At 36.4% G+C, this 115,343-nt stretch carries 93 protein-coding genes and 2 tRNA genes (1 of these 95 running past the window's edge); 32 read left to right on the forward strand and 63 right to left on the reverse strand.

Annotated elements, in window-relative coordinates; translation table 11 throughout:
- Positions 1 to 2,533: choice-of-anchor L domain-containing protein (locus tag ZA07_RS03965; RefSeq protein ID WP_157492059.1), on the reverse strand; the 2,533-nt coding region annotated here is incomplete at its 3' end.
- A 246-nt stretch (positions 2,534 to 2,779) separates the two neighbouring features.
- Here ZA07_RS03965 and ZA07_RS03970 point away from each other — a divergent pair.
- From ZA07_RS03970 to ZA07_RS03985, 4 genes are all read left to right on the forward strand, one after another.
- A complete protein-coding gene (locus ZA07_RS03970) occupies positions 2,780 to 3,682 on the forward strand; it encodes a NifU family protein (protein WP_053970447.1) in 903 nt (300 codons plus the stop codon).
- A gap of 64 nt (positions 3,683 to 3,746) precedes the next feature.
- Positions 3,747 to 3,947, forward strand: coding sequence for a dodecin family protein (locus ZA07_RS03975; protein ID WP_053970448.1), 201 nt, complete (start codon positions 3,747 to 3,749; stop codon positions 3,945 to 3,947).
- Between the two features lie 57 nt (positions 3,948 to 4,004).
- Positions 4,005 to 4,361, forward strand: coding sequence for a DUF1304 domain-containing protein (locus ZA07_RS03980; RefSeq protein ID WP_053970449.1), 357 nt, complete (start codon positions 4,005 to 4,007; stop codon positions 4,359 to 4,361).
- Between the two features lie 105 nt (positions 4,362 to 4,466).
- Entirely contained in the window at positions 4,467 to 5,285 is an 819-nt protein-coding gene (locus ZA07_RS03985; RefSeq protein ID WP_053970450.1) for a mechanosensitive ion channel family protein, read from the forward strand.
- Here the strand turns inward: ZA07_RS03985 and tsaB are convergent.
- The 37 genes from tsaB to ZA07_RS04170 all read right to left on the reverse strand — a co-directional run bounded on the left by tsaB (position 5,282) and on the right by ZA07_RS04170 (position 52,014).
- Positions 5,282 to 5,953, reverse strand: a complete 672-nt coding sequence (tsaB, locus tag ZA07_RS03990) for a tRNA (adenosine(37)-N6)-threonylcarbamoyltransferase complex dimerization subunit type 1 TsaB (protein ID WP_053970451.1) — start codon at positions 5,951 to 5,953, stop codon at positions 5,282 to 5,284. The genes ZA07_RS03985 and tsaB overlap by 4 nt on opposite strands.
- A 2-nt stretch (positions 5,954 to 5,955) precedes the next feature.
- Positions 5,956 to 7,320 carry a TolC family protein gene (locus ZA07_RS03995; RefSeq protein ID WP_231628625.1) on the reverse strand — a complete coding sequence of 455 codons (1,365 nt, stop codon included), beginning with the start codon at positions 7,318 to 7,320 and terminating at the stop codon, positions 5,956 to 5,958.
- A gap of 7 nt (positions 7,321 to 7,327) precedes the next feature.
- Entirely contained in the window at positions 7,328 to 8,449 is a 1,122-nt protein-coding gene (locus ZA07_RS04000) for an efflux RND transporter periplasmic adaptor subunit (RefSeq protein WP_053970452.1), read from the reverse strand.
- A gap of 15 nt (positions 8,450 to 8,464) precedes the next feature.
- Entirely contained in the window at positions 8,465 to 9,706 is a 1,242-nt protein-coding gene (locus ZA07_RS04005) for an ABC transporter permease (RefSeq protein ID WP_053972035.1), read from the reverse strand.
- A gap of 4 nt (positions 9,707 to 9,710) precedes the next feature.
- The gene (locus tag ZA07_RS04010; RefSeq protein WP_053970453.1) at positions 9,711 to 10,940 is read right to left on the reverse strand and encodes an ABC transporter permease; all 1,230 of its coding nucleotides are present in this window, start codon (positions 10,938 to 10,940) and stop codon (positions 9,711 to 9,713) included.
- Positions 10,933 to 11,634, reverse strand: coding sequence for an ABC transporter ATP-binding protein (locus ZA07_RS04015; RefSeq protein ID WP_053970454.1), 702 nt, complete (start codon positions 11,632 to 11,634; stop codon positions 10,933 to 10,935). The genes ZA07_RS04010 and ZA07_RS04015 overlap by 8 nt, the downstream gene beginning before the upstream one ends.
- Before the next feature lie 82 nt (positions 11,635 to 11,716).
- Positions 11,717 to 11,944, reverse strand: a complete 228-nt coding sequence (locus ZA07_RS04020) for a hypothetical protein (RefSeq protein WP_053970455.1) — start codon at positions 11,942 to 11,944, stop codon at positions 11,717 to 11,719.
- 2 nt (positions 11,945 to 11,946) lie between these two features.
- On the reverse strand, positions 11,947 to 12,477 hold the full coding sequence (locus ZA07_RS04025) for a DUF420 domain-containing protein (RefSeq protein ID WP_053970456.1): 531 nt from the start codon (positions 12,475 to 12,477) through the stop codon (positions 11,947 to 11,949).
- Positions 12,470 to 13,201: an SCO family protein gene (locus ZA07_RS04030; protein ID WP_053970457.1), complete on the reverse strand. Its 732-nt coding sequence runs from the start codon at positions 13,199 to 13,201 to the stop codon at positions 12,470 to 12,472. Before ZA07_RS04030 ends, ZA07_RS04025 begins: the two co-directional genes overlap by 8 nt.
- Entirely contained in the window at positions 13,191 to 13,910 is a 720-nt protein-coding gene (locus ZA07_RS04035; RefSeq protein WP_053970458.1) for a hypothetical protein, read from the reverse strand. Before ZA07_RS04035 ends, ZA07_RS04030 begins: the two co-directional genes overlap by 11 nt.
- Positions 13,911 to 13,976: 66 nt before the next feature.
- A complete protein-coding gene (locus tag ZA07_RS04040) occupies positions 13,977 to 14,360 on the reverse strand; it encodes a cytochrome C oxidase subunit IV family protein (RefSeq protein ID WP_053970459.1) in 384 nt (127 codons plus the stop codon).
- Positions 14,361 to 14,379: 19 nt separating this feature from the next.
- Positions 14,380 to 15,360, reverse strand: coding sequence for a cytochrome c oxidase subunit 3 (locus ZA07_RS04045; protein WP_053970460.1), 981 nt, complete (start codon positions 15,358 to 15,360; stop codon positions 14,380 to 14,382).
- A gap of 128 nt (positions 15,361 to 15,488) precedes the next feature.
- Positions 15,489 to 16,070, reverse strand: a complete 582-nt coding sequence (locus ZA07_RS04050; protein WP_053970461.1) for a cytochrome c oxidase subunit 3 — start codon at positions 16,068 to 16,070, stop codon at positions 15,489 to 15,491.
- Positions 16,071 to 16,072: 2 nt separating this feature from the next.
- Entirely contained in the window at positions 16,073 to 16,966 is an 894-nt protein-coding gene (gene cyoE / locus ZA07_RS04055; protein WP_053970462.1) for a heme o synthase, read from the reverse strand.
- A 60-nt stretch (positions 16,967 to 17,026) separates the two neighbouring features.
- Positions 17,027 to 19,147 (reverse strand): hypothetical protein, encoded by a 2,121-nt coding sequence (locus ZA07_RS04060; RefSeq protein WP_053970463.1) that lies wholly within the window; start codon positions 19,145 to 19,147, stop codon positions 17,027 to 17,029.
- Positions 19,148 to 19,246: 99 nt separating this feature from the next.
- Entirely contained in the window at positions 19,247 to 20,044 is a 798-nt protein-coding gene (locus ZA07_RS04065; protein WP_053970464.1) for an energy transducer TonB, read from the reverse strand.
- Positions 20,045 to 20,159: 115 nt separating this feature from the next.
- Positions 20,160 to 20,879: an energy transducer TonB gene (locus ZA07_RS04070; RefSeq protein ID WP_053970465.1), complete on the reverse strand. Its 720-nt coding sequence runs from the start codon at positions 20,877 to 20,879 to the stop codon at positions 20,160 to 20,162.
- A gap of 58 nt (positions 20,880 to 20,937) precedes the next feature.
- Positions 20,938 to 21,252: a VanZ family protein gene (locus tag ZA07_RS16360; RefSeq protein WP_082316507.1), complete on the reverse strand. Its 315-nt coding sequence runs from the start codon at positions 21,250 to 21,252 to the stop codon at positions 20,938 to 20,940.
- Positions 21,253 to 21,310: 58 nt separating this feature from the next.
- The gene (gene gcvH / locus ZA07_RS04080) at positions 21,311 to 21,691 is read right to left on the reverse strand and encodes a glycine cleavage system protein GcvH (RefSeq protein ID WP_053970467.1); all 381 of its coding nucleotides are present in this window, start codon (positions 21,689 to 21,691) and stop codon (positions 21,311 to 21,313) included.
- A 61-nt stretch (positions 21,692 to 21,752) separates the two neighbouring features.
- Complete coding sequence (gene sprA, locus ZA07_RS04085; protein WP_053970468.1) at positions 21,753 to 28,979, reverse strand: cell surface protein SprA; 7,227 nt, start codon at positions 28,977 to 28,979, stop codon at positions 21,753 to 21,755.
- A gap of 7 nt (positions 28,980 to 28,986) precedes the next feature.
- Positions 28,987 to 29,568, reverse strand: a complete 582-nt coding sequence (gene ruvA / locus ZA07_RS04090; RefSeq protein ID WP_053970469.1) for a Holliday junction branch migration protein RuvA — start codon at positions 29,566 to 29,568, stop codon at positions 28,987 to 28,989.
- A gap of 42 nt (positions 29,569 to 29,610) precedes the next feature.
- Entirely contained in the window at positions 29,611 to 31,917 is a 2,307-nt protein-coding gene (locus ZA07_RS04095; RefSeq protein WP_053970470.1) for an NADP-dependent malic enzyme, read from the reverse strand.
- Positions 31,918 to 31,965: 48 nt separating this feature from the next.
- Positions 31,966 to 32,889, reverse strand: coding sequence for a tRNA epoxyqueuosine(34) reductase QueG (queG, locus tag ZA07_RS04100; protein WP_053970471.1), 924 nt, complete (start codon positions 32,887 to 32,889; stop codon positions 31,966 to 31,968).
- Positions 32,890 to 33,050: 161 nt separating this feature from the next.
- A complete protein-coding gene (locus ZA07_RS04105; protein ID WP_053970472.1) occupies positions 33,051 to 33,581 on the reverse strand; it encodes a hypothetical protein in 531 nt (176 codons plus the stop codon).
- Between the two features lie 657 nt (positions 33,582 to 34,238).
- The gene (locus ZA07_RS04110) at positions 34,239 to 35,264 is read right to left on the reverse strand and encodes a ScyD/ScyE family protein (RefSeq protein ID WP_157492060.1); all 1,026 of its coding nucleotides are present in this window, start codon (positions 35,262 to 35,264) and stop codon (positions 34,239 to 34,241) included.
- Between the two features lie 171 nt (positions 35,265 to 35,435).
- Positions 35,436 to 36,299: a helix-turn-helix domain-containing protein gene (locus ZA07_RS04115; protein WP_053970474.1), complete on the reverse strand. Its 864-nt coding sequence runs from the start codon at positions 36,297 to 36,299 to the stop codon at positions 35,436 to 35,438.
- A 135-nt stretch (positions 36,300 to 36,434) separates the two neighbouring features.
- On the reverse strand, positions 36,435 to 37,805 hold the full coding sequence (locus tag ZA07_RS04120) for an FAD-binding oxidoreductase (RefSeq protein ID WP_053970475.1): 1,371 nt from the start codon (positions 37,803 to 37,805) through the stop codon (positions 36,435 to 36,437).
- Between the two features lie 108 nt (positions 37,806 to 37,913).
- Positions 37,914 to 39,002, reverse strand: coding sequence for a nickel-binding protein (locus ZA07_RS04125; RefSeq protein ID WP_053970476.1), 1,089 nt, complete (start codon positions 39,000 to 39,002; stop codon positions 37,914 to 37,916).
- Positions 39,003 to 39,150: 148 nt separating this feature from the next.
- A complete protein-coding gene (gene ruvB, locus ZA07_RS04130; RefSeq protein WP_053970477.1) occupies positions 39,151 to 40,173 on the reverse strand; it encodes a Holliday junction branch migration DNA helicase RuvB in 1,023 nt (340 codons plus the stop codon).
- A 68-nt stretch (positions 40,174 to 40,241) separates the two neighbouring features.
- A complete protein-coding gene (locus ZA07_RS04135) occupies positions 40,242 to 42,032 on the reverse strand; it encodes a cbb3-type cytochrome c oxidase subunit I (protein WP_053970478.1) in 1,791 nt (596 codons plus the stop codon).
- Between the two features lie 32 nt (positions 42,033 to 42,064).
- The gene (locus tag ZA07_RS04140) at positions 42,065 to 43,132 is read right to left on the reverse strand and encodes a cytochrome c oxidase subunit II (RefSeq protein ID WP_053970479.1); all 1,068 of its coding nucleotides are present in this window, start codon (positions 43,130 to 43,132) and stop codon (positions 42,065 to 42,067) included.
- Positions 43,133 to 43,157: 25 nt separating this feature from the next.
- Positions 43,158 to 44,534 (reverse strand): hypothetical protein, encoded by a 1,377-nt coding sequence (locus ZA07_RS04145; RefSeq protein ID WP_053970480.1) that lies wholly within the window; start codon positions 44,532 to 44,534, stop codon positions 43,158 to 43,160.
- A gap of 25 nt (positions 44,535 to 44,559) precedes the next feature.
- On the reverse strand, positions 44,560 to 45,117 hold the full coding sequence (locus tag ZA07_RS04150) for a cytochrome c (protein ID WP_053970481.1): 558 nt from the start codon (positions 45,115 to 45,117) through the stop codon (positions 44,560 to 44,562).
- 6 nt (positions 45,118 to 45,123) lie between these two features.
- Positions 45,124 to 45,657, reverse strand: coding sequence for a DUF3341 domain-containing protein (locus ZA07_RS04155; RefSeq protein WP_053970482.1), 534 nt, complete (start codon positions 45,655 to 45,657; stop codon positions 45,124 to 45,126).
- A gap of 9 nt (positions 45,658 to 45,666) precedes the next feature.
- Positions 45,667 to 47,397, reverse strand: coding sequence for an NrfD/PsrC family molybdoenzyme membrane anchor subunit (gene nrfD, locus ZA07_RS04160; RefSeq protein ID WP_082316509.1), 1,731 nt, complete (start codon positions 47,395 to 47,397; stop codon positions 45,667 to 45,669).
- A 29-nt stretch (positions 47,398 to 47,426) separates the two neighbouring features.
- Positions 47,427 to 50,690, reverse strand: coding sequence for a TAT-variant-translocated molybdopterin oxidoreductase (locus ZA07_RS04165; protein ID WP_053970483.1), 3,264 nt, complete (start codon positions 50,688 to 50,690; stop codon positions 47,427 to 47,429).
- Positions 50,691 to 50,721: 31 nt separating this feature from the next.
- Positions 50,722 to 52,014: a c-type cytochrome gene (locus ZA07_RS04170; RefSeq protein WP_053972036.1), complete on the reverse strand. Its 1,293-nt coding sequence runs from the start codon at positions 52,012 to 52,014 to the stop codon at positions 50,722 to 50,724.
- A 214-nt stretch (positions 52,015 to 52,228) separates the two neighbouring features.
- Here ZA07_RS04170 and ZA07_RS04175 point away from each other — a divergent pair, with 214 nt between their 5' ends.
- A complete protein-coding gene (locus tag ZA07_RS04175) occupies positions 52,229 to 52,624 on the forward strand; it encodes an SPOR domain-containing protein (protein WP_082316510.1) in 396 nt (131 codons plus the stop codon).
- Between the two features lie 54 nt (positions 52,625 to 52,678).
- Here ZA07_RS04175 and infB read toward each other — a convergent pair whose 3' ends face one another.
- Genes infB through rimP form a run of 3 tightly spaced genes read right to left on the reverse strand, consistent with a single transcriptional unit; the run spans position 52,679 to position 57,222 of the window.
- Positions 52,679 to 55,483: a translation initiation factor IF-2 gene (gene infB, locus ZA07_RS04180; protein ID WP_053970484.1), complete on the reverse strand. Its 2,805-nt coding sequence runs from the start codon at positions 55,481 to 55,483 to the stop codon at positions 52,679 to 52,681.
- A gap of 29 nt (positions 55,484 to 55,512) precedes the next feature.
- Positions 55,513 to 56,745, reverse strand: coding sequence for a transcription termination factor NusA (gene nusA, locus ZA07_RS04185; protein WP_053970485.1), 1,233 nt, complete (start codon positions 56,743 to 56,745; stop codon positions 55,513 to 55,515).
- Between the two features lie 12 nt (positions 56,746 to 56,757).
- Entirely contained in the window at positions 56,758 to 57,222 is a 465-nt protein-coding gene (gene rimP / locus ZA07_RS04190; RefSeq protein ID WP_053970486.1) for a ribosome assembly cofactor RimP, read from the reverse strand.
- 163 nt (positions 57,223 to 57,385) lie between these two features.
- Between rimP and ZA07_RS04195 the strand changes: the two genes are divergently transcribed.
- Complete coding sequence (locus tag ZA07_RS04195) at positions 57,386 to 58,213, forward strand: universal stress protein (RefSeq protein ID WP_053970487.1); 828 nt, start codon at positions 57,386 to 57,388, stop codon at positions 58,211 to 58,213.
- Between the two features lie 46 nt (positions 58,214 to 58,259).
- Here ZA07_RS04195 and ZA07_RS04200 read toward each other — a convergent pair.
- Positions 58,260 to 58,332, reverse strand: a tRNA-Gln gene (locus ZA07_RS04200).
- A gap of 205 nt (positions 58,333 to 58,537) precedes the next feature.
- Here ZA07_RS04200 and ZA07_RS04205 point away from each other — a divergent pair.
- The gene (locus ZA07_RS04205) at positions 58,538 to 61,852 is read left to right on the forward strand and encodes a DUF2723 domain-containing protein (RefSeq protein ID WP_053970488.1); all 3,315 of its coding nucleotides are present in this window, start codon (positions 58,538 to 58,540) and stop codon (positions 61,850 to 61,852) included.
- Between the two features lie 2 nt (positions 61,853 to 61,854).
- Positions 61,855 to 62,496 carry a polysaccharide deacetylase family protein gene (locus tag ZA07_RS04210; protein WP_053970489.1) on the forward strand — a complete coding sequence of 214 codons (642 nt, stop codon included), beginning with the start codon at positions 61,855 to 61,857 and terminating at the stop codon, positions 62,494 to 62,496.
- Here ZA07_RS04210 and ZA07_RS04215 read toward each other — a convergent pair.
- From ZA07_RS04215 to ZA07_RS04230, 4 genes are all read right to left on the reverse strand, one after another.
- Positions 62,493 to 62,789 (reverse strand): co-chaperone YbbN, encoded by a 297-nt coding sequence (locus tag ZA07_RS04215; protein WP_053972038.1) that lies wholly within the window; start codon positions 62,787 to 62,789, stop codon positions 62,493 to 62,495. The two genes, ZA07_RS04210 and ZA07_RS04215, sit on opposite strands and share 4 nt — an antisense overlap.
- 110 nt (positions 62,790 to 62,899) lie before the next feature.
- The gene (locus ZA07_RS04220) at positions 62,900 to 64,129 is read right to left on the reverse strand and encodes a metallophosphoesterase (RefSeq protein WP_053970490.1); all 1,230 of its coding nucleotides are present in this window, start codon (positions 64,127 to 64,129) and stop codon (positions 62,900 to 62,902) included.
- A 63-nt stretch (positions 64,130 to 64,192) separates the two neighbouring features.
- Positions 64,193 to 64,906, reverse strand: a complete 714-nt coding sequence (locus ZA07_RS04225; protein WP_053970491.1) for a copper homeostasis protein CutC — start codon at positions 64,904 to 64,906, stop codon at positions 64,193 to 64,195.
- Position 64,907: 1 nt separating this feature from the next.
- Positions 64,908 to 67,178 carry a beta-N-acetylhexosaminidase gene (locus ZA07_RS04230; protein ID WP_053970492.1) on the reverse strand — a complete coding sequence of 757 codons (2,271 nt, stop codon included), beginning with the start codon at positions 67,176 to 67,178 and terminating at the stop codon, positions 64,908 to 64,910.
- A gap of 43 nt (positions 67,179 to 67,221) precedes the next feature.
- On the opposite strand from ZA07_RS04230, the gene ZA07_RS04235 reads away from it, so the two are divergent.
- The 4 genes from ZA07_RS04235 to ZA07_RS04250 all read left to right on the forward strand — a co-directional run bounded on the left by ZA07_RS04235 (position 67,222) and on the right by ZA07_RS04250 (position 72,875).
- On the forward strand, positions 67,222 to 70,146 hold the full coding sequence (locus ZA07_RS04235; protein WP_053970493.1) for a GH92 family glycosyl hydrolase: 2,925 nt from the start codon (positions 67,222 to 67,224) through the stop codon (positions 70,144 to 70,146).
- Positions 70,147 to 70,163: 17 nt separating this feature from the next.
- A complete protein-coding gene (locus ZA07_RS04240; RefSeq protein WP_053970494.1) occupies positions 70,164 to 71,474 on the forward strand; it encodes a sugar MFS transporter in 1,311 nt (436 codons plus the stop codon).
- Positions 71,471 to 72,475, forward strand: a complete 1,005-nt coding sequence (locus ZA07_RS04245; protein WP_053970495.1) for an isoaspartyl peptidase/L-asparaginase family protein — start codon at positions 71,471 to 71,473, stop codon at positions 72,473 to 72,475. The genes ZA07_RS04240 and ZA07_RS04245 overlap by 4 nt, the downstream gene beginning before the upstream one ends.
- A 157-nt stretch (positions 72,476 to 72,632) precedes the next feature.
- Positions 72,633 to 72,875: a hypothetical protein gene (locus ZA07_RS04250; RefSeq protein WP_053970496.1), complete on the forward strand. Its 243-nt coding sequence runs from the start codon at positions 72,633 to 72,635 to the stop codon at positions 72,873 to 72,875.
- A gap of 4 nt (positions 72,876 to 72,879) precedes the next feature.
- On the opposite strand, the gene ZA07_RS04255 is transcribed toward ZA07_RS04250, so the two are convergent.
- Entirely contained in the window at positions 72,880 to 74,280 is a 1,401-nt protein-coding gene (locus ZA07_RS04255) for an aldehyde dehydrogenase family protein (RefSeq protein WP_231628627.1), read from the reverse strand.
- 100 nt (positions 74,281 to 74,380) lie between these two features.
- Here ZA07_RS04255 and polA point away from each other — a divergent pair, with 100 nt between their 5' ends.
- The 13 genes from polA (at position 74,381) to ZA07_RS04320 (ending at position 90,365) form a co-directional block, all read left to right on the forward strand.
- Positions 74,381 to 77,221, forward strand: a complete 2,841-nt coding sequence (gene polA, locus ZA07_RS04260; protein WP_053970498.1) for a DNA polymerase I — start codon at positions 74,381 to 74,383, stop codon at positions 77,219 to 77,221.
- Positions 77,222 to 77,348: 127 nt separating this feature from the next.
- The gene (locus ZA07_RS04265) at positions 77,349 to 78,314 is read left to right on the forward strand and encodes a bile acid:sodium symporter family protein (protein WP_053970499.1); all 966 of its coding nucleotides are present in this window, start codon (positions 77,349 to 77,351) and stop codon (positions 78,312 to 78,314) included.
- Positions 78,315 to 78,559: 245 nt separating this feature from the next.
- Positions 78,560 to 79,015: a 50S ribosomal protein L13 gene (rplM, locus tag ZA07_RS04270; protein ID WP_053970500.1), complete on the forward strand. Its 456-nt coding sequence runs from the start codon at positions 78,560 to 78,562 to the stop codon at positions 79,013 to 79,015.
- Positions 79,015 to 79,401 carry a 30S ribosomal protein S9 gene (gene rpsI, locus ZA07_RS04275; RefSeq protein ID WP_053970501.1) on the forward strand — a complete coding sequence of 129 codons (387 nt, stop codon included), beginning with the start codon at positions 79,015 to 79,017 and terminating at the stop codon, positions 79,399 to 79,401. The genes rplM and rpsI overlap by 1 nt, the downstream gene beginning before the upstream one ends.
- Positions 79,402 to 79,588: 187 nt before the next feature.
- Positions 79,589 to 80,353: a 30S ribosomal protein S2 gene (gene rpsB, locus ZA07_RS04280; protein ID WP_053970502.1), complete on the forward strand. Its 765-nt coding sequence runs from the start codon at positions 79,589 to 79,591 to the stop codon at positions 80,351 to 80,353.
- A gap of 94 nt (positions 80,354 to 80,447) precedes the next feature.
- The gene (tsf, locus tag ZA07_RS04285) at positions 80,448 to 81,422 is read left to right on the forward strand and encodes a translation elongation factor Ts (RefSeq protein ID WP_053970503.1); all 975 of its coding nucleotides are present in this window, start codon (positions 80,448 to 80,450) and stop codon (positions 81,420 to 81,422) included.
- Between the two features lie 144 nt (positions 81,423 to 81,566).
- Positions 81,567 to 82,274: a UMP kinase gene (gene pyrH, locus ZA07_RS04290; protein WP_053970504.1), complete on the forward strand. Its 708-nt coding sequence runs from the start codon at positions 81,567 to 81,569 to the stop codon at positions 82,272 to 82,274.
- Between the two features lie 66 nt (positions 82,275 to 82,340).
- Positions 82,341 to 82,895, forward strand: a complete 555-nt coding sequence (gene frr, locus ZA07_RS04295) for a ribosome recycling factor (protein ID WP_053970505.1) — start codon at positions 82,341 to 82,343, stop codon at positions 82,893 to 82,895.
- 58 nt (positions 82,896 to 82,953) lie between these two features.
- The gene (locus tag ZA07_RS04300; protein ID WP_053970506.1) at positions 82,954 to 84,237 is read left to right on the forward strand and encodes a DUF5686 family protein; all 1,284 of its coding nucleotides are present in this window, start codon (positions 82,954 to 82,956) and stop codon (positions 84,235 to 84,237) included.
- Positions 84,238 to 84,297: 60 nt separating this feature from the next.
- Positions 84,298 to 86,715: an RND family transporter gene (locus ZA07_RS04305; RefSeq protein WP_053970507.1), complete on the forward strand. Its 2,418-nt coding sequence runs from the start codon at positions 84,298 to 84,300 to the stop codon at positions 86,713 to 86,715.
- Between the two features lie 53 nt (positions 86,716 to 86,768).
- Positions 86,769 to 88,202 (forward strand): asparagine--tRNA ligase, encoded by a 1,434-nt coding sequence (asnS, locus tag ZA07_RS04310; protein WP_053970508.1) that lies wholly within the window; start codon positions 86,769 to 86,771, stop codon positions 88,200 to 88,202.
- A 91-nt stretch (positions 88,203 to 88,293) separates the two neighbouring features.
- Entirely contained in the window at positions 88,294 to 89,760 is a 1,467-nt protein-coding gene (gene rpoN, locus ZA07_RS04315; protein ID WP_053970509.1) for an RNA polymerase factor sigma-54, read from the forward strand.
- A complete protein-coding gene (locus ZA07_RS04320; RefSeq protein ID WP_053970510.1) occupies positions 89,757 to 90,365 on the forward strand; it encodes a hypothetical protein in 609 nt (202 codons plus the stop codon). The genes rpoN and ZA07_RS04320 overlap by 4 nt, the downstream gene beginning before the upstream one ends.
- On the opposite strand, the gene ZA07_RS04325 is transcribed toward ZA07_RS04320, so the two are convergent.
- The 8 genes from ZA07_RS04325 to ZA07_RS04360 all read right to left on the reverse strand — a co-directional run bounded on the left by ZA07_RS04325 (position 90,360) and on the right by ZA07_RS04360 (position 95,587).
- Positions 90,360 to 91,073 carry a porin family protein gene (locus ZA07_RS04325; protein ID WP_053970511.1) on the reverse strand — a complete coding sequence of 238 codons (714 nt, stop codon included), beginning with the start codon at positions 91,071 to 91,073 and terminating at the stop codon, positions 90,360 to 90,362. The two genes, ZA07_RS04320 and ZA07_RS04325, sit on opposite strands and share 6 nt — an antisense overlap.
- Before the next feature lie 88 nt (positions 91,074 to 91,161).
- Entirely contained in the window at positions 91,162 to 91,647 is a 486-nt protein-coding gene (locus ZA07_RS04330) for a biopolymer transporter ExbD (protein ID WP_053970512.1), read from the reverse strand.
- A gap of 24 nt (positions 91,648 to 91,671) precedes the next feature.
- Complete coding sequence (locus tag ZA07_RS04335) at positions 91,672 to 92,304, reverse strand: biopolymer transporter ExbD (RefSeq protein WP_053970513.1); 633 nt, start codon at positions 92,302 to 92,304, stop codon at positions 91,672 to 91,674.
- Positions 92,305 to 92,306: 2 nt separating this feature from the next.
- A complete protein-coding gene (locus tag ZA07_RS04340; protein ID WP_053970514.1) occupies positions 92,307 to 92,756 on the reverse strand; it encodes a hypothetical protein in 450 nt (149 codons plus the stop codon).
- A gap of 21 nt (positions 92,757 to 92,777) precedes the next feature.
- Positions 92,778 to 93,554, reverse strand: coding sequence for a MotA/TolQ/ExbB proton channel family protein (locus ZA07_RS04345; RefSeq protein WP_053970515.1), 777 nt, complete (start codon positions 93,552 to 93,554; stop codon positions 92,778 to 92,780).
- Positions 93,555 to 93,627: 73 nt separating this feature from the next.
- Positions 93,628 to 93,715: transfer RNA gene (locus ZA07_RS04350), tRNA-Ser, on the reverse strand.
- A 74-nt stretch (positions 93,716 to 93,789) separates the two neighbouring features.
- Positions 93,790 to 94,818 carry an asparaginase gene (locus tag ZA07_RS04355; protein WP_053970516.1) on the reverse strand — a complete coding sequence of 343 codons (1,029 nt, stop codon included), beginning with the start codon at positions 94,816 to 94,818 and terminating at the stop codon, positions 93,790 to 93,792.
- 1 nt (position 94,819) lies between these two features.
- On the reverse strand, positions 94,820 to 95,587 hold the full coding sequence (locus ZA07_RS04360; RefSeq protein WP_053970517.1) for a TatD family hydrolase: 768 nt from the start codon (positions 95,585 to 95,587) through the stop codon (positions 94,820 to 94,822).
- A 49-nt stretch (positions 95,588 to 95,636) separates the two neighbouring features.
- On the opposite strand from ZA07_RS04360, the gene ZA07_RS04365 reads away from it, so the two are divergent.
- Together ZA07_RS04365 and ZA07_RS04370 are read left to right on the forward strand one after the other, a co-directional pair.
- Positions 95,637 to 96,080 (forward strand): TIGR02281 family clan AA aspartic protease, encoded by a 444-nt coding sequence (locus ZA07_RS04365; RefSeq protein WP_053970518.1) that lies wholly within the window; start codon positions 95,637 to 95,639, stop codon positions 96,078 to 96,080.
- A gap of 61 nt (positions 96,081 to 96,141) precedes the next feature.
- Positions 96,142 to 96,768: a response regulator transcription factor gene (locus tag ZA07_RS04370; RefSeq protein ID WP_053970519.1), complete on the forward strand. Its 627-nt coding sequence runs from the start codon at positions 96,142 to 96,144 to the stop codon at positions 96,766 to 96,768.
- Positions 96,769 to 97,222: 454 nt separating this feature from the next.
- Here ZA07_RS04370 and odhB read toward each other — a convergent pair whose 3' ends face one another.
- Complete coding sequence (gene odhB, locus ZA07_RS04375) at positions 97,223 to 98,440, reverse strand: 2-oxoglutarate dehydrogenase complex dihydrolipoyllysine-residue succinyltransferase (protein WP_053970520.1); 1,218 nt, start codon at positions 98,438 to 98,440, stop codon at positions 97,223 to 97,225.
- Between the two features lie 26 nt (positions 98,441 to 98,466).
- Positions 98,467 to 101,226 (reverse strand): 2-oxoglutarate dehydrogenase E1 component, encoded by a 2,760-nt coding sequence (locus tag ZA07_RS04380; protein WP_053970521.1) that lies wholly within the window; start codon positions 101,224 to 101,226, stop codon positions 98,467 to 98,469.
- A 64-nt stretch (positions 101,227 to 101,290) separates the two neighbouring features.
- Here ZA07_RS04380 and ZA07_RS04385 point away from each other — a divergent pair, with 64 nt between their 5' ends.
- Positions 101,291 to 101,872 (forward strand): alpha-ketoglutarate decarboxylase, encoded by a 582-nt coding sequence (locus ZA07_RS04385; RefSeq protein ID WP_231628628.1) that lies wholly within the window; start codon positions 101,291 to 101,293, stop codon positions 101,870 to 101,872.
- On the opposite strand, the gene ZA07_RS04390 is transcribed toward ZA07_RS04385, so the two are convergent.
- Positions 101,869 to 102,219: a hypothetical protein gene (locus ZA07_RS04390; RefSeq protein WP_053970522.1), complete on the reverse strand. Its 351-nt coding sequence runs from the start codon at positions 102,217 to 102,219 to the stop codon at positions 101,869 to 101,871. The two genes, ZA07_RS04385 and ZA07_RS04390, sit on opposite strands and share 4 nt — an antisense overlap.
- The gene (locus ZA07_RS04395) at positions 102,219 to 103,193 is read right to left on the reverse strand and encodes a polyprenyl synthetase family protein (protein ID WP_053970523.1); all 975 of its coding nucleotides are present in this window, start codon (positions 103,191 to 103,193) and stop codon (positions 102,219 to 102,221) included. The genes ZA07_RS04390 and ZA07_RS04395 overlap by 1 nt, the downstream gene beginning before the upstream one ends.
- Before the next feature lie 107 nt (positions 103,194 to 103,300).
- Here ZA07_RS04395 and ZA07_RS04400 point away from each other — a divergent pair, with 107 nt between their 5' ends.
- Genes ZA07_RS04400 through ZA07_RS04415 form a run of 4 tightly spaced genes read left to right on the forward strand, consistent with a single transcriptional unit; the run spans position 103,301 to position 109,972 of the window.
- Positions 103,301 to 103,936 carry a TetR/AcrR family transcriptional regulator gene (locus tag ZA07_RS04400; protein WP_053970524.1) on the forward strand — a complete coding sequence of 212 codons (636 nt, stop codon included), beginning with the start codon at positions 103,301 to 103,303 and terminating at the stop codon, positions 103,934 to 103,936.
- On the forward strand, positions 103,908 to 105,254 hold the full coding sequence (locus tag ZA07_RS04405; protein WP_053970525.1) for a TolC family protein: 1,347 nt from the start codon (positions 103,908 to 103,910) through the stop codon (positions 105,252 to 105,254). The genes ZA07_RS04400 and ZA07_RS04405 overlap by 29 nt, the downstream gene beginning before the upstream one ends.
- Before the next feature lie 18 nt (positions 105,255 to 105,272).
- Positions 105,273 to 106,448, forward strand: coding sequence for an efflux RND transporter periplasmic adaptor subunit (locus ZA07_RS04410; RefSeq protein WP_053970526.1), 1,176 nt, complete (start codon positions 105,273 to 105,275; stop codon positions 106,446 to 106,448).
- A 38-nt stretch (positions 106,449 to 106,486) separates the two neighbouring features.
- Positions 106,487 to 109,972 (forward strand): efflux RND transporter permease subunit, encoded by a 3,486-nt coding sequence (locus tag ZA07_RS04415; RefSeq protein ID WP_053970527.1) that lies wholly within the window; start codon positions 106,487 to 106,489, stop codon positions 109,970 to 109,972.
- A gap of 53 nt (positions 109,973 to 110,025) precedes the next feature.
- On the opposite strand, the gene ZA07_RS04420 is transcribed toward ZA07_RS04415, so the two are convergent.
- The 4 genes in view from ZA07_RS04420 to ZA07_RS04435 are tightly spaced (at most 3 nt apart) and all read right to left on the reverse strand, a layout consistent with a single transcriptional unit that may run on beyond the window.
- On the reverse strand, positions 110,026 to 110,853 hold the full coding sequence (locus tag ZA07_RS04420) for an endonuclease/exonuclease/phosphatase family protein (RefSeq protein WP_053970528.1): 828 nt from the start codon (positions 110,851 to 110,853) through the stop codon (positions 110,026 to 110,028).
- Positions 110,854 to 110,855: 2 nt separating this feature from the next.
- Complete coding sequence (locus tag ZA07_RS04425) at positions 110,856 to 112,700, reverse strand: family 43 glycosylhydrolase (RefSeq protein ID WP_082316511.1); 1,845 nt, start codon at positions 112,698 to 112,700, stop codon at positions 110,856 to 110,858.
- 3 nt (positions 112,701 to 112,703) lie between these two features.
- The gene (locus ZA07_RS04430; RefSeq protein ID WP_082316512.1) at positions 112,704 to 114,497 is read right to left on the reverse strand and encodes a sulfatase-like hydrolase/transferase; all 1,794 of its coding nucleotides are present in this window, start codon (positions 114,495 to 114,497) and stop codon (positions 112,704 to 112,706) included.
- Positions 114,494 to 115,343 carry the 3' portion of a sulfatase gene (locus tag ZA07_RS04435; protein WP_053970529.1) on the reverse strand. 842 nt of this gene lie beyond the right edge of the window, so 850 of the gene's 1,692 nt are visible here — the last part of the coding sequence; its start codon lies off the right edge, out of view — the gene reads right to left on this strand; its stop codon occupies positions 114,494 to 114,496. The genes ZA07_RS04430 and ZA07_RS04435 overlap by 4 nt, the downstream gene beginning before the upstream one ends.

Genomic DNA, 115,343 nt, shown 5'->3' on the forward strand with positions numbered 1-115,343 from the left:
AGGTCACTTCAGAGGAAGCGCTACATTCGTTGTCAAGGGCGTATATGATGGTGATCTCCTCGGATGGGGAGGCTCCGGTCACTACTCCCGTGGTTGGGTCAATCACCGCAACCGGTGGCTGGGGATCTGCAAAACTGAAGGTCCCGCCGGGTTCGCCCGTAAGGGTCACCACCCCTCCGTCACAGGTAGGGTCTACCGTAAAACTCGTATCGGCAAATGGCTCGATGATCAAATTGAATACTGGGTCGGGGCTTACCGTAACACAAGTGGTATTCGGATTATCAAGTTCTACCCTTACCCAGATAGGCTGCGGAGAGGATGTCACCGTGTATGGGCTATCCAAAGAGCCTGTTCCTGAATCGGCAGCAGCAAAACTGTCATAATAGGTCACTATAAAATCAGCCTCTGGCTGTGTCCCCAAGATACCCAAGGTCTGGGTCTCAAGATCGAAATCCGCAATGCCATCATTTGAAGGATCATCACATTGGATCATATCTTCAACTGGGTTGATAATTGGTTCTTGAATCACATTTAATGTGAAACTTGCTATTTCAAAACAATCTGCAAGTGGATAATCCACTCTCACCCATATCACTTCTCCATCTGTACCGGAATAGGCATCAGCAGGATCGATAATTCCAGCGTCTGCATTGGCATCTGCTTCAGAGTTATGGTAAGAAACTTCTAATTCATCTGCGTCTTCCATACCCAATAAAACCACTTCATTGTTTTGAGTCAAATCAAAAATATAAGGCGGATTAGCTTGTCCACATATGAACAAATTGTCTACTTGATCTATTGGTGTTGGAGTTGGATAAAACTCAATAAAAATCTCATCTGAAGTTTGACAGTTTTCAGTTAAGTATAAGTCATAAGAATATGTCCCTTCTTGATTAATCGTAATAACTGAATTGGTTTCTCCCTCAATGACTTCACCATCAAAATACCAAACATGGCTACCGTCTCCCGCAGGGATTCCAGTATCTAAAGTTACATCAACACCTTCACAAACAGTATTATCAGTCACGATTAATAGATCTTCTCCAAGATCTCCTCCTAAATCAAAACTTCCACCCTCTAAAAATACTGCTGAATTTAGAATACTGTCATTCCTGTCTGCAACAACTAATTTTATTTTGTATACATTATAAGGTTCTACTTCTGAAAAGGCCACCATTGGAACAGTTTGTCCCCTGTAGTTAATGGCTGCTGTTGTAGGATCTAAACCATTAGGTGTTCCATAAAATTTATCAAAATATGCTGGATTAACTGATGCACAACCTCCATTATAGGTATCATCCCTTACTGTAATAACAGAAACCGGATCCGTAGTACCAGGCACGATAGCTAAATTAGTTGTCACGCCTGTTGACATATCTGTCAAGAAAAAAGCAAATGCATCAGAAAAACTACACTGATAGGTTCCATATTCTTCCGAAGCAAATAAAAAGTTAAAACTAATTTGATTGGCTACTGGAATAAAATCAAATTCTAGATATGTAGCATCATTGTAGCTATTCAATCCCGGGTCAATCCCTAAATCCTGCATATAGTCAAATAATTGAGCATCACCAGCCCATCCTCCAGTACTATTGTTTCCTTGCGAAGGTCCTTCAGCATCTTGAGCATTTCCTGATGACAAAAGAACTCCGTCCTGAAATGGAAAACTAGAGGCACTTTTATTGAAATACGCTATCCCGTTTGGTCCTTGAAAGGTTAAGTTTTCAATCGAGGCACAACCTCCACTTATCAATACATCCTGAACCAGTTCTTCCTCAGTATAACTAGTGGTATCCACTACCAAGTAAGGAGCTAGAGCATGTACCTCTATGGTTGTTGAATTTGAACATCCTGTTGGGTTTGTATCCTCTACTGTAAGTGTAACAGTATAGACGCCTGCATTATTAAACACTTGCGACACATTAGTACCAGAGCCACTAGCAAAGTTTCCAAAATTCCAAAAATAAGTTGCTCCAGTTCCATCTTCTGAAAAATTAGCGGTTCCAACAAAATCAACAGTACCTCCTGCAGGAATTTCAACGATACCATCCGCATTAACAGCTGGATTTGTGCTTTCTATAATAGCCTCGATATCTTGACATGCTGTACCACATATAATATCTGCTGCCCATCCAGGACCATTTGAAGTGTCTGTTCCACTACTTACAAATTCAAAAGTTAAACACCCTGAAGTATTACTATCTGAAGCTGTTACGGTTCCCGGACTGTTGAATCCTCCTCCAGCATACTGCCCGATTAAAGGTGCGGTGGTATCATCACCATCATATATATATAGGTAATCTGTATTTAATTGTGTGGAAAAAGAGGTGAAATCTGCTTGGATAAAATCGCCTCCATCTGGACAAATGGTTAAGACATAATTTTCATTATTTGTATAGGTTCCATCAGGTCCTCCAGAATCATAGAAGGTACCTGAACATTGGTTCACAGTTCCATTCTGCATCAAAATGTCTTGAGAATATCCTGAAAACGAAAGCAATACAGTTGTGAATAACAATATAATTTTTCTCATACCAATTTTTTAGTAGAGGCCATAACTATCCTGTTGGGAAAAAACAATCAAAAGAACCTCAGAAATTAAAGCGCGAAATTTAATGAAATTTATGTGAAACGTTAATATTTTTTAACAAAAACCTTAATTAATCGTTAAAATGTAAGGACACTACTTCATCTAACACATAACACTATCAATTCCTTAACAAAAAAGCATTCTCAGCTTTTAACTTTTAGTAAATTTGCACCACCTAAACAAAAACAAATGACAGCTTTTAAAATTGATATAAAACCCACCAATAACGAAAAAATCATCAAATTTGAATTAAATCAATTCATAACCAACCATGAAAGTTTTGAATTCAACAATATAGATGAAGCAAAACCATCTCCATTAGCTCAACAACTTTTTTACCTACCATTTGTCAAGAAGGTTTATATAGGCAGTAATTTTGTAGCTATAGAACGTTTTGATATTGTTTCTTGGGATGATGTTCAGGGTGAAGTCGCTGAACAAATTGAATCCTATTTTAATCAAGGAGGGCTTGCTGTAACTGAAGACCAAACAAGAAAAAAAGTTTCAGTTACAGTTTATGCAGAAAGTACTCCAAATCCGTCTGTAATGAAATTTGTTGCTAATAAAAAGTTAGTGACTTCTTCATATGAATTTACTTCTATTGATGAAGCTAAATTATCACCTCTAGCTTTAGAGCTTTTTCATTTCCCTTTTGTTAAAAATGTATTTTTAGATGAGAATTATGTATCCATTACCAAATACGATATGGCAGAATGGAATGACATCACCCTTGAATTAAGAGAATTTATTAAAGACTATATTGAAAAAGGGAAAGAAATTCTGTCTCCTCAAGCCGCTGAAGCTCTAAATAAAACAACCGAAAAGTTAGATCAAACTTTTGAGGCCTTAGATGACACTTCTAAGGAGATTGTCAATATATTAGAAGAATATGTCAAGCCAGCCGTAGCGAGCGATGGTGGGAACATTGTTTTTCAATCCTATGATGCCTCCAAAAAGAGTGTTCAAGTTATTTTACAAGGAGCCTGCAGTGGATGTCCAAGCTCCACTTTCACTTTAAAAAATGGCATCGAAAACATGTTAAGGGAAATGCTACAAGGGAAAGTTGAAACAGTTGAAGCCATAAACGGCTAATATTCAGCTATTTTTAATTATCTTTAGGTACACACATTTAATTTATTAATTTAAAAACAATATTATGGGCGTACTTAAAGTAATTGAAATATTAGCTAGTTCAGAACAAAGCTGGGAAGATGCCACTAGAACAGCAGTAAAAGAGGCATCCAAATCAATTAAAAACATCAAATCAGCATATGTAAAAGAGCATTCCACGGTCATTAAAAATGGGGATATTGCTCAATTTAGAGTAAATGTGAAAATTACCTTTGCTGTAGATTAATTGTTGAACCATCTAAACATATAAGTGCTTTTAAGATTAAAAGCACTTTTTTATTTCATGACACTTCTATTCACTTTTCTTTGTATTCTTGTTGCCTTGGAGCACTTTTATTTTTTGATTTTAGAAATGTTTCTTTGGACCTCTAAAAAAGGTATAAAAACTTTCGGGCTAAAATCAAAAGCATTTGCTGAAGACACCAAAGTCTTGGCCGCTAACCAAGGCCTGTACAATGGGTTCTTGGCTGCAGGTTTATTGTATGCTCTCTATTTGAATGCCACTCCCTTTTTAATGTTTTTTCTAGGTTGCATTGTAGTTGCAGGGATTTATGGAGCATTCTCTACAAAAAAAAGGATTTTATTTTGGTTTCAATCAGTACCTGCCATGTTAGCCTGTATCGTCTTTCTGCTTATTTAATGGTCTAACCTTTGGCTTATCACTATATTTAACCTTATCTTAAAGCATTAAATAATCTTTAAGCTATAACTTTACTTTTTAATCAATTTAATACGAAAAATACTTATGGAAAAAGATCTAGAAAAATGGACGGAAAAAGGAATTGAATTTGCCACCGATTATGGGCTCAGAATTCTTGGAGCCATTGCCATTTGGATTATAGGTGCCTGGATTATCAAAAAATTAACAAGCACCACAAAAAAAATTATGGACAAAAGGGATTACGATGAAAGTCTCAAAAAATTCCTTTTAAATTTAATAGGTTGGACCCTTAAAATTTTATTGATCCTTGCAATTTTATCAAAACTTGGTGTTGAAACCACTTCTTTTGCAGCCGTTATAGCAGCCGCAGGTCTTGCCGTGGGTATGGCACTACAAGGCTCCTTAGGAAATTTTGCAGGTGGTGTTCTTATCATGATTTTTAAACCCTTTAAAATCGGCGATTTAATTGAAGCACAAGGTGAGATAGGTGTTGTCAAGGAGATTGAAATTTTTACCACCAAAATTACGGGATTATCCAACAAAGAAATTATTATCCCCAATGGTGCTTTATCAAATGGGAATATTACGAACTATTCTGTTTTAGGAACCAGACGTGTGGATTTGGTTTTTGGAGTAAGTTATGATGCGGACATTAAACAGACCAAAGAAGTATTAATGAATGTACTTACATCACACCCTATGGTCTTACAAGAACCAGCTCCTACAGTAAATGTTTTGGAACTTGCTGATAGTTCGGTCAACTTTGCTACCAGACCTTGGTGTAATACGGCCGATTATTGGACCGTTTACTTTGATGTTATGGAACAAGCGAAAATAGCACTTGACCAAGCAGGTATCGAAATACCTTACCCACATCAAGTAGAAATTCATAAAGAAAGTTAGGATTTCGGCTTTAGGGCAATAAAATCCTTTAGATAATATGGTTCAAAATAGGCAACATCTTCAGTGTTGCCTATTTTATACTCATAATATGACAGAGCAGCCATTTCTCTAGCAGAAGGCATTTTACCTTCAATAAAATGGGCATTAGTATGTTTGATAACTGTTTTCATTTTTTGAACTCCATTTCCAATAAAATAAACAGGACCTTGAGTCAAATAATTAGAGAAACTGTTTTCGTCTAAAACTTCGGCTTGAATCTCTCTTACTTCATTTAAATCTGAATCCAAAACGGTTGAATACACCTCCATTCGTCTAGCATCCAACATAGGAACAATCAATCCCTGAGAATTTTCAACCTGAACAGCCAAGACTTTTAAAGTAGAAACGGCAATCAAAGGGATATTCAATGCATAGCAAATTCCTTTGGCAGTTGAGACTCCTATTCTCAATCCTGTATAAGAACCTGGCCCCTTGCTAACAGCCACTGCAGCTAATTCTGATTTAGACACCCCTGTTTTTTCAAATAATTCCTGAATAAACACATGTAACCTTTCAGCATGGGAATAATTCTCGCTATTATCCTCTAATATTAAAATGCTTTTGCCGTCTTTAGCCAAGGAAACCGAACAATTGGTTGTTGATGTCTCTATGTTTAAAATGTAAGTCACTATTAGTCAATTATTGGTTTTCCTAAATAGAAGTCCAAAACTTTGGTTTTAAAAATAAAATTATACTTCGCATTGACAATACTGGCCTGAGCATTGACGTAGCGATTTCTAACTTGTTCAAAATCATAAGAAGTCATGACCCCCAAGTTATAACTTTCTTGAGCATTTTTATATGCCTCTTCTTGAGCCGACAAGGAGACCTGTGAAGCTTCAAACTGTTTGAAAGCAGCTCTCGCATCAGCATAGGCCTGTTCAATATTTGAACGTAAATCTTGTTTCTCTTGCTCCAGAGCTAATTCTATTTTTTGCTTATTTATTTGTGCTTTATGCACGTTGACATTGGTTTGAAAGCGATTAAAAATAGGCACATTCAAATTAAAGCCAACATTATACCCTAAATTATCACTTATTTGGGTTCCAAATCCATTTTCCACATAAGTGATTTGATTATTTTCAAGATCTAATACAGCCCTTAAATCTTCCTGCCCTTGCAAATGTTGATAAGATGTGTTCATGTTAGCTCCAAGGGTCAAAGTTGGATAATAAGCACCTTTCGCGATTTTAATATTGTAATCTGAATTATCAATATTTAGTTGTGCATTTTTTATTTCAGGTCTATTTTCAACGGCATAATTGTATATTGCGGTTGGATCTGTATATTCCATCATAATTCCTGATGCATCAACGTCTTCGGTAACCACATCAAACCCATTGGGAGGTAATTGCAAAAGTTGAGCCAAGGATAGAATGGCCAAGTCTACACTGTTCTGAGTATTGATAAGTGCCTCTTGATCACTGGCTAGTTGTGATTTAGCATCCAATAAATCCGCTCTTGGCTTTGAACCCTCATCAACCAAAACTTGCATCTGATCCACTTGTTGTTGAGATACACCAATTTGTTCTTCAGCAATTTTTAAATTCTCTCTATTCAACAAAATGTTTAAATAGGCATTAACAACATTTAAAGAAATATTATCCTTTAAAATTGCCAACTGCAATTCACTTGATTCTATTCCCAATTGAGCTTGCTTATAGATATTAGTATTTTGAAAACCATTGAATAAAACTATTCCCGTATTTAAACTGAAGCTATTTCCACGGGAATCCCTTGAAATACGGCTACCATCTTGTCCGATATAAGAACCAAAACTATAACTGTGTGATGCAGCACCTGAAAGGTTTGGCAAAAAGTTACCTTTAGCACTTACCAAATCTTCTTCAGCCAATTGCGTGTCAAGTTCGGTTTGTCTGACTGTTATATTGTTCTCTAGCGCATAATTAACACACTCTTGTAATGTCCATACCTTTTCCTGGGCTTGAGAAAAACTAAACCCAAAAAGTAGGAGACCAAATGCAATAGCTTTCATTCTCATATTAACGGTTTCTTCCATTTTCATTATTCTCATCAGAAGCTTTATTCCAAACTTTAATTTCGTCTTCTTCTTTAACACCTTCTAAAATTTCGATATTAATTCCATCAGAAATCCCCAATTCTACATATTTTTCCTCAAAGGTATTATCTGCCTTTTTGATTTCAACAAAAGGCTTTTCTGTAATTCTATTGAACTGCAACAATGATTCCTTGATAACCAAAACACTATCCTTGCTTTCCATTTCAATTTCGGCATTAGCACTGTATCCAGCTCGAATCTTGGTGCTTCGCTCTACTTCAACATCTGCTTTGATGGTAAATTGAACCGCTCCATTTTCTTCCACGCCTTTTGGAGCAACAAAAGTAAGTTTTGCGGGAAACTCTTTTTCATTCAAAGCCCCTAAAACAACTTTAATACCTTTACCTTCTTCTAGTTTACCAACTTCGGCCTCATCCACTTTACCTTCAAAAATCATCTTATTCATATCGGCTACAGTGGCAATCGTAGTCCCATCATTGAAATTATTACTTTCTATCACTTGATCACCTTCTCTCACAGGGATTTCTAGAATCGTTCCAGCTATTTGAGCGATGATATTGGTATTTGCTGAACTACCTCCAGACAGCGATCCCTTTTTGATAATCTGATAATCATTTTTGGCTTGATTCAAACTTTCTAAAGCTTGATTTAAGGATAACTCACTGTTTTCAAAATCTTGTTTTGAAATCACTCCTTTTTCGAATAAGGACTTGTTTCTATCAAATAAGGTTTTAGAGTTGTTATATGATAACTGAGCCGTATTAATCCTACTACTAGCAGACACCAAACTTTGCTCATTAGGAACGACTCTAATTTTTGCGATAAGATCTCCTTTTTCAACTATATCGCCTTCCTCTACCATAATTTCGTCAACAATCCCAGAGATTTGTGGCTTTAACTCGATTTCCTCTTCAGGATTCAGTTTCCCAGTAGCCACCACTTTGGTATTTATTGATGAATAAAATGGCTTTTCTGTTTTGAACTCTTCGACTGAAGCTGAATTTGAATCTTTAAAATACTTTATTACCCAAATCAATAAGATGAGTAGTACGATTCCAACAATAATTTTAACTGTTTTATTCATTATTTTGATTGTTATTTATTCTTCTCTTAATGCATCAATTGGTTTAATACTTGTAGCTTTAAAGGCTGGTATAAGACCTATTAAAGATCCTAAGCCTACTAACAAGACTAATGAAAAAAAGACTACTACGAGTGGAACCGATGGATTGACCAATACAGCATCCTCTCCTTGTCCAAAGCTTTTATTAAGTAGCATCAATATTAATCCTCCTGATATAATTCCCAAAAGACCAGAAACCAAGGTGATAAACACGGCTTCTACGATAACTTGTCTTTTTATTTCAAATGGTGTGGCTCCCAAGGCACGTCTTACTCCGATTTCTTTGGTTCGTTCCTTAACCGTAATTAGTAGAATATTACCTATCGCAAAAACGCCGGCAATCAAAGTTGCCAATCCTACAAACCATGTTAAAAATTGCATTCCAACCAGAAACCCAGTCACCTTTTTAAACTCATTCCCTAAATTGAAGCTTCCGAAAGCCCTATTATCCTCCGGATGGATTTGATTCAGGTTCTTTAACATAAGCTTCGCGTCTGCTTCTATTTGAGTGATATTGTAATCGGGTTTTCCAGTAATCATCATCCAACCAATATTATCACCTTGGTTAAATATCTGCTGAAACGTAGTAAATGGAATATGGATATCACTTCTTGGCCCCATCTGGACATTACCTGTTTCAAACACACCAATGATTTTAAAGTTGATACCCTTTATTTGTATAAGCTCCCCTATCATTTCTTCATCCTTATCAAACAATTGTTTGTAAATCTCATCTGAAATGACCACTACCTTTTTATTTTCGTTTATGTCATTCTCATTGATAAACCTACCTCGAATCATTTTCTTTTTTTGCACACGATCCAAAAGTGGGTAATCACCATTAATACCAAAGGTCCCTGACAACTGATTTCTTACTACTAATCCCTGGCTTTGATTTCTAGGAACTACAAATTCGATGCCCTCTACATTTTCTTCAACATTTCTGGCATCTGTAAGCGTTAATCTCACAAATCGACCCTCCTGGAATCCCTTAAAGGGTTTGCTTGTACTTTGGCCCCAAATAAAAACACTGTTTGTAGCAAAATCCCCAAACAACCTATTAAAGGCATTCTCCAAACCTCTAGCAGAACCCAACAAACTAATCAACAACAAAATACCCCACCAAACACCTATCATGGTCAATACGGTCCTTAGCTTGTTTTTGCCCAAGCTTTCAAAAATTTCTTGCCACGTATCTCTATCAAATAAAAATCCCATCATATCAATTATCTCTTAAGGCCACAATGGGTTTAATTTTAGAGGCCTTTTTTGCTGGAAAATAACCAGCAATTGAGCCTGCAACTATTAAAGTTATGGTAGCGCCAATAACTAAACTAGTACTCACTTTAGGGTCTGTAATAAAATAAGTTTCTAAACTGGGGCCTATCCAATCTAAAATTCCCATCCCGAGTACCAATCCAAAATAACCTGCAATGGTCGTAATCAAAATGGACTCCAATAAAATAATAGAAATAATAGCCTTTGGTGGCGCCCCAAGAGCTTTCCTTATCCCAATTTCCTTGGTTCGTTCTTTAACCACAAAAATCATGATATTACTGATACCGACTATACCCGCAATCAAGGTTCCAAATCCAATAATTATAATAATGACACTCAATGCAAACGTAATTTGATTGGTTCCCTTGTTGGCCTGAGCCATATTCATAATTCTAATGGCTCTCTGATCGGTTGGGTCAACAGAAAAACGTTCTTTTAAATCTTTGGTGATTTGATTCCCAAAATCAATGGCTTCATCATAGCTCATCTTAGGATTGTAAGTCACGTTAATTTGATCGAGATAGTCGTTATTACCATAAAGTCTTTGAGTTGTACTAATGGGAGTATAAATCATGCGTTCCTCGTTATCTCCTCCATCATCTTTAAAAATTCCAACTACTTTATACTGTATACCATCCAAATTGAGATATTTACCAATGGCCGTTGTCTTTGCAAAGAGATCTTCTTCCACTAATCGACCTATGACGATTACCTTGGTCTTGTTTTCAATATCTATTTTATTGATATACCTTCCTTCTGTGATTTTTGTATTCTCCAGGTATTGATGATCTGGGTGGACAGCCCGCATACCATAGGAATTCTTTTCATTTTCAAAAGACGCATTGACATTTCTTGTTACGCGTCCTGTATAATATTGAATTTTATCACCATAAGTTTTCTTTACATAATCCAAATCCTCATTTTTCAATCGGATTTGTCTTCCCGCCTGGTAGCCTTTATAAGCTTTTGAGGTTGTGCCGGTATAAATAAAAATGGCATTATTGGCATCATCAACAAAGGCATTTGAAAATGTATTGCTCAATCCATTGGCCATACCAAATAGAATCGCAAAAAGCAAAATAGCAAATGCTACCGTAAACCCAGAAAGGACGGTACGGGTTCTGTTTTTATTAATACTTTGAAATATTTCCCTCCAAAGGTCTAAATCAAACATTCTGGAATGCTCTTACTTGTTCCACATTGATATCTTCCATAATCACTCCATCTTTCAAACGCACAATACGCTTACACATATTTGCAATATCCTCTTCATGGGTAACTATTAATATGGTTTTTCCTTCATCATTTAAATGCTGAATAAAATCCATAATCTCATAAGAAGTTTTAGTATCAAGGGCACCTGTTGGCTCATCTGCCAGAAGTAGTTTTGGATTAGCAGCCAGCGCTCTTGCAATGGCCACCCTTTGTTTTTGTCCCCCTGAAAGTTCGTTGGGCAAGTGGTGTGCCCATGGCTTTAATCCTACTTTTTCTAAATGAAAAAGTGCCTTTTCCAATCGCTCTTTCCTTTTTAGACCTTGATAATATAACGGTAACGCCACATTCTCAAGAGCATTTTTGTAATTGATAAGATTGAAGGATTGAAAAATAAAACCTAAGAATTTATTGCGGTAAATGGCTGCTTTCTTTTCAGTAAGGTTCTTGATAAGAACCCCATCCAAAATATACTCTCCCGAATCTGCCTCGTCCAACATACCAATAATATTTAGCAACGTAGATTTACCAGACCCCGAGGATCCCATAATAGCCACCATTTCTCCTTCTTCAACAGAAAGATCAATTCCTTTTAAAACATGTAGGCTTGAATCACCAATCGGATAAGATTTGTGAAGTTTTCGTATGTTAAGCATACCTTTAATTCTTGGTTGTATAATTCATATAACCATTAGACTAATAACTAGGGGATATGTTACAACAAAAGTAAATTTTTATTTAGGGAGCTACTTTTTTAGTCTTGTTAAACTTTTTATAAATAAAGACCCCTAAACCAGCTATTAAGAGGTAAGGAATGATCATTAAATATACAATACCGTCATTAATCCCCTCAGCTGCATTTTGCCCTTCCTCATTTTCCAAGACAGCCCTACACATGGCACATTGGGCCTCTGTAGAGAGACTGAAAAAAATGACTAATATTAAAAACAACCAAATCCGTTTCATTCTTAATAAAATGGTGAAATTAACACATAAACCATCACACCAGAAACGGCTACATACAACCATAAAGGGAAAGTGATTTTAGCTATTTTTTTATGTCTTTCTATATCATTAGTTATAGCCCTAACGTAGGTAATCAAAACAAAAGGAATAACCACTACAGATAGTAAGATGTGAGTTATTAGTATAACATAATAGAAATATTTTAAAACACCGTCTTCTCCATATGGCGTAGGATCACTAGTCATGTGATATGCCACATACATTACCAAAAAAGCAATTGAAAACCCCATGGCTATCTTTATCAAGGTTTCATGTAACTTGATTTTATTCTGAATGATAGCCCAATAAGCAAATATTAAAAGTATAGCTGTAATCGCATTTGTACTTGCATAAATGGGTGGTAAAAACATCCAAGGTCCCATATTGGGAATTCTAACTCGAAACAAAATCGCTACTACCACGGGTATAGCAATAGATAGAAGCACAATCCACTTATTGTATTTCTTTTGCTCTTCTAATGGCTGATTACTCATTTAATAATTTTTTTATATCTTCCTTCAACATACTAATCTCCTCTTTTTCACCCTCATCATTCACCTGCTCCTTTTCTGAAACTGTACCTCTGTAATAAATAATCGGGTTACCATAAGCATCTGTTCTAGATCGAATGTATCCATTTTTATCGATTAAGGCAAAATTCCCAGAATGCTCAAAATTTTCTACATCCACAAACAAGTTGAAGCCTAAATTGGCCAAATTGTATATATCCTCTTTGTTTCCTGTCATTAAATTCCAATTTGGATTTGTCACCTCGTATTCTTCTGCATAAGACTTTAAAACTTCTGGAGTATCATGATCTGGATTGATGGTAAACGAAGCCACACCAAATTCCTCAAATGATTTAAAAGCATTTTGCACTTGCACCAAATTATATGTCATCTTTGGACAAATGGTTGGGCAGGTCGTAAAAAAGAATTCGATGACATAAACCTTGCCCAAATAATCTTTTTCAGTAATCATCTCTCCATTTTGGTTTTCAAAACTAAATGAAGGCACTTTTTTAGGCTCGCCATTAACTTCTATAAAAGCCAATTTGGATTGATCTGAAAAATTATTGTCTTGTTCGGTTGACATCCTTTCGCTTCTCGAGATATCATCATGTTTAATTCGATCTACAATCTTTGGGATAAAAATTATCCCGAAAACCAAGATAATAAAGGCAATGCTTATGTAGGAATATTTAGATTTATTGTTCATGTTCAATATTTAAATCATTTGCTCTTCTAGTGGTTGAATCAAAATCACCCTTTCTCTTTTGTCTATATTCTGTAAATAGAATACGCATATCCTCACTCATCTTATTTTTCATTTCGGCTACTTCAAGCGTATTGTAAGAGTATAAAGGATAAATTTCAGACGCCTTTTCAATTTCTCGATCCGTTCTATCGTCTAAACGTCCTCTTTGGTTCAACTCCTTATCAACAATAAAAACCTGTGGTGTGAAATAGTTGGTATCAAGAGCGACTTGATGGTTAAGGCTATTGAAAACCGTTTGGATCTCAGAAGGGTCCCCAAATGCAAATTCAAAGAATCTTAAATCTTCATAGGTGGAAATTTCCTCATACAATTGTTTTGCTTGCTCCTTTTGATTTTCTGGAAACAACACAACAATTTGAAATTTTTTGAATCCTTTGAATTTATCATAAACTAACTCCTTCAAATTGGAGGCTTCTGTAAGATGTTTCATTGGATTATTACCTAAAAACCCGATAACAGTTAAATGATTATTCAAGGTCACTTGCTGCCCTTCAAAATTTTTAAAGGTGTCTATATCATAGAGATGACTTTTTATGATGTCTAAGGGCTGGTAATTATGCTTTGCCGGGTAAAGAAATATCAAAAACATAACAGGAAGAAAAAACAACACTCCCAACACTAAATTTCTTGTAACTTTTTTTCGTTCCATAATGGGCACAAAAATAAAAAAGACGGTTTAAAAAACCGCCTTTTGATATCTATTTAACGTTACGAATTAGAATCCGTGTTGTTTGATAAATCCATTTGAATAAACTCCTTCAACATATCCTCCTTCTTGTAAAAGGATGAAGATTAAGTAGCAAATTAGGAAAATTGCTGTCCAAACTACCGCTCTTCTTAAACCTTTGGTTTCGTCACGCATGTGCATGAAGTCCCAAGTAATGTAATAGGCTTTAACAAGCGTTAGGATAATAAAGATCCAGTTAAGGATTTTCATACCTATTATCTTACCCATTAAAACTTCTGGTTTGTAAATACCTAGAACAACTTCAACAGCAGTTACTATTGAAAGAAGAATCAAAACACCCCAAATCTTTTGGGTATTAGACTTAAATTTAACAGTACCTCTTAATATTTCTAATTTATGATCGTGTGCCATTAGTTAATGAATTTCAGGATTAAACAAGGTAAAAGAAGGTAAATACAAATACCCAAACTAAATCTACAAAGTGCCAGTAAAGTCCAACTTTCTCTACCATTTCATAACTTCTCCTTCTTTCGTAGGTTCCGATAATCACATTAAAGAAAATGATAATATTGATAACAACTCCCGAAAATACGTGGAATCCGTGGAAACCAGTTATGAAGAAAAAGAAATCAGCAAATAAAGGCGATCCGTATTCATTAACATGAAGGTTAGCTCCGTGAACCACTAAATTCCCGTGATCCTTTAACATGCTTAAAGATTCCTCTCTTGAAAGAACTGTTTTATGACCGTGCTCATCCAACATTTGAGTTCTGATAAGAATATCATCGTTTGCTTCCATGCCTTTTACAACTTCTGCAACCGTAAAATCAGGTAATGATCCTTCGCTCACAAACCAAAGACCACTTTTACGTTCGTGTTGTGCTCTTTCAGAATGCTGTGACGTTGTAAAATCTCTAATGGCAAGTCTTTCACCTTCTGCATTTACAAACTGAAGAATGTTTCCTCCTTTTGTTTGTACGGCTCCAAAGTCTCCCTTAATAAAGGTTGCCCATTCCCAAGCCTGAGAACCAACGAATATTAAACCTCCAATAATGGTAAGAAACATATACCAAGTTACTTTGGTCTTTTGCATTTTATGACCAGCATCTACAGCCAACACCATGGTTACAGATGACATGATTAACACAAAGGTCATAAATGCCACATAGATCATTGGTAATTCTTGACCATGCAAAAATGGAACGTGAGTAAACACCTCATCGGCAATTGGCCAATAATCAATAAATTTAAATCTTGAAAAGCCGTAGGCCGCTAAGAACCCAGAGAAGGTCAAGGCATCAGAAAGGATGAAGAACCACATCATCATCTTACCATAACTTGCTTTTAGTGGCTCATTACCACCTCCCCAAGTTTTTCCTTCTGTTCCTGTATTAACAACAGTAGTGTCCATATTTTATTGGTATAGTTTTAAAAGTTGCACAAAAATAATTATTTTATCTTTTTGACGAAATTTCAAAAAACATTTTGAAAGTCATTATTTTCTGTTCTTACAGCCTTTACATCAATTTGATAGGCCTTCTAGTTCATAAAGGTAAAAAATAAAAACAGGTAAACCCATAGCAAATCAACAAAGTGCCAAAAGGTTGAGGCCAAATCCAATCCCAAAGTATGCCCATCAGAATACTTTTGTTTAGAATTATTATAAATTACTACCAGCAGACAAAATAATCCTATAAGCACGTGAGCAATGTGTACAATTGCAATCAAATAGATATAAGACATAGTCACATTTGAGGTAGGCCCAGTAAAATTATAGCCTTGATTTAATATTTCCCTAAATCCTGCAAATTGATTAACAACAAAAAGGATTCCCAAGGCAAAAGTGATACTTAATAATATAGTCGTTAATTTACTCTTACCCTTCAGCAACATTTTTTTTGCAAAGAATAAGGTAACACTACTTGCTATAATCAAGGCAACACTCATTTGAAAAGCTTGCGGCATTTCAAAATCAGTCAACCAATCTGGTCTTTTACTACTTACAATAAAGGCACTAGTCCAACCAGCAAAAGACATAAATAAAGAAATCAATCCAAACCAAAGCATCATTTTTTTTGCTCGGTTATTTTTTTCTTCAAAAGTTCCTTGAGTTAAATCCATAACTATCTCAAAAATTTATCTACTACATATACAATTTGCAGTAAGGTTATATAGGAAACACTTGCTAACATCAATTTTTTGGCTGCCACCGAAGACATTTGCTTATACAACCGGATGGCAAAGTATAACATTCCTAATCCAAGTATTAAAACGATACTTGCGGCAATAGGGGTCAAATATAATCTACCTGTAAAACCAAATGCAGGAATGATGGAAACCAAAATAGTCCAAACGGTGTACATGATAATTTGAACAGCAGTTCCTTTATCCTTTTTTCCCGTTGGCAACATAAAAAAGCCTCCTTTTTTATAATCGTCAAACAAAAACCAACCTATAGACCAAAAATGGGGGAATTGCCAAAAAAATTGAATAGCAAATAAGGTTCCTGGCTCCATTCCAAAATCATTCGTTGCTGCCACCCAACCCAACATAAAAGGAATGGCTCCTGGAATAGCCCCAACAAAAACAGACAATGGTGTTTTTGTTTTTAAAGGAGTATAAACACTAGTATAAAGAAAAATGGAAACCGCACCAAACATAGCCGTTTTAGGGTTAATAATGTATAAAATTACAATTCCCAAAATGGTAAAAACCGTAGCAATGGTGAAAGCCGTGTTAACGGTCATCCTTTTAGCGGGAACCGGTCGGTCTTTCGTTCTATCCATTAAAGCGTCCAAATCACGCTCAATGATTTGATTATAAGCATTGGATGCACCCACCATAAAATACCCTCCCAATCCCAAAAGGATTAATGTTTTAATTTCAACGACGTCAACTCCTAAAAGATAACCTGCGATAGATGAAAAAACCACGCTTATTGCCAAACGGATTTTGGTGATTTCCTTAAAATCTGAAATTAAGGTGTGCTGAACGGGTGAAGTTTTGGATCTACTCAAGGTAAAATGTCATTTTTCGCTTAAAAAATGCGTGCGCAAAGATACTTTGAAAAACTTATTCTACAAATCAAAATACCAATTAAATAGGTCTGTCCTTAACCCAATATTAAACCATACCGTATTATTTTTAAAGGTATTTACAGTTTGGGCTTGTGGATTAAAATCTCGGAAAGTTACATCCACAAAGAGTTTAAGGTTGGTAGACGGGTTTAATAAATAACCTGCTTGAACATTAGCAAAAACAGTTTTGGTTTTATTTCCTTGTCCTACGGTGACACCTGTATCATAAGGTCTTTCATTATAATCCCTAAAAATATCCCCTCCATAGCTGAATTCATCTCCATCTTGATTCAAATCATAACCCCTAGTTCCAAAGATAACTTTAGCATTTCCAAACCATCGCTTGTAATGATATCTTCCTATCACAATAAACTCACTAAAATTTGCCCCCCATAGATGAGCCATCGATTGATTGGTGTGACCATAGTTCAATACCACATTATTATGGGAATAGGTATAGGGTCTCACTCGGTTGTATTCTGCCTGAAGCATCAAGTTTTTCACCTTGAAAGCATGGTAGTACTTTAACCCTAGTTGATATCCAAATTTATTTTTCCAGCTTTTGTTTCCACCGGTCACGTCACTTAAAGAAAATTCATCTAATATAAACTGGCTATAGGCATTAATATTGTCATTTACCTTATATTTTGCAGATGCTCCTAATAAAGCATTCCCGGCATCCTGACCCGATTCAAACTCTATTGCCCTATAAAAAATGATGGGGTTCAAATAGTTGATATCAAACGAACGATTCTCGGTTTTTGCCCAAATAACAGATTCAAACAACCCAATATTCAATCTCTTACCTACATTATAACTTAAATAATGTGTTGCCATGTATTTAGTCTTATAGGCACCGGCTTCATCAATAGTCTCTGGCCTCACATCTCTTAACCACATCCAAGTGTTGGTATATTTAATTTTCCAAAAGGACGTATTGAATTTTAAATAAGTAACGGGGCTAGCAACATCACTGATAAACAAAGAGCGATAACCATCTCCTATAAAGTTTTTACCATGACCAAATTGCGCATTAAAAAACTCAAACGGACTGTATGACAAATAAGCTTCAGCCACCGGATAATCAAATGCGTCCTCTTTAAACCTTTTGGCTATCCCACGCCCTGGAACAACTCCCACCCCATCATTTGCGGCAATTGAGGTCGTGTATTCATTAACATATTGAGCGAAGCGTCCTTGGCTTTCATAAACCGCAGTGAAAAAATTCAATTTCTTCCCTAACCCTCCTTGAAAATAAATACCCCTCGTATTATTAAAAGTGGAATTAAAGCTGGCATCTGTGTCCTTACCTACCTCAAAATCAAAGATGGGGTCTAGCGTAAACCAATAATTTTTTGATTGTATTCTAACAAAATGTTCATTAAACAGTTTTCTTCCAAACCAACTATCAGTCTCTTTAAGTAACGCTTCTTTCTCAGCCTTAAAATCATAGTATTGAGATACATCTTGATACATTAACGGTTTAGAAGCCGTGTGACTATTGGCACCTACCAAATTGATACTTCTATCAAATTGTGAATAAAAGCTATGGGTAAATGGGATGTTTAACTGACTAGAGTATTCCTTTTGACTGTAAGGCACTAATTTTAAACCCACACTATCATACTGTGTTTTTGCAGCTTTCTCAAGTTCGGTAAGTTCATCGGGATTGGCTTTACCGTCTTGTGTTCTAACCACCTCTTCTTTTAAAATCGTTTGGTTGATTAAAGGTATTTTAATAGCAACCGAGTATTGCTTGAAAGTAGGTTTCCCATTATAGGTTGCAGGTTGAATTTTTGGTAATTCCTGAAACACCCTTCGGGCTTCATCTTTTAACTCATTGTAGATAGCATCGACATAAACTACTTGAAACACTCCTTCTTTACTCACTTCAAAAAGAACCATGACCTCTCCTTTATAGTTCTCTTCACTTACCTTTTCTGGCACCTTGAAATTTTCAAAAACAAAAGTGAATATTTGATTGTCAAAGCAAGTTTTCAAATCATCAATTTGAACAGATTCACAATTAGGAAAAACAGGCGGTTTTTCGTTTAATAATACTGATTGTGAAAAGAAATAACTCGGAATAAATAAAAGTACCAAGAAGATAGCATGCCTCATACAGGGGGTCTCTTAATTTGACCGAAAGATACTATTTTTTTAATAACGAGTAGATTAAAAAAAACCGTTACTCTAAGGTAACGGTCTTCAATTTTTGAATTAATCATGAACCTGAAAAATAATAGGAAAGGTGTACGATACTTTTACCGGTTTTTGATTTTGTCTCCCTGGTTGCATTTTAGGTAACTTCCCCATAACCTCTACCGCTTCTTCATCCAATTCCTTATGCTTTGATAAAGCCTTAATCCCGACCACGTTTCCATTGGTATCAATAGTAAACATCACATTGATTCTTTGAATTCCATCCAAACCAAGCTTTGATCCCAAATCGGCATCAAACTTCTTGCGAATATGTTGGTTGATTTTATCAGACAAGCATTTAATTCTCTCTTCCCGACCATTTACCTTTTCACACCCTGGAAACACAGGCGCTTCTTCTACAGCATTTACTGGCATCGGAGGCACATCAACCGGAATTTCTATAACCTTGATGCTTCCAGGATCCAAAGGTGTATCTGTAGGCTCTGGTTCTGTAATTAAATTATCTGTTTCTGGTAATGATGCATTGTTATCAACAATTTTTGGTTCAAGCAATAACTTGGGTTTTGATGTTGCTTTCTTTTCCACAGGTTTTGCTTCAGGTTCTTTATAAATCTTAAAAGCCAAATCCATCACATAGGGATCCTCTGTGATAGTCTCCCCTCTATCAGAAACAAGAGCTTCTGTATATTTAAAGTTCAATTGTAATAACCCATAAGCTCCCAAGAGCGCAACAATAAGACCTACTTGAAAAAAGAGGGTGGAGTTTTTTTGTAAATTTGCATCGTGCTTTTGTGGTTTTGGCACGTCCTTTTCGTTTTGCCGAACGAAAGACGGATTGTTGTTGAATAATTTCATGATAATACTTTTTATATGTTAATATTATCACAAAAACACAATAAGCATACCAAAAAAGAAATCCCGCTACATTTGTAACGGGATTTCTTAATTATAAGATATATAAGTTTTAAACTTAGTCTTGAACTTGGAATTTGATAGGTAAGTAATAAGGTACTCTTACTGCTTTACCTCTTTGCATTCCTGGCTTCATTTTAGGTAATTTACCAACAACTCTTTTTGCTTCTTGCTCTAATCTTGGATGCGGAGCTCTAGCCTTTACATCAACAATTTCACCATTTTTATCAATCTTAAAGAACACACTGATTTTTTGGATACCGCTCAAACCAAGCTCTCCTGCTAAATCAGTATCAAAATTCTTAGCGACAAATTTGGTGATTTTTTCATTCATACAAGCTTTCTTAGCATTGTTGTCACCTTTTTCACATCCAGGAAATACAGGAACATTTTCAATTACCGCAAACGGAACCTCAACATCCTCTTCTACTTCCTCAACAACTACCTCCTCTACTTCAACGATTTCCTCTTCTTGACTCGTTTCAGTTGATTCAATAACGGTCTCTTCAACCTCTTCCTCATCTTCAACTACCTCAATAACTTCTGGTGCAGCTGGCGGTGGCGGTGGCGGTGGTGGTGTTTGGATTTGCTCAGTAATTGGCACTTCTTCTTCCAACTCTTGATCCAAACTCAATGTTCCGATATCAATAATTTCTTTGTCATACGATTTGTAGTTGATAGCTGTATACGTGAAAAACAGCATCAAGGCTAAACCGACGGCAAAAAACAGTGAACTATTTCTACCTACATTGGCTTTAGGACTTTTCTTTTGTTCCATGAGTTTTAAATTTTCCTGTCCGCTAAAATAACCATTTATTTGGCAAAAAAGCAAACCATTATTGTTTTTTAACTAGTTTAAAATACCCCGTAATCAACAAAGATGAAACTAATACTCCAGCTATATTAAAGAGGATATCTATTAAATCAAATGATCTAGATGTGGTGATCAGCCATTGAAGACATTCAATAATTATACCAAAAATCACTGAAAATATAATTGCATAAAAAAATGCTATTCTTTTTCGTTTTCCAAACCTAATCACAAAGGTTGCAAACCAAAATCCGTTGAAAAGGAGATAGGCACAGAAATGGAAAATTTTATCAATGTATGAAGGAGCATATTCCTCCACTTTGTCCATATCTATCGTCATTAAACAAACAATAGTAAGACAAAGGGTATATAGTATTGTGATTAAAAATGTCCGTTTCCTAAGCACCTATTAGCTCTTTGTAATCTTCTGCAGATAACAAATTGTCTAATTGAGAAAGATCAGAGCACTTTACCTTAATCATCCATCCGTCTCCATAAGGATCGTTGTTTACTTTTTCTGGCTCATCTTCAAGAGACTCATTGAATTCAATGATTTCACCAGCTATTGGTAAAAATAAATCGGATACTGTTTTTACTGCTTCAACCGTTCCGAAGATTTCTTCTGCATCCAAGGTTTCATCTACTGTTTCTACCTCTACATAAACGATGTCTCCCAATTCTCCTTGGGCAAAATCGGTAATTCCAATAGTGGCCACATCACCATCTATCATGACCCATTCATGGTCTTTTGTATACTTTAATTCTGATGGAATATTCATAGTACTTAAGTTTGTTTCCGCAAATGTATCTATTCAACCTTATAAAATCAAACAGATTTTACTAATTACCAAAATTATATCTAATTGTAAACCCAGCTCGGATGGTAGTTTGTGGGAAAGCCGTTGAAATTGCGTACTCTGAAAAGGCATAATCAAAATAGAAAATTCCGGAAAGATATTTACTGAATGCGTAATCAGCCGTGAATTTACCAGACCAAATTGTCTGACCAGCGGTTACTTGATTGTTCTCCAAATCCAGATATCTTATAATCGTTTTGTTATCCCTTAATGACACATCTGCCTTTAAATTCAAATCGCTAACAATTGTTTTAGATGGACCAGCTAATTTAGATTTGATTCTCACATCTTTTACCCTATAACCCAAACCAAGAATATACTCGTTCCCTTGAATTTCTGTTAAAAGGTTGTTGTCGAAACTTAATGAGAGTAATCTATCCTTTTTCAACTCAGCCAAAATTTTAACCGAATTTTTCATTTCCATATCTATCCTTATCAATGGAGTGAACATTTCTGTCAAGTTGATATTTCCGTATAAAATTTTGTTCTTGAAATTTCCACCTTGATCCAATTCTTCTGGGTTGGAAGGATTATAATCCAAATTGGTTTGGAATTGGTTAATGGTATAATTGGAGCGATACCCATGAATCAATGAAAAACGCTTAAATCGATCTTTAAACCATTTAAAATTCATTAATCCAGTATATTTCAAATCCCAGTTTGGAATCGGAACATCCTTTATAGCTGAAGTACTTACGCCTCCAGCATCCTTTCCTGTGTAAGCCGCTACAAACGCAGGTAACAGAACAGCTTGATTGTTTTTCCCAAATCCAATAGGGTAACCCTCATCGTCTCTAGGAATCGTTCCACCTCCATAATAATCAGAAGCCAATCTATCAGCAATCAACAATCGGTTGGATCTAAACTCATTAAATGCTTCAGACACATTCTCGTCACTTTTGCTGAAAGCAGTAGCAATCATCATAGTGGATATATTGAAATTTCCATAGGTGTTTGGAGTCAAGGATTCGTATTCCAACTCCCCATTGCTATCATTAACTCTATAATTTTCAGTGTAGTTTTCAGCGAGTGTTCTATTGGCCACTAAATCAATTTTAAGATCATTAAAAGGCTCAATATTTGCCGTAAAATCTAGTTGCTTTAATTTGTTGGAAGTATACTGCTCATTAAAATCTTGATACATGGTCAACCATCCCTTCCTTGCGGCCATTTCTCTTACATCCCTTTGACTACCAAATGTAAATCCTACTGTTGGTTTCATGGTTCCAATAAAACCAGGTGTGTTTAAATACCCTGGCAAATAGGTACCATTTGTTTCAGCATAGTTGATTTGGAATCTTTTTAGACTTGTCAAAATTCCTATTCCGGCATTAAGTAACCCATATTTTTTATTTGATGACTGGGCCTCATCCTTATCCGCCCCCCTATCTACTGTAGGCTGACCATTTCTTCTTGCGGGCCCACTTGTTCTAGCTGCGGCTGTTCGCCGTGATGATTTCTTTTTCAGACCAATGTAATTATAAAACTTGGTCATGTTAAAAGTTGAATTCAAATTATGCTGGTTGGCATTTGAAATCGTATTACCTAAATTATAAATCTCCCCATCAATTTCTAAATTCCCAAACAAGTCAGACCCCTTTTGCCATTGAAATTCTCCATTGTAGGAATAGGTGGCATCCAAAAATGAAAAGGTTGGTATCTTATTAATCGGTAATTGGTAATTTACCCCCAATTGTTGGAATTGCCTGTTTGGATCTCCAAAATCAAAGAAACCATCCCAAACATCTAGAGCAGGATCTTGTTCCCCATTAAAAATATTTCCGTCAATAAAATAGTTTCTAACAATATTATTGTTTGAAGCCGTAAAATTGACCTGAAGTGATTTGGTAAGATTGTAATTAATGGTATACTGATAATCAAAGGTATAATTTCTTTGATAAAATTCTTCCAGTCCAATGTTTTCTCCGGTCAAATCAACCTCCCTAAACTTTTGCCTGTTATACCTTCTATTAATATCCGTATTAATAGCAAAACTTGTTGGCAACGGATTAAAATTAAAATCTTTCAAAATTTTCCAATATTCTCCGGTAAACAAAGAATCGTTCTTTTTGAAAGGTTCTATATTAATCGGCTCAAAATTATAAGCATAATTAACTCCGGCCCTCACATTTTGTTGAATGGAATTTTCTATTTCAAAATCCCTATGCTTTACCTTATTATAAGAATAATTAACCGTTAAATTCTCTACATCGTAGAAGTGCTTCTTGGCGTCTGCCGCTTTCGTCTTTCTTACCCCTATAAAATTGATACTTCTTCTTTTAGTGTAATTTTCAGATTGCTCTCTTATCACTTCTCTTTCATCATCAGAATTGGCGGCATCTAAACGAGATTCTAATGTTAAGTCTTTGTAATACTCATCAAATTTAGGTGTAATCTTCTCCTCTCCTTGCCCATAATTAAACGGCACCTGAATACCCCATTTTTTTGGTAGTAATTGTCCTAAATTCACATTAGTTACAACATCATATTGAACTACATCTTCTCGACTTCTTTCATTAGGCCCTTGTTCTATAGAACCAAATCCAGAGGTACTTTTTCTACCTGTAGCACTAACATTTGCAAAATCTGCTAGGTTGGAATCCATACTTAAAATAGCGGCCCAACCTCCTTCATTATCCATGTCGGAAATTCGAAGCTCATTGAACCATAAGGTAGCACATTCATCAGTAGAGGACACATTCTTAACCCCCACCATTAAAGTCCTTATATCACCAAAATTTGGATTTCCTTTAATAGCAACACGTTGTTGGCCCAAGGTATACGGGTCAAACTCATTAACTGGAATCTCACTTAATGCATCTCCAATTACATCATAAAAAGTGGCCTCTCCAGATGTTATACCTCCATCACTAATAGCTTGGGATTTCATATCCTGTAAAACGCTCAATGATAAGTTGATTTCATTTTCTTCTGGCCAAAGTTCTTCTCTAGAACTACCCGTACTCACTTTTAAAGGTACTTCAATTTGATAGTAATTATCCACCAAGTCATTACCCATCCTAATAAAACCTACCAATTCCCCATCACCAAGACCAGGGGTCGCACCTTCCTCGGCGTGCATAAACATTCTCAGTTTTTTATATTGACGCATGTCAACATTAATGTTTTTATAAACCGCCCGGGCATCATGAGGCTCAAGTTCGCAGACATTAACCACCAATGATTGTTCATTCTGTCGAATAACCGTATTGTTATTGTACAATTGTTCTGGATCTACTCCTGGGGGAGACAAATAACTTCCGTTATTTTCAATAGTACTTACAACACCAATACTAAACTCGGTGTTATCCAAATCTGGATCTCCCTCATCTTCATCCAAAGTTTGAGTATATCTTCTCCATTCGCTTCGCACCAAATCTAGAGTTCCGAACCTTAAAACTGTAGTTTCACTAAACTCTTTCACATACATTCTGGCAAACCGAACAGATCTTAAATCGGAAATACCTCCTATTTGATCAGTAAATTCAGATACTGGAATTCTAAACTGGTACCACCTTGGGATTACTGTTTGCCCGTTTGGCAAGCTTCTTACCTGATCATCTTTTATATCAACAATGTAGGGGTGGTTCAAGTTCATCGAGTTGGGAGCTAGGTCCACTTCATACTCATAGTAACTATCTATGGTATTCATGGTATTGTCACGATTCACATCCTCCACATCTGGTTGGGTTGTATTACCCCTATTCGTGTCTGAAAATGTATCAGGGGAGTTTCCTTCTACACCATTGTACCTTTTATACCTTTCAAAGATATTTCCTGAAGCATTTAAGAAATATAAATAATTATCATTTGAAGGGTCAGTCAATCCCGAATATGCGGCAGAAATCACGGTTTCCTCCGCATCATTATATCCATCATACCCCACATCTTGATTGGTTCGTTCTTGACCCGAAGTATCAAAAGCATAAATAAGGGATTGGTTCTGTGGATATACTGTTTGCCATTCTGAAACTGGTAACATGGATATATTTCCATCTTGAGGCAAACCGTTTTCATACATTTTTCGACCATCTTTAAGAACATCTTCGGAAATATTCCCTAGGTTGAAAACCAATTTACCACCAGGATTATTTTCGTTCTGTTGAAAAGGATCTTGAAGCCAAAACTCAATATACTCCACATTAGCTTGTTCAAAATCTGTAGATGTAATGGCACGGGTAATCCCTGCCCATGAATCTGTAGGATTGGTTAAGGTATTTGTAGAAATTTCAACTTCACTCGTCTGAAAATTATAAGGCCCTCTTTCAGCCGGATAATAAACCAAATCCAATGTATTGACTACAGTGGTTTGTCCTTGAGCAATGTCTTGATTGGGAAATAATTCTTGAATAAAAACCCTACTAGTATATAAATCTGAAATATCATCGTCTGATATTTCCCCCGGTCTTTGATTACTAAAGAAAATGGGATCAATAGTATACCAGTTTAAAAATGCTCTATCAAAACCATTTTGAAATCCATTTTCATCTTCATCACCTTCTCCATAAACACGTCCCAGATTTCTTGGTCTACTAGAAAGAAACCATGTTTGGGGAGATTTTAAGTCAATGTTGTTTTGAGTACCTTCAAAATCATCAATATAAGAGGTGGCTTCTCCCTGAAAATCTGTCCCTTTTGGAGCATCAGGCTTTAAATATGCAAATTCACCACGCACCGACAAATTTGAAGGAGCATCTGTATCTACATTTGGAAGCTTATTAACCAATCTGGTTAAAAATGGCACTTCAGTTGAATAATTACCATTGATTCCAAAAATATTGTTGTTTATGGATTCTTGTCCATAATTAGCCTTTTGGGTTATAGGCCTTTCATTTAAGTGCAACCAAGTAGCTCCCAAGACAAAATTCTCATTGAACTTATGCTCAACATTGACCCCCGTAAATCTCTTGGTTTGTTGTCCAAATACAGCATTATTTTCTGTAGATACTTGAATAGGTGTATTGGATGCCAATAAAGCGGGATCCAAAATTTGTACGGTTCCAGCCTGATAATTCACGGTGTAATCAATACCCTCGACTAAAACCCTTCCTCCAGCTGTCACCTTTACCGAACCCCTAGGAACATTAAACGCACCGATTGGAATTCCGTTGGCTCCATTCGATTTATAGCGCCCCTTAATCTTAAATTTGTTCTTACTTGCCTCCTCTAAGGCTGCCGTTTTTGTTTCCTTATAAAGAACATCAAACACATATTTATCTTGATTTTCATTATAAGAACTCGTGTTATTGTAATCTTCATTACCTACAGCCAAACGGTCGAATAAATACTCCCCAAATGGTTCTACCGTTGTGAAAATAATCTTCCCGTTTTGGGGAACAACTGTTATTCCTGGATAAAAATCAAAAAATCCATCCCCCCTATTTTGAGGGTCATTGTTAAAGTTTAGTCTATCTAAATTGAATAACCTTAGAAGCGTTGTGTTTTCTATCAAATCATCAGGAGGCGTTGAAGATGTAATGGGGTTACCATTTATATCAACACCAAAATCGCCACCTACAGGACTAATATAATTGAGTAAAGAGGCTTCATTGTAAAAGATATTCAATCTAAAATCATCCTGAGACAATTGATATGCCCCGGTATCATAGATGTTTTTCATCATTAAATCCCAAATTGGCTGATTGACATTAGTCACTGGGCTTTTCAACATCTTTAAGATCAGACTATTATTGGTAATGGTCGTTATCCCAGTACCTTGATCGGTGTCTACTCCCGTAGCATCTACGCCATCATTGGCAAATTCACCAACCTGATAAACTTGGCCGCCGCTTGTAAATTGAAATGCTACAGCCAGAACTTCATCATTGTTTAATCTTTGATTTAAGGAGATGTATCCTAATTGCGAATTTAAAGTATACTCTTGGCCTTGATTTAATTTTCTTGCATTTTCTAGTTTCGCATAATCCGTTCCCTCATTGACTTGCCCATTTAGAGTTCCAAAACCCTGTTGTACCGTTGCAATATCTCTTATCGCCTCCGTTAAAATAGATCCCGAACCAATAGAGGTTGGGTCAAAATCATTATTACCATTATCTGGAAAAGCATTGGGACCTACATTTATAAAACCTGGCGGAATTGGGTTTAATACAATGTTATTTGCCTCTAGATCAGGGTTTGATTCACCCAAATCTTGCAACGCCACAATATTCCTAACATTGTTAGTTGTATTATTTCTATTGGTGATCCACACTTCAATTCTTGTAATTTGGACATTCGAATTGATGAATGGATAGCTCGCTAAAGCCTTGTTATAGTTGTCACGGAAGTAATGAGATAAAAAGAAGTGCCTATTCTCATCATAATCCCGAGCAAAAAACTCAAATTCTTCCAAAGTCCCACCACCTTGCGCCACTACGGTTCGAGTATCAGACCTTTGTTCTGAGAAGACACCTGTTACTGTTGTCTTTCCAAATTGCAATTGTGTTTTTACACCAAATAAACTTTGAGCTCCAGTAATCAAAGAGCTATTTAAAGGCATGTTTACGTTACCAACCTCAATTTTTTGAATAATATCATCTTCTGTTGGGGTATACTCCAATTTGATAATATTCTGAAAATCAAAAGTTGATTCGGTATCATAATTGGCCGTAACTTGCAGTCTTGTACCTACTTTACCCAATAAGCTAAGGCTAATCCGTTGATCAAAGTCAAACGTAAAATTACTTCTATTTCTAGGCGAAAATGTAGGGTTATCTTGCCGCGTATAAAGAACTCCTAGGTCAATCTCGACTGTACCTTGAGGAACCACATTTATAGTATTACCACCAAAAAGAGTTTCAAATAAACCAGACTTCACATACAATTCTGGTATTAAATTTCGCTGCTCTTCTTCTGACCCCTCCTTTTTTCCATCATAAGCATCGATCTTTTGCTTATAATAAGTCATCATTTCCTCCTTAAGAATCAATTCTTGATACTCTTCAGGAGTTAAAATTAAAGGGTAGTTGATATTAAAATCACCTACTGTTTCCGTATAAATATATCTATCCGTCATAGGGTCATAGGTATATTTTGATACAATGCTATTAGGATTAGGCATTGTCATATTACCCATGGAATACCCAGTTTTAGTAGTGTCTTGAGTCGTCTCATTGGACGGTTCTTGTGAGAAGGCAAGCGAACTCACAAATAGAAAGACAAAAAACAGTAATTTATGGTATGGTTTATTAGTATAGTTGGTTGTCCTCAAAATTGGATTATAAATTTTTTAAAGCCTCTTTAATAATCGCTTCAACACTGGCATCAGGTTGATTTGATGTGATTTTATCCACTACTTTCTCAGATTGTTTTTTATTGAATCCAAGAACCTCTAAAGCAGATAACGCTTCATCCTTATTTGTATTGCTTTTAGCCACCGAAAGTTCATCTATATCATATACTTTCAAAATTTTATCTTTTAAGTCCAAAATAACTCGTTGAGCTGTTTTGGCTCCAATTCCTTTAATGGATTGAATTAAACCTACATCCTCAGTGGCTATACCTTCTCGTACTTGCTTGGGTGTTAATGAAGACAGCATGGTTCTGGCTGTACTTGCTCCAATACCACTAACTGAAATAAGCAATCTAAAAATTTCCCTTTCTGCCAACGATGAAAACCCAAACAATGTATGGGAATCTTCCCTCACTTGAAGATGTGTATACAGCTTTAAATTCTCTTGGTCTGGAATTTGTGAATATGTGTGCAAAGATATATTTAACAAATATCCTACCCCGTGACAATCAATAACCACATCGGTAGGATTTTTTTCGACAAGTTTGCCTTGTATATGTGTAATCATTAAAACTTAATTAACCTCTCAAATGTAATAAAATTATTTGCATTACAAGGATGTACAAGGATTGACTTTAACCTCCTGTTTTTCCTTTTGTTGGGCATCAATTACAGCAATAGCTGTCATGTTTACAATCTCATCTACACTAGCCTCCATTTGAAGAATGTGAGCTGGTTTTCTCAATCCCATCATAATGGGGCCGATGGAATCGGCTTGATTAAGTTCTTTTAATAATTTATAGGTGATATTTGCTGATTCCAAACTTGGGAAAATAAGGGTGTTCACCTTTTTTCCTGCCAATTTTGAGAATGGAAAAATGTCTTGAAGCATTTCATGATTTAACGCAAAATCCGTTTGAAGTTCGCCATCAACAATCATGTCTGGACAAAACCTATGCAAATAAGATACAGCTTCTTGAACCTTGGTAGCTCTAGGATGGTTTGATGAACCAAAATTAGAATAAGACGTCATGGCTATAACCGGTTCAATGCCAAACATTTTAACCACATGTGATGTCATATGGGCTATTTTAGCCAAGTCTTTGGCTGTTGGATCAATATTAATAGACGTATCACTTAAAAACATGGGACCTCTTCTTTGAGTTATCATCAAATTGGTGGTTGCAATTCGAGAAACCCCATCAGCCAAACCTATTAGTTCTAACATAGGCTTCACTACACTTGGATAGCTACTAGTATATCCAGATATCACAGCATCAGCATCCCCAGTATTCACCATCATAGCAGCAAAGTAATTCCTTTCTCGCATTTTCTTTTCGGCGGAATAAAGGGTTACACCTCGTCGCTTTCGGTTTTTCCAATAAGCCTCAGCATATTTATTCTTTCTTTCAAACTCTTCATCAGATTTAGGATCGACAATATCTATGTCAGCCACAAAATCTATCTCTTCCATTAATTTTTTAATGGTTTCCTTTCTACCCAATAAAATCGGAATAGCAATTCCCTCATCATGAACAATTTGAGCTGCCTTTAAAACATCCATTTGATCACCTTCAGCAAAGACTACTCGTTTCGGATTTAATTTGGCTCTATTTACTAATAACCTTACAAGTTTGTTATCATTCCCAAAACGTTCCAACAAGGAATCTGTGTACTTCTCCCAATCTAAAATTGGCTCTGTGGCAACACCACTATCCATTGCAGCCTTTGCAACCGCCGGAGGTACCGTGGCAATTAATCTTGGATCAAAAGGTTTTGGTATGATATAATCTTTGCCAAAGGTTAAGTAAGTTTCCCCGTAAGCTATATTCACCTGCTCAGGAACTGGTTCTTTTGTCAATTTGGCCAAAGCTTTTACTGCGGCCATCTTCATGTCTTCATTGATCTTGGTGGCCCTAACATCTAAAGCGCCTCTAAAGATAAAGGGAAAACCTAAAACGTTATTAACTTGGTTTGGATGGTCACTTCTTCCAGTGGCCATAATAATATCCTTTCTGGTCTTGACAGCCAAATCATAGTCAATTTCGGGATTTGGATTGGCCATCGCAAACACAATAGGATCATTTGCCATCGTTAGCAGCATTTCTGGGGAGACTATATCTGCTGTAGAAAGTCCGATAAAAACATCGGCGTCTTTCATAGCATCTTTAAGGTTGTTCAAATCTTTAGCTGTGGCGAATTCTTCTTTCTCTGGAGTTAAGTTGTCTCTATCCTTTCTAATAACCCCTTTACTGTCCAACATCACCATGTTCTCTGTACTAGCACCACAGGCTTGATAAAGTCTCGAGCAAGAAATCGCCGCAGCTCCTGCGCCACTAATAACTATTTGAACATCTTCAATTTTTTTATTGGCAAGTTCCAAGGCATTGATTAATGCCGCCGCCGAAATGATGGCCGTACCATGCTGATCATCATGCATCACTGGAATGTCCAGTTCTTCCTTTAATCGACGTTCTATCTCAAAAGCTTCTGGAGCTTTGATGTCTTCCAAATTTATCCCTCCAAAGGTGGGTGCTATTTGCTTTACGGTTTGAATAAATTCATCGACATTTTCAGTATCCACTTCTATATCAAACACATCAATATCAGCAAAGATTTTGAAAAGCAGTCCTTTACCCTCCATAACAGGTTTAGATGCTTCTGGCCCAATATTTCCTAGACCTAAGACTGCCGTCCCATTTGAAATCACTGCAACCAAATTCCCTTTGGCTGTATATTTATAAACGTTCTTTTTGTCTTTTTCGATTTCCAAACATGGTTCTGCAACACCCGGCGAATAAGCAAGAGATAAATCTCTTTGACTTGAATATTTTTTGGTGGGAACCACTTTTATTTTTCCTGGAGTAGGTTTGGCGTGATATACTAGTGCCTCTCTACGTCTTCTTTCCTTGCTCATAAAAACTGGATTAATGAGATACAAATGTATGAATAGTATCAGTTAAATCTATTCTTTTAGAAACCTAATATTTCTAGTAAGACCAGAATATTTGGTACGCTTTACAGCCGATTTCTGAAACACCTTTCTAAACGTTTCCTCTGTGAGCTCTTCCCAATCTTTTTTATTCATGTTAAGAAGCTCTTTGTTGGGATTAAATAGAGGTTCTGAATGCGGTTTTGAAAATCGATTCCAAGGACAAACGTCCTGACAAACATCACAACCAAACATCCAGTCATCCATTTTTCCTTTAAACTCTAAAGGCAGATTGTCTTTCAACTCAATGGTTAAATAAGAAATACATTTACTACCATCTACAACATAAGGTTGAATTATAGCTTCTGTAGGACAAGCATCAATACACGCTGTACATGTTCCGCAATGGTCTGTAGTGGGTGAGTCATACTCTAATTCCAAATCAACAATCAATTCGGCTACAAAATAAAAAGAGCCCGCTTTTTGGGTAAGTAGATTACTATGTTTTCCTATCCATCCCAGACCACTTTTTGCAGCCCAAGCCTTGTCTAGCACGGGAGCTGAATCTACAAAAGCTCTCCCTTCAATCTCTCCTATCTCGGTCTGCATAAAACTCAATAACTCCTTAAGCTTCTCTTTAATCACAAAATGATAATCGGTACCATAAGCATATTTAGACAACTTATAGGACCCATCTATTTGCTTTTCTTTAGGATAATAATTCAACAATAGGGAAATAACACTTTTAGAGCCTTCAACTAATTTTGTAGGATCCAACCTTTTATCAAAATGGTTTGTCATATAATGCATTTCTCCATGCATATGTTGGTTGAGCCAATTTTCCAACCTTGGAGCTTCATCTTCTAAGAAGCCCGCTTTGGATATGCCACAGGCCAAAAATCCTAGGCGTTTGGCTTCAGCTTTAATTTGAGCAGTATATTTCGATTTTAAATTCAAGGGAAATCTCTACAAATTAGTTTATACAACATTATAAAAGTCAACCGCAATTGGCAAATTTTCTTTACAAACAACTAGAGTTTTATCATAATTAGGGCTTCTAACATAAAAAAACCGACAGTTTCCTATCGGTTTTATAAGTTACATGTGATGAACTTAAACTATAATAGTCTTCCGGATGAGTCCACTTTAAGGTTTTTTCTTTTTCCGTCTTTCTCAATTCTTACAAAGTAGGCTTTATCTACATTTTTATCATTAAAGTAATTCACTTTGTAAGTTGTTTGTGCTAAGGTCCATCCTTGGTATTGTTTTACAATGGCATTACGAACCTCTCTAGGCAGAAAAACATTGTTATGCTTTTCATAAGACTTAATAATGTTACCCTCATTGTCAAAGGTTGCTAAAACCCGACTGTGATCTCCTCCTTTTTCTTTAAAAAGAACATCCATACTGTCCATCTTTGAATCAAATTCCTCTGATTCTTTAATGTCGTATAAAGCCACCTCCCGCTGCAATTGTTTGACATCATAAGAGGTATTCTGATCAAATACCTGTTCAAAATAATTGGTGTTGACCGGTTTAAAATTGGCTTCCGTCAAATGCACAGCGTAAAAACCTTCTACTTGTGCAATTCCCTGGCTGGTAAAGCTTAAAAACAATAAACTAATACCAATAATTGATAGTTTTTTCATAACTGATCGATTTTAAGATTAATGAATTAAATCATAACCTAAATTGGTAAGTTCACATTAGTGAAGGGCTTTAATGAATTTTCTTTGTTAAATAGTATTTACTGAGTCTGCTTTTTAGATGGATCAAAGCATTAACTTGTCTCGGCAAATAATTTATTATTGATGGAAAGTGTTTCTAAAATTACTTATTAAATCTTTTAAACTGTGTTAATTTTTAATGAATTAAAGTTAATGTTTTGTCAAATTTTTACTTGCCCCAACTCCTTCCTTAGCTTCATAAAAAAGTTTAAATTAAAAAGGTTAGAGTTTTCTTTAGGCAAATTTTTAAATAAACCAATGCAACCAAAATTTTCTGATTATGATATTCATATCTAACAAATTCCTTCAATAATTTGAATTGTATTAATTAGTATGACTTTTAGAGAAGAAAATCAAAAACTTAAACTCCATATTAGGTTTTTAATTTATTCCCAAGTTAATGTTTATCTTCAAAACAGAGTGTTCCTAAAAGACATAATTGTTTTTCTAGAAGACACCACTAGTTTTTTATTTTGGGTGTGCCTAATTTTCTTTTAAAAGTTGTAGCAACAAAAAAAGTCGGAGATTTATCCGACTTTACAAATTCATTCAAACAATTTGTTTTATAGATATTTACGACTATATCCCAAAAGGTGAGCTAGCAACATTATCTACTGTCCATACCTCCCCTGTAAGTGTAACTATAAAAGCCGTGTTCTGCATAAACTCAAGTGATGTTGGACGATCCAACTCATTGGCAATAGTGGTTAACGTTCCATCTTCATTAATTCTAACAAGGGCACCTGTCCCTGGTTCGGCAGCATCACCATCAGTCACCCCTATCCATGAACCTTGTGATAAACCAAATAAAGTTTGACCTCGGCCATATTCAACATCAACAAGCATTGGCGCACCAGAAGCGACATCAATAACTTCTGAAGTATCTGAGATAAATGATACAATTTTACCATCTTCTGGAAAATGAGGAACGGGTCCTGTCTGACTCATATACACCGTATTACCTTTCACTTCTAAACCTGTTGGTACAATATTGTCAAATACTTTAAATATAGTAATATCGCCTTCTAGAGTGACCCTATAAACTCGGTTATGATGCCCATCTGTAACTAAAAAACTTCCTTGATAAGTTTCTATAGCAAATTGCAAACCTTCTGGTAAAAAGAAATCTGTTGTTGGAGGGTAGGCATTAGCAAAAAGACCAATATCTGCAACGACTTCATAACTATTTGGTCCTGTTATTTTGTAAATACCATTGACACTGTCAGACCCAAAAAAACTACCTACAAGAGTGACTAAAGCATAAGCTGTATCGTCTATAAAAACCACATCGGTCACACCTCCTATAGGTACTGGCGACACTGGCAAACCACTTGCAAAGGTTGAAACCTCTCCTGTATTTTTATCAATACGTAAAATACTGCCAGCTGCACCACTTTGAGTCACAAACAAATCACCTCCAGGACCAATTGTACTTCCCATGGCACCACTTGGGAGTGTTGCAAAAAGCATTGGAGCTCCCGGTTCACTATTTTGTTTAAATGCGGTTTCAGTAATTAAAGTGTCTTCTATTTTTTCATCAGAAGTACAAGATATCAGTATCATTGACACAACTGATATTAACATTAAAAAGTTTGTTTTTTTCATGATTAATAGTTTTAAAAATTAATATTCAATTCAATCACTATCAATTACTCTAAAATCTTAAGGAGAAAGGGCAAAGCTCAACCTTTAACTTGGATCCCTAGCAGTAAAATTAATTGAGATTTTAAGGACTTAATATTCTATGAAGACAATAAATTATTCCTAAAAGTCCATTTAGTCATTTTTGCGTAGTTGCGAAGGTGATATTGCAAATGCCTTCTTGAATGACTTACTAAAATGGGAGACATTTTGAAAACCAGAATCAAAAGCAATCTCTGTTACATTCTTATCCGATGTTTCCAAAAGATGCTTTGCATAGGCCAATCTTTTTTCCATTAACCATTTTCCTGGAGTTGTGTTATAATATTTTTTAAAATCGTTTTTAAAAGCCGTAACACTTCTTTGCGCCAACTTGGCAAATTCAGGTAGACTAAGGTGATACATAAAATTGCGTTCCATGATGTGCCTTATGGGCCTTTTGTGTTGACCATCTACAAAATTGAAATAAGCTCTTATGTCTATATTCTGGGAATCCGCCAATATGTTAATGAGTAGTTCTGTTATTTTTAGCTCCAATAAATATTCTGAGGGCGCTTCTTTACCTTGAAAGTAGGATAGTAAAGAATAGAAACTACTTTTAATGATGGGATTGATTTGAATGGTCAAAATCTGGTCGTCAGGTAAGGTCAAGTCAGGCTCAACCTTAAAATTTAGAAGATACTCCTTATAAATCCTTTTCAAAAAATCATCATTGAAATGAAATGCCAGTACTTCCCAATCCATATTTTCAAATAATTCTTGGGTATAAGCTCCTCGGGTGACCAACAAAGCCTCATCATCAGTTAAATACCATGATTTGGCTTGGTAATTCAAACTTTTCTTACCAGATAGCGTAAAATATATCGCATTAAAATGATTGTATAACTGTACTAATTTCTCTGCCTGTGGGCATTTGTAGTGAACAATCAAATTTTCGCCTACAGAGAATTGTTTGAACACATCTGGATGGGACAATTTAAGATCATACACATTGAGCATTTGACAGGTTTTGTTGGTTATATCCCTAAGTTACTAAAAATCAATATCTATTTGAAGTAATTAGCAAACTAATAACAGTTTTGTACGATTTTACCGATGAGCAAAAACCGTGGATCCTATTTCTTAAATAGGACGCTATTTTGGCTGTATATTTTGGTTGATATGGAAAAAATTATGTGGATCATATTTTGTTTTCACCTTTACTAATCTTTCATAATTATCTTTATAGGAAGCCTTAATCCTCTCTTGACCTTCATTCATCATAAAGTTAACATAGGCCCCTCCCATGGCATAAGGCTTCAAAGCATCAAAGTACTTTTTACACCAACTGGTTACTTCATCTGCCTTATTTGGATCAGGGTCTACCCCTACAATCACCTGTGACCATCTTGCTTCGCGGTTGGCCCATGCTGTTTCATTATTTCCCACTTCATGACAGGCCCCATCTATAGGGTAAAGATGGGTCGTTGAGTGCATCGTAGGAATTTGTGATCCATACTCGATATTAACCTTAATGGCTTCGGGAGTCAGTTCCTTGATATAATGAGCTCTCCAATACCATTGTAACCCCGGAGGATATAAACCATCAAACATGGTATTTAAAGCTGTCATGGGAATTTCACCTACAAAATCCAAAATAGGAGGCCCAAAAGCCCTAATAGGTTTAAAAACTTCTTCTCTGCTTTCTTCTGGCCCTGTATAATTCCAAACCACGCCACACACATTTTGATTCCAAAGATGTTCTGGAAATGGTGGTGCAGGTGGTACGGTCAAGAAGGCAAAAAAACCATATAAATCATTAGAAGCACCTTTGGTATAAGCATCATAAAACATGATAGCCTTTTCAGCCATTTCTATAGGCCAAAACATGGGACCTGCATACACATTCTTTATTTCGATCAAATTGAATTTAAAACTAACAACCACGCCAAAATTTCCACCGCCACCTCTTAACGCCCAAAATAAATCTGGGTGGGAATCCTTATTGGCTGTCACTAATTCTCCATTTGCCAAAACCACTTGGCACTCCAATAGGTTATCAATGGTAAGGCCTCCTTTTCTACTTAAATAGCCCAAACCACCTCCTAGTGTAATACCGCCAATTCCAGTAGTTCCTATGATTCCACTTGGTAGTGCCAATCCATGAATATGGGTAGCGGAATCTACATCGGCAAGGGTATTACCAGGTTCTACCAATGCTGTTTTGGTGTTAGGATCAACTTGTAATTGTTTCATTTTAGATAGATCAATAACCAATCCATTCTCGACCAAAGCTAGTCCAGCACCATTGTGTCCTCCACTTCTAATGGACACTTCTAAATTATTCTTTCTAGCAAAATTGACAGAATCCACCACATCATCTATACTTTCACATTGCACTATAAACTCTGGATGCTTATCTATCATTGCATTATAGATCTTACATGCTTCAGGGTATTCTATACTTGATTTTGTAATTACAGAACCTTGAATTTTTTCTTCTAATTGATTAATAGCTTGTCCCATTTTAAAGTTGATTTTAAGTTAAAAACGATACCAATAAAATTAGTTACAACCTTAGAAAAAGTCCACCTCTAATAATTCAAATAGTAACACAAATGATTCAAAATCAAGTTAAATCACTTTGGAAGGGGAGATACCATATTTCTCTTGGAAGCACTTTGTAAAATAAGATGGGTTGCTGTAGCCCACTTCCAATGCTACTTGAGAAACATTTAAATCATTGTTTTTCAAAAGCCCCATGGCTTTCTTCATTTTGATATCTCTAATAAAAGTATTGGGAGATCTACCTGTTAAACCTGTAATTTTTCTATAGAGTTGGGGTTTAGACACCCCTATGGTTTGACTTATATTTTGAATGTTTAGGTCTTGTTTGGCGATATTCTCTTCAGCATATTTTAAAAACTGTTGCACAAAAAGTTCCTGGCGTTGATTGATCACCTTTACATTAGAATTTTCTTTAAATTCTGAATTACCATTTATTAATTTCTGAAAAGATTTGGAAAGAACTATTCCATTAGGGCCTGCCAATAAACTTAAATGTTTCGCATAATCTATGGCTTCTTCAAAGAAACCTTCCTTATGTGTTACTGGCTGACCTTCGTTTATACCAATGCGAACCTCAAAATCAGAATAGTCTTGCTCTTGATTACAAATTGTATTTTGGATATTGATGGCGCAATGCAACGCCATTAAATCATCAGAAAAAACAAAAATTAAAACATCATCAAAATCATTTTTGATTTCACGTCCTCCAAAATTTTCAACAATACTTAAAGCCTTACGCTTAGGGAAATTGGTGAATTCAAATAAAGAAATATCTTGAATATGCTTTTGATTGGTTTTAACAACGGCGTCCACAATCATGATATATCTAAACCCTGTATCTACTTCCCCAGAATTCTGATATACTAAACCATGGTTAATGTTATTAGAATTACCTAAGATTAAATCCAATATTCCTGGTTCTACTTCAATGATGTTGCAAGCTACGTCTCCATGTGCCTCTCTATGAACTTGAACACAAGCTTCGGGATTTGGTCCTTCAATCAAACAAAAAATGGTCCCTTCCTTTTCATTGACCCAAAACTGGTGGTAAACCACGCCATATTTATCCTGTGTTTTCTTATCGGCCATATGAGCCTGTTTAACCTCTTCAATGGTTATACTAGGAAACTGGTGATAATCCATGTATAATGGCATAGTACAAATTGTTTGGAGGTTCAAAGGGATGGTAAATCAAGGAATTGATTTAAAGATACGAATTTAAATCCAATAGAAGCGATTTCCAATACGAAGATATTCCTTGGAGGACTTTGTAAACGGAATAAAGAAACTAGCTCTTGAGTGCTTAAAAAAGGCCTCCTTGAAAGCCTCCTTTGGTTCTTCCTAAATGATGGTAGGCCTTTTCTGTGACTTCACGACCTCTTGGAGTTCTAATAATAAAACCTTGTTGAATAAGAAACGGTTCGTAGACTTCCTCTATCGTTTCGCCACTTTCAGATACCGCGGTTGCCAAGGTGGTGATGCCTACTGGCCCACCTTTGAACTTGTCAATAATGGTGGTCAAAATTTTATTGTCCATCTCATCCAGACCATGAGCATCTACATTAAGTGCTTCCAAAGAAAACTTGGCAATTTTTATATCTATTGAACCATTACCTTTTATCTGGGCAAAATCTCTAACCCTTCGTAAAAGGGCATTGGCAATCCTCGGTGTCCCCCTACTTCTTCCAGCAATTTCAATAGCGGCTTCCATGGAAATAGGCACCTTTAAAATGGCGGCACTTCTTTGAATAATATCTGTAAGTAATTCCGTTTTATAATACTCCAATCTACTACTAATCCCAAATCTAGCTCGCATGGGTGAGGTAAGTAATCCAGACCTTGTAGTAGCACCAACTAAGGTAAAAGGATTTAAATTGATTTGAACCGTCCTAGCATTGGGCCCTGATTCAATCATAATGTCTATCTTATAATCCTCCATGGCGGAATAAAGATATTCCTCAACAATGGGGCTTAACCGATGTATTTCATCAATGAACAATACATCTCTTTCATCCAAATTGGTTAATAGACCAGCAAGGTCACCTGGCTTGTCTAAAACAGGACCTGAGGTCACTTTTATACCCACATTTAGTTCGTTAGCTAATATATGAGCCAAAGTTGTTTTTCCGAGCCCTGGAGGCCCATGAAAAAGCGTATGATCTAAGGCTTCATTTCTAAGGTTGGCCGCCTTAACAAACACATGAAGATTCTCCAGAACTTGATCCTGCCCAGTAAAATCATCAAAAGACAAGGGTCTTAACTTCTTTTCAACATCCAGTTCCTCTGGAGAAAAGTGATCATTTGATGGTTTTAGATTTTCGTTCATACATCACAAAGATAACAAAAAGCCTTTCAGAGTCTGAAAGGCTTTTTGAGTTTATATTGTAAAGAATATTAGTGTTGTAATTCTTCTTCCCCATCCATAAGAGGAATGTTTTGCGGCACAAAGTCTGCCTCGTGTCCAGGCTTGCTATAGTCATAAGCCCAACGGTGAACATGAGGAATGGCTCCTGGCCAGTTTCCGTGGATATGTTCTACTGGAGTAGTCCATTCCAAAGTATTCGATTTCCATGGGTTTTGCTCTGCTTTCTTTCCGAAGAAAATACTTGAAAAGAAGTTGTAAAGGAAAACCAATTGGAATGCTGCTCCAACTAAAGCAAACACAGTAATAACTACATTCACATTTGCTAAATCATCAAACAATGGGAAGTTAGAGTTTGTATAATAACGTCTTGGTAAACCAGCCATTCCAATAAAGTGCATCGGGAAGAATACCCCATAAGCACAGATAGCTGTCACCCAGAAGTGAATATAACCTAAGTTTTTATTAAGCATTCTACCAAACATTTTAGGATACCAGTGGTAAATACCAGCAAACATTCCATAAAGTGCAGAAATACCCATTACCAAGTGGAAGTGAGCAACAACAAAATACGTATCGTGTACATTGATATCTAAGGCACTATCTCCTAAAATGATACCTGTTAAACCACCAGTGATAAAGGTTGAAACCAAACCAATCGAAAATAACATAGCTGGATTCAACTGAAGATTACCTTTCCACAGGGTCGTAATATAGTTAAATGCTTTTACTGCAGATGGAATAGCAATCAATAAAGTCGTAAAGGTAAATACAGATCCTAAGAATGGATTCATACCCGAAACGAACATATGGTGCCCCCATACAATAGTTGATAAAAATGCAATAGCTAAAATAGACGCTACCATCGCTCTATAACCAAAGATTGGTTTTCTAGAGTTTGTAGCAATAATTTCAGATGTAATACCCAAAGCAGGAAGTAATACAATATATACCTCAGGGTGTCCTAGGAACCAGAATAAATGTTCAAATAAAACTGGAGAACCACCTTGATAATGTAACACCTCTCCTTGAATAAAGATATCAGATAAGAAGAATGAAGTACCAAAACTTCTATCCATGATTAACAATAATGCAGCTGACAATAATACTGGGAAAGAAACTACCCCAATGATAGCCGTTACAAAGAATGCCCAGATTGTCAATGGTAATCTAGTCATTGACATCCCTTTAGTTCTTAAGTTAATCACCGTTACGATATAGTTCAATGATCCTAACAAAGAAGATGCAATAAAGATGGCCATAGATACCAACCACAATGTCATACCGGCACCAGAACCTGGTTGCGCTAAAGGTAATGCACTTAATGGAGGATAAATGGTCCAACCAGCAGCAGCAGGTCCTGTTTGAACAAACAGAGAAATAACCATGATCACACTTGATAAGAAAAACAACCAGTATGAAACCATGTTTAAGAAACCTGATGCCATATCACGAGCACCAATTTGTAATGGAATTAAAAGGTTACTAAACGTACCACTCAAACCAGCAGTTAAAACGAAGAAAACCATAATGGTACCATGTATGGTAACCAATGCCAAATAGATATCAGCATCCATAACTCCTTCTGGAGCCCATTTGCCCAAAAGAGCCTCAAAAATCACATTTGGTTCTTCTGGCCAGGCAATTTGCATACGAAATAACAAGGACATAATAATCCCGACAACTCCCATGATAGTACCTGTAATAAGATACTGCTTAGCAATCATCTTGTGGTCTTGACTAAAGATGTATTTGGTTACAAATGTCTCTTTATGATGATGTCCATGATCGTCGTGAGCGTGAGTATCTGCGTGTGTTGACATAATCTACTTTCTATATACTTTTTAAAACCTTATTACTTATTTAAAGAATCTTTAAACTCTTTTTGTTCTTTTAACCAAGCTTGGAATTCCTCCTCAGTTTCAACTACAATTTTCATTTGCATGTTGTAATGAGACTTCCCGCAAATTTTGTTACATAATAAAAGATAATCAAATTCATATCTTTCTAAAGCTTCTTCGCCACTAGCAACCAATTCTTTGCTGTTCTCAACTCTAATTTCATTGATATGCTCTACTTTTTCAATGATATCTTGATTTTGTCTCATTTCTGCAGTAGTCACAGTAGGTGTAAAAGCAAACTGAGTAATCATACCAGGTACACAGTTCATTTGAGCTCTAAAGTGAGGCATATAAGCTGAGTGTAAAACATCCTGTGATCTCATTTTGAATAGAACTTTACGCCCTTTTGGTAAATGCAGTTCTTTGACAATAATATCATCTTGTGCATTCGGGTCAGCTTCGTCCACACCAAGTACGTTGGCCTTGTCTATATCAATTAATCTTACGTTAGCTTTACCTAAGGTATTGTCTGCACCACCATATCTAGCAGTCCAGTTAAATTGTTGTGCATATAACTCAATAACCAATGGATCTTCATCTTCACTTACATTCATGATACTATTCCAAGTAAACAAACCGTAAATGATAAGACCAGCCAATGTGATTACAGGAATAATGGTCCAAATAGCCTCTAATGTATTATTATCAGCATAGAACAAAGCTTTTCTTCCCTTTTCACCCTTGTATTTGAAGGCGAACCAGTGAAGTAAAAATTGGGTTAAAATTTGAACTGCAAAAATGATGACCAATGATATAACCATCAAGTTATCAATTTGAGGTCCGTGTTCTGAAGCAGAATTTGATAGCAAAGGTAAATCTCCCCACTTCACCACACTTACAATAGTGATTAAGTAGATGAAGGCCAAGAAGGCTAGCATCAAATATCCATTCAATTTATTATCCTTATCTGTTGCTACTTGGCTATTGGAAGCTCCTACTTGAGCTAAATCAAAGATTTTTACCATTTGCCAAATCGCAACTCCTATAAAAACCAGAATTATGATCGTAAAAAAAGCTGTCATTGTCTTTTCTCTTCTTTAATTAATTTTAATAATGGAAATGTTCACTTTCCTTAATGAATGGATTTCTTTTAACTACTAGTGGCGCCTTGGTAAGTGCGGTAAACACAATAAACAAGAATAAACCACCAAATAACATAACTGCTCCAATTTCTGGGATACCGATAAACCATCTATCTCCAACAGTTGCAGGCATAATCATGTTAAATACATCAATATAGTGACCCGCTAGGATAATAAGACCAGCCATAACTACAAACCAAGGAATACGTTTGTAATCGCTGTTCATTAATACCAATAATGGGAATATAAAGTTCATAACCAACATTCCAAAGAATGGTAATTTATAATCTTCAATTCTAGTTACAAAATAGGTAACCTCTTCTGGTATGTTTGAATACCAAATCAACATAAATTGAGAGAACCATAGGTAGGTCCAAAAAATGGAGATACCAAACATAAATTTAGCCAAGTCATGTAAATGACTATCATTTACTTGCTCTAAGTATCCTCTTGATTTCAAATACATGGTAATTAGAGCAATTACTGTAATTCCACTTACAAACATACTAGCGAATACATACCATCCAAACAAGGTACTAAACCAGTGCGGATCAACACTCATTATCCAATCCCATGACATCATAGATTCTGTGTAAATAAAGAACACTAAAAATCCAGCTGAGATTCTAAAAGTCTTTTTGAAATAACTATCATCGGTTGCGTTGTCTTGTGCAATGGTAAATTTTCTTGCAAAGTGACGGTAAAGTGACCAACCAGCCAAGAAAATAAATCCTCTTACAGCAAACATAGGAAGGTTTAACCAACCTGATTTCCCTTGAATTAATTTATCATGTGCCACTACATCTGGATCCATCCAAACAAATATGTTATAATGCCCTATAGTTCCCGATGCAATTGCAATCAATAATACAATGATCCCTCCAGGAAGTACATATGAAGTAATTCCTTCCATCACTCTAAACAATACGGGAGACCAACCTGCTTGTGCCGCAAACTGAATCGCGTAAAAAGCTAAAACCCCTAAACCTATCATAAAGAAAAAGAAGGCTCCTACATACAGTGCAGACCAAGGTCTGTTTGATATTTGATGTTGCACGTGTTCAACATGTGCTTTATGTTCGTCTACTTTTTGCTCACTAGCCATTTCTTCATGTGTATCTAAGTCAGTTTTGACTGCTTCATGATGACCATTAAGCGAGGTAACTTCCTCCGTAGCTTCTTCACCATGACCACCTCCATGATGTGCTGCTTCTTCTGCAAGCATGGTTTCTACTTCTTCAAAAGATTTGTGGGAAGTCATAAAACCAATTCCTACACCTATTAGGCCTAAAATAATTAAGGCTATAGAAAATATCTTTATTTTACTTGAGATTGTGTACATATCTATAAAATAATCTTATTCTTTCTTATTTTTCTAAGTTAGCTTTTAGGTCTAATACATAAGCTACTACTTGCCAACGTTCTTCTTCGTTCAACTGATTAGCATAAGAACCCATGGCATTTTTACCGTAATAAATGGTGTGATAAACACTACCCTCATTGATAGCTCTACCCGCGTCATCATAACTTGGTATCCCAAGTATTTTTTCACGCTTTACCAAATTACCTTGTCCGTCACCTTTTGTTCCATGACAAATACCACAGTAAACATTATAAAGCTCCTTACCTCTATTAAGATCAACCATTGTAGAATCCAATGGGTTTTTCAAAGTAGCTTTCGCTAAGTCATACCCTTCAGTAGAACCTTCTATATCAAAAGGTATATGTCCTCTAGCCACACTACCTTCTGCAGGTAATTGAGCTTCTACACCATTAGAAAAAGCCTCAGATTCCATATAAGGCTCATAACCTACCGGCTCATACATATTAGGCATAAACTGGAAATTAGGTCTAGAATCTTTCTTACATGCTACAACCGTTAATAAAACTGTTGCTATAACCGTTATTTTAAATAAGCTCTTCATAATATATTAGTGCGCTTCTTTTTCAATTACTTTGATTTCAACTGCTCCAGTTTCACTCAAAAGATCTGTTAATGATTTCTCGTTTCCAGATAAAGCCACTTCCATAAGGAAATGATCATCCGTAGTTCTAGGATCTGGATTCTCAGCGTTTTTAAATGGCCACATTTTACTTCTTAAATAGAAAGTGATTACCATTAAGTGAGCTGCAAAAAATACAGTAAGCTCAAACATAATAGGTACAAATGCAGGCATGTTTTCAATAAAGCTAAAACTTGGTTTACCACCAATATTTTGAGGCCAATCTTGAATCATTATAAAATTCATCATGGTAATGGCCACTGTTAAACCAACACATCCGTATAAGAATGATGCAATTGCAATTCTTGTAGGTGCTAATCCCATGGCTTTATCTAACCCGTGAACTGGGAATGGCGTATAAATCTCTTCGATGTGATACTTCTCTGCCTTAACTTTTTTAACAGCAGACATCAAGATATCGTCGTCGTTATATATAGCGTGTATAACTTTTGATGCTTCCATTGCCTAAGATTAGTTTATTAGTTGTTTTGCTTGACCAGACCAATCATCTCTTTCCGCTCTTCCAGGGAATAAGCCAGTGATCTCATCAATTAAATCATATTCTCTTTTTGTCATTCTACTCACTTGTAAAAAGGTGTAGATTCCAATACTATTTAGAGCTTCTTCCATTTTTGGACCAACTCCATTAATTCTCTTCAAATCATCTGCAGCTTCCGTAGTTGGGTCAAATTTACCAACACTTGCCAATAGACTATCTACCTTTTCAGCATGTGCCACTGTAAGATGAGATTCTGCCGTCTCTTGTGGTAACTTATAAACAGAAGTTCTTTCATCTGCACCAGTTCCCACTAAACTTTCACCAGCTTCTCTAATTCTCTTATATCGTTGTCCTGAAGATTTCAAAATCGTTTTTACTTCTGCCTGAGCGATAACAGGGAAGGTTCTTGAATACAATAGGAATAACACGAAGAAGAAACCTATTGTACCAATGAAAATTCCAATATCAACAAAGGTTGGAGAGAACATCGTCCAAGAAGATGGTAAGTAATCTCTGTGCAATGAAGTCACGATAATTACAAAACGTTCAAACCACATACCGATGTTTACAACAATAGAGATAAAGAAAGAGAACATAATACTTGTTCTCAATTTCTTGAACCACATGAACTGAGGTGAGAAAACGTTACAAGTCATCATAGACCAGTAAGCCCACCAGTAAGGTCCTGTTGCTCTATTCAAGAAAGCATATTGCTCATATTCCACTCCAGAATACCAAGCTATAAATAACTCAGTAATATATGCCACACCTACGATAGATCCCGTAATCATGATTACAATATTCATCAATTCGATGTGTTGCACAGTAATATAGTCTTCTAGGTTACAAACCTTTCTCATAATAATAAGAAGGGTGTTTACCATCGCGAATCCTGAGAAAATCGCTCCCGCTACGAAATATGGTGGGAAGATAGTCGTATGCCATCCTGGAATTACCGAAGTAGCAAAGTCAAAGGATACAATGGTGTGTACAGAAAGTACAAGTGGTGTTGCCAAACCGGCTAATACCAAAGATACTTCTTCAAAACGTTGCCAATCTTTTGCTCTACCAGACCAACCGAAACTTACTAGAGAGTAAATTTTCTTTTGGAACGGTCTAACAGCTCTATCACGAATCATCGCGAAATCAGGAAGCAAACCAGTCCACCAGAATACCAATGATACTGATAAGTATGTAGAAATCGCAAATACGTCCCAAAGTAATGGCGAGTTAAAGTTAACCCATAAAGAACCAAACTGATTCGGAATTGGTAATACCCAATATCCTAACCAAGGACGACCCATGTGGATTACAGGGAACAAACCTGCTTGTACTACAGAGAAGATGGTCATTGCTTCTGCAGAACGGTTGATTGCCATTCTCCACTTTTGGCGGAATAATAAAAGTACTGCAGAAATCAAGGTACCTGCGTGACCAATACCTACCCACCAAACGAAGTTGGTGATATCCCAGGCCCAACCAACGGTTTTATTTAAACCCCAAGTTCCAATACCGGTAGATATGGTGTAAATGATACATCCTAATCCCCAAAGAAAAGCTACTAGTGAAATACTAAATACAATCCACCACTGCTTGTTTGCTTTACCTTCAATAGGTCTTGCCACATCCACAGTAACATCGTGGTATGATTTTTCGCCCGTAACTAAAGGTCTTCTAATAGGTGCTTCGTAATGAGACGCCATAATTAATTTATAATTGTTTCTTCGTTAATTTATGCTTCAGTTGTATTTCTCACTTTCACTTGATAAATCACATTTGGTTTAGTACCAACATGCTCAAGTAAATGATACATACGATTATCTTCTTTCAGGTGTGCCACCTTACTTTCCTTATCGTTGATATCTCCAAATACCATTGCTCCACTACTACAAGCAGCAGAACAAGCTGTTTGGAATTCACCGTCTTTTACCGGACGTCCATCACGTTTTGCATCCAAAATAGTCTTTTGAGTCATTTGGATACACATAGAACATTTTTCCATCACACCACGAGAACGTACAACCACATCTGGGTTAAGTACCATACGACCTAAATCATCATTCATGTGGTAATCAAACTCGTCATTATTGCTATATAAGAACCAGTTGAAACGACGCACTTTATAAGGACAGTTGTTAGCACAATATCTTGTACCTACACAACGGTTATAAGCCATGTGGTTTTGACCTTGACGACCGTGAGAAGTTGCCGCTACTGGACAAACAGTTTCACATGGTGCGTGATTACAGTGCTGACACATTACTGGTTGGAAAGCTACTTGTGGATTGTCAGATGCATGTTCCATCTCCCCAAACTCACTTAATGAACTTCCTAATCCTGAAATGTTATCTTTCTTGTCATTATCTCCAGCAAATGATTCTTCTGAAGAGTAATATCTATCTACACGTAACCAGTGCATATCACGGCTACGACGTACTTCTGATTTACCTACTACTGGCACGTTGTTTTCTGCATGACATGCAATCACACAAGCTCCACAACCTGTACAGGCATTCAAGTCAATTGATAAGTTGAAGTGGTGACCGATTGAGCGATCAAACTCATCCCATAAATCAACTTTGGGATCAGTTACAGGGGTTTCAACGTGGTTTAAAGATACTTGAGGCACTTCATTCCAATGATGTTTATCCTTGGTATTGAAGATTTCTAAAGTTGTTTCTTTCACGATGTCACCACGCCCCATTAAGGTGTTGTGCAACTGAACACAAGCAAATTCATGCTCACCTGCCGCAGCAGAAACAGTTACAGATTGAACTGAGTCAAAGTTTTGGTAAAATGGGTAAGCATTAACTCCTGTTTTCATTTCATCCTTTAATCCGGCAGTTCTACCGTAACCAAAAGACAATCCAACAGAACCATTTGCTTGACCTGGTTGAATTAAAACAGGTACATTCTTAACAGTCACACCGTTTACAGTAACATCGGCATAACTTCCGTTAAGCGCACCGTTTGAAACGTGTTTATTCATCAAACCTAACTTCTCAGCATCAGTTCTAGAAACTGTCAAATAGTTATCCCATGACACACGCGAAATTGGATCAGGGAATTCTTGTAACCAAGGGTTATTAGCTTGTTGCCCATCACCCATACCTGTTTTGGTATACAAGGTTAATTCAAGTCCTTGACTTGAAGCATTTGCCAATGCCTTAGCTGCAGCTCCTGCAGAAATTGCAGTAGTAGTCGAAGCACTAGCTTCACCATCACTAACAGTTTTAGTTGTTGTAGAAGTAACGTATTCGTCTTGATCTTCCTTAGCTAAACCAACCCCTACAGCCGCATCATGGATAATTTCTCCTACTTTAGTTCTTTCCTTCTTATCCTTAAGTGAAGTAGTTGTCGTTTCTTCGGTATGGTATGAACCTGTTCCAGCAGGACCAGATACCAATCCACCAGCAACAAAAACACCATCATGAAGCGCTTGGTTAAATGAAGCACCACCTAATAGTCCGCCTCCCCAAGTCTCCTTAATATAGGTATGCAATTTTGTTGCATTTCCATTCCACTTTAATAAAGCTTCCTGAAACTGTCTAGTGTCAAACAACGGACGGATGGTTGGTTGTGTTAAGGCAAAATGTCCTTTTTTAAACTCCACATCACCCCATGCTTCTAAATAATGAGGTGCCGCTGCGATATATTGTACTTTTGAAGAAGTTTCATCTTCTTTCATTGAGAAGGCAACCGATAATTCTACATTACCTAAACCTTCAGCAAATTCTGAAGCATTTGGTAAGGTATACATTGGGTTAACACCACTCATGATGATAGCTCCCACACTCCCAGATTTCATATCTGAGATCAATTGAGCTACTTCTTCAGTTCTTCCTTGTTTTGTTTTTATTGGAGTAGCTGGGTCAAATGCCTTACTTCCTAAAGATTCATTGATGGCAAAAACAACCGTTTGTGCATTTATATCTTGAATCCCAGTAACAACGACTCCTTTGCTACCAGCTTTTTTAAGTGCTGCTGCCGCTTTAGATACAGCTTCGTCTGCTCCTTTAGGCAATTCACCAGAAACAGAACCTCCAACAACTTGTGAATATAATTTAGCCAAAGCTACCTTTTGCTGAGAAGGCGTCAAAGGCACACGCTTATCAGCGTTAGCACCAGTCAAAGACATGTTTGCTTCAAATTGGAAATGTTGAGACATTTTTCCATGTTCTGGAACACGTCCTTTAGCATAACCTGAATCAAAACCGCCACCTTGCCAGTCACCTAAGAAATCTGCTCCAAAGGATACAATGGTACTAGCTTTAGAAAAATCATAATCTGCCAAACCTCTTTCACCATATTGAGCTTCAAAGGCATCCAGTGCCGCTGATTCATTAACAGAATCGTAAGACACATGCTTGACATTATTATATTTTGTTTTGAATTCAGCAATTAATTTTTCAGTAGACGGACTAGCGAATGTTTGCGTGAACAATGCTATTTGCTTTCCTGAATTGCTGATTTCAGTTAATTTTTGGTTTACTTCACTATCAAATGCATCCCAAGTGATGGCTTTCCCTTCTTTCATAGGGCCCTTAACACGTAGGCTATCATACAATCCTAATACAGATGCATTCACTCTTGCATTGGCACCACCATTAGTAGATGCTAAGCTATTATTAAGGATTTTTATTGGACGGCCTTCACGGGTTTTCACTAAAACGCTAGCAAAATCAAATCCATCTGCAATAGTGGTTGCATAGTAATTCGCTTTTCCAGGAATAATCTCCTCTGGTTGAACTACGTAAGGAATTGATTTAATTACTGGCCCTTCACAGGCAGCTAAAGAAGCTGCAGCCGTACTAAAACCAACGTATTTTAAGAAATCACGACGTGTTGTTTTAGAGCTTTCCAAGGATTCTTTATTTCCTAAAAACTCATCCGTAGGAATCTCCTGAACAAATTCGTTCTGTTTTAGCGTCTCAACAATAGAGCTATTTTCATTTAGCTCCTCAACACTTTTCCAGTATTTCTTGTTTGATGACATATGATAAAATTGAATTACTTCTTAGTTAAAATTAATAGTGACACTTACCGCATTCTAATCCACCCATTTGGGCAGCTGTAAGCTCCTCTACTCCATATTTCTTAGATAACTGCTCATGGATTTTTTCATAATATCCATTGTCTTTAACTTTCACATTAGTTTCTCTGTGACAGTTAATACACCACCCCATTGTTAAAGGCGAGTACTGATACATGATTTCCATGGTTTCAACTGGGCCGTGACAAGTTTGACACTCCAATCCAGCAACGGTAACGTGTTGTGAGTGGTTGAAGTAAGCAAAATCTGGAAGATTGTGAATTCTTACCCACTTGACCGGCTGAGTTTCCCCAGTATACTTTTGATCGGCATCATTCCAACCAACAGCAGCATATAATTTTTTGATTTCTCCATCATAGAAATCTTTAGAGTACTCTGGAGATGTTTCTCCATTGTATTCGTAAATAGATTTGTGACAGTTCATACAAACGTTCAATGATGGAATACCTGAAGTCTTACTAACACGCGCAGATGAGTGACAATATTTACAATCTACTCCATTGTCACCAGCGTGGATTTTATGCGAGAAATGAATAGGTTGCACTGGTTGATAACCTTGATCAACACCAACCTGCATTAAATAACCGTAAACAAAATAGGCTCCAGCTAATAAAAAGAAAATAGCCGTTACCAAAACCAAAAATTGGTTTTGAGCAAACGCCTTCCAAAGCGGAAGTCCTTTTTGATGCTCCGGCAAAGCCACTCCTTTTTCAATAGCAAACCTGTTAAGGGTTTTTCTAACAAGGATTAAAGCAAAAGCCAATAAAGCAAATAAGATAGCTAAAGCACCAAGTATTAATTGGTTTGAAGTTCCAGAATCACCAGAACCTTGAGCAACTCCTACTTGTGCTGTTTGATCATTGGTAGGTGCAGCTGGCTCTTCAGCAGTATAAGCCAAAATATCATCAATATCTTTTTCTGATAATTGCGGGAACGGTGTCATGGCTGCACCAGCATATTCATCATAAATTTTCTTGGCATAAGCATCTCCAGAACCGATAACACCTGGACTGTTATGAATCCAATCGTAAAGCCAGGTTCTGTCTAAACCTTGCTCATCAGCCAAACGCTGCTCCACCTTACGTAAGGCAGGACCAGTCATTTTCTTGTCAAGCTTATGACAAGCGGCACAATTGGCATTAAATAGTTGCTTCCCTTTTGCTGGATCGCCTTCTTGCGCCAAAAGGGATGTTGAAATCGTCAATAAAAATATCAAGCTGGCATGAAGAAACCTCCTGCTTAATCTACGGTGAGTCACCTGTTTCATATTATTGGTTGAATTAACTTCTAAACTCTGGTACGATTTTTTCATTAATGGTAATAAAAAAATACAGTTATAAAATCTCGGACAAAAGTAACATTTAAAGTCCATTCTAAAAATGTTACAGAAGTGTTAAACACTAATTTAGAGAAATTCTAAATAATAAAATTTATTCAATATTGTTTATTAAGACATACATTTGTATTAAATAAATTCGCTTATGTTGAAACCAAATCAAATCAAACTGAATCTAAGTATCTTGATTACTGTTATTTGTATGGGTACTGGATTTTCTCAATCGGGAAAGGTCGAAATCAATCAGGATAAAAAAATAGATCAGCTTTTTGCCTTAAAAAAAGAGGTAAATGCCTCTAATGAATATTCAGACCGATATAAAATTCAAATTTTTTCTGGAAATTTAAGTGGTGCTGAAAAATCAGTTACTGAATTCAGGAAAAAATACGAAAGTTGGTCTTGTAAAATGGATTTTGAAACACCTAATTATAAGGTGCGTGTTGGAAACTTTAGAAGCCGCTTGGAAGCAGATAAAGCTCTAGCTACAATAAAAAAAGAATTTCCTGCAGCATTTATATTCAAACCCAAAAGGAGATCCTAATAAGTCATAAAAAAAGGGCGGTTTTTCAACCGCCCTTTTTAATTTTATGGAACTTTATTTAAGTTTCTTTTTTACCTCAACTTCTTGGAATGCTTCAATGATATCACCTTCCTGAATATCGTTATAATTTTTCACCTGCATACCACAATCGTATCCTTTAGAAACTTCCTTAACGTCATCCTTAAATCGTTTCAATGAAGTCAATTCTCCAGTGTAAATTACCACACCATCTCTAATAAGTCTAACTCCTGAATTTCTATATATTTTACCGCTAGTAACCATACATCCTGCAATGGTTCCAACTTTAGAAATCTTAAAGGTTTCTCTTATTTCAGCAGTACCAGTAACTTCTTCTTTCAGCTCTGGAGATAACATACCTTCCATCGCATCCTTCAAATCATTGATGGCGTCGTAAATAATCGAATATGTTCTGATGTCGATTTCTTCCTTATCAGCTATTTGTCTGGCGTTACCCATAGGTCTTACATTAAACCCGATGATAATCGCATCTGAAGCAGAAGCTAATAGCACATCACTTTCGGTAATGGCACCAACACCTTTATGGATAATATTTACTTGAATTTCTTCAGTTGAAAGTTTTTGGAATGAATCTGTTAAGGCTTCTACGGAACCATCCACATCCCCTTTAAGGATAATATTAAGTTCTTTAAAGTCACCTAAAGCAATACGTCTTCCAATTTCGTCAAGAGTTATATGACGTTGTGTTCTTACAGATTGCTCACGTTGTAATTGGGTACGTTTTGCAGCAATAGACTTGGCTTCTCTTTCATCATCAAAGACATTGAATTTATCACCTGCCTGAGGAGCACCATCCAACCCAAGAATAGATACTGGAGTCGCAGGTCCTGCTTCAAACACATCATTACCTCTTTCATCATGCATTGCTTTTACCTTACCACTGTGTTTACCAGCTAGAACGTAATCGCCTATTCTCAAAGTTCCTGAAAGAACTAAAATGGTAGCTACATAACCCCTTCCTTTGTCCAGGAATGCTTCTACAATAGTTCCAGTAGCATTTTTATCAGGATTTGCTTGAAGTTCCAATAGTTCGGCTTCTAACAATACTTTTTCTAATAGTTCAGCAACACCTTCCCCTGTTTTAGCTGAAATATCTTGGGATTGAATTTTTCCACCCCAATCTTCAACCAATAGGTTCATATTTGCCAACCCTTCTTTAATCTTGTCCGGATTTGCTGTTGGCTTATCAATTTTGTTGATTGCAAAAATAATAGGCACTCCCGCTGCTTGAGCATGGGCAATGGCCTCTTTAGTTTGCGGCATGATGTCATCATCAGCTGCAACCACAATAATAGCAATATCGGTAACTTGAGCACCACGAGCACGCATCGCTGTAAAGGCCTCGTGACCTGGTGTATCTAAGAAAGTGATTTTTTGACCATCTTCTAAGCTCACCCCATAAGCACCAATGTGCTGCGTAATTCCTCCAGATTCACCAGCAATCACATTTTCTTCACGAACATAATCCAATAATGATGTTTTACCGTGATCTACGTGTCCCATCACCGTAACAATAGGAGCTCTGTGTTTTAAATCTTCTGGTTTGTCTTGTACCTCTTCAAAAGATTCCTCAATATCGGCAGTTACAAATTCTACTTCATAACCGAATTCTTCGGCAACAATTGAAAGAGTTTCTGCATCCAGTCTTTGGTTCATGGTAACCATCATACCTAAAGACATACATGCTGAAATAATTTTAGTTACAGGAACATCCATCATAGTTGCTACTTCACTTGCTGTAACAAACTCTGTTACTTTAAGCTTTTTGCTTTCTGCTGCTTCTGCACGTAATTCTTTTTCAGTCTGCTCTCTATGTTGCTCTCTTTTCTCTCTACGATACTTGGCTCCTTTACCTTTAGAGGATTTACCTTGAAGTTTCTCTAAAGTCTCTCTAATTTGCTTTGATACTTCTTCTTCACTAGGCTCTTCTTTCAAGATTGGGCGTTTTCCTTTACCTCCTGGTTTAGGTTTCCCTTTGAATCTGTCGTTATTTCTATCTCCGCCTTGTCTATTGTCTACACCAACACCACCTTTACTGATTCTCCTTCTTTTCTTTCTAGCTGAATTATCACCAGCCTTTTTGTCATCATCCTTTTTGACCTCTTTCTTTTTCTTTGGTTTGTTAAATTGAGACAAGTCAATTTTCTCACCAGTGATATTAGGTCCAGAAAGTTTTTTGTATTGGGTCTTCAATTTTTCAGGTTTCGGATCGCCATTTTCATCTAGCTCGACTTCCACCTTTTTAACTGGAGCCTCCTCTGGCTTTTTAACCTCTTGTTTAGGAGCGACTTCCTTTACAGGCTCCTCCTTCTTAATTGGGGCAGGCTCTGGCTTAATTTCTTCCTTGGCAACCGGAGCTTCTTGAGGTTTTTCTTCCGCTTTTACTGGTTCAACAACCGGAGTTTCCTCTTCCTTGACCTCTTCTTTCTCAGGAGCCTTTTCTTCCTTTTTCTTAGGTTCAAGATCAATTTTACCAACCGTTTTCGGACCAGTAAGGGTAGATTTCGCCTTCACGATTTTCTCCTGCTCTTCCGCCTCTCTTTTAGCTCTTTCTTCCTCTTGCTTCTGAAGTTCACGCTCTCGCTGCAGCCTAAGCTCTTCCTTTTCCTTTTGTTTTGCCTCACTTACTTCTTGGGACGCAACTTTTTTGTCTGCATCCGTTTGAAACTCGTCTGACAAAACTTCGTAAATGTCTTCAGTGATTTTAGTATTAGGACTTTTATCAATATTGATGCCTTTGGAATCCAAGTATTCCACAGCTCTGTCAATAGAGATATTCAACTCCCTTAATACTTTGTTTAATCTGATCGTTCCAGCCATAAATTGCCTTTAAACCTATTGTTTGTTTTTTAGTCCTCGAATTCTTCTCTTAAGATTGCGATGACCTCTTTAATTGTTTCTTCTTCTAAATCTGTTCTCTTAACTAAATCTGAGATATCCAGTTCTAAAATACTTTTGGCGGTATCTAAACCAACCTTGCTAAATTCTTCTATAATCCAGCTATCTATTTCATCAGAGAATTCAGCTAATTCAACATCTTCCTCAGCTCCTTCTCTAAACACATCAATTTCATAACCTGTCAATTGACCAGCCAATCTAATGTTATGTCCTCCTCTACCTATCGCCTTACTTACCTCTTCAGGTTTTAGTACTGCTTCAGCGCGTTTATTTTCCTCATCAACTTTAATAGAAGTAACTCTAGCAGGACTTAATGCTCTTGTAATATACAATTGAACATTATTTGTGTAGTTGATAACATCAATATTCTCATTTCCTAATTCACGTACAATACCGTGAATTCTTGAACCTTTCATTCCTACACATGCTCCAACAGGGTCGATTCTATCATCATAAGAATCTACTGCCACTTTTGCTTTTTCTCCTGGGATACGAACCACGTTCTTGATGGTAATCAAACCATCAAACACCTCTGGAATTTCTTGTTCAAACAATTTTTCTAAGAACAAAGGTGATGTTCTCGACATGATGATTGAAGGTTTGCTTCCTTTCAATTCTACATTTTCAATAACACCTCTTACATTGTCTCCTTTTCTAAAAAAGTCAGAAGGAATCTGCTTTTCCTTTGGCAATATAATCTCATTTCCTTCATCATCCAACAAAATTACGGCTCTATGACGAATATGGTGCACTTCTGCCGTATAAATTTCACCAATTAAATCTTTAAATTGTTTATAGATATTGGTGTTATCATGCTCGTGAATCTTGGAAATCAAATTCTGTCTTAACGCCAAAATTGCTCTTCTTCCAAGATCTATTAGTTTCACCTCTTCTGACACATCTTCGCCAACTTCAAAATCGGGCTCAATTTTTCTTGCCTCAGACAATGAAATTTCTTGATTTGGATCTTCAACATCTCCATCAGCAACTACAATTCGGTTTCTCCAAATTTCCAAATCTCCCTTATCTGGATTAATAATGATATCAAAATTATCATCATCTCCAAATTTCTTTTTCAAAGCATTTCTAAAAACATCCTCTAAAATAGCCATCAAGGTCACACGATCTATTAGCTTATCGTCCTTAAACTCTGAAAAAGATTCTATTAATGCAAGATTTTCCATTCTCCTTTTGAATTAAAATTTTATCATAACTTTTGCTTCCTTTATATCTTGTAATCCTATTACAGCTTCCTTTTTAACAGTTACCTTTCCCTTTCCTACCGGTTTAGGCTCTCTAACCTTCCACTGAATAGTTATGTTCTCATCATTAGCCTCAGCTAATTTACCCTCAAATTGCCCTCCTTCATTCGTCTTAATCGCTAACTCCCTGCCAATGTTTTTTGCATATTGCCTAGGGTTAACCAACGGAGCAGTAGCTCCAGCCGAAGACACCTCTAATGAAAAGTCCTCTTCCTCACGGTCCAAATTATGTTCAACCGCCCTACTGGCATTAACACAATCTTCCACGGTAACACCTTGGTCCCCATCAATCACCACCATTATTTTGTTATCTTCTGAGATAGACATGTCAATCAAAAATAATTGAGGGTTTTGATCGAAGAAATTTTCTAATAATTTTTCTACTGTCGGCTTAAGCATTTTTAAGTATAAAAAGAGGGGACTTCCCGTCCCCTCATTGATTTCTTTTTCTTACAACGGTGCAAATATACAACATTTAAATTGAATTACATAATCCGTAAAATATCATTTTAATTTTTTACCTTTATAGTACACTTTCTACTAACACACTCACGAACTAATTATGAAAAAAATCTTAGTACCAACCGACTTCTCCAATGAAGCGGAACATGCCTTAAAAGTAGCCGCTCAATTAGCAAAAAGATATGATTCTGAAATCTATTTACTTCACTTATTGGAGATTCCTGTGCAACAGGTAGATACCCTAAATGTTCAAAGCGATTTCCCTGAAGCCATGTTTTTCATGAAGCTGGCCCATCAAAAATTTGAAGACATAATGTCAAGCTCATTCTTAGATGGCATTACAGTGCATGAAACTGTAGATTTTAATCAAAATTTCGCAGAAGTATCTAATGTGGCCAAAGAAAAAGGAGCCGACCTGATTGTCATGGGCTCTCATGGTTCTAGCGGATTCAAGGAAATGTTTATTGGATCAAATGCCGAAAAAGTAGTAAGAACTTCGGAAATACCCGTTTTGGTTATTAAAAACCAACATGACTCTTTTGAGGTGAATGATTTTGTTTTTGCATCAGATTTCAAAAATGATAACAAAGAAACTTACAAACAAGCAACCAAGTTAGCAAGAATGTTTGATGCAAAAATTCACTTGTTACTGGTCAATACAGCCAGCAATTTCCAAACAACCATAAAGGCTCATGATAGAATACATGATTTTATCAGTGAAGACACGTTTGAAAACTACACAATCAACATATACAATGACGAAACCATTGAAAAAGGAATTTTAAATTTTTCAAGAGAAATCAAAGCAGACCTCATTGGCATCAGCACCCATGGCAGACAAGGAATTGCTCACTTCTTTAATAGCAGCATCAGTGAAGATTTGGTCAATCATGCTAAAAGACCAGTCATGACGTTCAAAATAAAATAAGGACTTAAATCAAAAAAAGCCTTCGGAAAATCCGAAGGCTTTTTTGTTGGCCTACTAGGGCTCGAACCTAGACTCTTCTGAACCAAAATCAGACGTGTTGCCAGTTACACCATAGGCCATAATCTCAAAAGAGGTTGCAAATTTAAAACAAAGTTTCTTTTGAGCAAAAAAAAAATTAAAAAATAATTTAGACACCTTCACGTTACCTTTATGGGAAATACTGGCACTAGGCATCAATACTAACTTTTGTTAATAGGAATATAATACTTTCAGCTTATATATATTTATTGTTAAATTCGCCACATCTTTACAAACCAAGAATCTATGACACACTTCAACTTCAAAAAATGGAATACCATTTTAAGTTGGGTTTCTTTTGCAATCGCCCTTATCACTTATAGTTCAACTGTAGAGCCTACCGTAAGCTTTTGGGATGCAGGAGAATATATTTTAACCTCATCTAAATTACAAGTAGGTCACCCCCCTGGGGCCCCTCTTTTTCAAATGCTTGGAGCTTTTTTCTCCTTATTTGCCTTTGGAGATCCCACTAAAATAGGTTTGGTTATGAATTTGATGAGCGCCTTTGCCAGCGCATTCACTATTTTCTTTATGTTCAAATCCATTTCTTTATTACTACAGAAAATAGTCAAGAATCATGGAAAATTCACAGAAAGCAAACAATATACAGTTTTAGGAAGTGCCTTAGTTGGAAGTTTAGCCTTCGCCTTTACAGATTCGTTTTGGTTTAATGCTGTGGAAACAGAAGTATATGCCATGGCCATTCTTATCATGTCTGTCCTATTCTATCTTGGTTTACGTTGGGATAAAGACATGAATAAACCCAGAGGAAACAAATGGCTTATTTTAATTGCTTTCATAATAGGATTATCATTTGGGGTGCATTTTATGGGACTTTTAACGATTCCTGCAATAGGTCTTATCTATTATTTCAAAAATTACAAGACCATCACTATCAAAAACTTCATCATTGCAAATGCAGTCTCTATAGCCATCCTTCTATTTGTTTTTAAATTGTTAGCGCCAAATATTCTAAGGTTTTTTAGTGCCCTAGAAATATTCTCGGTAAACACTTTAGGTATGCCATTTAATTCGGGTACTATCATTGCTGGACTATTGATAGTCGCAGCCGTTTATTTGGGCCTAAAATATACAAGACAAAAAAATTATGTTCATTTAAACACGGCTATTTTAGGACTTACCTTTGTGATTATAGGATTCTCATCATGGATGATGCTACCCATAAGAGCTAATGCTAATGTGGTTATTAATGAAAATGATCCCTCTGATGCCAGAGAGTTATTAGCCTACTACAACTTAGAGCAATATCCTGAAACCCATTTGTTTTACGGCCCCCTTTTTACAGATCAATATTCAGGATTAGATGAAAACCATCCTTATGTAGATGATAAACCCAACTACGAAAAAGATGAGAAGGCTGGTAAATATGTCATCATTAATGATTGGAAGAATGCCAAACAAAATTTCAATCACAAACATGCTGCCATACTTCCTAGAATGTGGAGTCAGGAAAATGCCACCAATTACATGATTTATTCTGGGTATCTGGATTTTAAATTAAAGCCAGAATACCAAATGGAAAACAGGCTTCGTTCTGCCCTTACCAACTTCAAAAATGACGTAGCTCAAGGCATGGTCAACTATGAAGATTACCATAGCTTCCTTAAGCAATTTGGCCAATATATAGATGTGGAAAAACCCGATTTAGCATCCAATATCATCTATATGTTGGAATACCAATTGGGTTATATGTACTGGCGTTATTTTATGTGGAATTTCACAGGACGTCAAGATGATATACAAGGAAAATTAGATAACCATGGAAACTGGTTAAGTGGTATTACATTTATAGATGAATGGCATCTTGGTTACTCACAAGACAACCTACCCAGTGATGTAGAAAACAATAAAGCCAGAAACACCTATTATTTCTTACCCTTGATATTGGGGTTAATAGGCTTTTTCTTTTTGTTCAACAAAGACAAAAAGTTGTTTTGGGTCATGTTGGTATTCTTCTTATTCACCGGTTTGGCTATTCAATTTTACACCAACGTTAGACCTTTTGAACCAAGAGAAAGAGATTACTCGGTAGTAGGGTCTTTTTATGTATTTGCCATTTGGATTGGATTTGGTGTTTATGCCATATTTGACGCTTTAAGAACCAAATTCAAACAAAACTGGTTAGGTCCTGTTATTGCTGTGGCATGCTTAGTGCTTGTTCCCGGAATTTTAGCTGCCAACAATTGGGATGATCATGACAGATCACATAAAGAAACAGCTAGGGCCATGGCAAAAATGTATTTAGATTCTTGCGAGGAAAATGGCATCCTATTCTCCATTGGTGACAATGACACTTTCGCACTATGGTATGCTCAGGAAATAGAAGGCTACAGAACTGATGTTCGCGTTGTAAACACTAGCTTATTCCAAACTGACTGGTACATTGACCAAATGAAACGAAAAGCTTACGAAAGTGATCCTATCCCAGGCACTCTTCAGCATCATCAATACCAATATGGAACTCGGGATTATATTATGAAACGTTTGGTTTCTCAAGACACCATGGATATTAAAGATTTCTTGAACTTCATAACCAGTGATAACCCAAGAACTAAATTTAAATATATCTTACAGCAGCAAGGAGATGACCCAAGTTATTATCCCTCCCAATTAACAAATTCTAACTATTTCCCAGTGGAAAATGTTAGTGTTCCAGTAAACAAGGAAAATGCTCTAAAAAATGGAATTGTAAAGGAAAAAGATTCCGATAAGATAGAAGACACCTTGTACATTACAATAGACGATAATGCCATGTACAAAAACCGTCTGCTTATGCTTGACATTGTGGCTCACAACGATTGGAAACGTCCCATCTATTTCACTGGAGGAGCCTTTAGTAATCAAGACTATATTTGGATGAAGGATTATTTACAATTAGATGGTTTATGCTATAAATTGGTTCCTATTAAAACACCTGTTTCACAAGCCAATCCTTTTGATATGGGACGAATAGATTCCGATTTGATGTATGACAAGGTAGTTAAATGGGATTGGGGAAATAGTGGCGACCCAGATCTATATCATGACACCGAAACTAGAAAGAATTCCATAACCTATAGAGGGAATTTGGCTAGATTAATGGAAGAGCTTCTAATAGAAGGCAAAAACAAAAAGGCTGAGCAAATTGCCGATATCGCCATGGAAAATATGCCTGTAGATTATTTTGGTTATTATACGTTGCTTGAACCCTATATAGGAGCATATTATGAAGTTGGATCAAATGAAAAAGCGAGAGACCTATTTAAACAGGTAGCAACCAAATACCAAGAAAAATTAAACTATTTCAGTCAATTGGATATCGATCAACAATATGACCTGATAGAAGACATTGTGACCGATATTGAAAGATACAAAGGGATTATTGATTTGCTTCGTGACTATGACAAGGAGTTCTATGAAAAGGAGAGCAAGGTATTCTCCAATTATCTCAACTTATTCAGTCATTTTTACGACAGCGAACCATCGCCTGAAAGCAGTTTGGACAAGGACATTGTTCCTGAACAAACCCTAGACACAACAGCTATTGATTTAGGTAATTAGCAATGAATTTACTAAGTGCAAAACTTCCTCCTTTGGTCAAATCCATTTTTCCCAATTATGTTTGGGAAATGGAAACCACGGAGAAAGTTTTGTATCTTACTTTTGACGACGGTCCAACTCCAGATGTTACGCCATGGGTTTTGGAGACTTTAAAGCAATATGATGCCAGGGCGACTTTCTTTTGTATTGGCCATAATATTGAAAAACACCCCGATATTTTTAACCAAATTGTAAATGAGGGCCACCAAATTGGGAATCATACCTTTAATCATTTAAAGGGTTGGAAAACGGATTTGGACACTTACATTTCCAACGCAGTTAAAACAGAAAGAGAGATTGAAAAACATACAAACCTTTCTTCAAATCTTTTTAGACCCCCCTACGGAAGAATCAAAAAAAAGCAAGGAATGCAATTGATAGATATGGGCTATCATATCATTATGTGGTCTGTTATTTCCATTGATTGGGACAAAACGGTATGTGGTGAAACCTGTCTAAAGAATGTAACAAACAATGCGAAAGAAGGCAGTATTGTAGTTTTTCATGACAGCATTAAGGCTTCTAAAAACATGAAATATGCGCTTCCAAGAACATTAGAATACTATAGAGATTTAGGTTTTAGCTTTAAAGCTATTAGCTTTTAAAGGTATTCCTGAATAATACCTATTAGAGTATTTGCGTCTTGTTCACCACTATAACGCCACTTCATTTCACCATTTTTATAGATGATTAACGTAGGAAGACCTTTAACCCTTAAAGCTTCTGCAAGTTCTTGATTTTTCTCGACATCAATTTTAATCACTTTGGCTTTATCACCAAGTGCAGCGGCCACATCCCTGAGTACAGGGTGCATAGCAGTAGATTGATCGTTCCATTCTGTGAAAAAGTCCAATAGGACTGGAACATCAACATCTATTAATTCACCAAATTTTGACATACTTTGTACCATTTTAAGTCAATGCCTTGATGTAAATCTACACATTTTTTTTATATTTTGAATAACAGGCACTTATAATGGCCTGTTTTCAGCAGTCATTTAAAAATCCCTTAGCTATTTTGCTCTTTCCGCTTAAGTTCAATGACCGTTATTTCGGGCCAAATTCCAGCTCTACCAGGATATCCTAAATACCCCAACCCTCTGTTGACATTAATGTATTGACCTAATTCATTATAAACACCTGCCCAATATTTATAACGCCACTTAATGGGACTCCATTTCACCCAGCCCGGTATTTCCACTCCAAATTGCATCCCATGTGTGTGACCACTTAAGGTTAAATGGTAATGGTAAGGATCATGCAAGACCACATCTTCCCAGTGTGAAGGGTCATGACTCATTAAAATTTTAAAATCATCAGGTTTAACACCTTCAGACGCCTTTGTAAGATCTCCTTTCTTAGTGAATCCTCCTCGCCCCCAATTCTCAACACCTACCAAGGCAATTTTATCTCCATTTCGCTCTAAATATCTACTTTCATTAAGTAATAAGTCATACCCCATATCCTTATGCACCAGCTTTAAATCTTCTAGATTTTGATGCTTCGCCTCATTGCTTTCCCACTCAACATAATCCCCATAATCATGATTCCCCAAAACGGAAAAAACTCCATCCTTGGCCTTTAGAGACCCAAACAATGGTTTCCACCGATCCATTTCTGTAGCCGTATTATTTACCAAATCACCTGTAAACATAATCGCGTCCGATTCTTGCGCATTAATCATGTGTACAGCCTGCTGTATCTCCTCGTAATCTGTAAAACTACCAGAATGGATATCGCTAATTTGAGTAATTTTATATCCTTCAAAGCCCTGAGGTAAATCTTCAAAAAACAAAGTATGCTTGATAACCCTAAAATTATACTTTCCCTTATACATCCCATAAAGCAAAGATGCTACAGGTATAGCAGCCAATCCCATAGCTACTTGACTGATAAACTTTCTACGTTCTGGAAAATAGAAATCCTCCTTAGTTGTAAAAAACCGATCGTATAAGCTTGACACCCCTCTAAAAATATCTTCACCAATTAATATTGGAATCATCACAAGCAAAAAACTCATGTAGGTTAAAAGAAACCCAAAGGCATAACTTTTACCAGGAGTTAAAACACGACCTTGGGAAGGTAGGGTAAACTGATAAATAAAATTACCAAACACTAAAACCGCCAAAATAAAAAACAGAACATGTATCCAAGTGGCTTTGGTAATGGTTCTAATGGCTTGAAATCCATAAATGGTAAGTAGAAGGTAAACAACTATAAAAATTACCCAGCGAATCATAAGTACAATTTGAGCAAAGATAAAGGATATTGCATGCGAAGTATTTTAACAGGATGTTAAAAATCAACTATTTGGTTTCGATATCAAATTAACCATGGCTTTAACCTTTTCTGTAGAGGTCACCGTTAATGTATCTTTACTAAAAAGACCTTCGCCCTGACCTTCACCTATAATCATGGATGCCGAGGAATGAACCTCCTCAAACTCCATTTCTTTGAATTTTAAAATATTATCTTTATTAACTCCCGCTCCAGGCATAATCTTAATTTGGTTCAGACCCAGATCCCTTAATTGAGATAACAAGGTTATTCCCTCGAGGGCTGTGCTTTTTTGCCCAGAACTTAACACTCTGGTTACTCCCAAATCTATTAACTGCAATAAACTTTCCATTGGATTTGGAACCTCATCAAATGCTCTATGAAATGTAAACGGTAAATCACCAGATGCATCTATCAACTCCCTAGTTTGACTGACATTAATAGTACCATCCAAATGTAAAGCTCCAGAAACAATTCCAGAGCAACCCAGTTTTTTAAGCAACTGGATATCATTCAGCATCACATCTATTTCCTCTCGGGAGTAAACAAAATGACCGCTTCTAGGCCTTACTAATACAAATACTGGGATAGACAATTTATCGACTACCTGTTTCACAAGACCATAACTAGGTGTAATCCCACCTACTGAAAGCTCTTGACAAAGCTCAATTCGTTTAGCGCCTCCCAATTGGGCATTCTTTGCAGATTCAAAGGAATTTGCACAAACTTCTAAAACCATACTATTTCACTACAATTTCATCTATAAAAGTCCAAGCTTTGTTTCCTGCTCCTTGCTTTCCTTCGGGAATAGTACCATAATTGGGGACTATCAACTTAAAGCTTGTTGTTCTGATTTTTGGCTCTATTTTAAAATTTACTAGGACTCCTTCACTACTATTAACAGGATATGTAATTTGCTTTCCATTAGCTTCAAAAATAACTTCCTTTGGGGCATAAATCCATTGTCCTTGGCCATCATAAAATCTAGTTGATACAGAATCGATGTCAGTCTCCTCTTCAAAATTTATCATAATTTCTAAATCATCTCCCCAAAATCCTAACCATTCCTTATCACCATAACGTGTGCTGCTACCCCATATACCATTAACCAAACCATTTGCACCACTTCCCTGATAAGCTTTATGTGGTGACACATTCAATTCTATATGTTTTCCTACTGCTTTATGTAACCATAATTTTTGATGGAAATCGGATCCTACCTTTTCATCACCCCTAAAAACAGCTGCATGGATTTCCATATCTTTTGAGAACGGTATAGGCTGTTCATAAGTTAAGGATTCCTTATTAGGACTGCTGCCATCCAAGGTATATTTAATGATTTTACCATTTGTTAAAGTCTTCATTTCATAAACTGATTTTCCTTCATCCACTATTAAACCACCTTCAATATCATATAAATGATTCGCATAATGAATTCCCAAGGCATCCAATCTTTTATGAAAGTGTTCTATTCTTTGAACAAACCCCTTGTAATTCTTAAATTCAGGTTGCGTCCAAACAACTTCGCTTAACGCCAGTATTCTAGGAAAAACCATATATTCCACCTGTTTGCTATTGGGTATGTATTCCGTCCATAAATTACCCTGGGCTCCCAATATATGCTTACTCTCCATTTCATTCAATTCCTCTGGAATCGGCTCTAAACTATAAACTTTCTCCAAAGGTAAAAACCCTCCAATGGCTGTTGGCTCGTTACTTCCCTCGGACTGATAATAATCAAAATAACAATGGGATGAAGGCGTCATCACCACATCATTCCCTTGTTTGGCAGCAGTAATGGCTCCTTCAAATCCGCGCCAAGACATCACCGTAGAATTTGGCGATAAACCTCCTTCTATAATTTCATCCCAACCAATAATTCTTTTCCCTTTAAGACTTAAGTACTTTTCAATTCGTTTAATAAAATAACTCTGAAGTTCAAATTCATCTTTCAATCCCTCTTCTTGAATTCTTTTTTGGCAATTTTCACAAGCTTTCCATCTCGTTTTAGGTGCTTCATCACCTCCAATATGGATATATTCGCTAGGAAATAACTCCACCACCTCATCTAACACGCCTTTTAAGAATTCAAAGGTTTCATCGTTTGAACAAAAAATATCCTCAAAAACGCCCCAAGTGGTAGCCGTTTCTATGGAATTTCCGGTACAGCCCAATTCAGGATAAGCCGACAATGCTGCTTGAGCATGACCCGGCATCTCAATTTCTGGGATAACCGTTATATGCCTTTCTTTTGCATAAGCCACCACTTCCCTGATTTCTTCCTGAGAATAAAAGCCGCCATAACGTTCATTTTGATATTGAACCGGTTCATCATTGTAATGCCCTTTTAGGGTTTTATCTCTAAAAGCTGCTTCTCCCTGTAGTTTCGGAAACTTTTTTATTTCAATGCGCCACCCCTGATCATCTGTTAAATGCCAATGAAATTTATTGATTTTCAGGAGAGCCAGAGCATCGATATAAGACTTAATAAAAGATACAGGAAACATATGCCTACTTACATCCAAGTGCATTCCTCTATACTGAAATCGTGGCTCATCTATAATTTCTAAACAAGGTATAACAGCTTTAGAATCACTGAAAGTTCCATTTTCAAAAGAGACAGGAAGCAACTGCCTCAAAGATTGAACCGCATAAAAAGCCCCTTGGTCTGTAGCAGCCTTAATTACTATCCTATTTTTTGTTACATTTAATTGATATCCTTCTACACTTAGATTTTTATTTTCAACAAACTCAATTTCCTTTTCAGAAGAACTATTCAATTCCCAACTAGCGCCTTTCTCTATAAACGCTTTTAAATAATTTGAAGAACCTAAGAACAAGGTAGGTGACTTAATTCCAATTGTAGGATTCAATTCGAAAGCTCCTTCAGTGATTTCCAATTGGTTTGGTTGCGGAATGATTTGAGGTAAGATGACAACTTCCTGTTCTTTTTTACAGGAAAGTAAGCCTAACAAAAAAAGACAACTTGCCAAAAGTTTCTTGATATTCATTTTTACTATATTAGAAGCCTTAAATGTAGCAATCTAAATTTTAATGAAATTCAAATTTTCTCCTCTTTTTATTGTCGTTCTTTTAATTAGCAGTTGTCAAAAACCTTCATCATCAACAAATCCTGAAACAGAAGACCAAAACCTTACTTCCTATGTGAATCCGTTTATTGGAACTGGAGGCCACGGCCATACTTTTCCGGGTGCCACTCTTCCATTTGGAATGATGCAATTAAGCCCAGACACAAGACTAGATGGATGGGATGGATGTTCAGGATATCATTACTCAGACTCTTATATTTATGGTTTTTCACATACCCACCTAAGCGGAACAGGAGTTAGCGATTATGGTGATATTTTGTTAATGCCCACTACAAGTGTTCAATTCAACAATGGCTCTGATGGCAAACCCGGTTACAAAGCGCCTTTTACACATAAAAATGAAATAGCAACGCCAGGATATTATGAAGTTAAATTGGATTCTACAGATATTAAAGTGAATTTAACGGTATCACAAAGAAGTGGTATTCACCAATATCAATTTCCGAGTCATGACAATCAATATGTAGTTTTGGATCTGGAACACCGAGACAAGCTATTATCCCACGAAATCACCCAAATTGACAATAAAACCATTCAAGGACATAGGCATAGTGCCGCTTGGGCTACAGACCAACGTTTGTATTTTTATATCACTTTTTCCGAAGAAATTGCATCTATACAATACAATCAAGAAAATCAACCTACCAAGGCGGTTTTTGAATTCAAAAATCCAAACAATAATCCTGTTTATGCAAAAGTTGGCATTTCAGCTGTTGATGGGGATGGAGCAAGAAAAAACTTAGAGCAAGAAATAGGTCAAAAATCATTTGACGAAGTTAAATCTGAAGCTCAAAACTTGTGGGAAAGTCAATTACAAAAAATAGTAGTAAAAACACCTCATCAAGACGACAAGGTTAATTTTTATTCGGCGCTTTACCACACGATGATTGCCCCTAATTTATATCAAGATGTGGATGGTAGGTATCGAGGTATGGATTTAAAAATCCATCAAAATGAAGATTTTGACTACTATACTGTTTTTTCGCTTTGGGACACTTACAGAGCCACCCATCCGCTTTACACAATTATAGAACAGGAACGCACCAATGATTTCATCAATACATTTATTGCAAAAAATAAAGAGGGAGGTATCATGCCAATCTGGGACTTATCTGGCTGCTATACCGGTTGCATGATTGGTTACCATGCGGTTCCTGTCATTGCAGATGCCTATTTAAAAGGTATTCGAGGTTATGATGCAGATCAGGCTTTTGAGGCCATGGTAAATTCTGCCACTCAAGACCATTTAGGTCTCGACTCATATAAATCTTTTGCTTTTATTCCCGTGGAAAACGAAAGTGAATCCGTTTCAAAAACATTGGAATATGCTTATGACGATTGGACCATTGCCCAAATGGCCAAAGCCATGGGAAATGAAAGAGCCTATGAAGATTATCTGCAGCGGGCCCAATTCTACAAAAACATATTTGACCCAGAAAGCCAATTCATGAGAGGTCGTTTTAGAAATACCTGGTTTGCTCCGTTTGACCCTTATGAAGTAAATTTTAATTATACCGAGGCAAACTCATGGCAATATAGCTTTTATGTCCCTCAGGATATCTCAGGCTTTATGACCTTATTGGGCGGAAAAGAGGCTTTAGAAAAAAGATTGGATAATCTGTTTACAGCAAATGTAGAAACCTCAGGTAGGCAACAAGCAGATATTACAGGGCTTATAGGGCAATATGCCCATGGAAACGAGCCTAGTCATCATATGGCTTACCTCTATAATTTTGTAAACAAACCTTATAAAACCCAAGAACGCGTTTCTCAAATTTTAAACGAGTTATACAAAAATGATCCAGACGGTATTTCAGGCAATGAAGACTGCGGACAAATGAGTGCTTGGTATGTGTTTAGTTCCATGGGATTTTATCCCGTTACACCAGGCTCTAATACTTACATTATAGGAACGCCACTAATGGAAGAATCAACCATTCATTTAGAGAATGGCAACACTTTTACCATCATTGCTGAAAACCTCTCTAAAGAAAATAAATACATTCAATCGGTCCTTCTTAATGATACCTCCTTAGAACAAACATTTATCAATCATGAGGATATTACCAAGGGAGGCACCCTCAAGTTTACAATGGGAAATACCCCTTCAGAATGGGGAACTCAAGAAGGCAATCAACCGAAAACCTCTATAGACGAACACCTTATTGTTCCGGTTCCATTTATAGCTGAAGGAGATGTTGCCTTTAAAGGCGAAACATTAGTAGCTTTAAAGAGTGTTGATGTAAAGTCTAACATTTTCTATAGTGTTAATGGCATAGACTTTATTGAGTACAAAAAGCCTTTTAAAATCTCTGATAAAACTGAATTAAAAGTTTATGCAGAATCCCAAGGAAAAAGGAGTCCTATTGTTTCTACCCAATTTTACAAGATTGATCCAAATATTTCTATTCATTTAAAAAAACCTTACGCCAACCAATATAATGGCGGAGGTCAAAACGCACTCATCGACGGGATTTTTGGAACTCAAGATTTCAGAACAGGTGTTTGGCAAGGTTTCCATGAGAATGATTTAATAGCTACTGTCAATCTGGGATCAACTAGAACCATTAAGGAGATTGGCATAGGCTTCTTGGAAGACCAACGCTCTTGGATATTCCTGCCTTCAGAAGTAGAGTGCTTTGGGTCATTGGACGGCACTAAATTTGAAAAAATTGATACCAGTATCAACTTTGATTCTTCCACTCCCAAAGAAAATTCAAGCATCCAACGTATAACTTTTAAAACGAAACCAAAATCTTATCAATACATAAAAATCCACGCAAAAACGCTTGGTCAACTTCCTGAGTGGCATATAAGTCATGAAGATGGTCGTTCATGGCTTTTTGCAGATGAAATTAGTATCAATTAAATCCACAACCTTATCCCATGGATCAACCAAAATCTTATCGCTCCTCTTTTATCTTATTAACCATATTGTTCTTTTTATGGGGGTTTATTACTGTTTTAGTAGACTCACTAATCCCTAGATTAAGAGAGTTATTCACCTTAAGTTATTTTCAAGCAGGCATGGTGCAATTCGCCTTTTTTGGCGCCTACTTTCTTTTGTCTATCCCTGCCAGTTATATCCTATCCAAAATTGGATATAAAAAAGGAATTATATTAGGATTAATCACCATGGCTCTTGGATGCTTTCTATTTTATCCTGCGGCTTCCTACCGTGTTTTCGGTATTTTTATGTTGGCTTACTTTATTCTAGCTGGTGGTATCACCATTCTTCAAGTGGCCGCTAATCCCTATGTTGCCGTATTGGGAAGTGAAGAAACAGCTTCCAGTCGATTGAATTTATCCCAAGCTTTTAATTCTCTTGGAACTGCCATTGCTCCTGCCATTGGCGCCTTGTTTATTTTAAGTGATAAAATTAAAACCAAAGAGGAAATCGATGCTTTAGTTGGAGTGGCGAAAGAAAGTTATTTAAGTGCCGAGGCTTCAGCAGTTCAAACACCCTTTGTAGGCTTAGCTATTTTTATCTGTTTGATTGCGGTTTATTTCTTTTTCGCAAAACTGCCCAAGCTTATAAATGAAGAAGAAAAAAGTACCTACGGGGAAGCTTTAAAAGAAAAGAACCTGATGTTGGGCGTTTTAGGTATTTTCTGCTATGTAGGAGCCGAAGTAGCCATAGGAAGTTACTTAGTGAATTACTTTCTAGACATGAATTTGGTTTCTATTATTAATGAAAACGGATTTATGAAAAGTATAGCCGAAACCTTATTGAATTCTGGTTTAGCCGAAACAGACGACAAAGCCGTGGTAGGTGTTTTTGTAACCTTCTACTGGTCTGGTGCTATGATAGGCAGGTTTATCGGTTCTTATCTAACAACCATTTTTAACCCAGGAAAAGTGCTGTCCAGCTTTGCTATCATAACCATTTGTCTCATAGGTGTTTCCATAAGCACCACAGGGTTAATTTCCATGTGGAGTATTTTAGCCGTTGGGCTATTCAATTCCATAATGTTCCCAACTATTTTTACCTTGGCAATTGATGGTATCGGGAAACTCAAGCCGAAAGGTTCAGGACTCTTATGTACGGCCATTGTTGGTGGCGCCATCATTCCTCCTACATATGGCTTCCTTACGGATAATATTGGTTTCAAATGGGCATTATTATTTGTAATTTGCTGCTATGGGTACATTATGTATTATGGTTATAGAAATTCCAAAAAACAAATTGAAATATGAAACGAAGAGATTTCATTAAAAGTACATCACTAACCGGGATGAGTTTGGCCGTTGGATCAACTTTAATAGGATGTGAATCTAACACGTCCAAGGTAGCCTCACAAACAAATGAAAGCGTGGGAGCCCGTGAAAATGCATTCCCCGTCGTAGTTGCCACTTGGAATGTTAAAGAATCTACCGCCAAAGCCTGGGAGGTTCTTCAAGCTGGAGGTAAGGCACTTGATGCTGTTGAACAGGGATGCATGGTTGAAGAAGCTAATGAAAAAGGTCAATCTGTAGGGAAAGGAGGGCTACCCGACAGAGATGGACATGTCACTTTGGATGCCTGCATTATGAATGAAAATGGGGATTGTGGTTCAGTCGTTTATTTGGAAAACATCACCCATGCGGTTTCTGTGGCAAGAAAGGTGATGGAAGAAACTCCACATGTGATGTTGGCTGGTAAGGGCGCTGAACGATTTGCTTATGAACAAGGGTTCCAGAAGGAAGATCTCCTAACCGAATCTTCAAAGAAGGCTTGGGAAGATTGGAAAGTAAAAAGCGAGTACAAACCTATTATCAATATTGAAAATCATGATACTATAGGCATGTTAGCCATAGATCAAAATGGTGATATTTCTGGTGCATGTACTACGAGTGGATTGGCCTATAAAATGTCAGGACGCGTGGGTGATTCCCCTATTATAGGCTCTGGGCTTTTCGTCGATAATGAAGTTGGTGCCTGTGTAGCTACAGGATTAGGAGAAGAGGTTGTAAAGACCGTAGGAAGCTTTTTGGTAGTGGAACTCATGAGACAGGGAAAAACACCTCAAGAGGCTTGTGAAGAAGCCATTAGGCGTATCGTAAGCAAACCAAATAGCAATTATAAAAACTTTCAAGTAGGTTATATAGCTTTAAATAAAAAGGGCGAAACTGGATTTCATTCCATTCATAAAGGATTTACCATGACCAAATTTCAAAATGGTGAAAATGAGCAAATTGAATCAACTCATTATGTATAAAGATTAGAATTTTTATCGAAAAGTGCATTTCGTCGATGTTTTTTGATTCAAGATGCAGATAATCAAAAAGTTTCCGTGATTCAACTAATTTTTTTCATTTCAACCTATTAGGTAATGTTTCTTTGTTGCAGAAATTAATCAAACAAGCATTACAATCATGAAAAAATTAGTTTTCACTTTCATTCTAACAATAACCACTACGGCGTTTTACGCTCAAGAAGATGTTAAGAAAGAGTCACAGGATTTAAGTAATGATACCACAGAAGTTGTTGTAACTCTTGTTAAAAATACAGTTGCTCTAAAAAATAGCACTAAAAAGAGATTGTTGATTGAGTCTAACTTTGACAAGTCTTTATTCCTTTTCAGAGGAAGAAAATCTAAAAGAGAAAAACTTTGCTAGGACTCTAAAACCATTTGATTGTCCACTCCATCAATCTTTGTTTAAAATTCGAATAAGGAGGAAATAATAAACTTAAAGCCCCTCCAAGATACTGCTTCATAACCGATCTTTTATTTGAAAAGGTCTCAAAGCCATAATATCCATGGCTTTTCCCAATACCACTATTATTAACTCCTCCAAATGGCAAATGGTGATTTGCATATTGCAAAACGCTCGTGTTAATTGCCGTAGAACCAGCACGGGTATTTTTAATGATTTTTTTTGAATTCCTTTTTTTGGACGTATAAATATAAAGTGCCAAAGGTTTTTCTCTCGAGTTCACATAATTGATGGCTTCATCCAATTCTTTAAATGTTTTAATTGGGAGAATAGGCCCAAAAATTTCCTCTTGCATGAGACCAGAAGAATCCGATAGATTTGAAATCACTGTTGGTTCAATAAACCTCTCCTCCATTTGATAATCCCCTCCAATATGAATATTTGACTCGTTTGTTTTAGCTTCTTCAATCAAAGCAGTTAATCTTAAAAAATGTTTTTCATTAACTGTTCGGCTGTAATCTGGAGAAGATTTAATGTCTTTTGAATACATGTCAGTTATTTGATCTGCCAATTCTTGCAAAAATGCCTCTTTAACTGATTCCTGAATAAATACATAATCTGGAGAAACACATATCTGTCCATTATTTAAAAATTTCGCCCATGCAATTCGTTTGGCCGCAGTTTTTAGGTTGGCCGTTTCATCGACAATGGTTGGAGACTTCCCTCCCAACTCAAGAGTTACTGAAGTTAAATGCTTTGAAGCTGCTTCCATGACTATTTTTCCAACAAAGGGAGAACCCGTAAAAAAGATATGATTAAAAGGTAACTGTAATAAATCTTTTGAAGCTTGCGTTTCACCTTCCACTAATGCCACTTCCTCCTCATCAAAAATCTCATTTATAATTTTTGCCATCACCCTTGAAGCATGTGGTGTCATTTCAGATGGTTTCAAAATCACAGTATTACCCGCAGCAATGGCACTAACCAAAGGCCCAAAAGTTAAATTAACAGGAAAGTTCCAAGGTGAAATAATTAGGCAAACCCCTTTAGGTTCATGTCTTACCCAAGATGTAGTTCCCCAAAGTGATAATGGTGTCTTTACTCTTTCATTTTTCATCCACTTTTTCAGATGCCGCTTAACGTACTTGATCTCCCCAATTACCGGATAGATTTCGGTCAAATCAGTCTCTAAATATGGCTTTCTAAAATCTTCATAAAGGGCTTTTTTGATTTCCTCCCTATAGGTAAGCTCTAGGGCATGTTTTAAAGCACTGAGCTTTTTGATTCGTTCCCTATAAGAGGTATTCCCTACATTAAATTGATATCCCTTTTGCTTATTGAAAAGTGGTAGATATGGATTTTCCACAACATTGATGTTTATAATCAGAAAAATACAAATTGTAATTTAATTAATATTAGATACCCATCTAGTTTTTGTAGTTTTATATCCTTACAAATACGCGACTATGTCTGATAAAAAACGATTATTTCTAGTTGATGCCTATGCCCTAATTTTCAGAGGGTATTATGCATTTATAAAAAACCCAAGAATCAACTCCCAAGGCATTGACACCTCTGCCATCATGGGATTTATGAATTCCCTACTAGACGTAATAAAAAGGGAGCGACCAGACCATTTGGCCGTTTGTTTTGACAAAGGAGGAAGTGCTGACAGAGTAGAAATGTTTGAAGCCTATAAAGCCAATAGGGATGAAACTCCAGAAGCTATCAAAATTGCGGTTCCATATATTCATGAAATCCTAAAAGCAATGCACATCCCTATCATGGAAAAGGAGGGTTTTGAGGCGGATGATATTATAGGAACCCTCTCCAAACAAGCCGAGGAGCAAGGATACCAAACTTTTATGGTGACTCCCGATAAGGATTTTGGCCAATTAGTAACGGAAAACACTTTTATGTATCGTCCCAAATCCTTTGGAGGCGGATACGAAATTTGGGGCATTCCAGAAGTGCAAAAGAAATTTGAAGTTGAAAGACCTGAGCAAGTCATTGACTTTTTGGGAATGATGGGTGATGCCTCCGACAATATACCTGGCTTACCGGGTGTGGGCGAAAAAACTGCCAAAAAGTTCATACAACAATACGGGAGTATGGAAGCTCTTTTTGAAAACACCCATGAACTTAAAGGGAAGATGAAGGAAAAGGTGGAAGCCAATAAAGAATTGGGGTTACTCTCCAAGAAATTGGCAACCATCATGCTTGATGTGCCAGTAACTTTTGATTACAAAGATTTTGAAATGTCAGAGCCCGATATTGAGGCTGTAAAAAACATTTTTCAAACGCTTGAATTTAGAAGATTAACAGAGAATTTCATCAAAACATTTGCTTCAGAAAAAGAGGAGGCTCTTTTTGATAAACCGAAGCAAGAAGACGTTACCAAAGTCAAAAAGCCGGCTTCAGCGGGATCTGGACAATTTTCATTGTTTGGTGGCGATGAGGAAGATGTTGCAAATTCTACCAACACGTTTACCCGAAGCACTTCAGAATCTATATCCCATTTTTATCAAAGTATCGCAACACCCAAAGCTTTTCAGTTGTTCTTTGAAAAATTAATGAAACAATCATCTGTCTGTTTTGATACTGAGACCACAGGATTGGATCCCTTAACAGCAGAATTGGTTGGGATTGCCTTCTCTTGGGAAGCAGGAAAAGGATTTTACCTTCCCTTTCCAGAAAAAAGGGAAGAAGCACAAGAATTAATTGAAAAATTACGCCCCTTTTTTGAAAATGACCAAATTGAAAAAATTGGTCAGAATCTAAAATACGACATTAAGGTTTTAGCCAAATATCAATTAGAAGTGAAAGGAAAACTGTTTGATACCATGTTGGCCCATTACCTTATTAATCCAGATATGAGGCATAACATGGATGTGTTAAGCGAGACCTATCTTAACTATACTCCTATTTCCATTGAAAGTCTAATTGGAAAAAAAGGAAAAAACCAACTGTCCATGAGGGAAGTCCCTCTAAATAAACAAACCGAATATGCCGTTGAAGATGCCGATATTACACTGCAATTAAAGCAACATTTTCAGAATGAATTAGGAGAAGCAAACACCCAAACTCTTTTTAATGATATTGAAATACCACTGTTAAGAGTTCTTGCAGCTATGGAATTAGAGGGAATCAATTTAGATTGTGACTATTTGAAGACCCTTTCTGAAGCATTAGAAAAAGACATTAAGAGTTTAGAGGAACGCATTTATAAAGAAGCAGGAGAAACCTTTAACATTGCCTCCCCAAAACAGCTAGGGGACATTTTATTTGATAAAATGAAGTTGGTTGATAAACCCAAGAAAACGAAGTCTGGTCAATATAGTACTGCCGAAGATGTATTGAGTTACCTAGCCAAAGATCACGAAATCATTCAGGATGTATTGGAATATAGAGGACTAACCAAATTAAAGAGCACTTATGTAGATGCCCTACCCCTTCAAGTGGAAAAAAGCACTGGAAGAGTACACACAGACTATATGCAAACCGTAGCGGCCACTGGTAGATTGAGCAGCAATAACCCGAACCTTCAAAACATACCTATCAGAACTGAACGAGGAAGACAAGTAAGAAAAGCATTTATTCCCAAAAATGAGGAATTTACACTTATGGCCGCAGATTATTCCCAAATTGAATTGCGTATTATTGCGGCATTGAGTGAGGAAGAAACGATGATTGAGGCCTTTAATCATGGTGAAGACATCCATGCCTCCACCGCCGCCAAGGTATTCAATGTCGATATTAAGGATGTGACTCGAGAACAGAGAAGCAATGCGAAAACTGTTAACTTCGGAATCATTTATGGGGTATCTGCCTTTGGTTTGAGCAATCAAACCGATCTATCCAGAAGCGAAGCTAAGGAACTCATAGACACCTACTATGAAACCTATCCTAAATTAAAAAGTTACATAGGCAAACAAGTTGATTTTGCGAGGGATCACGGTTATGTGCAAACCGTTTTGGGAAGACGTCGTTATTTAAAGGACATTAATTCTAGAAATGCCGTAGTTCGTGGAGCAGCAGAAAGAAATGCCGTTAACGCACCCATTCAAGGAAGTGCAGCAGACATTATCAAATTAGCTATGATTGCCATCCATAAAAAATTGAAGGAAGGCCAATTTAAAACAAAAATGCTCCTTCAAGTTCATGACGAATTAGTATTTGATGTTTACAAACCTGAACTGAAAGATATAAAAGAACTCATCAAGTATGAGATGGAAAATGCATTTAAGATGGCGGTCCCTCTTGAGGTAGAAATCGACACTGGAACAAATTGGCTAGAGGCACATTAATGTATTTATTATACAACCTCCCTAATGACTCATTAAAGCCTTCATTAAAAATAAATCGAAGGCTTTTTTATACTCGTATTCAAGATTATGATTCGAAAAGTATACTTTTGCCTACCAGTGTTCCCAAATGAAATTTAAACTAGATAAATTTGTTTTAGCTATTATAACGGTGGTTATTATAGCTTATTTTTTTCCAGATCTGGCTAAAGAAGATAGCACTATAAACTTGGGTAGAATAGGCAGTATTGGTATTTCATTTATTTTTTTCTTTTACGGTTTGAAATTAAGCCCTAAGGAAATCGCTTCCGGCCTTAAAAACTGGAGACTACATGTATTAATTCAAGCTAGTACTTTTTTACTGTTCCCTTTATTGGTGCTTCCATTTAAACCGCTTATTTCAACTGAAAATGAAACCTTGTGGTTGGCATTTTTGTTTTTGGCGGCACTCCCATCTACGGTATCTTCATCTGTGGTAATGGTCTCCATAGCAAAAGGCAATATTCCTGCTGCCATTTTTAACGCCAGTATTTCTGGATTAATTGGTATAGTTGTGACACCGCTTTGGATTGGATTGTTCCAAAATCAAAGTAATTCTGATTATGATTTAGGGAAAATTTACCTCAAATTATTAACTGAAATATTACTCCCAGTTTTTATAGGTTTGATCCTCCATCGCTTTCTAGGGAAATTCGCCAAGAAGAACAGCAAGTACTTGACCCTTTTTGATAAATCGGTTATTCTCCTTATAATATATAAGAGTTTTTCTGAATCTTTTCTTGGGAAAATTTTTGAATCCGTTAATTTCATGGATTTGATTCTTATTTTTTGTTTGGTGATCACCATCTTTATAATAGTCTATTTAACCATAGGGAAAATTTCAAAATGGTTGGGTTTTTCAAAAGAAGATCAAATAACAGCCAAGTTTTGTGGCACTAAAAAATCACTAGTACATGGAACCGTTTTCTCAGATATTCTATTTCAACACACTTCGGCCATCGGAATCATATTTTTGCCTTTAATGTTATTTCACGCCATCCAGATTTTCATCATCAGCATCATAGCTAATAAATTATCCCAACACAGCATAGAATAAAATTAAAAATATCACAATAATCGTTATAAGAAACCTAGTTTAACCTTGGAATTGAATCACGCGCACCAGAAGACCCTAAAAATATTTTTAAAACATCCTTGAATAATCTTCTTTATACCAAACTTTTACCTTAAAAACAAGCCTTTCTAAAAAATAAAACCATACTATTTGGTAATCAGCAAGATTATCGTAAATTTGCAAACTCTTTTTAGGAGAGGAATGTTTAATTATTAAATTTTAAAAGTGTGGACACATTAAGCTACAAAACAGTTTCAGCAAACAAAGCCACTGTAAACAAAGAGTGGGTTTTGGTTGATGCTGAAGGACAGTCTTTAGGTCGCTTAGCTTCTAAAGTTGCAAAACTTTTAAGAGGTAAGCACAAGCCTAACTTCACGCCACACGTTGATTGTGGGGATAACGTGATTGTTATCAACGCGGAAAAAATCAACTTAACCGGAAACAAGTGGACGGAAAAGGTTTACCTACGTCATACAGGTTATCCAGGTGGGCAAAGAAGTTTAACCGCTACCGAAATGTTCGCTAAAGATCCAGCGAGATTGGTAGAAAAATCAGTAAAAGGAATGTTGCCTAAGAACAAATTAGGGGCAAATTTATTCCGTAACCTTAGCGTTGTTGTTGGTTCAGAGCACACTCACGAAGCTCAAAAACCAAAAACAATCAATTTAAACGAATTTAACTAATGGAAGTAATTCACAAAATTGGCCGTAGAAAAACGGCTGTTGCACGTGTGTATGTTGCCCCAGGAAAAGGGAACATCACGATTAACAAAAAGGACTTGGCTATCTACTTTCCTACTGCTACATTACAGTACAAAGTAAATCAACCTCTAGCCATGACCAACAATGATGGCAACTTTGACATTACTGTTAATGTCTATGGTGGTGGTATTACTGGTCAAGCAGAAGCAGTTCGTTTGGCTCTTTCTCGTGCTATGTGCGAAATTGATGCTGAAAACAGAACTATTTTGAAACCAGAGGGATTATTGACAAGAGATCCAAGAATGGTAGAGCGTAAGAAATTCGGTCAGAAGAAAGCTCGTAAGAAATTCCAGTTCTCTAAACGTTAATATATTCCGCTTGATTTGGGATATCATCCAGAATTACTCAAATCATTATATAAAATTAAATTATTAACCGTTTTTGTTGTCCTAGAGTAATTTCGGGATTTAGTTTAGCATCTAAATGGCTAAGGCATCTTTTTAAAGTACCACTTAACCATTGCTAATTCAACAGAACGTAAACTATTTACAAAAAATGGCAAACGCAGACGTAAAAGAGTTATTAAAAGCAGGTGTTCACTTTGGACACTTAACTCGCAAATGGGATCCAAACATGGCTCCTTACGTGTATATGGAGCGTAATGGCATCCATATCATTAACCTTTACAAAACAGCAGCTAAAATTGATGAGGCTTCTGAGGCATTGAGCAAAATTGCTGCTTCAGGTCGTAAAATTTTATTTGTTGCTACTAAAAAGCAAGCAAAAGATATCGTAGCTGAAAAAGCTGGAGGAATCAACATGCCTTACATCACTGAAAGATGGCCAGGTGGAATGTTGACCAACTTTGTAACTATCAGAAAAGCTGTGAAGAAAATGGCTTCTATTGATAGAATGAAAAAAGACGGTACTTTCGCTTCTCTTTCTAAAAAAGAGAAATTACAAATTGATCGTCAAAGAGCTAAACTAGAAAAGAACTTAGGTTCTATTAGCGACATGACCCGTATTCCAGGAGCATTATTTGTGGTGGACATTAAGCGTGAGCACATCGCGATTAAAGAAGCACAAAAATTAAACATTCCAATCTTCGCGATGGTGGATACAAACTCTGATCCACGTCAAGTTGATTACGTAATTCCATCAAATGATGATGCTACTAAATCAATTGAAAAAATCTTAACCTATGTAACAGAAGCTATTTCTGGAGGTTTAGCAGAACGTAAAGCTGAGAAAGATTCTTCTAAAGCTGATAAGCCTGCAAAAGCTGCAAAGAAAAAAGCAGTTTCAGAGGAAGAAGAATAAACTAAACATAATCATTACATAACATTAAACAAGTCGTTTAGTTTGTTTCTTTACTGAACATCAACTAAACGACTTTTTTTAAAATACATAGACTATGAGTACTACAGTAAAAGTAACAGCTGCAGAAGTAAATAAACTAAGACAAGCTACTGGTGCAGGTATGATGGACTGCAAGAAAGCTTTAGTTGAGGCTGAAGGTGACTTTGATAAAGCCATTGATGTATTACGTAAAAAAGGACAAAAAGTAGCTGAGAAAAGAGCAGATAGAGATTCTTCTGAAGGAGCTGCTGTTGCTAAAATCAATGCAGACCAAACTGCTGGTGTTGCTATTGTTTTAGGTTGTGAAACTGATTTCGTTGGTAAAAATGAAAACTTTTTAGCGTTAGCTAACGAGTTTGCTGAGCTAGCTTTGAATTATGACTCAAAAGAAGCCTTTTTAGCAGCAGACTTTGGTGGAATGACCGTGGCTGATAAATTAGTTGAGCAAACTGGTGTTATCGGTGAAAAACTAGATATTACTTCTTTCGAGAAATTAGAAGCTGCTTATGTAGGTTCTTATGTTCATATCAATAAAATTGCTGCTTTAGTAGGAATCACTGCTAAAGTTGACAATGCTGATGTTTTAGTGAAAGATGTTGCAATGCAAGTAGCCTCTATGGGAGCAACTACTTTATCTTACAAAGATTTTGATCCTGCATTCGTTGCTTCAGAAACTGAAGCTAGAATTGCTGTTATTGAAAAAGATAATGAAGAATTAGCTCGTTTAGGAAAAACATTGAAAAATGTTCCTAAATACATTTCTATGGCGCAATTAACTCCTGAAGTATTGGCTCAAGCTGAAGCAGATGCTAAAGCGGAATTGGCTGCTGAAGGAAAACCAGAACAAATCTGGGATAGAATTTTACCAGGTAAAATGGAGCGTTTCATTTCTGACAACACAACTCTTGACCAAGAGAAATGTTTGTTAGATCAGAAATTCATCAAAGATGAAAAGCAAACCGTTGCTGATTACGTTTCTTCATATGGTGATGTTGAAATCTCTGGATTTAAACGTGCTACAGTAGGATAATAAACGGTCCTGATAAGTCAGGTAACCAATAAATATAACCACCTTTCTTTTATTAGAATGGTGGTTTTTTTATTCATAAAACACAATTGATATAAATTCAAAAAAGAAAAAATTATGTAGTTTTGCTAAACTTTCAAAGTCAGCATGAAATACAAAAGAATTCTCTTAAAATTATCAGGTGAAGCCTTAATGGGCGGTCGCCAATATGGAATTGATCCAGAACGTTTAGCCGAATATGCAGAAGACATTAAAGCCATAACAGAGCTAGGTGTAGAAGTTGCCGTTGTTATAGGTGGTGGTAACATTTTTAGAGGTGTTGCAGGAGCCAGTAATGGTATGGATCGTGTGCAAGGAGACCATATGGGTATGTTGGCAACCATTATCAACGGGTTGGCCCTCCAAAGTGCTTTAGAAAATGCAGGTGTTGGAACCCGACTTCAAAGTGCCATTAAAATCAATGAGGTGGCAGAGCCATTTATTAGAAGACGTGCCATGAGACACCTTGAAAAAGGCCGTGTGGTCATTTTTGGTGGTGGTACAGGGAATCCTTATTTCACTACAGATTCAGCTGCTGTTTTAAGAGCTATTGAAATTGAAGCTGATGTGATTTTAAAGGGAACTCGTGTAGATGGTATATATACAGCCGACCCTGAAAAAGATTCCAATGCAGTTAAGTTTGATTACATTTCTTTTGATGAAGTCCTTAAGAAAGGTCTTAAAGTTATGGATACAACCGCTTTCACTCTAAGCCAAGAAAACGAATTACCTATCATTGTATTTGACATGAATAAAAAGGGGAATTTGTTGAAAGTAGTTTCAGGTGAAAAAGTTGGAACTAAGGTTAATTTATAATATCTTTTACATCAAGCTTTGGCTTGTTTTTTGTAGCTATCATTTAATTTTTAATTACAATATTCTATGAACGAAGAGATTGATTTCATTTTAGATACCACAAAAGAATCTATGGATAGTGCGCTTAAGCACTTAGAAAAACAACTCGTAAACATTCGTGCCGGTAAAGCAAGTCCTGCTATGCTAGGAAGTGTCATGGTTGATTATTATGGATCACAAACTCCTTTAAGCCAAGTGGCCAATGTCAATACTCCTGATGGTAGAACCATTTCAGTACAACCTTGGGAAAAATCCATGCTTCAAGAAATAGAAAAAGCCATCATGATTGCTAACTTAGGTTTCAATCCTATGAATAATGGCGACATGATCATCATTAATGTTCCACCTTTGACAGAGGAAAGAAGGAAAGATTTGGCTAAACAAGCAAAATCTGAAGCCGAAGATGCCAAGGTAGGAGTTAGAAATGCACGAAAAGATGCAAACAATGATTTAAAAAAGTTGGACGCTTCAGAAGATTTAAAGAAGAATGCAGAAATTGATGTACAAGAATTAACTGATAAATACGTTAAGCAAATAGACCAAATATTAGAAGTTAAGGAAAAAGAGATCATGACAGTATAAGAAAAAGCGACTTCTATAGGTCGCTTTTTAATTGCTATTATAAACCCACATACTATTAATGCTGAAGTACTGTGCCATTTTTTTCATTTTACTGTCCTTCCAATTTGCACAGTGCCAGATCAAAGGCGCTAAAGAACAAGACAGCATTAAATCCCAAAATGATTCTATAAGAAGATCCCAATTTCTTAAAAAATTAGGAAACGGTTATATAACACTCGGACAAGCCTTTGAAGTAGATATTAAATATCTATTCAAATACAACCAACATGAAGCCATACGAACTGGTTTTGGAGGTGTTACCAATGACGAGTTTTCAAAGCGCTATCATTTGGATGGTTATGGAGCTTATGGATTTGGAGATCAAAAATTTAAATATTCCTTAGGTGGTGGTTTTCGACTAGCCCCCAAAAGCAATACCTGGATTGATCTCTCCTATACCGATGATATTGAGGAGACGGGTAGTTCTACATTTTTAACAGACAAACGCTTTTTTACTTTTTTCCAACCCCGCCTTCTTAATATTGAGCTTTTTCATAGACATGTAACAAAATCTATTTCTATAAGCCATAAATTATCTCCTAAATTACTTTCTGAAGTAAAACTAGCAGTAAGCAATATCAATCCAACATACGATTACACCCTGCAGGTAGGCAATAAATCTTATCAAGATTTCGACTTAACGTTTTCCACTTTTTCATTCCAATGGAGTCCCTTTAGTATCTATGAGTTCAAGGATGACGTGTTAAAAGAGGTAAAAAACGGATATCCCAAATTCACGCTTCAATACACCCAAAACTTTAGAAATGTTTTTGCCAGTGAATTTGATTTTTCAAAAGTTGAATTTAGATCGGTCTATGTCCTGGAACATAAAAACAAGTCAAAAACAGGTGTCAATCTTTGGGCTGGGATAGCAAGAGGTGTTACACCCCTCACTCACATGTACCATGCCTACCCTAACAATATTAATAAAGGCAGTGTGATGAAACGATTTTCAGTAGCTGGCATTAATAGCTTTGAAACTATGTTTTTCAATGAATTCTTTTCCGACAAACTTTCAACTCTTCAAATCAAACACTATTTCAAACCTTTTGAAATCTCACCAAGATACCAACCACAATTGGTACTGATCAGTCGTTTTGCTCTGGGAAATATGTCAAACATAGAACGCCATCAAGGTTTTGAGTTTGACACATTAGATAAAGGGTATTCAGAAATAGGCCTTGAATTAAACAAAATACTCTTCCCATTTGGACTTAGTTTTGCATATAGATATGGGGCTTACCACTTACCTAATTTTGAGGACAATCTTGCTTTTAAATTCACTTTCAACCTAACTTTATAAGCAATTTAACTTAAGTAATCCACATGTTTTTAATACCTTTGCGGCTGTTTTATTTTATCTATGTTTAAACTGCTTACAAAAGGGTTTTGGGATGTTGTAGCCAGACTTATTCTTAGGAATAAAATCATTATCCTATTAGGTATTTTGGCAATTACAGTTTTCTTGGCATCTAAGTGGGAAAACATGAGATTTACCTATACTGAAGCCAATTTACTACCCAGTGACCATCCTGCAAATATTGAATACGACCATTTCTTAGATATTTTCGGAGAAGAGGGTAATTTAATCGTTCTTGGGATTAAAGATTCCACCTTTTTTTCTCAAGAAAAATTAAATGCCTGGAATGATCTATCTGATAAATTCAAGCAGTATGACGAGGTCGAATCGGTAGTGTCCATCAGAGACTTGCAAAAACTGGTCAAAAACACCGAGAAACAGAGCTTTGAGTTAGAACCTTTTATCAAAGACTCCCTTAAATCTCAACAGGAAGTCGCAGAATTAAAAGAAGACCTTTTCCACAAATATCCGTTTTATGATAACTTCCTGTTCAACACCAAAACACAGACCATCAGAACGGCTATTTATCTTAAAAAAGATATCGTAAATACCCCAATCAGAAAAGACTTTATCTTTAATATTCTTGAACCACAGATTGCTTCTTTTAAAAAAGACACGGGACTAAATGTTAGGGTTTCAGGAATGCCTTATGTTAGAACCTTAAATGCTCAAAACATTGTTGATGAAATAGGAGAGTTCATTGCGTTGGCCCTTGCCGTCACCTCCATGATTTTCTTTTTCTTTTTCAGGTCCTTTAGAGCCACGTTTATATCCCTATTTGTAGTCTGTATAGGTGTTATGTGGACCTTTGGTATTATTGGTCTTTTAAACTATGAGATTACGGTTTTAACGGCCTTGATTCCACCACTTATTATTGTTATAGGAATTCCTAATTGCATTTTCCTCATCAACAAATACCAGCATGAGGTTAAAAGCCACGGAAACAAAGTGAAATCTTTACAAAGAGTTATCACCAAAATTGGGAATGCTACGTTAATGACCAATGTTACTACAGCCAGTGGTTTTGCCACTTTTATATTGACAGAAAGTAATCTACTTAAGGAATTTGGTACTGTAGCGTCCTTGAGTATTATAGGTATCTTCATTTTATGCCTTTTGATTATACCCATTATTTATACTTTTTTACCCTATCCAAAAGATCGTCACCTTGAACACCTAAATAGAAAATGGATAGGCGGGTTTGTGAACTGGATTGAGAAAATGGTTCGTGAAAGACGAATCACCATTTACATTGCTTCTGTAGTCCTTTTAATTGCCAGTATCATTGGAATATATCAAATAAGAATTTCAGGTAGCTTAATTGAAGACATGTCAAAAGATTCTCAATTTTTTAAAGACATTCAATTCTTTGAAACCGAGTTTGACGGTATTATGCCTTTAGAGATTCTTATAGACACGCAAAGGAAAAAAGGTGTCATGAAATTGAATACCTTAAAAAGAATGGAAGAATTGGAGGAGGTTATTGAAGAAACTCCAGAACTATCAAGGCCTATTTCTGTTGTAAGCCTAACCAAATATTTCAAGCAAGCTTATTACAATGGCAATCCAAAATATTATCAATTGCCGTCATCGCAAGAAAATAGCTTTATTCTGAGTTACGTAAAAAATACCTCGACCAACGATAACACTTTAATCAATACCTTGATGGATAGCACGGGGCAATATGCCAGAATTACAACCTTCATGAAAGACATTGGTACTGATAAGATGGAAAAGATTGAAGAAAACTTGGAAACGAGAATTCATAAAGTATTTCCAGATGACAGGTACAAAGTGTCCATCACCGGAAAAGCTCTAGTCTTTCAAAAAGGAACTAAATACCTGGTTAAAAATCTAGCTATTTCATTAACCTTAGCCATCGTTTTAATTTCAATTTTCATGGCCTTTATGTTTAGGTCCTTTAGAATGATTATTGTATCACTTGTTCCTAATATTTTGCCATTGGTAATTACTGCAGGAATTATGGGATTCATAGGTGTTCCTATCAAACCTTCAACCATTTTGGTTTTTAGTATCGCCTTCGGAATTTCCGTAGACGACACCATCCACTTTTTAGCAAAATATAGACAAGAACTACAATTCTATAATTGGAAAATCAGAAAATCAGTTTACGCTGCCTTACGAGAAACGGGGGTTAGTATGTTTTATACCTCTATTGTTCTGTTCTTTGGATTTTCGGTATTCACAGTTTCCAGTTTTGGGGGAACAGTGGCATTGGGAGCGTTAGTTTCTACGACTCTTTTATTTGCGATGTTATCCAATTTACTATTACTACCATCCTTATTACTAGGTTTGGAACGAAACATAGCCAATAAGGAAGTTTTAAAGGAACCTGTTATCGATATTTTAAGTGAAAACGATGAGGAGGTTCAAGAATTAGAGGAAAATCACCAAAAATAACCTTCATTAAAATTCTATAAAGAATTAAATTTACACATTAAATTACGAATTAAATGAAAGCAAGTACTGTTTCAGAATTATTAAAAAGCGATAAAAAGCTTCACGACATTGAGATTAAAGGATGGGTTAGAACTTTTAGAGCCAATAGGTTTATTGCTCTAAATGATGGTTCAACCATAAATAATATTCAATGCGTTGTTGATTTTGAAAATACTGATGAAGCAATTTTAAAACGTATTACAACTGGTGCAGCAGTTCACATTAAAGGGGAATTGGTAGAAAGCCAAGGAAAAGGTCAGTCTGTAGAAGTTCAAGTGAAATCTATAGAAATATTAGGTGATTCTGACCCCGAGGAATACCCTATCCAACCTAAAAAGCACACGTTTGAATTCTTACGTGAAAATGCCCATTTAAGAACAAGAACCAATACGTTTAGCGCGGTAATGCGTCTACGTTCGTCTTTGTCTTTTGCCATCCATAAATATTTCAATGAAAATGGCTTCTATTATATGCACACACCTATAATTACAGGAAGTGATGCAGAAGGTGCTGGAGAAATGTTCCGTGTGAGCTCATTGGATGCTAAAAACCCACCTTTAAATGAAGATGGAACTGTAAATTACAAAGAGGATTTCTTTGGGAAAGAGACCAATTTGACGGTTTCTGGACAGTTGGAAGCTGAAACCTATGCCATGTCACTTGGTAAGGTCTACACCTTTGGCCCTACTTTTAGAGCCGAAAACTCTAATACATCACGTCACCTAGCTGAATTCTGGATGATTGAACCAGAGGTAGCTTTTATGGACTTAGATGGCAACATGGATTTGGCAGAGGATTTTCTTAAATATACCATCAACTATCTATTAAAGAACAACCGTGAAGACTTGGAATTTCTTGAAAGCAGATTGTTGGAAGAAGAAAAAACGAAGCCTCAAAATGAACGTAGCAGCATGAGTTTGATTGAAAAATTGAACTTTGTTGTCGATAATAATTTTAAAAGGGTAAGCTATACGGAGGCTATAGATATTTTAAGAAATAGCAAACCAAACAAAAAGAAAAAATTCAAATATCTTATTGATGAATGGGGTGCAGACCTGCAAAGTGAGCACGAACGATTTTTAGTGGAAAAACACTTTAATTGCCCAGTAATTTTGTTTGATTACCCAGCTAACATCAAAGCGTTTTACATGCGATTGAATGAAGATGGTAAAACCGTTAGAGCTATGGATATTCTATTCCCAGGAATTGGGGAAATTGTAGGTGGCTCTCAACGTGAAGAACGCTTGGAAGTTTTACAAGAAAAAATGGCGCAACTAGATATTCCAGAAGAAGAATTATGGTGGTACTTAGATTTGAGAAAATATGGAACCGCTGTGCATTCTGGTTTTGGCCTAGGTTTTGAAAGATTGGTTATGTTTACAACGGGTATGACAAACATTAGAGATGTGATTCCTTACCCAAGAACACCTCAAAACGCCGAATTTTAATTAAAAACATTTAATATTTTCATAAAACAATCTACCACACACCATTGGTAGGTTGTTTTTTTTTATTTTTATAAGAAACCAAATCACATCAATGCTTAAACAACATTTACAGTTTAAACTATCTCAGAAGTTATCTCCTCAACAAATTCAATTGATGAAGTTAATTCAATTGCCAACCTTGGCTTTTGAACAAAAATTGAAACAGGAAATAGAGGAAAACCCTGCCTTGGATACAGGTAGAGAAAAGACCAATGAAGATGATTATGACAATTATGATGATAGTTATGAAGACCCTGATTACAATGACAATGACAGCATAAACGCAGAGGATATTAATGTAGATGAATATTTAAGCGATGATGAAATTCCAGATTACAGAACACGCTCAAATAATTACAGCAGTGATGATGAGGAAAAAAATGTGCCTTATGCAGCTGGAACTTCCTTTACACAACACCTAAAAAACCAATTAAGCACCTTTATTCTAGATGAGGAAGAGGAAGAAATTGCTGAATTTTTGGTTGGCAGTATTGATGAAAGTGGTTATATCAGAAGATCATTAACCGAAATAATGGATGATTTGGCCTTCACCCAGAACATTTTCACCTCGGAGAAAAAAATAGGTGAGGTTTTTAAAATAGTTCATCAACTAGATCCTTCTGGGGTTGGCGCCAGAAATTTACAGGAATGTTTGAGTATCCAGCTACACCGTAAGGACAAGTCTGAAAGTACTGATTTAGCAATCAAAATAATAGATGACGCCTTTGAGCAATTCACAAAAAAGCACTATAAAAAGTTAATTCAAAAATTTGACATTACCGAGGAGCAATTAAAAGCTGCAATTGAGGAAATAGAGCATTTAAATCCCAAACCTGGTGGCTCCTATTCTGGTAACAACCGTATCGTGGAACATGTAATTCCCGACTTTTCAATCAAAATTGCTGATGGAGAGTTGGAGCTATCCCTCAATGGAAGAAACGCTCCAGAACTGCATGTATCTAAAGAATACAATGACATGCTTAAAGGTTATAAGGAGTCCAAAGAAAAATCGAAATCCCAAAAGGATGCGGTTCTGTTTATAAAACAAAAGTTGGACGCTGCCAAATGGTTTATAGAAGCTGTTAGACAACGTCAACAGACCTTATTTGTAACCATGAGCGCTATTATGCATTACCAAAAGGAATATTTTTTGACTGGAGATGAAAGGAAATTAAAGCCAATGATCCTGAAAGATATTGCTGATGAAATTGAAATGGATGTTTCTACCGTATCCAGGGTAGCTAATAGTAAATATGTTGACACACCCTATGGGACCAAGTTAATTAAGGAATTTTTCTCTGAATCCATGAAAAACGATCAAGGAGAGGATGTCTCTACTCGAGAAATCAAAAAAATCTTGGAAACAGTTATAGATGAAGAAAACAAAAAGAAACCTTTAACTGATGATGCTTTAGCTAAAATATTAAAGGAAAAGGGCTATCCTATAGCTAGAAGAACTGTGGCTAAATATCGAGAGCAATTAGATATTCCTGTGGCCAGGTTACGGAAAAAAATATGATCAACCAACTCATCAAAAGCATATCATTTATATTCCACCCCATTCTTATGCCCATGCTTGGAGTGGTGTTTTATTTTTCCAAGACACCTAGATTCATCCCTGGTGAAATTGTTCAAGCCAAAGTATTTTCAATACTTATTCTAACCATCGTTTTACCCATTCTAACGTACTATCTACTTAAAACCATAGGTAGGACTAGATCAATCTATATGAATGAGCCAAAAGAGCGTATAATACCTCTTTTTTTAAATTGTTTGATTGTACTTTTAATTATTTTAAAGGTTTTTCCCTCAGCTGAAGTTATAGAGCTTTATTATTTCTTTATTGGCGTCTTGATTTCTACATTCTGTTGCCTAATATTAGCTTTTTTTGACTTTAAAGCCAGCATCCATATGATAGCTGTTTCTGGCGTTTATATGTTCTTTATTGCATTAAGCATGCATTTCAGTATAAACATCAATGGAACCTTAGCTTTAATGGCGATACTTACAGGAGCCATTGCTTCTTCACGCCTACAATTTAAAGCCCATACCTATATTGAATTGTTAATTGGTATTCTTATCGGGGTTATACCTCAATTGACTTTGATTACATATTGGCTATAAAATGTAAAACATCAGACCCAATTTGACAGAGTACATATCTAAATTTTCATTCCCAACCATAGTTCCTTCTTTGAAAATAGGATTGAGACCAAAACAAGCATGAAAATTCCAAACGCTATATCCAGCGCTTAAGGTAACAGCATATTGTAAATCATTGATATTATCAATATTCTTGAGTCTAAAATCTCCATAGCCACCTTTATGTTTAGACAAATTAGCAAATTGATATCCAACTTTAAATCCGGGATAAATTCGCCAAAATTTAGATTCAGTAGCCGTTGAAGTACGCCACCTAAATTCGATAGGTAATTCTATTAAATATAAATTGAATCGATTCTTACTATAGGAAATATTTTCTGTATCCAAGTTTAAAAATCCAATCTGGCTTCGTTCATCTTGGTAAACCAGAATATTACTATTGAAAGAATTCATAGAACCTCCAAGACCAATAGCCAAGGCTACATTACGACGTTGATTGATTGGAAAATCTCTCATAAAACCCAAATGTAACCCACTTGAAAACCCCGATTGGGCACCATTACTAGGTTTCCTAACCAAAGCATTGTAAGTAATCCCCAAATAAAATTGATCCTCCCGATACTTTGAATCAACAATAGAGTCTTCCTTATGAACAGGAATTTCTTCGTTTTGACCAAAAGCCATTGAGTTAAAAACAAATAGAAAAATAAAGGAATAATAATATTTCATGGGTTCCCCAATTCTAAAGTTAAAAATAAAACAAAAGGCGTATTGATTTCTCAAAACGCCTTTTGTTTTTATAAAATTAAGAGTAAAATTACCTATTCAAGCTTGCCAAGGCATCGCCATTGATCGTTGTATAGTTAATTTTTAATGCATTAGCTTTACGTAGTTCTTGTTTTATGTCGGTTACAAGTCCCATGTTAGCCTCTCTATCAACTTTAAGAGCAGTTGTTAAAAAAGGAACTAATTCCTCTCTTTTGGATGCTCTCTCAGCCGCTATAAAAGCTTGTATTTCTGATACATCAGCAAATTTATCATTTAACTGAATTCTTGGTTCAGTACCATATTTATCCTTGTAAGAAGAACTAGGTTTACCCACGTAAATATACATCACCAAGTCTTTTTTATCCAGTTTCTCAACTTGATCAGCAGCTGGCAATCTGTTTTCTATCATCAAGGTGTTTTCTCTCATCACGGTAGCAACCATGAAAAAGAAAAGCAACATGAAAACGATATCAGGCAATGATGCTGTTGAAATAGCTGGTAAATCTCCTGACTTTTTCTTTTTAAATTTAGACATTATCTCGTGTTTATCTAATTATACTTACGATTTCTTAGGCTCTGCTTCAGAGAATTTCTGAGGAATTAACAATTTAATTTTCTCAAGTTTTTCTTTTAGACGCTCTTTGTCTTCTTCTGAAGTTCTAGGATCGTTATACATCTTTTCTGCTTCAACAAAGTTAACACCTAAATTAGGATTGTCTCTTAAGAATTCTCTGTTTCTCAACTGATTATAGGCTGCTAATATCTCGTTTTGGACAGCAATGTAAGTCTCATATTTCGTTCCTCTATCATTTTGAAGAGAAATAATAGCCTTATCAAAATTGTCTGACGATCTAGGATTTTTCTTTCCTTGGCAACGTCTACAAGCATCATCGCCTGCACCTCCACCATTATCTAGAAAATCCACAGCTGCTTTTTGAAGATCTTTAAGCTTAATTACCTTTTCTTCTCCCCCAGTTTTTAAGAACAACTCATTGTTCTTATTCACATTCAATTGGAAGATATTCTTCTCCTTAATAACCGGAGGATCTACTACATCTTCCATTGGAGGTAACTTTCTACTTAAACCAGAATCGGTTTCAATGGTAGTAGTTACCAAGAAAAATATTAAAAGTAAGAAAGCAATGTCGGCCATAGAGCCTGCATTAACTTCTGGTGCTGCTCGTTTTGCCATAATTATCTACTTGTTATTTTTTTCACTCCAGAGAACAACATAGCAACGGCAGCAGTAACGATTAAGATATAAAAAGCTATCAAACCTGCTCCTACCATATGAGATTCTCCTTCACTTACAGCTTCACCACCATATAAATATGTTTTTGGATCACCTCCAGAAACCATATATGCAATGATCAATACAGCTGCAAAGATTCCTACTCCTATTAACGTATTTTTAAGCGTTGCCGTATTTGTAAAGAGGTTTTTTAACATAAAAACCACAACAAATACGATCGCTATCACCATAATGAAGTACGCAACATATGCAAATGGATCTACTATAGAGGTATCTCCCATTGCAGCTGCCGACTTGATCGCATCATCTCCTTCAGCAATAATTCTGACAAGGAAAATGAGCCCAAGTACTCCTAAAATGGCTGCTAGTATTTTTAAAATTTTATGTAACATGTTATGTTTTTTAAGCAGTTATTACTTTCTATTATGTCTAATCAACAAGTCCATTAAAGTAATTGACGCATCTTCCATGTCGTTAACGATGCTATCAATCTTAGCAATAATGTAGTTATAGAATATTTGAAGAATAATTGCTACGATCAAACCGAAAACGGTTGTCAATAAGGCTACTTTAATACCTCCCGCAACTAATGACGGTTGCATATCCCCAGCAGCTTCAATTTTATCGAATGCTTGAATCATACCAATTACCGTACCCATGAATCCTAACATCGGAGCCAAAGCGATAAATAATGAAATCCAAGAAACATTTTTCTCTAATTGTCCCATTTGAACACCTCCATAAGCCACAACAGCCTTTTCAGCAGCGTCTAAACCTTCATCAACTCTATCTAAACCTTGATAGTAGATTGAGGCAACAGGACCTTTTGTATTTCTACAAACCTCTTTAGCAGCTTCTACTCCTCCAGAATTCAGAGCGTCTTCTACTTCTGCTGTTAATTTTTTGGTGTTGGTTGTGGAAAGATTTAAAAAGATAATTCTCTCAATAGCTATAGCTAGACCAAGAATTAAACACAATAATACAATCCCCATAAATCCTGGGCCACCTTCTATAAAACGCTTTTTTAATTCTTGATGAAATGAAACTTTTTCTTCAGTTACCGAATCATCAGCATCGTCTTGAATAGGTGAAACAACTGTTGCAGCTGCAGTCATTGCAGTTGTCGTTGCATTAGCTTTTCCGATTGCCATAAAACACATAATGGCTAGGATAGAAAATAATCTTTTCATTGTTATTGTTCTTAATTTTATTAGTTAAAGTGTTAAAGATAAAAAAAAATGCGCTTATAAAACAAAAAAGTAGCAGAGAGGAAGGGATTCGAACCCTCGATACGCTTTTGGCGTATACACACTTTCCAGGCGTGCTCCTTCGACCACTCGGACACCTCTCTATTATTATGCTCTACAAAATAGCGTAGCAAATAACAAAAAAACTTTTGAAAGCTAAAAATTTTAGGAGTTAATTTTATGTGATTTCTCCGCGTAATGAGGCTTCAAACATGGTTTTGAATGAGTTAGAAGAAATCTTCTCACCTAGCATATACATTAGTTTTGCCACCGCAGCCTCTGATGTCATGTCTTTTCCAGAAATCACCCCTATTTGTTTTAACTCGGAACTGGTTTCATACTGCCCCATGTTAACACTTCCTCCAGGACACTGGGTTACATTAACCACTTGTACGCCTCTTTCTATGGCCTTTTTGAGGGCATTCACAAACCATTTTTCTGTTGTAGCGTTCCCAGCTCCATAAGTTTCCAAAACAATCCCCTTTATTGAAGGATGGTTGACCATGCACTCCAATATGGTATCACTAATTCCCGGAAACATTTTAACCAAAACTATATTGGTGTCGAAATGTTTGTGAACCAAAAGTTTTTCGTTAACATCTGGGACAAAAAGCGCCTCATGGTTTACTTTTAGATGAACACCAGACTCTGCTAAATTGGGATAATTAAAAGACTCAAAAGCCTCAAAATGCTCCGCATTAATTTTTGTGGTTCTGTTTCCTCTGTATAATTTGTATTCAAAATAGAGACCCACCTCTCTTACCACAGGTTGATTATTCTCCTGCAAAGAAGCCATTTGAATCGAAGTTATCAAATTCTCCTTGGCATCGGTTCTCAAATCTCCAATAGGCAACTGTGAACCAGTTAGTATAACTGGTTTAGCCAAATTTTCAAGCATAAAACTTAATGCGGATGCCGTATAACTCATAGTGTCACTTCCATGTAACACTACAAAGCCATCAAACCTATCGTAACTGGATTCAATTATTTCTGAAATTTGAACCCAAAACTTTGGATTCATATTGGAAGAGTCAATTGGCTCTTTAAAAGATAATGCTGTAATATCACAACTCAATAATCTTAACTCAGGTATACGTTTTAAAAGATTGGCAAAATCAAATGCCTTAAGCACACCTGATTTTGGATCTTTCATCATTCCTATGGTACCTCCCGTGTATATAAGCAGGATTTTAGGTTTTTGTTGCATATTAAATCTTAAAGACGTCTTTCGAATTTTGAGTTGTCATACGGGCAATTTCCTCTTCTGGCACACCATACAATTCGGATAGTTTTTCAAGCACTTTAACTATGTAAGCGCTTTCATTTCTTTTTCCTCGAAAAGGTTTCGGTGCCAGATAGGGAGAATCGGTTTCCAAAACTATATGTTTTAAATCAATTTTATTCAAAAACTGATCTATTTTACCATTTTTAAAAGTAACTACACCTCCTATACCTAATTTCATATTATAGGATAATGCTTTTTCTGCCTGATCTAAAGTGCCAGTGAAACAATGAAAAATACCAAATAATTGTTCATCGTTCTCTTCATCCAGTATTTCAAAGATTTCATCAAAAGCATCCCTACAATGAATAACAATGGGCAATTGATGCTTTTTGGCCAATTGAATTTGAAATTTAAAAGCCTCTTGTTGAATTCCTAAAGTTGATTGATCCCAATACAAATCAATTCCTATTTCACCGACAGCACAAAATTTTCGTTCCGATAGAAAAGATTCAACCAAGGCTAACTCTTCCTTGTAATTCTCTTTCACAGATGTTGGATGTAATCCCATCATTAAAAAAACATGATCGGGAAACATCCCTTCAAGTTCAAACATCGCTTTATTGTATGAAGAATCTATCGCTGGAATAAAAAACCTCTCAACTCCAAGATCCAATGCACGCTGAACCATTTCCTTCCTATCATCAATGAAAGCATCACTATAAAGATGTGTATGTGTATCTGTTATAATCATGCCGCAAAAATAGTCCTTTTACTTAAGTATATTTGCAAGAAAACTTTAAATGGAAAACAACCTCAGGGATTACCTTGTTGACAAAGGATATACAAAAATCAAGTTGCATCTCACCAAAACGAATCATTTTGAAATTAGAGCGAGTATCAATGGTGTAAAAGGTGTCTTTATTTTAGATACGGGAGCTTCCAATTCCTGTGTCGGGTTTGAGACAGCCGAAACCTTTAAGCTCAAAACCATGGAGTCTGAGATTAAAGCCGCAGGTGCAGGAGCCATTGACATGGAAACCCAATTATCAAAAAAGAATAAAATAAAGATAGGTAAGTGGAAAAAGGACAAAGTAGCATTGATCCTTTTTAATCTCACTCATGTCAATACAGCATTAGTAAATCACAATGCACAACCAGTAGATGGCATTCTCGGAGCTGATATTTTAAAAAAAGGAAAAGCAATCATTGACTATGATAAAAAATACCTGTATTTAAAATTGTAAAATTTTTCTTTCCTTAATTCCCGACAGTCAGTATCTTTACATTCCCCTGAAAGACTGATTTATGGAAACTTCTATCGTCATAGCCGATGACCACCCATTAATATTAAAGGGCCTTTTTGATTTCTTGGTAGAAAAAGGCTATAATGTTATAGATAGTGCTGAAAATGGAAAAGATGCGTTTGAACTTATCTCTTCCCAAAAACCAGATATCGCTATTTTAGATATTCAAATGCCTTATTTAACGGGATTACAGATTGCAGAAAAGTGTCAAGAACTACAATTACCCACTAAAATTATTTTAATTACGGTCGAAAAAGATGAATCCATATACCTAAAGGCCAAGGAATTAGATATTTACGGATATGTATTAAAGGAGTTTGCCCTAGCAGAAATTGAAATATGTATTGCTTCAGTACTAAATGATAAAGCCTACTTTAGTCCAGAACTCTTGTCTCATTTAGAGGTTGAACAGGTCCCCGAAGAATTGGAATCGCTCACAAAAACTGAAAAAGAAGTTTTAAAACATATCGCTCAAAATAAAACGGCTAAGGAAATTGCAGATATTATGTTTATCTCTGACAGAACCGTTGAAAAACATAAGAGCAACATGCTTAAGAAATTAAAATTAGAATCCAAACACACCACCTTAGCTCTATTTGCTAAAGAAATTGAACCCTTTTTAGACTAAAAATACGTAGTTCTACGTATTGTTTGGTATGTAATTTATTCCGAATTTTACAATGCTATTAATTAGTTCTTAGGGAGAATTAAGAGGCTCTGTCAACCAAAAGTTTTCAGGGCCTTTTTATTTATAAAAATTACGTATTTCTACGTATTGCATCATAGCGAAATAATAGCGAGCTTTACAAAGCTATTAATCGATTGCCTAATTAAGGGATTTTCAACGCCCTGTGCCACATGGCACAGGGTTCCTTAAATCTACAAAACCTATTTAAACCATGGAAAAAGAATCTAATTCTCTAAACAAATATTTGATCATTGGATTGATGGTTATAGTGTTAATTGTTATCTCAATCAACATCTTTGTAAATTTTTATTAGTTTTAGTTTTTCACGTTAAAAAAGAAAGGGCTTTCAGATATCTGAAAGCCCTTTTAATAAATCATATTGTATGCACTTAGCTTATAGCTCGAGTGCTTTCTTCACATCTCCATTCATTAAAAATTCCACAGGATTTTCCAAGGCTTCTTTAACCGCCACTAAGAATCCTACAGACTCCTTACCATCAATAATTCTATGATCATAAGATAGGGCTAAGTACATCATTGGGTGAATTTCAACTTTTCCGTCGACTGCAATAGGTCTTTCAATAATGTTATGCATTCCTAAAATGGCACTTTGAGGAGGATTAATGATTGGTGTTGACAACATACTTCCAAAAACCCCTCCATTTGAAATGGTAAAAGTTCCACCTGTCATTTCATCAACCGTTATTTGCCCATCACGAGCTCTAATTGCCAATCGTTTTACCTCAGCTTCTACACCTCTAAAAGTTAAATTCTCTGCGTTTCTAATAACAGGAACCATCAAACCTTTAGGGCCAGAAACAGCGATGCTAATATCACAAAAATCATAGCTCACCATTTCCTTTTCATCAATCATGGAATTAACCGCAGGATACATTTCCAAGGCTCTAACACACGCCAGAGTAAAAAACGACATAAACCCAAGTCCTACTCCATGTTTGCTCTTAAATTCTTCTTTATATTGGTTTCTAAGCTCAAAAATAGGTGTCATGTTTGCCTCATTGAACGTTGTCAACATGGCTGTCTCGTTTTTAGCAGAGACCAATCTCTCAGCTACTTTACGACGTAACATAGACAACTTAGAACGAGATTCTCCACGAGTTCCTCCTGTTGGGGTTCCCATGGATACCTTGGCATTAATTGCATCTTCCTTAGTCACCCTTCCATCTTTACCTGTTCCAGTTACTTGAGAAGCTTCCATCCCTTTCTCAGCAAGAATCTTTTTAGCTGCAGGACTTGCAGATCCAGTAGCATAGGTACTTTTCTCTGCTACAGGCTCAGCTTTCTTCTCTTCAGCTTTAGGCTCTGCTGGTTTGCTCTCCTCTTTCTTTTCAGATCCACTTCCCTCTGGTTTTGCCGCGTTGGTGTCTATCAAACATACAACTTGGCCCACAGCAACAGCATCCCCTTCTTCAGCTTTTAAGGTAATAGTCCCACTGGCTTCTGCAGGAAGCTCCAGGGTGGCTTTATCACTATCTACTTCAGCAATGGCTTGATCTTTTTCTACATAGTCACCATCTTGTACTAGCCATTCAGCGATTTCAACTTCTGTAATGGATTCTCCTGGTGAAGGAACTTTCATTTCTAAAATCATTGGTCTATAATTTTATGTTTTGGGTATTATATCTTTTGGTTATCTTTTGTTTTATCAAAAACGTAATCTATGACTTCTTGATGACGTCTTTTTGATCTAGTCGAGCTTCCAGCTGCCGGAGCTCCATAAGCTCTTCTGCTGGCTACTCTAAAGGACCTTGCTTCATTAAAATGCATAAGTATAAAGCCATAAGCCCCCATATTTCTTGGTTCTTCTTGAGCCCAAACAACATCATCAACATGTCCATATTTACTAAGAACTTCTCTCATTTCTTCTGCAGGCAGAGGAAATAGCTGTTCAACTCTCACTAAGGCAACATCGCTTCTTCCTAACGTTTCTCTTTGTTCCAATAAATCATAATAAAATTTACCAGTAACAAAGACTAATGTTTTCACATCTTTTGTATTAACTGACTGATCATCAATTAACATCTCAAACTTGCCATTTGCAAATTCATCCGCAGTTGAGACACATTTAGGATGACGCAACAAACTTTTTGGAGTAAATACAATAAGAGGCTTTCTATAATTGGCCTTCACCTGTCTTCTTAGCAAGTGATACATGTTAGCTGGTGTTGTACAATCGGCTATAAACATGTTATCCTTAGCACATAACTGAAGGTAACGTTCCATTCTTGCTGAAGAGTGCTCTGCTCCCTGACCTTCATAGCCATGAGGCAGTAACATCACCACACCGTTTTGGGTTTTCCACTTATCTTCTCCAGAAGAAATATACTGGTCAATCACGATTTGAGCCCCATTACTAAAGTCTCCAAATTGTGCTTCCCAAACAGTTAAGGTATTTGGGCTTGCCATGGCATAACCGTATTCAAAGCCTAAGACCCCATACTCTGACAATAAGGAATTGTAAATAAAGAAACGTCCTTGATCTTTGCTTACATTGTTAAGCAATACCACTTCCTCTTCACTATCTTCAACTTTTACAACAGCATGACGGTGTGAGAATGTTCCTCTTTCTACATCCTGACCTGAAATTCTAACCTCATAGCCTTCTTCCAATAAAGTTCCGTAGGCTAAATGTTCTGCCATGGCCCAATCTAACCTATCCTCTTCGAACATGGTTTTTCTAGACTGAACCAACTTTTCAATTTTCCGGATGAATTTTTTATCTGATGGCAAAGTTGAAATAACATCAGCAATTCGTTCCAAACCAGATTTAGAGAACGTGGTGTCAACATTCTTCATCATGGTATCTTCCATGACTCTTTCTAGACCTTTCCATTCATCTTGCATAAATGGCGTAATGACGGTCTTTTCAATTTTTCTTGAATCCTCTAGATTCTCTTCTAATTTAGCTTTGTATTCCTCTTCTAGTTGCGATACATAATCAGCATCAATGACCCCTTCAGACATCAACCTTTCAGCATAGATATCTCGTGGATTTTGATGCTTAGAAATCAATTTATACAACTTAGGTTGTGTAAATCTTGGTTCATCTCCTTCATTATGTCCATATTTACGGTACCCTAGCAGGTCAATAAACACATCCTTTTTGAATGCCATTCTAAAATCCAAAGCAAATAAAGTAGCGTGAACTACGGCTTCAGCATCATCAGCATTCACGTGAAGCACCGGCGATAGGGTTACTTTACCTACATCTGTACAATAAGTACTTGAACGGGCATCCAAATAATTGGTTGTAAAACCAATCTGGTTATTTACTACAATATGAATGGTTCCATTGGTCTTATACCCATCCAATTGTGCCATTTGCACCACTTCATAAGCAATCCCTTGACCAGCAATAGCAGCATCTCCATGCACTACAATTGGCAATACTTTTGAAGGATTGTCTACATATTTATCATCTTGTTTTGCTCTTGCAATTCCTTCAACAACTGAAGCAACAGTTTCTAGGTGCGATGGATTGGGAGCAATGTTTAAATTGATTTCGTTCCCTTTAGAAGTAACCCTGTTACTGGTCCAACCAAGGTGGTATTTGACATCACCATCAAAGATTTCTTCTTCATAGTCCTTACCATCAAATTCACTGAAGATATCTTTTGCCGATTTCCCAAAAATATTGGTCAAGGTGCTTAAACGTCCACGGTGGGCCATACCCATTACAAACTCTTTCACACCATAATCAGCGGCCTGTTCAACCAAAGCATCCAATGCCGGAATTAAAGTTTCTCCTCCTTCCAACGAAAAACGTTTTTGCCCAACATATTTGGTATGCAGAAAGCTTTCAAATGAAACCGCTTCATTCAGTTTCTTTAAGATATGTTTCTTTCTTTCGGTTGAAAATTCTGGATGGTTATCGTTAATGTTAAGTTTATTCTGAATCCACTGAATATGCTCGGGAGTACGAATGTACATGTACTCAATCCCGATGGATTCACAGTAAATCTTATTTAAATGACGAAGAATCTCTCGAAGGTTCTGAGCTCCGATGCCTAAAATCTCTCCGGCATTAAAAACGGTGTCCAAATCAGCTTCGGTCAACCCAAAATTCTCTAATGCCAAAGTTGGCTCATATTTTCTTCTATCCCTAACCGGATTGGTTTTGGTAAATAAATGTCCACGAGTCCTGTAGCCATCAATCAACTTAACAACCTGAAACTCTTTTTGAACATGTTCTGGAATTTGGGCTGAAACCCCTTCCACGATCTCTCCGTTCATTCCATAGCTTTCACTCCCAAAATCATAACCTTGAAAAAAGGCTCTCCAGCTGGGTTCTATTGAATCGGGATTTTTTTGGTATTGTTCGTATAAATCAGCGAAAAATGCTGTATGTGCGGCGTTTAAAAAGGAATATTTATCCATTATTAATTTCTGCTTTCTAGCTTTTGGAAAATTTTGTCAAAAATACAACTTTTACCAAAATTAGATGCGGTTTTATTATATTTATGATAACTTTAATTCAAGTATTTACACCATGATGCCAACCTACAAACCATTTTCGCAAAAAACCATTTCTATATTTTGCTTTATCCTGTTAATCAGCACTTCCATTCAAGCACAAGAAAAAAAATCTGACTTTTGGAATCATGTGCGATTTGGGGGTGGTATCGGACTGAGTTTTGGAAACGAATTTTTTAGTGGCACCTTGGCTCCGAGCGCCCTTTATGACATCAATCCTTATGTTTCTGTTGGACTCGGACTGAACGGAACCTACAGCAGCAGAAAATACTATCACAAATCAACCATTTTTGGAGGCAGTGTCATAGGCATTTTCAATCCCATTCCACAACTTCAGATATCCACAGAATTTGAGCAATTAAACGTAAACAGGGATTGGGACAGTCGCTGGGGAATTGCCGATGAAAATTACTGGTATCCGGCCCTATTCCTTGGAGCCGGATTTAGAGCTCAAAACGTCACTGTGGGAATGCGCTTTGATGTGCTTTATGATAGCGACAAAAGCATTTATGCCCAATCTTGGATGCCGTTTGTAAGGGTTTATTTTTAGGAATATTGATTTCTTAACCACACCTTTTGCCACTCGCGTTGCAGAATCAAAAAGACCACATCCTCAGATAATTTTAAGGCATCCATTCCGTCTAATTGTTTGATCTTGGACTCTGATACATCTACAATATAGAGCAGATTAAGGTATTCGGCGAACCGTTCCTGAATCAGTTTGTAAATGGTTTCATGCAGGATTAACTTGAGGCTACTAGGCAAGATGTCTTGATCAAAATCCAAATCGATATTGGCATATAAAAAGTCCTTATTCAACTGTTTGACAAGCTTTGCATAAAGCTCCTTACCCTGAGCTTCTTCTATTAAATCATTAAAAGTTGCCGGAAGTACCATTATACCGTTCTGTTCATCAATTGTTCTCCAAAAGCTCGCAACAATTGTTTCTTGTCTGCTGAAATATCAAGATTGTCCAACATCGAGAATGCTTTTTCTGTATATTCTTTAATAGCCAATTTGGTGGCATCGGCAGATCCACTGTCAGCAAATATGGTTTTGACGGCTTCTATTTTTTCACCCGCATCGTTAGTTTTTGCCGAATAAAAACCTTGAAGCTGATTTCTACTATCGGAAGAAGCCATTTCCAATCCTTTTAAATACAGATAGGTCTTCTTATTCTCAATGATATCTCCTCCCACCTGTTTCCCAAAGGTTTTTGGGTCTCCAAAAGCATCCAAATAATCATCTTGCAATTGGAAAGCTACCCCAAGATTCTTTCCAAAATCATATATGCGATCTTGATCTTCTTTTGAAGCTTGAGCAACAATTGCTCCCATTTTCATGGCGGCACCAATCAGAACAGCCGTTTTATATTCGATCATTTTAAGGTATTCCGCAATGGTGACATCGTCTCGAGTTTCAAAATCGATGTCATATTGTTGACCCTCACAAACCTCTAAGGCCGTTTTGCTAAATAATTTGGCCAAGTCCTTAAATATTTCTGACTCATAATTTTCAAACAATTGATAAGCCAAAATTAACATAGCATCTCCAGAAAGGATTCCCGTATTGATATCCCATTTCTCATGAACGGTTTCATTTCCTCTTCTCAGCGGTGCATCATCCATAATATCATCGTGAATCAAGGAAAAATTATGAAACACTTCTATGCTTAATGCCGCATCAAGGGCTTTTTGGTGGTCTCCACTAAAAATATCTGAAGTCATTAAGGTTAAAACGGGCCTTAAGCGCTTTCCTCCTAAAGACAAAATATAATTGATGGGATTGTAGAGATTGGCGGGTTCTTTCTGAACTTTAAAGGTCTCCAAATAATTTAAAAATACCTCTTGGTAAAATGAAATTTGCTGCATGAAACAAAAATAGTTTAAATGCGGGAAGAAGGCAATATTAAAAAATTGTTAAAACTTAGGAAACTTTTTTTGTTTTAAAAGTTTCCTTGATTACTTTTGTCCCGATTATGAAGAATGAAATTTTAAAGACGGCAGCAGACATGTTCTTGAACTATGGATTCAAGAGTGTCACCATGGATGAAATTGCCAATGCTTTGGGAATGTCAAAAAAAACACTCTATCAAAATTACTCCAATAAGGAAACCCTTGTTGAAGCAGTAGTGCTTTATATGTTTGAAATTATTTCCACGGGTATTGACGAAATCAGAAAAAAAGAAAACAATCCTATTGAAGAAATTTTTGAAATAAAGGAGTTCCTTATGAGACACCTCAAGGATGAAAAATCATCTCCTCAATTTCAACTTCAAAAGTATTACCCTAAAATATTTGAAAATGTAAAATCCAAACAACTTTGCGTCATGCAAGATTGTGTGGTGTGTAATTTGGAACTAGGTGTTTCCTTAGGGTTATATAGAGAATCCATTGATGTTCCATTTATATCAAAAATATATTTCAACTGTATGATGGCTTTAAAGGACAAAGAATTATTCCCACTAGAACGATTCTCCATGCGGTCCTTGATGAATCATTATTTGGAATACCACCTTAGGGGAATTTGTACCCCAAAAGGATCTGAAATTCTTGAAACCTATTTAAAAAATCAAACATTACCCAATGAAACAAACCCTGATACTAATCTTTAGCCTTTTATTAGGCCTTCCTATCCTTTCTCAGGAAATTCAGGAGCAAAGTTTTAGTTTACAAGAAGCAATCGATTATGCATTGGAGCATAACCGATCTGCGTTAAATGCTCAAAAAGACATTGAGGCAGCCGAACAACAAAAATGGGAAACCACGGCAACCGGTTTACCACAACTGGATGCTAAAATTGACTATCAAAACTTCATAAAACAGCAAGTTCAATTAGTTCCTGCAGAATTTTTTGGCGGAAATCAAGGCGAATTCTTACCTGTTACCTTTGGAACGAAGCAAAGCGTCAATGCTTCAGCTACATTGAACCAATTGTTATTTGATGGTTCCTACCTAGTAGGCTTACAATCTGCCAAAGTGTATTTGGAAATCTCAGAAAACGCCAAAGAAAAAACCGATTTAGAAGTTCGCAGAGCGGTAATCAATGCGTATGGAAATGTTTTGCTCTCTAAAGAATCTGTAGAAATATTGAATAGAAACATTCAGGTAGTTGAAGAAAACTTGAATGAAACGGATAAGATTTTTCAAGAAGGATTGGAAGAGCAAGAGAGTGTCGAGCAATTGCAAATCACCCTTTCTGGTTTAAAGAGCAACTTAAACAGATCTGAAAGACTGGAGAAATTGGCTTATCAAATGCTTAACATTACTCTTGGTTTGGATATCAATTCTCCTGTAACGCTTACCGATGATTTGGAAGCCTTGGCATTACAAAACATGAGTTTAGACCTACTGAATGTTGAAGAAAATGTGAGTAATAATATTGACTTTCAAATTGCAGAAAACGATAAAATTTCCAAAGAGCTACTATTGAAATTAGAAAAAAGCAAGTTTTTACCAACTCTTAGTGCTTTTGTTAATGGAGCCTATATGGGTAACAGTAATGATTTCTCTTTCTTGCAAAACGACCAGCTTTGGTATGGTTCCTCCCTCTTAGGTGTTAGTTTGAACATTCCCATATTTAGTTCTGGAATGCGAAGTGCCGCAACCCAACGGGCAAAAATCAATTTGGAAAAGGCCGAAACAGATTTAACCGAAACAGAGCAACAAATAAAACTGGAAATCGCAAAAGCCAAAACGGAGTATCAATATGCCATCGAAGATTATGAAATCAAAAAAGAGAATTTGGAATTGGCAGAACGCATTGAGCAAAAAAACCAAACAAAATTCTTTGAGGGAATTGGCTCCAGTTTTGACTTAAGACAAGCCCAAACTCAGCTATATCAAGCACAACAAGACTTTTTACAAGCCATGTTAAATGTGATCAACTTCAAAGTTGACCTAGAAACGGCTTTAAATACTATTAACAACTAATTTTTGAAAATCCTTATCATGAAAAAGATATACATCCTTTTGGCCACTGTCCTTATTCTTACCTCTTGTGGAGGAGAAAAGAAGAAGAATTCCGTAGAGAATGTCTTAGAGTCAAAAAATATTGAATTACTTAGAAATAAAAGGACTGAAATTGTTGCAAAGCAACAGGAGATTGCCGACCAGCTTAAGCTTATTGATGCAGAAATCTCTAAGCTGGATACCGTTAAGCATGCTCCTTTGATTACTACCATCAAGGTGAATACTGAAGAATTTGTGCATTACTTAGAAATACAAGGAAATGTTACCACCAAAAACTTAATTACCATTTACCCTGAATATAATGGAATCCTAACTCAAGTTTTTGTAAAAGAGGGGCAAAAAGTAAACAAAGGTCAAATTCTCGCCAAGATTGATGACGGTGGATTAAGCCAGCAATTGGCCCAACTTAAGATTCAAGAAGATTTGGCTAAAACCACATTTGATCGCCAAAAAAGACTTTGGGAGCAAAATATTGGTAGCGAAATGCAATACCTTCAAGCCAAATCAAATTATGAAACACAAGCTGAAGCAGTCAATCAATTAAAACAACAAATCGGAAAAACTACGGTGACAGCTCCTTTTTCTGGAACCATTGACGATGTTATTACAGAACAGGGCAATGTGGTTTCGGTAGGCATGTCTCCCCTATTCAGATTGGTGAATTTAAGCGATATGTATATAGAGACCGATGTGCCTGAAAGCTATTTGACAGATATCAAAAAAGGGAAATCGGTAATCGTTGATTTCCCAATTCTAGGAAAACAAATAGATACCGAAATCAGACAAGTGGGTGATTATATCAATCCGGCAAACCGCACCTTCAAAGTGGAAGTAGCCATTCCAAATGATGATAAATCTATTAAGCCAAACTTAACGGCCAAACTGAAGATCAATGATTACACCAGTGAAAAAGCCCTATTGATTCCTCAGAGTATTATTTCTGAGAATGCCCAAGGCGAACAATTTATCTATACAGTTAAGGATAAACAAGGTGAAAATGAAGGAAAAGCCCAAAAAACCATTATTAAAACAGGTAGAAACCAGGGGGACATTGTTGAAGTACTTGATGGAATTACAGATGGAGAAGAAATAATCATGGAAGGTGCCAGAAGTGTTAAAGACGGGCAACCTGTAAAAATCATTGAGGTTAAATAACCTTGTTACAGCTATTCATTGATCCAAACTAGAAACCAATGACCAAAAATAAAAAACAAGTCGATAAAGAATTTAAATGGTCTTCTTGGGCCATTAACAACAAGACCACCATTTATGTCCTCATTTTGGTTTTCTTTTACTTAGGTATTTCCGCCTTTTTTGAGATGCCAAGAGAAAACTTTCCTGAGGTAAATGAAACCAAAATTTATGTCAGCACCATATTTCCTGGAAATACGGCTGAGGACATTGAAAAATTGGTCACAGACCCTCTTGAAGATGAGCTGAACACGGTGAGTAATGTGGTTGAAATAACCTCAACCTCTCAGGAAGATTACTCCATGATTGTAGTGGAATTTGATGAGCACTTAACCGTAGAACAAGCCAAACAAAAGGTTAAAGATAAAATTGACACCAAAAAATCCAGTGAAGATTGGCCCACATTTAATGAGGCCAAAGTAGAACCAGATGTGTTTGAGTTGAGCATGTCTGAAGAGATGCCCATTTTAAATATCAATATCTCTGGGGATTATCCTATTGAGAAACTGAAGGAATACGGAGAAGTTCTTCAAGATGAGATTGAAGACCTTATGGAAATCAAAGAGGTTGCCATTAGAGGTGCTCAAGAAAAAGAAGTTGAAGTAGCTGTAGACATCTATAAAATGATGGCGTCTCAAGTTACTTTCAATGATATCATTGGAGCTATAAATGGAGGAAATACGACCATGTCTGCCGGAAATCTTATAGTAAGTGGACAGCGGAGAACCATCCGTATTTTAGGAGAAATTGATAATCCTGCACAACTAAACAATTTTGTTGTTAAGTCTGAAGACGGACATGCCATTTACTTAAAGGATGTAGCTAAAGTTTCTTTTCAAGAAGAAGATAAAACCACATTTGCACGTGAATTTGGACAACCTGTGGTGATGCTTGACGTGAAAAAACGAGCTGGAAAAAACATGGTGGATGCCGTTGATAAGATAAAAGTGATTGTAGAAGATGCTATTGAAAATGAATTTCCGCAGGATTTAAAAATCACTTACGCAAACGACCAATCATCTGTTACCATTGGTCAAGTAGATGACCTAGTAAACAACATCATCTTTGGGGTGATTCTGGTTGTTACCGTTTTGATGTTCTTTCTTGGATTTAAAAACGCAGTATTTGTTGGTTTTGCCATACCTATGTCTATGTTCATGTCTTTGATGATTCTAAATTTCTTTGACATTACGCTGAATACCATGGTGCTTTTTGGACTCATTATGGGACTAGGAATGTTAGTTGACAATGGTATTGTAGTTGTTGAGAACGTATACCGACTAATGGATGAAGAAGGCATGAGCCGTAAGAAAGCAGCCAAAATGGGAATAGGGGAAATTGCGTTTCCTATTATCATTTCTACAGCGACGACCGTGGCAGCATTTATCCCCTTAGGTCTTTGGCCAGGAATTATGGGTGAATTTATGATTATCCTACCGCAAACCTTATCCATTGTACTTGGGTCATCTCTTTTCGTTGCTATTTTCTTTAATTCGGTACTAGTATCCCAATTTATGAGTACTGAAGATAAAGACATGCCTCTCAAGCGTATCATTGTATTGACCTCGATTATTGCCTTTTTTGGTATCATAGTTTATGTCGTGGGTGGTGATTACCGCGCCTTGGGAAGTTTGATGGTTTTTACCGCGATTATGTTATGGGTGTACCGCATCTTTTTACGTAAATGGGCAAACAATTTCCAAACCAAGACACTAGTTAAACTCGAGCGCTGGTATGAAGGTCAATTGCGTTGGGCGCTTTCGGGATGGAGACCTTATGGTTTGACTATTGGAATCTTTGCAATGTTAATTATTTCAATTTTTGGATTTAAAATTTCTCTAGAACAAAAAAGAACCAAAGTGGAGTTCTTCCCTGACAACAAGCCCAATCAAATTATTGTTTATATCGAATATCCTGAAGGAACAGCCATTGAAAAAACAAATGCTATTACCAAGGAAATAGAGAAACGTGTTTATACCGTTTTGAATGATAAAGAATATACTGACGATGACTATAACTATATGGTGGAAAGCGCTGTTTCCCAAGTGGGAGAAGGAGCTGGAAACCCGCAAACTGACGGTGGATCTGCAGCAGAAATGCCCCATAAGGCTAAGATTACGGCCTCTATGCGTGAGTTTAAATACCGAAGAGGAAAAGACAGTGAATTACTAAGACAAAAGGTTCAGGAAGAATTAGCTGGTATTTATCCAGGGGTACTAATATCCGTAGAAAAGGATGCTGCTGGTCCACCAGCTGGATCTCCAATTAATATTGAGCTACAAGGTGAAGATTACGATCAATTGATTAACACCGCAGAACAAATGCGCGAATTCATCAACAGTAAAAATGTCCCTGGAGTTGATGAACTTAAAATTGATGTGAATAAGGACAAACCAACCATGCGTGTTGTTGTAGATCGGGAAAAAGCAGGGGAAATGGGTATAAGCGCCGCTCAAGTAGGTCAACAACTTCGAAACTCCGTTTTTGGTTCCAAGGCAGGAATCTATAAAGAAGGTGGGGACGATTTTGATATTTATGTGAGGTTTAATGAGGCTAACAGATATAATTTAAATGCCTTATTCAATCAAAGAATCACATTCAGAAACAATAAAGGACAATTGATTGAAGTTCCTGTTTCTGCAGTGGCTTCCTATGAGAACAATTCTGGATTTAATGCCATTAAACACAAAGACACCAAAAGGGTTGTTACCGTGTATTCTGCTTTAGCACCTGGTTTTACAGATGCAGGTGCTGTAGTATCTCAAATTCAAAATGAAATGAAATCCTATGAAGGACTTCCTGAGAGTATTAAAATTGATTACACAGGGCAAATTGAAGAGCAAAAAAAACAAATGACCTTCTTGGTAAGTGCCTTTTTCACAGGACTGATGTTGATTTTCTTTATCCTAATCTTTCAATTCAATTCAATCTCCAAGCCAGCTATTATTATGATTGCTATCTTCCTAAGTTTTATTGGGGTATTTGGTGGACTCATAATTACAGGAAAGGCCTTCGTTATTATGATGACAATGGTGGGGATTATTTCCTTGGCTGGGATTGTTGTAAACAACGGGGTGGTTCTTTTGGATTATGCACAACTATTGATTGACAGGAAGAAAAATGAATTGGATCTAGACGATGAGGAATATCTTGAAGAAAAGGACCTGTTTGAAGCTATTGTTAGAGCAGGGAAAGCACGTTTAAGACCGGTATTGCTAACCGCGATAACCACCATTTTGGGCTTGATCCCTTTGGCCATAGGTTTAAACATCAACTTCTTTACCCTGTTTAAAGAGTTTGACGCCAATATCTATTTTGGAGGAGATAATGTAGTCTTCTGGGGGCCATTGGCTTGGACTGTAATTTATGGTCTGTTTATAGCCACCTTCTTGACCTTGATCATTGTTCCTATTTTGTTTTTCCTAATTACGAAATTCAAAATGTGGTTAAAAAATAGAGTTAAGGATACCGAAGCTTTAACCTCCTAAAATTAATTTTAATTAAAGAAAAGAAAAACGCTTCCAAATGGAAGCGTTTTTTATTAGTTTAAATGAAGTTCTACCACTATAGGAAAATGATCAGAAGGATAGTGTAAATCCCAATTATCACTCAAAACGGCATACTTGTTTACCTGGATGTTTTCACTTACGAATATAAAATCAATTCTTCTTGTGACCGGTTCATTGAAATGAAACCCATTGAAGGTCCCAGTGGGCCCAAAAGCCATATTGGAAATGGTTTTGGAATCCTTTAAAGTCCGAAGAATATATTGTATACTTTCATGTTCTGGCTCCATATTAAAATCACCCGTTAAGATTACTGGTAAACGTTCCTTGTTTAGCTCTTGGATTTTTTCAATAATTAATAGGGCACTATTTTTTCTAGCTTCCTTTCCAACGTGATCAAAATGGGTATTGAAGACCCAAAATTTCTCATCGGTATCTTGATTTTGCAGCAAAGCATAAGTACAAACACGGTTACAAACAGCATCCCAACCCATACCAACTTTTTCGGGAGTTTCAGACAACCAGAAGGTAGAAGATTCCAGTACTTTAAATTTCTTCTTTTTATAAAAAATAGCCGAGTATTCCCCTTCATCCTTACCATCGTCCCTACCAACTCCCAATGAGGCATATTCTGGTAATAAAAGAGACATATCTTTCATCTGATTAGGCATCGCTTCTTGAACTCCCATCACGTCTGGCTCATGAAATTTTATTTGATTTATAAAAAATGGCTTTCGGTTGGTCCAGCTATTTTCACCTTCCTTAGGGTAATCCAGCTTAATATTATAAGTCATTACTTTTAATTCTTGCGATTGCGCAAGAACAACCAATAACATAAAAATTCCAGTAACTATTTTTTTCATGATTACTCAACTAGTATAATTTCACTCTTGTCTGAAATACCGTTTTCATTAAAAGCTTCAATGGTAAAATAGTAAGGTGTATCTCTATCTAAACAACGCATAAAATGTTCATTGGTATCATAAACCAGCCATGACTGGTACAATTTATCTGGAGCAATTCCCCAACGAATATTATATCCTTGTGCTCCATTTACCGCATTCCATTTAAAAGTTGCATCCCTTCTATCTTTTTCACGCTCAATATTAAATCCTTCAACCTTTTTGGGTTTTTCACCAAGACCCAAACCAAAAACTCGAAATTCTGACATGGCAAAATTGGCTCCCGGTACTTTAATATTTTTATAACGAACAAACTTGGCCTGTACGGGGTCATCCAGTACGATGTATGCATTTGGAGCATCAATGTCACTTTGACTTCTATCAACCACCGTTTGCCATTGCTCACCATCCTCTGACACCTCTATTACAAATTGATGTTTCAACCCTTCCGTACGGGTATAGATACCTGTCTCGTAATCGTGAAAATTAAGTTGGAAAGCGTGAACTTTTCCAGGGTTTACCATTTCAATTTTAATCCATTGTTTATCGTCATTAGCTTCAGACACCCAAAACGTCTTTGGATTTTCATCCGTAAAGACTTTAGAAATTATTTCTCCCTTAGCATTAGTTTCTACAGGTAATTCTGTAACCTTTACTTCATCATCATTCGAAGTAAATTTCATGATTTGTTTTAAGGAGGAGGAAACCGTAGCATCCCCTTTATAAGAAAGTAACATCCATCCGTTATGCTCTCCTGCTTTTGTAGGATGACTGGGGGCATATCTAGGATAATCGCCATAGGACGTATTAGAGTACATCAAACCATCGGTATCAAAAAAGGTAGGAAACATACATAAACGGCGCTCCCATTGTGAATTTGAAGCCAAGGCCATCGTTGCAAAATGCCAATATTGTCCATTGGTTTGTTTTACGGTAATACCGTGTCCCGCCCCATTAGTAAAACCTCCCGGTTTGAAACTCATAGGGTTGTTTTTCATGTATGTAAATGGCCCTAGTGGTGTTTCACCCACATAAACTCCATCAGCATACACATTAAACTGGGTTCCAGGAGCTGCAAATTGTAAATAGTATTTTCCGTTGTGTTTGGTCATGGAAGCTCCTTCCATATAACCTTCTTTTAAAGTAGGATGAAAATTATTTTCTCCAAATCGCTCCCAGCCATGTTCATCTTCAACTAAGTTGATTAATTCTTTCCTGACTCCTGTTTCTAAAAAACGATCATCTCGATTCAGCATTTTCACCTGAATGGGGTGCACATTTGATGAACCCCAATACAAATATGCTTTTCCATCATCATCTATGAATAATTCGGAATCTTGAATGTTATTTGAAATGGAAGAGGTTGGTGTCCACAAACCTTTTTTAGGATCATCGGTGTACAAGATACTTCCGTAACCTGCCGGATCACCAGCAAAATACACTAAGGAATCTTTATAGTTAAAAGCTGTTGGCGCGTTGCTGCCTTCAAAAAACCATTGTTGCGGTTTTATGAATTTCCAGTTGACTAAATCTGTGGAATGCCAATACCCAAACGAACGTGTTACGAACATATAATATTCGCCTTTAAACTCGATAACTGCTGGATCTGCACCAGAGCGATACGATATGTTTCTACTTGAATTATAGACCATATAGGTGTAGTCTATATCTAGCGGATTGATGTAAGTTTCTGAAGTATTTTTAAGCTGTTCTTTGTTGGTTTCAGCTGATTTAGATTCATTATTTTCCTCTTTTTCTTTACAAGAAAAAAGCGTTAAAACCAATAATATCAATAGTTGTAATCTCATTTTTTAGTTTATTTTTTCAATTGAAAATCCATCAATTCCAACCAAATATCCATTAGAATATCCAGAAGATTTATAGTCTTTTCCAACAATTTCAATTTCAAAATTATTAATCCCTTTATTGAGTTGGACTTCACCATAGGAAATAGCTCCAGTTGGCTGAACACCTTCAGCAAAACCATCAACCAATTCGCCTACTTTTTTGCCATTTACAGACAACTGAATAATGGAATAATCTTTGGCTTTTGTGAAAAAACCATCAAGCTTATACAAACCGGATTCTTCAATGGTAATAGGCATTTTAAGTGTTGCTCCAGATTGCGCCTCAACCCACCATAACTGTTGGTCATTTCCCCAAAGATGTCTTTCGACAGGCATATTTTGAATTTTCAACGAACCGTGAGAAACGGTTACATTGTCAATAAAATCCTCAGCTTCAATATTGGGTTTGGGCTCAAAAGATTTTACGGTTTTTTCGTGAGCTTTCTTTAAGCCAATTATTTTTTCAATGATATCAGGATGGGCTTCGGAAACATTATATTTTTCAGATGGATCGTTTTCCAAATTGAATAATAATGGTGGATTATGAACGTTTTTTGGTCCGCTAGGATAAGCCGTTTGGGTTATAAAATGTGCTTTCCATTGCCCTGACCTAACTGCAAAAACTTCTTTTCCACGATAAAACATAAACGCATCATTTGTAACTGCTTTTTCACCTTTTAGTGATGATAAAATATTTTGTCCGTCTAATTGCGTTTCGGGTAATTTGGTGTCACTTAAGGCGGCAATGGTTGGTAATAAATCCAAAGTATTTGTCACGTCTTCGTTTACAATGCCTTTTGGTATTTGGGTTGGCCACCACGCAACCATTGGTACTCGGTAACCGCCTTCCCAAGTGGTTCCTTTTCCGTCTTTTAGTAAGCCTGCTGAACCGCCCTTTTCTTTGTGCATTAACCACGGACCGTTATCACTTGTGAAAATAACCAAAGTATTTTCAAGCTTTAATTCTTTTAGTTTTTTAAGGATTTGCCCAACGCTCCAATCCAATTCTTCAACCACATCGCCATACAATCCTCGCTTGCTTTTGCCTTCAAAATCGTTGGAGGCAAATAGCGGAATATGAGGCATACTATGCGCTAAATACAAAAAGAATGGTTTGTCTTTGTTATCAGAAATGAAATCCAAAGCTTTTTCAGTATATCGTTTTGTAAGTGTGGTTTGTTCTGCTGGTCGTTCAATAATATCTTCATTGTGCATTAATGGCACATTAAAAATGTTCTTTTCGGCGATGTAATCCATATCGTTAGAATACGGAATACCATAATATTCGTCAAATCCCTGAGTAGTTGGCAGGTATTGTGGCAAATGTCCTAAATGCCATTTACCAACTGCCATAGTCGCATAATCTTTTTGTTTTAAAACTTCGGCAATAGTTACTTCTTCGGCTTTTAAACCGTTTTCAGAATCTGGAAATAACACGCCACCTTTCATAATACCTTCAACCAAACCAGTTCTAACAGGATATCTTCCGGTTAGTAACCCAGCGCGACTTGGTGTGCAAACCGGTGCAGCCACGTAAAATTGAGTGAAGCGCATACCTTCATGAGCCATTTGGTCTAAATGCGGTGTTCTTATGGTTGGATGACCATAACTGGACAGATCGCCATAACCCATATCATCCACAAAAATCACGATGACATTTGGTGGATTTTTAGGTTTTGATTTCTCTTCAAATTTTATCTGTTTACTTCCTAAAAAAAAACTAATACAGTATAAAATTGAAAGCCCTAATTTGATCATGGCGTATAATCTTTATCTTTAATAGGGTCATAAGCTGTGCCTGTATGACCTCTTAATTTTTCAAATTGTTTGTAAGCCCTCTCTACTTTTTCCTTTGGAGCTTGTTCCAACTCTTTTTCTGTGACTTGATATTGCTCTTCAAGTTCTGCCAGCCTTTTTCTTAATTCAGCTTCAATGGCATCATACTCTGGATTATCAATCTGATTATGAATTTCCTTTGGGTCTTCTTCTAAATCATATAACTCCCAGGTATCAATATCATCATAAAAATGCATGAGCTTATAGCGATTGGTCCTTACTCCATAATGCTTTTTCACCATGTGAAATGCTGGATAATCATAGTAATGGTAATACACGGCATCCCTAAAATCTTCATCTTCCATGGTGTTTTCCATTAAGGGCCTCAAGGATTTACCTTGCATATCATTTGGAATTTGAGCCCCTGCATAATCCAAAAATGTTTCGGCAAAATCTATATTTTGAGTCAGAGCGGTCACTTCAGAACCTGCTTTGATATGGCCAGGGTACTTCATCATCAAAGGCATTGCCAAAGATTCTTCATACATGTAGCGCTTATCAAACCACCCCTTCTCTCCTAAATAAAATCCTTGATCTGTGGTATAAACCACTATGGTATTTTCCTCTAACCCATTTTCTTTAAGATAATCCAAAATTTCCCCAACACCTTCATCAACTGAAGCAATCGTAGCCAAGTACTCTTGTAAAAATCGCTGTCCTTTATATTCTGCCAATTCCCTACCAGACAAATTAGCATCATGAAACGCATCATTTTTGGCAGCATATGCTGAATCCCAAATTTTTCGTTGCTCAACAGTCATTCTATCA

This window comes from Mangrovimonas sp. ST2L15 (assembly GCF_001280515.1).
Lineage (GTDB): Bacteria > Bacteroidota > Bacteroidia > Flavobacteriales > Flavobacteriaceae > Mangrovimonas > Mangrovimonas futianensis.

Excerpts from the sequence above, each read along its gene's own strand:
- ZA07_RS04135 (WP_053970478.1), bottom strand. The coding sequence starts at position 42,032 with ATGTCAACACACGCAGATACTCACGCTCACGACGATCATGGACATCAT.
- ZA07_RS03970 (WP_053970447.1), top strand. The coding sequence starts at position 2,780 with ATGACAGCTTTTAAAATTGATATAAAACCCACCAATAACGAAAAAATC.
- rimP (WP_053970486.1), bottom strand. The coding sequence starts at position 57,222 with ATGCTTAAGCCGACAGTAGAAAAATTATTAGAAAATTTCTTCGATCAA.
- ZA07_RS04060 (WP_053970463.1), bottom strand. The coding sequence starts at position 19,147 with ATGAGGCATGCTATCTTCTTGGTACTTTTATTTATTCCGAGTTATTTC.
- ZA07_RS04345 (WP_053970515.1), bottom strand. The coding sequence starts at position 93,554 with ATGAAAAGATTATTTTCTATCCTAGCCATTATGTGTTTTATGGCAATC.
- ZA07_RS04400 (WP_053970524.1), top strand. The coding sequence starts at position 103,301 with ATGAAGAATGAAATTTTAAAGACGGCAGCAGACATGTTCTTGAACTAT.
- ZA07_RS04035 (WP_053970458.1), bottom strand. The coding sequence starts at position 13,910 with ATGGAACGAAAAAAAGTTACAAGAAATTTAGTGTTGGGAGTGTTGTTT.
- ZA07_RS04005 (WP_053972035.1), bottom strand. The coding sequence starts at position 9,706 with ATGGGATTTTTATTTGATAGAGATACGTGGCAAGAAATTTTTGAAAGC.
- ZA07_RS04385 (WP_231628628.1), top strand. The coding sequence starts at position 101,291 with ATGCGGTTTTATTATATTTATGATAACTTTAATTCAAGTATTTACACC.
- gcvH (WP_053970467.1), bottom strand. The coding sequence starts at position 21,691 with ATGAATATTCCATCAGAATTAAAGTATACAAAAGACCATGAATGGGTC.
- ZA07_RS04045 (WP_053970460.1), bottom strand. The coding sequence starts at position 15,360 with ATGGACACTACTGTTGTTAATACAGGAACAGAAGGAAAAACTTGGGGA.
- ZA07_RS04020 (WP_053970455.1), bottom strand. The coding sequence starts at position 11,944 with ATGAAACGGATTTGGTTGTTTTTAATATTAGTCATTTTTTTCAGTCTC.
- ZA07_RS04305 (WP_053970507.1), top strand. The coding sequence starts at position 84,298 with ATGTTTAAACTGCTTACAAAAGGGTTTTGGGATGTTGTAGCCAGACTT.
- ZA07_RS04320 (WP_053970510.1), top strand. The coding sequence starts at position 89,757 with ATGATCAACCAACTCATCAAAAGCATATCATTTATATTCCACCCCATT.
- ZA07_RS04215 (WP_053972038.1), bottom strand. The coding sequence starts at position 62,789 with ATGTCAAAATTTGGTGAATTAATAGATGTTGATGTTCCAGTCCTATTG.
- ZA07_RS03985 (WP_053970450.1), top strand. The coding sequence starts at position 4,467 with ATGGAAAAAGATCTAGAAAAATGGACGGAAAAAGGAATTGAATTTGCC.
- ZA07_RS04195 (WP_053970487.1), top strand. The coding sequence starts at position 57,386 with ATGAAAAAAATCTTAGTACCAACCGACTTCTCCAATGAAGCGGAACAT.
- ZA07_RS04210 (WP_053970489.1), top strand. The coding sequence starts at position 61,855 with ATGAATTTACTAAGTGCAAAACTTCCTCCTTTGGTCAAATCCATTTTT.
- ZA07_RS04410 (WP_053970526.1), top strand. The coding sequence starts at position 105,273 with ATGAAAAAGATATACATCCTTTTGGCCACTGTCCTTATTCTTACCTCT.
- ZA07_RS04105 (WP_053970472.1), bottom strand. The coding sequence starts at position 33,581 with ATGAAAAAACTATCAATTATTGGTATTAGTTTATTGTTTTTAAGCTTT.
- ZA07_RS04205 (WP_053970488.1), top strand. The coding sequence starts at position 58,538 with ATGACACACTTCAACTTCAAAAAATGGAATACCATTTTAAGTTGGGTT.
- ZA07_RS04370 (WP_053970519.1), top strand. The coding sequence starts at position 96,142 with ATGGAAACTTCTATCGTCATAGCCGATGACCACCCATTAATATTAAAG.
- ZA07_RS04380 (WP_053970521.1), bottom strand. The coding sequence starts at position 101,226 with ATGGATAAATATTCCTTTTTAAACGCCGCACATACAGCATTTTTCGCT.
- ZA07_RS04030 (WP_053970457.1), bottom strand. The coding sequence starts at position 13,201 with ATGAACAATAAATCTAAATATTCCTACATAAGCATTGCCTTTATTATC.
- ZA07_RS04425 (WP_082316511.1), bottom strand. The coding sequence starts at position 112,700 with ATGAGATTACAACTATTGATATTATTGGTTTTAACGCTTTTTTCTTGT.
- ZA07_RS04000 (WP_053970452.1), bottom strand. The coding sequence starts at position 8,449 with ATGAATAAAACAGTTAAAATTATTGTTGGAATCGTACTACTCATCTTA.
- odhB (WP_053970520.1), bottom strand. The coding sequence starts at position 98,440 with ATGATTTTAGAAATGAAAGTTCCTTCACCAGGAGAATCCATTACAGAA.
- ZA07_RS04300 (WP_053970506.1), top strand. The coding sequence starts at position 82,954 with ATGCTGAAGTACTGTGCCATTTTTTTCATTTTACTGTCCTTCCAATTT.
- ZA07_RS04225 (WP_053970491.1), bottom strand. The coding sequence starts at position 64,906 with ATGGTTTTAGAAGTTTGTGCAAATTCCTTTGAATCTGCAAAGAATGCC.
- ZA07_RS04415 (WP_053970527.1), top strand. The coding sequence starts at position 106,487 with ATGACCAAAAATAAAAAACAAGTCGATAAAGAATTTAAATGGTCTTCT.
- ZA07_RS04245 (WP_053970495.1), top strand. The coding sequence starts at position 71,471 with ATGAAACGAAGAGATTTCATTAAAAGTACATCACTAACCGGGATGAGT.
- ZA07_RS04250 (WP_053970496.1), top strand. The coding sequence starts at position 72,633 with ATGAAAAAATTAGTTTTCACTTTCATTCTAACAATAACCACTACGGCG.
- rpsI (WP_053970501.1), top strand. The coding sequence starts at position 79,015 with ATGGAAGTAATTCACAAAATTGGCCGTAGAAAAACGGCTGTTGCACGT.
- ZA07_RS04235 (WP_053970493.1), top strand. The coding sequence starts at position 67,222 with ATGAAATTCAAATTTTCTCCTCTTTTTATTGTCGTTCTTTTAATTAGC.
- ZA07_RS04220 (WP_053970490.1), bottom strand. The coding sequence starts at position 64,129 with ATGATTCGCTGGGTAATTTTTATAGTTGTTTACCTTCTACTTACCATT.
- ZA07_RS04340 (WP_053970514.1), bottom strand. The coding sequence starts at position 92,756 with ATGTTACATAAAATTTTAAAAATACTAGCAGCCATTTTAGGAGTACTT.
- ZA07_RS04125 (WP_053970476.1), bottom strand. The coding sequence starts at position 39,002 with ATGCCATTATACATGGATTATCACCAGTTTCCTAGTATAACCATTGAA.
- ZA07_RS04040 (WP_053970459.1), bottom strand. The coding sequence starts at position 14,360 with ATGGCACACGATCATAAATTAGAAATATTAAGAGGTACTGTTAAATTT.
- ZA07_RS04360 (WP_053970517.1), bottom strand. The coding sequence starts at position 95,587 with ATGATTATAACAGATACACATACACATCTTTATAGTGATGCTTTCATT.
- ZA07_RS04335 (WP_053970513.1), bottom strand. The coding sequence starts at position 92,304 with ATGGCAAAACGAGCAGCACCAGAAGTTAATGCAGGCTCTATGGCCGAC.
- ZA07_RS04355 (WP_053970516.1), bottom strand. The coding sequence starts at position 94,818 with ATGCAACAAAAACCTAAAATCCTGCTTATATACACGGGAGGTACCATA.
- ruvA (WP_053970469.1), bottom strand. The coding sequence starts at position 29,568 with ATGATTACACATATACAAGGCAAACTTGTCGAAAAAAATCCTACCGAT.
- ZA07_RS04140 (WP_053970479.1), bottom strand. The coding sequence starts at position 43,132 with ATGACAGCTTTTTTTACGATCATAATTCTGGTTTTTATAGGAGTTGCG.
- ZA07_RS04170 (WP_053972036.1), bottom strand. The coding sequence starts at position 52,014 with ATGAAACAGGTGACTCACCGTAGATTAAGCAGGAGGTTTCTTCATGCC.
- ZA07_RS04325 (WP_053970511.1), bottom strand. The coding sequence starts at position 91,073 with ATGAAATATTATTATTCCTTTATTTTTCTATTTGTTTTTAACTCAATG.
- ZA07_RS04110 (WP_157492060.1), bottom strand. The coding sequence starts at position 35,264 with ATGAAAAAAACAAACTTTTTAATGTTAATATCAGTTGTGTCAATGATA.
- pyrH (WP_053970504.1), top strand. The coding sequence starts at position 81,567 with ATGAAATACAAAAGAATTCTCTTAAAATTATCAGGTGAAGCCTTAATG.
- nrfD (WP_082316509.1), bottom strand. The coding sequence starts at position 47,397 with ATGGCGTCTCATTACGAAGCACCTATTAGAAGACCTTTAGTTACGGGC.
- rpsB (WP_053970502.1), top strand. The coding sequence starts at position 79,589 with ATGGCAAACGCAGACGTAAAAGAGTTATTAAAAGCAGGTGTTCACTTT.
- ZA07_RS04165 (WP_053970483.1), bottom strand. The coding sequence starts at position 50,690 with ATGTCATCAAACAAGAAATACTGGAAAAGTGTTGAGGAGCTAAATGAA.
- asnS (WP_053970508.1), top strand. The coding sequence starts at position 86,769 with ATGAAAGCAAGTACTGTTTCAGAATTATTAAAAAGCGATAAAAAGCTT.
- ZA07_RS04390 (WP_053970522.1), bottom strand. The coding sequence starts at position 102,219 with ATGGTACTTCCGGCAACTTTTAATGATTTAATAGAAGAAGCTCAGGGT.
- ZA07_RS04025 (WP_053970456.1), bottom strand. The coding sequence starts at position 12,477 with ATGAGTAATCAGCCATTAGAAGAGCAAAAGAAATACAATAAGTGGATT.
- polA (WP_053970498.1), top strand. The coding sequence starts at position 74,381 with ATGTCTGATAAAAAACGATTATTTCTAGTTGATGCCTATGCCCTAATT.
- ZA07_RS04155 (WP_053970482.1), bottom strand. The coding sequence starts at position 45,657 with ATGGAAGCATCAAAAGTTATACACGCTATATATAACGACGACGATATC.
- ZA07_RS04405 (WP_053970525.1), top strand. The coding sequence starts at position 103,908 with ATGAAACAAACCCTGATACTAATCTTTAGCCTTTTATTAGGCCTTCCT.
- ZA07_RS04365 (WP_053970518.1), top strand. The coding sequence starts at position 95,637 with ATGGAAAACAACCTCAGGGATTACCTTGTTGACAAAGGATATACAAAA.
- ZA07_RS04240 (WP_053970494.1), top strand. The coding sequence starts at position 70,164 with ATGGATCAACCAAAATCTTATCGCTCCTCTTTTATCTTATTAACCATA.
- ZA07_RS04420 (WP_053970528.1), bottom strand. The coding sequence starts at position 110,853 with ATGAAAAAAATAGTTACTGGAATTTTTATGTTATTGGTTGTTCTTGCG.
- nusA (WP_053970485.1), bottom strand. The coding sequence starts at position 56,745 with ATGGAAAATCTTGCATTAATAGAATCTTTTTCAGAGTTTAAGGACGAT.
- ZA07_RS16360 (WP_082316507.1), bottom strand. The coding sequence starts at position 21,252 with ATGACGATAGATATGGACAAAGTGGAGGAATATGCTCCTTCATACATT.
- ZA07_RS04150 (WP_053970481.1), bottom strand. The coding sequence starts at position 45,117 with ATGAAGAGCTTATTTAAAATAACGGTTATAGCAACAGTTTTATTAACG.
- ZA07_RS04145 (WP_053970480.1), bottom strand. The coding sequence starts at position 44,534 with ATGTACACAATCTCAAGTAAAATAAAGATATTTTCTATAGCCTTAATT.
- ZA07_RS03975 (WP_053970448.1), top strand. The coding sequence starts at position 3,747 with ATGGGCGTACTTAAAGTAATTGAAATATTAGCTAGTTCAGAACAAAGC.
- ZA07_RS04050 (WP_053970461.1), bottom strand. The coding sequence starts at position 16,070 with ATGGATTTAACTCAAGGAACTTTTGAAGAAAAAAATAACCGAGCAAAA.
- ZA07_RS03980 (WP_053970449.1), top strand. The coding sequence starts at position 4,005 with ATGACACTTCTATTCACTTTTCTTTGTATTCTTGTTGCCTTGGAGCAC.
- ZA07_RS04265 (WP_053970499.1), top strand. The coding sequence starts at position 77,349 with ATGAAATTTAAACTAGATAAATTTGTTTTAGCTATTATAACGGTGGTT.
- ruvB (WP_053970477.1), bottom strand. The coding sequence starts at position 40,173 with ATGAACGAAAATCTAAAACCATCAAATGATCACTTTTCTCCAGAGGAA.
- ZA07_RS04395 (WP_053970523.1), bottom strand. The coding sequence starts at position 103,193 with ATGCAGCAAATTTCATTTTACCAAGAGGTATTTTTAAATTATTTGGAG.
- rpoN (WP_053970509.1), top strand. The coding sequence starts at position 88,294 with ATGCTTAAACAACATTTACAGTTTAAACTATCTCAGAAGTTATCTCCT.
- ZA07_RS04230 (WP_053970492.1), bottom strand. The coding sequence starts at position 67,178 with ATGAATATCAAGAAACTTTTGGCAAGTTGTCTTTTTTTGTTAGGCTTA.
- ZA07_RS04010 (WP_053970453.1), bottom strand. The coding sequence starts at position 10,940 with ATGTTTGATTTAGACCTTTGGAGGGAAATATTTCAAAGTATTAATAAA.
- ZA07_RS03995 (WP_231628625.1), bottom strand. The coding sequence starts at position 7,320 with ATGAAAGCTATTGCATTTGGTCTCCTACTTTTTGGGTTTAGTTTTTCT.
- infB (WP_053970484.1), bottom strand. The coding sequence starts at position 55,483 with ATGGCTGGAACGATCAGATTAAACAAAGTATTAAGGGAGTTGAATATC.
- ZA07_RS04120 (WP_053970475.1), bottom strand. The coding sequence starts at position 37,805 with ATGGGACAAGCTATTAATCAATTAGAAGAAAAAATTCAAGGTTCTGTA.
- ZA07_RS04175 (WP_082316510.1), top strand. The coding sequence starts at position 52,229 with ATGTTGAAACCAAATCAAATCAAACTGAATCTAAGTATCTTGATTACT.
- ZA07_RS04330 (WP_053970512.1), bottom strand. The coding sequence starts at position 91,647 with ATGTCTAAATTTAAAAAGAAAAAGTCAGGAGATTTACCAGCTATTTCA.
- tsf (WP_053970503.1), top strand. The coding sequence starts at position 80,448 with ATGAGTACTACAGTAAAAGTAACAGCTGCAGAAGTAAATAAACTAAGA.
- ZA07_RS04065 (WP_053970464.1), bottom strand. The coding sequence starts at position 20,044 with ATGAAATTATTCAACAACAATCCGTCTTTCGTTCGGCAAAACGAAAAG.
- ZA07_RS04430 (WP_082316512.1), bottom strand. The coding sequence starts at position 114,497 with ATGATCAAATTAGGGCTTTCAATTTTATACTGTATTAGTTTTTTTTTA.
- ZA07_RS04070 (WP_053970465.1), bottom strand. The coding sequence starts at position 20,879 with ATGGAACAAAAGAAAAGTCCTAAAGCCAATGTAGGTAGAAATAGTTCA.
- ZA07_RS04115 (WP_053970474.1), bottom strand. The coding sequence starts at position 36,299 with ATGCTCAATGTGTATGATCTTAAATTGTCCCATCCAGATGTGTTCAAA.
- frr (WP_053970505.1), top strand. The coding sequence starts at position 82,341 with ATGAACGAAGAGATTGATTTCATTTTAGATACCACAAAAGAATCTATG.
- ZA07_RS04095 (WP_053970470.1), bottom strand. The coding sequence starts at position 31,917 with ATGAGCAAGGAAAGAAGACGTAGAGAGGCACTAGTATATCACGCCAAA.
- ZA07_RS04015 (WP_053970454.1), bottom strand. The coding sequence starts at position 11,634 with ATGCTTAACATACGAAAACTTCACAAATCTTATCCGATTGGTGATTCA.